Origin of the sequence: Muricoccus vinaceus, from assembly GCF_042433125.1 — a bacterium.
GTDB classification, from domain to species: Bacteria; Pseudomonadota; Alphaproteobacteria; order Acetobacterales; family Acetobacteraceae; genus Roseomonas; species Roseomonas vinacea.
Genome location: NZ_JBHLVZ010000005.1, coordinates 109,070 through 219,353, shown reverse-complemented (window position 1 = coordinate 219,353; position 110,284 = coordinate 109,070). Strand labels below are relative to the sequence as shown.

The 110,284-nt window shown below is 73.4% G+C and carries 105 protein-coding genes and 1 riboswitch (1 of these 106 only partly in view); of the genes, 41 read left to right on the top strand and 64 right to left on the bottom strand.

Going from position 1 to position 110,284, the window contains the following annotated elements; genetic code table 11:
* The 3 genes in view from ACFFIC_RS07550 to ACFFIC_RS07540 are tightly spaced (at most 38 nt apart) and all read right to left on the bottom strand, a layout consistent with a single transcriptional unit that may run on beyond the window.
* Positions 1-370, bottom strand: the start of a protein-coding gene (locus ACFFIC_RS07550) for a TRAP transporter large permease (RefSeq protein ID WP_377049558.1). The gene continues 1,043 nt to the left of window position 1, outside the view; the window shows 370 of its 1,413 coding nt (coding positions 1-370); the start codon lies at positions 368-370; its stop codon lies beyond the left edge, outside the window.
* Between the two features lie 31 nt (positions 371-401).
* Positions 402-950: a TRAP transporter small permease subunit gene (locus tag ACFFIC_RS07545; RefSeq protein WP_377049557.1), complete on the bottom strand. Its 549-nt coding sequence runs from the start codon at positions 948-950 to the stop codon at positions 402-404.
* A 38-nt stretch (positions 951-988) separates the two neighbouring features.
* On the bottom strand, positions 989-2,113 hold the full coding sequence (locus tag ACFFIC_RS07540; RefSeq protein ID WP_377049556.1) for a TRAP transporter substrate-binding protein: 1,125 nt from the start codon (positions 2,111-2,113) through the stop codon (positions 989-991).
* A 265-nt stretch (positions 2,114-2,378) separates the two neighbouring features.
* On the opposite strand from ACFFIC_RS07540, the gene ACFFIC_RS07535 reads away from it, so the two are divergent.
* Positions 2,379-2,630 (top strand): hypothetical protein, encoded by a 252-nt coding sequence (locus tag ACFFIC_RS07535; protein WP_377049555.1) that lies wholly within the window; start codon positions 2,379-2,381, stop codon positions 2,628-2,630.
* A gap of 16 nt (positions 2,631-2,646) precedes the next feature.
* Here ACFFIC_RS07535 and ACFFIC_RS07530 read toward each other — a convergent pair whose 3' ends face one another.
* Genes ACFFIC_RS07530 through ACFFIC_RS07480 form a run of 11 tightly spaced genes read right to left on the bottom strand, consistent with a single transcriptional unit; the run spans position 2,647 to position 16,041 of the window.
* Positions 2,647-4,659, bottom strand: a complete 2,013-nt coding sequence (locus ACFFIC_RS07530; protein ID WP_377049554.1) for a response regulator — start codon at positions 4,657-4,659, stop codon at positions 2,647-2,649.
* Positions 4,656-6,395, bottom strand: coding sequence for an ATP-binding protein (locus tag ACFFIC_RS07525; RefSeq protein ID WP_377049553.1), 1,740 nt, complete (start codon positions 6,393-6,395; stop codon positions 4,656-4,658). Before ACFFIC_RS07525 ends, ACFFIC_RS07530 begins: the two co-directional genes overlap by 4 nt.
* Positions 6,392-7,504 carry a chemotaxis-specific protein-glutamate methyltransferase CheB gene (gene cheB, locus ACFFIC_RS07520; RefSeq protein WP_377049552.1) on the bottom strand — a complete coding sequence of 371 codons (1,113 nt, stop codon included), beginning with the start codon at positions 7,502-7,504 and terminating at the stop codon, positions 6,392-6,394. The genes ACFFIC_RS07525 and cheB overlap by 4 nt, the downstream gene beginning before the upstream one ends.
* Before the next feature lie 10 nt (positions 7,505-7,514).
* Positions 7,515-9,836, bottom strand: a complete 2,322-nt coding sequence (locus tag ACFFIC_RS07515; protein WP_377049551.1) for an ATP-binding response regulator — start codon at positions 9,834-9,836, stop codon at positions 7,515-7,517.
* Positions 9,837-9,859: 23 nt separating this feature from the next.
* Entirely contained in the window at positions 9,860-11,530 is a 1,671-nt protein-coding gene (locus ACFFIC_RS07510) for a methyl-accepting chemotaxis protein (protein ID WP_377049550.1), read from the bottom strand.
* A 6-nt stretch (positions 11,531-11,536) separates the two neighbouring features.
* Positions 11,537-12,121: a chemotaxis protein CheW gene (locus tag ACFFIC_RS07505; protein ID WP_377049549.1), complete on the bottom strand. Its 585-nt coding sequence runs from the start codon at positions 12,119-12,121 to the stop codon at positions 11,537-11,539.
* A complete protein-coding gene (locus ACFFIC_RS07500) occupies positions 12,121-13,560 on the bottom strand; it encodes a CheR family methyltransferase (RefSeq protein WP_377049548.1) in 1,440 nt (479 codons plus the stop codon). Before ACFFIC_RS07500 ends, ACFFIC_RS07505 begins: the two co-directional genes overlap by 1 nt.
* A 10-nt stretch (positions 13,561-13,570) precedes the next feature.
* A complete protein-coding gene (locus ACFFIC_RS07495) occupies positions 13,571-14,074 on the bottom strand; it encodes a chemotaxis protein CheW (RefSeq protein WP_377049547.1) in 504 nt (167 codons plus the stop codon).
* A 16-nt stretch (positions 14,075-14,090) separates the two neighbouring features.
* On the bottom strand, positions 14,091-14,852 hold the full coding sequence (locus ACFFIC_RS07490; protein WP_377049546.1) for a hypothetical protein: 762 nt from the start codon (positions 14,850-14,852) through the stop codon (positions 14,091-14,093).
* A gap of 56 nt (positions 14,853-14,908) precedes the next feature.
* Positions 14,909-15,286, bottom strand: a complete 378-nt coding sequence (locus ACFFIC_RS07485; RefSeq protein ID WP_377049545.1) for a hypothetical protein — start codon at positions 15,284-15,286, stop codon at positions 14,909-14,911.
* Between the two features lie 56 nt (positions 15,287-15,342).
* On the bottom strand, positions 15,343-16,041 hold the full coding sequence (locus tag ACFFIC_RS07480) for a Fe2+-dependent dioxygenase (RefSeq protein WP_377049544.1): 699 nt from the start codon (positions 16,039-16,041) through the stop codon (positions 15,343-15,345).
* 26 nt (positions 16,042-16,067) lie between these two features.
* Here ACFFIC_RS07480 and ACFFIC_RS07475 point away from each other — a divergent pair, with 26 nt between their 5' ends.
* The 3 genes from ACFFIC_RS07475 (at position 16,068) to ACFFIC_RS07465 (ending at position 20,087) form a co-directional block, all read left to right on the top strand.
* Positions 16,068-17,357 carry a hypothetical protein gene (locus ACFFIC_RS07475; RefSeq protein ID WP_377049543.1) on the top strand — a complete coding sequence of 430 codons (1,290 nt, stop codon included), beginning with the start codon at positions 16,068-16,070 and terminating at the stop codon, positions 17,355-17,357.
* On the top strand, positions 17,354-18,724 hold the full coding sequence (locus tag ACFFIC_RS07470; RefSeq protein ID WP_377049542.1) for a cytochrome c peroxidase: 1,371 nt from the start codon (positions 17,354-17,356) through the stop codon (positions 18,722-18,724). Before ACFFIC_RS07475 ends, ACFFIC_RS07470 begins: the two co-directional genes overlap by 4 nt.
* A gap of 79 nt (positions 18,725-18,803) precedes the next feature.
* Complete coding sequence (locus ACFFIC_RS07465) at positions 18,804-20,087, top strand: ArgE/DapE family deacylase (protein WP_377049541.1); 1,284 nt, start codon at positions 18,804-18,806, stop codon at positions 20,085-20,087.
* A 46-nt stretch (positions 20,088-20,133) separates the two neighbouring features.
* Here ACFFIC_RS07465 and ACFFIC_RS07460 read toward each other — a convergent pair whose 3' ends face one another.
* From ACFFIC_RS07460 to ACFFIC_RS07440, 5 genes are all read right to left on the bottom strand, one after another.
* Positions 20,134-20,832 (bottom strand): PEP-CTERM sorting domain-containing protein, encoded by a 699-nt coding sequence (locus ACFFIC_RS07460; protein WP_377049540.1) that lies wholly within the window; start codon positions 20,830-20,832, stop codon positions 20,134-20,136.
* A 277-nt stretch (positions 20,833-21,109) separates the two neighbouring features.
* Complete coding sequence (locus ACFFIC_RS07455; protein WP_377049539.1) at positions 21,110-23,194, bottom strand: hypothetical protein; 2,085 nt, start codon at positions 23,192-23,194, stop codon at positions 21,110-21,112.
* Complete coding sequence (locus ACFFIC_RS07450) at positions 23,194-25,896, bottom strand: DUF4159 domain-containing protein (RefSeq protein WP_377049538.1); 2,703 nt, start codon at positions 25,894-25,896, stop codon at positions 23,194-23,196. The genes ACFFIC_RS07455 and ACFFIC_RS07450 overlap by 1 nt, the downstream gene beginning before the upstream one ends.
* Position 25,897: 1 nt before the next feature.
* Positions 25,898-26,770, bottom strand: coding sequence for a DUF58 domain-containing protein (locus tag ACFFIC_RS07445; RefSeq protein ID WP_377049537.1), 873 nt, complete (start codon positions 26,768-26,770; stop codon positions 25,898-25,900).
* Complete coding sequence (locus tag ACFFIC_RS07440; protein WP_377049536.1) at positions 26,763-27,779, bottom strand: AAA family ATPase; 1,017 nt, start codon at positions 27,777-27,779, stop codon at positions 26,763-26,765. The genes ACFFIC_RS07445 and ACFFIC_RS07440 overlap by 8 nt, the downstream gene beginning before the upstream one ends.
* A 195-nt stretch (positions 27,780-27,974) precedes the next feature.
* On the opposite strand from ACFFIC_RS07440, the gene ACFFIC_RS07435 reads away from it, so the two are divergent.
* On the top strand, positions 27,975-28,580 hold the full coding sequence (locus tag ACFFIC_RS07435; protein ID WP_377049535.1) for a DUF1285 domain-containing protein: 606 nt from the start codon (positions 27,975-27,977) through the stop codon (positions 28,578-28,580).
* The gene (locus ACFFIC_RS07430) at positions 28,577-29,206 is read left to right on the top strand and encodes a CoA pyrophosphatase (RefSeq protein WP_377049534.1); all 630 of its coding nucleotides are present in this window, start codon (positions 28,577-28,579) and stop codon (positions 29,204-29,206) included. Before ACFFIC_RS07435 ends, ACFFIC_RS07430 begins: the two co-directional genes overlap by 4 nt.
* Positions 29,207-29,313: 107 nt before the next feature.
* Here the strand turns inward: ACFFIC_RS07430 and ACFFIC_RS07425 are convergent, their stop codons facing one another.
* The 7 genes from ACFFIC_RS07425 to ACFFIC_RS07395 form a co-directional block, all read right to left on the bottom strand.
* Positions 29,314-32,055 (bottom strand): VCBS domain-containing protein, encoded by a 2,742-nt coding sequence (locus tag ACFFIC_RS07425; RefSeq protein WP_377049533.1) that lies wholly within the window; start codon positions 32,053-32,055, stop codon positions 29,314-29,316.
* Between the two features lie 132 nt (positions 32,056-32,187).
* The gene (locus ACFFIC_RS07420) at positions 32,188-34,176 is read right to left on the bottom strand and encodes a sensor histidine kinase (RefSeq protein ID WP_377049532.1); all 1,989 of its coding nucleotides are present in this window, start codon (positions 34,174-34,176) and stop codon (positions 32,188-32,190) included.
* A 162-nt stretch (positions 34,177-34,338) separates the two neighbouring features.
* Entirely contained in the window at positions 34,339-35,733 is a 1,395-nt protein-coding gene (locus tag ACFFIC_RS07415; protein WP_377049531.1) for an extracellular catalytic domain type 1 short-chain-length polyhydroxyalkanoate depolymerase, read from the bottom strand.
* Positions 35,734-35,859: 126 nt separating this feature from the next.
* A complete protein-coding gene (trhA, locus tag ACFFIC_RS07410) occupies positions 35,860-36,513 on the bottom strand; it encodes a PAQR family membrane homeostasis protein TrhA (protein WP_377049530.1) in 654 nt (217 codons plus the stop codon).
* Positions 36,514-36,586: 73 nt separating this feature from the next.
* Positions 36,587-36,769, bottom strand: a complete 183-nt coding sequence (locus ACFFIC_RS07405; RefSeq protein ID WP_377049529.1) for a hypothetical protein — start codon at positions 36,767-36,769, stop codon at positions 36,587-36,589.
* Between the two features lie 129 nt (positions 36,770-36,898).
* On the bottom strand, positions 36,899-37,132 hold the full coding sequence (locus ACFFIC_RS07400; protein ID WP_377049528.1) for a hypothetical protein: 234 nt from the start codon (positions 37,130-37,132) through the stop codon (positions 36,899-36,901).
* Positions 37,133-37,406: 274 nt separating this feature from the next.
* Positions 37,407-37,613, bottom strand: a complete 207-nt coding sequence (locus ACFFIC_RS07395; RefSeq protein WP_377049527.1) for a cold-shock protein — start codon at positions 37,611-37,613, stop codon at positions 37,407-37,409.
* A gap of 272 nt (positions 37,614-37,885) precedes the next feature.
* Here ACFFIC_RS07395 and ACFFIC_RS07390 point away from each other — a divergent pair, with 272 nt between their 5' ends.
* The 3 genes from ACFFIC_RS07390 (at position 37,886) to ACFFIC_RS07380 (ending at position 40,964) form a co-directional block, all read left to right on the top strand.
* Entirely contained in the window at positions 37,886-38,668 is a 783-nt protein-coding gene (locus ACFFIC_RS07390; protein WP_377049526.1) for a DUF3750 domain-containing protein, read from the top strand.
* A 188-nt stretch (positions 38,669-38,856) separates the two neighbouring features.
* Positions 38,857-39,678 carry a TetR/AcrR family transcriptional regulator gene (locus ACFFIC_RS07385; protein ID WP_377049525.1) on the top strand — a complete coding sequence of 274 codons (822 nt, stop codon included), beginning with the start codon at positions 38,857-38,859 and terminating at the stop codon, positions 39,676-39,678.
* Between the two features lie 155 nt (positions 39,679-39,833).
* A complete protein-coding gene (locus tag ACFFIC_RS07380; RefSeq protein ID WP_377049524.1) occupies positions 39,834-40,964 on the top strand; it encodes an MBL fold metallo-hydrolase in 1,131 nt (376 codons plus the stop codon).
* Here ACFFIC_RS07380 and ACFFIC_RS07375 read toward each other — a convergent pair.
* Together ACFFIC_RS07375 and ACFFIC_RS07370 are read right to left on the bottom strand one after the other, a co-directional pair.
* The gene (locus ACFFIC_RS07375; RefSeq protein ID WP_377049523.1) at positions 40,961-41,713 is read right to left on the bottom strand and encodes a molybdate ABC transporter substrate-binding protein; all 753 of its coding nucleotides are present in this window, start codon (positions 41,711-41,713) and stop codon (positions 40,961-40,963) included. The genes ACFFIC_RS07380 and ACFFIC_RS07375 overlap by 4 nt on opposite strands.
* 43 nt (positions 41,714-41,756) lie before the next feature.
* Positions 41,757-42,734, bottom strand: coding sequence for a Bug family tripartite tricarboxylate transporter substrate binding protein (locus ACFFIC_RS07370; RefSeq protein WP_377049522.1), 978 nt, complete (start codon positions 42,732-42,734; stop codon positions 41,757-41,759).
* Positions 42,735-42,857: 123 nt separating this feature from the next.
* Here ACFFIC_RS07370 and ACFFIC_RS07365 point away from each other — a divergent pair, with 123 nt between their 5' ends.
* The gene (locus ACFFIC_RS07365; protein ID WP_377049521.1) at positions 42,858-43,850 is read left to right on the top strand and encodes a substrate-binding domain-containing protein; all 993 of its coding nucleotides are present in this window, start codon (positions 42,858-42,860) and stop codon (positions 43,848-43,850) included.
* 134 nt (positions 43,851-43,984) lie between these two features.
* On the top strand, positions 43,985-44,794 hold the full coding sequence (locus ACFFIC_RS07360; protein ID WP_377049520.1) for an alpha/beta fold hydrolase: 810 nt from the start codon (positions 43,985-43,987) through the stop codon (positions 44,792-44,794).
* 3 nt (positions 44,795-44,797) lie between these two features.
* On the opposite strand, the gene ACFFIC_RS07355 is transcribed toward ACFFIC_RS07360, so the two are convergent.
* On the bottom strand, positions 44,798-45,490 hold the full coding sequence (locus tag ACFFIC_RS07355) for a Crp/Fnr family transcriptional regulator (protein WP_377049519.1): 693 nt from the start codon (positions 45,488-45,490) through the stop codon (positions 44,798-44,800).
* Between the two features lie 202 nt (positions 45,491-45,692).
* Between ACFFIC_RS07355 and ACFFIC_RS07350 the strand changes: the two genes are divergently transcribed.
* Positions 45,693-46,724 (top strand): 2-hydroxyacid dehydrogenase, encoded by a 1,032-nt coding sequence (locus ACFFIC_RS07350; RefSeq protein ID WP_377049518.1) that lies wholly within the window; start codon positions 45,693-45,695, stop codon positions 46,722-46,724.
* Positions 46,725-46,733: 9 nt separating this feature from the next.
* On the opposite strand, the gene ACFFIC_RS07345 is transcribed toward ACFFIC_RS07350, so the two are convergent.
* The 3 genes from ACFFIC_RS07345 to ACFFIC_RS07335 form a co-directional block, all read right to left on the bottom strand.
* Positions 46,734-47,507 carry a Crp/Fnr family transcriptional regulator gene (locus tag ACFFIC_RS07345; RefSeq protein ID WP_377049517.1) on the bottom strand — a complete coding sequence of 258 codons (774 nt, stop codon included), beginning with the start codon at positions 47,505-47,507 and terminating at the stop codon, positions 46,734-46,736.
* A gap of 115 nt (positions 47,508-47,622) precedes the next feature.
* Positions 47,623-48,189, bottom strand: coding sequence for a hypothetical protein (locus tag ACFFIC_RS07340; protein WP_377049516.1), 567 nt, complete (start codon positions 48,187-48,189; stop codon positions 47,623-47,625).
* A gap of 593 nt (positions 48,190-48,782) precedes the next feature.
* Complete coding sequence (locus ACFFIC_RS07335; RefSeq protein ID WP_377049515.1) at positions 48,783-49,256, bottom strand: response regulator; 474 nt, start codon at positions 49,254-49,256, stop codon at positions 48,783-48,785.
* Between the two features lie 160 nt (positions 49,257-49,416).
* Between ACFFIC_RS07335 and ACFFIC_RS07330 the strand changes: the two genes are divergently transcribed.
* Positions 49,417-50,169 (top strand): Crp/Fnr family transcriptional regulator, encoded by a 753-nt coding sequence (locus ACFFIC_RS07330; RefSeq protein WP_377049514.1) that lies wholly within the window; start codon positions 49,417-49,419, stop codon positions 50,167-50,169.
* A 117-nt stretch (positions 50,170-50,286) separates the two neighbouring features.
* On the top strand, positions 50,287-52,215 hold the full coding sequence (locus tag ACFFIC_RS07325) for a sensor histidine kinase (RefSeq protein ID WP_377049513.1): 1,929 nt from the start codon (positions 50,287-50,289) through the stop codon (positions 52,213-52,215).
* Between the two features lie 30 nt (positions 52,216-52,245).
* On the opposite strand, the gene ACFFIC_RS07320 is transcribed toward ACFFIC_RS07325, so the two are convergent.
* Genes ACFFIC_RS07320 through ACFFIC_RS07310 form a run of 3 tightly spaced genes read right to left on the bottom strand, consistent with a single transcriptional unit; the run spans position 52,246 to position 55,679 of the window.
* Entirely contained in the window at positions 52,246-52,626 is a 381-nt protein-coding gene (locus tag ACFFIC_RS07320) for a response regulator (RefSeq protein ID WP_377049512.1), read from the bottom strand.
* The gene (locus ACFFIC_RS07315; protein ID WP_377049511.1) at positions 52,623-55,022 is read right to left on the bottom strand and encodes a PAS domain-containing protein; all 2,400 of its coding nucleotides are present in this window, start codon (positions 55,020-55,022) and stop codon (positions 52,623-52,625) included. The genes ACFFIC_RS07320 and ACFFIC_RS07315 overlap by 4 nt, the downstream gene beginning before the upstream one ends.
* 57 nt (positions 55,023-55,079) lie before the next feature.
* Complete coding sequence (locus tag ACFFIC_RS07310) at positions 55,080-55,679, bottom strand: chemotaxis protein CheB (protein WP_377049510.1); 600 nt, start codon at positions 55,677-55,679, stop codon at positions 55,080-55,082.
* Between the two features lie 190 nt (positions 55,680-55,869).
* On the opposite strand from ACFFIC_RS07310, the gene ACFFIC_RS07305 reads away from it, so the two are divergent.
* Positions 55,870-57,129, top strand: coding sequence for a family 1 glycosylhydrolase (locus ACFFIC_RS07305; RefSeq protein WP_377049509.1), 1,260 nt, complete (start codon positions 55,870-55,872; stop codon positions 57,127-57,129).
* Positions 57,126-58,049 (top strand): Gfo/Idh/MocA family protein, encoded by a 924-nt coding sequence (locus ACFFIC_RS07300; protein ID WP_377049508.1) that lies wholly within the window; start codon positions 57,126-57,128, stop codon positions 58,047-58,049. The genes ACFFIC_RS07305 and ACFFIC_RS07300 overlap by 4 nt, the downstream gene beginning before the upstream one ends.
* Here the strand turns inward: ACFFIC_RS07300 and ACFFIC_RS07295 are convergent.
* The 5 genes from ACFFIC_RS07295 to ACFFIC_RS07275 form a co-directional block, all read right to left on the bottom strand.
* On the bottom strand, positions 58,046-58,738 hold the full coding sequence (locus ACFFIC_RS07295; RefSeq protein ID WP_377049507.1) for a DUF2161 domain-containing phosphodiesterase: 693 nt from the start codon (positions 58,736-58,738) through the stop codon (positions 58,046-58,048). The genes ACFFIC_RS07300 and ACFFIC_RS07295 overlap by 4 nt on opposite strands.
* Before the next feature lie 12 nt (positions 58,739-58,750).
* Entirely contained in the window at positions 58,751-59,071 is a 321-nt protein-coding gene (locus ACFFIC_RS07290) for an HU family DNA-binding protein (protein WP_377049506.1), read from the bottom strand.
* 217 nt (positions 59,072-59,288) lie between these two features.
* Positions 59,289-60,218 (bottom strand): bifunctional riboflavin kinase/FAD synthetase, encoded by a 930-nt coding sequence (locus tag ACFFIC_RS07285; protein WP_377049505.1) that lies wholly within the window; start codon positions 60,216-60,218, stop codon positions 59,289-59,291.
* A gap of 11 nt (positions 60,219-60,229) precedes the next feature.
* Complete coding sequence (locus tag ACFFIC_RS07280; RefSeq protein WP_377049504.1) at positions 60,230-60,814, bottom strand: LOG family protein; 585 nt, start codon at positions 60,812-60,814, stop codon at positions 60,230-60,232.
* Between the two features lie 69 nt (positions 60,815-60,883).
* Complete coding sequence (locus tag ACFFIC_RS07275) at positions 60,884-61,318, bottom strand: MaoC family dehydratase (RefSeq protein WP_377049503.1); 435 nt, start codon at positions 61,316-61,318, stop codon at positions 60,884-60,886.
* An 88-nt stretch (positions 61,319-61,406) separates the two neighbouring features.
* Between ACFFIC_RS07275 and ACFFIC_RS07270 the strand changes: the two genes are divergently transcribed.
* Positions 61,407-62,549 (top strand): M20 family metallopeptidase, encoded by a 1,143-nt coding sequence (locus ACFFIC_RS07270; protein WP_377049502.1) that lies wholly within the window; start codon positions 61,407-61,409, stop codon positions 62,547-62,549.
* 13 nt (positions 62,550-62,562) lie between these two features.
* On the opposite strand, the gene ACFFIC_RS07265 is transcribed toward ACFFIC_RS07270, so the two are convergent.
* From ACFFIC_RS07265 to ACFFIC_RS07245, 5 genes are all read right to left on the bottom strand, one after another.
* Positions 62,563-63,459, bottom strand: a complete 897-nt coding sequence (locus ACFFIC_RS07265; RefSeq protein WP_377049501.1) for an NmrA family NAD(P)-binding protein — start codon at positions 63,457-63,459, stop codon at positions 62,563-62,565.
* Positions 63,456-63,893, bottom strand: a complete 438-nt coding sequence (locus ACFFIC_RS07260) for a pyridoxamine 5'-phosphate oxidase family protein (RefSeq protein ID WP_377049500.1) — start codon at positions 63,891-63,893, stop codon at positions 63,456-63,458. Before ACFFIC_RS07260 ends, ACFFIC_RS07265 begins: the two co-directional genes overlap by 4 nt.
* Before the next feature lie 92 nt (positions 63,894-63,985).
* The gene (locus ACFFIC_RS07255; protein ID WP_377049499.1) at positions 63,986-65,968 is read right to left on the bottom strand and encodes a TonB-dependent receptor plug domain-containing protein; all 1,983 of its coding nucleotides are present in this window, start codon (positions 65,966-65,968) and stop codon (positions 63,986-63,988) included.
* A gap of 157 nt (positions 65,969-66,125) precedes the next feature.
* Positions 66,126-66,349: riboswitch (cobalamin riboswitch) on the bottom strand.
* A 61-nt stretch (positions 66,350-66,410) separates the two neighbouring features.
* A complete protein-coding gene (locus ACFFIC_RS07250; RefSeq protein ID WP_377049498.1) occupies positions 66,411-67,052 on the bottom strand; it encodes an exopolysaccharide biosynthesis protein in 642 nt (213 codons plus the stop codon).
* 134 nt (positions 67,053-67,186) lie between these two features.
* Positions 67,187-68,176, bottom strand: a complete 990-nt coding sequence (locus ACFFIC_RS07245) for a Bug family tripartite tricarboxylate transporter substrate binding protein (RefSeq protein WP_377049497.1) — start codon at positions 68,174-68,176, stop codon at positions 67,187-67,189.
* Between the two features lie 107 nt (positions 68,177-68,283).
* On the opposite strand from ACFFIC_RS07245, the gene ACFFIC_RS07240 reads away from it, so the two are divergent.
* Positions 68,284-68,898 (top strand): DUF1194 domain-containing protein, encoded by a 615-nt coding sequence (locus tag ACFFIC_RS07240; RefSeq protein WP_377049496.1) that lies wholly within the window; start codon positions 68,284-68,286, stop codon positions 68,896-68,898.
* A gap of 7 nt (positions 68,899-68,905) precedes the next feature.
* On the top strand, positions 68,906-70,099 hold the full coding sequence (locus tag ACFFIC_RS07235; protein WP_377049495.1) for a 2-aminoethylphosphonate--pyruvate transaminase: 1,194 nt from the start codon (positions 68,906-68,908) through the stop codon (positions 70,097-70,099).
* Between the two features lie 46 nt (positions 70,100-70,145).
* Here ACFFIC_RS07235 and ACFFIC_RS07230 read toward each other — a convergent pair whose 3' ends face one another.
* Positions 70,146-70,820, bottom strand: coding sequence for an OmpW/AlkL family protein (locus ACFFIC_RS07230; RefSeq protein ID WP_377049494.1), 675 nt, complete (start codon positions 70,818-70,820; stop codon positions 70,146-70,148).
* Positions 70,821-70,922: 102 nt separating this feature from the next.
* Positions 70,923-71,930: a Bug family tripartite tricarboxylate transporter substrate binding protein gene (locus ACFFIC_RS07225; protein ID WP_377049493.1), complete on the bottom strand. Its 1,008-nt coding sequence runs from the start codon at positions 71,928-71,930 to the stop codon at positions 70,923-70,925.
* A 123-nt stretch (positions 71,931-72,053) separates the two neighbouring features.
* On the opposite strand from ACFFIC_RS07225, the gene ACFFIC_RS07220 reads away from it, so the two are divergent.
* From ACFFIC_RS07220 to ACFFIC_RS07205, 4 genes are all read left to right on the top strand, one after another.
* Positions 72,054-73,724, top strand: a complete 1,671-nt coding sequence (locus tag ACFFIC_RS07220; RefSeq protein ID WP_377049492.1) for a formate--tetrahydrofolate ligase — start codon at positions 72,054-72,056, stop codon at positions 73,722-73,724.
* Between the two features lie 159 nt (positions 73,725-73,883).
* Positions 73,884-74,819, top strand: a complete 936-nt coding sequence (locus ACFFIC_RS07215) for a transglutaminase family protein (protein WP_377049491.1) — start codon at positions 73,884-73,886, stop codon at positions 74,817-74,819.
* Between the two features lie 65 nt (positions 74,820-74,884).
* On the top strand, positions 74,885-75,736 hold the full coding sequence (locus tag ACFFIC_RS07210; protein WP_377049490.1) for a transglutaminase domain-containing protein: 852 nt from the start codon (positions 74,885-74,887) through the stop codon (positions 75,734-75,736).
* Positions 75,733-76,482, top strand: coding sequence for an N-formylglutamate amidohydrolase (locus ACFFIC_RS07205; protein WP_377049489.1), 750 nt, complete (start codon positions 75,733-75,735; stop codon positions 76,480-76,482). Before ACFFIC_RS07210 ends, ACFFIC_RS07205 begins: the two co-directional genes overlap by 4 nt.
* On the opposite strand, the gene ACFFIC_RS07200 is transcribed toward ACFFIC_RS07205, so the two are convergent.
* On the bottom strand, positions 76,479-77,198 hold the full coding sequence (locus ACFFIC_RS07200; protein ID WP_377049488.1) for a PIG-L deacetylase family protein: 720 nt from the start codon (positions 77,196-77,198) through the stop codon (positions 76,479-76,481). The genes ACFFIC_RS07205 and ACFFIC_RS07200 overlap by 4 nt on opposite strands.
* 190 nt (positions 77,199-77,388) lie before the next feature.
* Between ACFFIC_RS07200 and andAc the strand changes: the two genes are divergently transcribed.
* From andAc to andAb, 3 genes are read left to right on the top strand one after another with little or no spacing between them, the layout of a single operon-like run.
* Positions 77,389-78,663 (top strand): anthranilate 1,2-dioxygenase large subunit AndAc, encoded by a 1,275-nt coding sequence (andAc, locus tag ACFFIC_RS07195; protein WP_377049487.1) that lies wholly within the window; start codon positions 77,389-77,391, stop codon positions 78,661-78,663.
* Positions 78,660-79,142, top strand: coding sequence for an anthranilate 1,2-dioxygenase small subunit AndAd (gene andAd / locus ACFFIC_RS07190; RefSeq protein ID WP_377049486.1), 483 nt, complete (start codon positions 78,660-78,662; stop codon positions 79,140-79,142). The genes andAc and andAd overlap by 4 nt, the downstream gene beginning before the upstream one ends.
* A gap of 13 nt (positions 79,143-79,155) precedes the next feature.
* On the top strand, positions 79,156-79,464 hold the full coding sequence (gene andAb / locus ACFFIC_RS07185) for an anthranilate 1,2-dioxygenase ferredoxin subunit AndAb (protein WP_377049485.1): 309 nt from the start codon (positions 79,156-79,158) through the stop codon (positions 79,462-79,464).
* Positions 79,465-79,467: 3 nt separating this feature from the next.
* Here andAb and ACFFIC_RS07180 read toward each other — a convergent pair whose 3' ends face one another.
* Positions 79,468-80,136, bottom strand: coding sequence for a FadR/GntR family transcriptional regulator (locus ACFFIC_RS07180; RefSeq protein ID WP_377049484.1), 669 nt, complete (start codon positions 80,134-80,136; stop codon positions 79,468-79,470).
* Between the two features lie 91 nt (positions 80,137-80,227).
* Here ACFFIC_RS07180 and ACFFIC_RS07175 point away from each other — a divergent pair, with 91 nt between their 5' ends.
* The 8 genes from ACFFIC_RS07175 to ACFFIC_RS07140 all read left to right on the top strand — a co-directional run bounded on the left by ACFFIC_RS07175 (position 80,228) and on the right by ACFFIC_RS07140 (position 88,820).
* Positions 80,228-81,142, top strand: a complete 915-nt coding sequence (locus tag ACFFIC_RS07175; protein ID WP_377049483.1) for a fumarylacetoacetate hydrolase family protein — start codon at positions 80,228-80,230, stop codon at positions 81,140-81,142.
* 89 nt (positions 81,143-81,231) lie between these two features.
* A complete protein-coding gene (locus ACFFIC_RS07170; protein ID WP_377049661.1) occupies positions 81,232-82,212 on the top strand; it encodes a Bug family tripartite tricarboxylate transporter substrate binding protein in 981 nt (326 codons plus the stop codon).
* Positions 82,213-82,234: 22 nt separating this feature from the next.
* The gene (locus tag ACFFIC_RS07165; RefSeq protein ID WP_377049482.1) at positions 82,235-83,209 is read left to right on the top strand and encodes a tripartite tricarboxylate transporter substrate binding protein; all 975 of its coding nucleotides are present in this window, start codon (positions 82,235-82,237) and stop codon (positions 83,207-83,209) included.
* Positions 83,210-83,686 carry a (2Fe-2S)-binding protein gene (locus tag ACFFIC_RS07160; protein WP_377049481.1) on the top strand — a complete coding sequence of 159 codons (477 nt, stop codon included), beginning with the start codon at positions 83,210-83,212 and terminating at the stop codon, positions 83,684-83,686. It begins immediately after the preceding gene.
* On the top strand, positions 83,683-85,839 hold the full coding sequence (locus tag ACFFIC_RS07155) for a molybdopterin cofactor-binding domain-containing protein (RefSeq protein ID WP_377049480.1): 2,157 nt from the start codon (positions 83,683-83,685) through the stop codon (positions 85,837-85,839). The genes ACFFIC_RS07160 and ACFFIC_RS07155 overlap by 4 nt, the downstream gene beginning before the upstream one ends.
* A 5-nt stretch (positions 85,840-85,844) precedes the next feature.
* Positions 85,845-86,837: a substrate-binding domain-containing protein gene (locus tag ACFFIC_RS07150; RefSeq protein WP_377049479.1), complete on the top strand. Its 993-nt coding sequence runs from the start codon at positions 85,845-85,847 to the stop codon at positions 86,835-86,837.
* A gap of 64 nt (positions 86,838-86,901) precedes the next feature.
* Positions 86,902-87,873: a Bug family tripartite tricarboxylate transporter substrate binding protein gene (locus tag ACFFIC_RS07145; RefSeq protein WP_377049478.1), complete on the top strand. Its 972-nt coding sequence runs from the start codon at positions 86,902-86,904 to the stop codon at positions 87,871-87,873.
* Between the two features lie 20 nt (positions 87,874-87,893).
* Positions 87,894-88,820, top strand: coding sequence for an alpha/beta hydrolase (locus ACFFIC_RS07140; protein ID WP_377049477.1), 927 nt, complete (start codon positions 87,894-87,896; stop codon positions 88,818-88,820).
* Here the strand turns inward: ACFFIC_RS07140 and ftsH are convergent.
* The 11 genes from ftsH to ACFFIC_RS07085 form a co-directional block, all read right to left on the bottom strand.
* Positions 88,817-90,799: an ATP-dependent zinc metalloprotease FtsH gene (gene ftsH, locus ACFFIC_RS07135; RefSeq protein WP_377049476.1), complete on the bottom strand. Its 1,983-nt coding sequence runs from the start codon at positions 90,797-90,799 to the stop codon at positions 88,817-88,819. The two genes, ACFFIC_RS07140 and ftsH, sit on opposite strands and share 4 nt — an antisense overlap.
* 111 nt (positions 90,800-90,910) lie before the next feature.
* A complete protein-coding gene (gene hpxZ / locus ACFFIC_RS07130) occupies positions 90,911-91,309 on the bottom strand; it encodes an oxalurate catabolism protein HpxZ (protein WP_377049475.1) in 399 nt (132 codons plus the stop codon).
* On the bottom strand, positions 91,306-92,466 hold the full coding sequence (locus ACFFIC_RS07125; protein WP_377049474.1) for an amidase: 1,161 nt from the start codon (positions 92,464-92,466) through the stop codon (positions 91,306-91,308). The genes hpxZ and ACFFIC_RS07125 overlap by 4 nt, the downstream gene beginning before the upstream one ends.
* Before the next feature lie 91 nt (positions 92,467-92,557).
* Positions 92,558-92,788 (bottom strand): YgaP family membrane protein, encoded by a 231-nt coding sequence (locus tag ACFFIC_RS07120; protein ID WP_377049473.1) that lies wholly within the window; start codon positions 92,786-92,788, stop codon positions 92,558-92,560.
* 62 nt (positions 92,789-92,850) lie between these two features.
* Entirely contained in the window at positions 92,851-93,285 is a 435-nt protein-coding gene (locus ACFFIC_RS07115) for a thioredoxin domain-containing protein (RefSeq protein ID WP_377049472.1), read from the bottom strand.
* 21 nt (positions 93,286-93,306) lie between these two features.
* Positions 93,307-94,734, bottom strand: coding sequence for a phospholipase D family protein (locus tag ACFFIC_RS07110; RefSeq protein ID WP_377049471.1), 1,428 nt, complete (start codon positions 94,732-94,734; stop codon positions 93,307-93,309).
* Between the two features lie 16 nt (positions 94,735-94,750).
* Complete coding sequence (locus tag ACFFIC_RS07105; protein WP_377049470.1) at positions 94,751-95,647, bottom strand: endonuclease/exonuclease/phosphatase family protein; 897 nt, start codon at positions 95,645-95,647, stop codon at positions 94,751-94,753.
* 235 nt (positions 95,648-95,882) lie between these two features.
* Positions 95,883-96,551, bottom strand: coding sequence for an SDR family NAD(P)-dependent oxidoreductase (locus ACFFIC_RS07100; protein WP_377049469.1), 669 nt, complete (start codon positions 96,549-96,551; stop codon positions 95,883-95,885).
* Positions 96,552-96,649: 98 nt separating this feature from the next.
* Positions 96,650-97,855 (bottom strand): FAD-dependent oxidoreductase, encoded by a 1,206-nt coding sequence (locus tag ACFFIC_RS07095; RefSeq protein ID WP_377049468.1) that lies wholly within the window; start codon positions 97,853-97,855, stop codon positions 96,650-96,652.
* Positions 97,855-98,904, bottom strand: a complete 1,050-nt coding sequence (locus ACFFIC_RS07090; protein WP_377049467.1) for a ring-opening amidohydrolase — start codon at positions 98,902-98,904, stop codon at positions 97,855-97,857. Before ACFFIC_RS07090 ends, ACFFIC_RS07095 begins: the two co-directional genes overlap by 1 nt.
* 70 nt (positions 98,905-98,974) lie before the next feature.
* Positions 98,975-100,360 carry an amidase gene (locus tag ACFFIC_RS07085; RefSeq protein WP_377049466.1) on the bottom strand — a complete coding sequence of 462 codons (1,386 nt, stop codon included), beginning with the start codon at positions 100,358-100,360 and terminating at the stop codon, positions 98,975-98,977.
* Between the two features lie 130 nt (positions 100,361-100,490).
* Here ACFFIC_RS07085 and ACFFIC_RS07080 point away from each other — a divergent pair, with 130 nt between their 5' ends.
* The 3 genes from ACFFIC_RS07080 to ACFFIC_RS07070 all read left to right on the top strand — a co-directional run bounded on the left by ACFFIC_RS07080 (position 100,491) and on the right by ACFFIC_RS07070 (position 102,772).
* Positions 100,491-101,513 carry an ABC transporter substrate-binding protein gene (locus ACFFIC_RS07080; RefSeq protein WP_377049465.1) on the top strand — a complete coding sequence of 341 codons (1,023 nt, stop codon included), beginning with the start codon at positions 100,491-100,493 and terminating at the stop codon, positions 101,511-101,513.
* Between the two features lie 176 nt (positions 101,514-101,689).
* The gene (locus ACFFIC_RS07075; RefSeq protein WP_377049464.1) at positions 101,690-102,481 is read left to right on the top strand and encodes a DUF1194 domain-containing protein; all 792 of its coding nucleotides are present in this window, start codon (positions 101,690-101,692) and stop codon (positions 102,479-102,481) included.
* Between the two features lie 39 nt (positions 102,482-102,520).
* The gene (locus ACFFIC_RS07070; protein WP_377049463.1) at positions 102,521-102,772 is read left to right on the top strand and encodes a hypothetical protein; all 252 of its coding nucleotides are present in this window, start codon (positions 102,521-102,523) and stop codon (positions 102,770-102,772) included.
* A gap of 14 nt (positions 102,773-102,786) precedes the next feature.
* Here the strand turns inward: ACFFIC_RS07070 and ACFFIC_RS07065 are convergent, their stop codons facing one another.
* From ACFFIC_RS07065 to ygfZ, 3 genes are all read right to left on the bottom strand, one after another.
* Positions 102,787-103,761, bottom strand: a complete 975-nt coding sequence (locus ACFFIC_RS07065) for a Bug family tripartite tricarboxylate transporter substrate binding protein (protein WP_377049462.1) — start codon at positions 103,759-103,761, stop codon at positions 102,787-102,789.
* Between the two features lie 32 nt (positions 103,762-103,793).
* Positions 103,794-104,768 (bottom strand): 2-hydroxyacid dehydrogenase, encoded by a 975-nt coding sequence (locus tag ACFFIC_RS07060; protein ID WP_377049461.1) that lies wholly within the window; start codon positions 104,766-104,768, stop codon positions 103,794-103,796.
* Positions 104,769-104,866: 98 nt separating this feature from the next.
* Entirely contained in the window at positions 104,867-105,685 is an 819-nt protein-coding gene (gene ygfZ, locus ACFFIC_RS07055) for a CAF17-like 4Fe-4S cluster assembly/insertion protein YgfZ (RefSeq protein WP_377049460.1), read from the bottom strand.
* A gap of 91 nt (positions 105,686-105,776) precedes the next feature.
* On the opposite strand from ygfZ, the gene ACFFIC_RS07050 reads away from it, so the two are divergent.
* The 4 genes from ACFFIC_RS07050 to ACFFIC_RS07035 all read left to right on the top strand — a co-directional run bounded on the left by ACFFIC_RS07050 (position 105,777) and on the right by ACFFIC_RS07035 (position 109,047).
* Positions 105,777-106,115: a hypothetical protein gene (locus ACFFIC_RS07050; RefSeq protein ID WP_377049459.1), complete on the top strand. Its 339-nt coding sequence runs from the start codon at positions 105,777-105,779 to the stop codon at positions 106,113-106,115.
* A 66-nt stretch (positions 106,116-106,181) separates the two neighbouring features.
* Complete coding sequence (locus tag ACFFIC_RS07045; RefSeq protein WP_377049458.1) at positions 106,182-107,102, top strand: glycosyltransferase family 9 protein; 921 nt, start codon at positions 106,182-106,184, stop codon at positions 107,100-107,102.
* On the top strand, positions 107,099-107,923 hold the full coding sequence (locus ACFFIC_RS07040) for a glycosyltransferase family 2 protein (RefSeq protein ID WP_377049457.1): 825 nt from the start codon (positions 107,099-107,101) through the stop codon (positions 107,921-107,923). Before ACFFIC_RS07045 ends, ACFFIC_RS07040 begins: the two co-directional genes overlap by 4 nt.
* The gene (locus ACFFIC_RS07035) at positions 107,920-109,047 is read left to right on the top strand and encodes a glycosyltransferase family 4 protein (RefSeq protein WP_377049456.1); all 1,128 of its coding nucleotides are present in this window, start codon (positions 107,920-107,922) and stop codon (positions 109,045-109,047) included. Before ACFFIC_RS07040 ends, ACFFIC_RS07035 begins: the two co-directional genes overlap by 4 nt.
* On the opposite strand, the gene ACFFIC_RS07030 is transcribed toward ACFFIC_RS07035, so the two are convergent.
* On the bottom strand, positions 109,010-110,251 hold the full coding sequence (locus tag ACFFIC_RS07030) for an O-antigen ligase family protein (protein ID WP_377049455.1): 1,242 nt from the start codon (positions 110,249-110,251) through the stop codon (positions 109,010-109,012). The two genes, ACFFIC_RS07035 and ACFFIC_RS07030, sit on opposite strands and share 38 nt — an antisense overlap.
* Positions 110,252-110,284 lie beyond the last annotated feature (33 nt).

Sequence of the window (110,284 nt, the reverse complement as noted above, 5' to 3'; positions counted from 1 at the left end):
AGGCCGCGACCGTGCCGGTGATGGCGCCCAGCACGGCGCCCACGAGGATCACCGCGTAGGCCAGCCCGCCCGGGATCTTGCCGAAGAGCTGCCCCGTGCCTTCCAGCAGGTCCTCGGCCAGCCCGCAGCGCTCCAGGATGGCGCCCATGAGGGTGAAGAAGGGGATGGAGAGCAGCAGGTCGTTGGACAGCGTGCCGAAGACGCGCAGCGGCAGGTTGCCCAGATAGGCGGTGGTGAAGAAGCCGAGCTCGATGGAGATGAAGCCGAAGAACAGCCCCACCGCGGCCAGGGAGAAGGCCACGGGGAAGCCGATGAGAAGGAACACCACCAGGCCGCCGAACATCAGCGGCGGCATATAGTCCGCGTTCATGGGTAGGATCGTCCGGTCAGGGTCTGGTGGGTCACTGGAGCGGCCGCTCGTAATCGACCACGGCCTCGCTGGCGGGCTTGAGGCCACGCAGCAGCGCGATGCGCTTGATCAGCTCCGACAGGCCCTGGAGGGCGATCAGCGCGAAGCCCAGCGGCAGGATCAGCTTCACCGGCCAGCGGATCAGGCCGCCCGCGTTCTGGCTGCCTTCCCCCCGCTGCCAGCTGTCCAGGAAGAACGGCCAGGTCATCCAAGCCAGCAGGACCATGGCGGGCATGAGGAAGACGATGATGCCCAGGATGTCCACCCAGAGGCGGGCGCGCTGGCCGAGGTTGCCGTAGACGATGTCCACCCGGACGTGCTCGTTGCGGAACAGGGTGTAGGAAGCCCCCAGCATCACCATGCCGGCGAAGAGGTACCACTGCACCTCCAGCCAGGCATTGGATGAGTAGGAGATGCCGTAGCGCACCGTGGCGTTGCCGGCGCTGATCGCGCAGGCCAGCAACGTCATCCAGTCCGCCGCGCGGCCGAACATCGCGTTCACGCTGTCCACGACCCGGCTGAAGGCGAGCAGGGGCTTCATCGTCACTCGTATCCCTCGGATTGTCCGGCCGCCCGGCCTCAGCGGCGGGGCTGGCCCACCGCCGGAGCCTGCTGCTCCTGCGCCTGCATCAGGTAGACGAAGCTGTCATAGGAGTTCTCGGCCACGCGGAACCACTGGAGCTGGGTGTCGCGGAACGCCTTGAAGTGGTCGTACACCTTCTTGAAGCGCGGATTGGTGGCCGCGGTCTCGTCGTAAAGCTCGAAGGTCGCGCGGTAGCAGGCCTGCATCACCTCGCGCGGGAAGGCGCGGAGCTGGGTGCCGTTGGCGAGCAGGCGGCGCAGCGCGGGCGGGTTCTGGGCGTCGTACTTGGCGATCGTCTCGATCGTGGCGTCGCGGCAGGCGCTGTTCAGCGCATCCTTGTAGAGGGCGGGAAGCTCGTCGTACTTGGCCTTGTTGATGTGGAGCGACAGGTTCAGCCCGCCTTCCCACCAGCCCGGGTAATAGTAGTAGGGCGCGACGCGGTTGAAGCCGAGCTTCTCGTCGTCATAGGGCCCGATCCACTCGGCGGCGTCGATCGTTCCGCGCTCGAGCGAGGCGTAGATGTCGCCGCCCGCGATCTGCTGCGGCACCGAGCCGAGCTTCTGGATGACGTTGCCGGCGAAGCCGCCGATGCGGAACTTCAGCCCCTTCAGGTCATCGACGGTGCGGATTTCCTTGCGGAACCAGCCGCCCATCTGCGCGCCGGTGTTGCCGGCCTGCAGGGAGACGATGTTGTAGCCCTCGAAGAACTCGCGCATCACCTCGTGCCCGCCGCCGGCGTTCAGCCAGGCGTTGAGCTGGCGGAAGTTCATGCCGAAGGGCACGGTGCCATCAAAAGCGAAGGTCGGGTCCTTGCCGACGAAGTAATAGGATGCGGTGTGGGCGCACTCGATGGTGCCCTGCTGCACGGCGTCCACCGTGCCGAAGGCGGGAACGATCTCGCCCGCGGCGAAGGCGCGGATCTGGAACTTGCCGTCGGTCAGCGCGGCGACGCGCTTGGCCACGTGCTCACCGGCGCCATAGATCGTATCCAGGCTCTTCGGGAACGAAGATGCCATGCGCCACCGGAGTTCGGGGGCGGTCTGGGCGATGGCGGGGGCCGCGAGCGTGGTGGCCGCGGCGGCGGCCAGGGGCGCCCCCGCGACGAAACGGCGTCGGTTCATCGGATTATTCGTCTCCCTCTGGGCCCGTCGCGTGCGGGCGTTCCCATCGCCCCTTAAACGTCCCCAGGGCCGCTGCCTAGCGGCGATGCGGCGTTGGGATATTGCAACGGATCAATGTGGCTTCGTCTTTCGCACCCGGCTCATGCGGCGATGATCATTATTTGTGCATCGGAATGATGTTCACCTTTTCTTTACGCCACGCCGGGAAAGCTGTGCGGGCCGGAAGACCCGGCACCCCGCCCGGCCCAGGAAAAGGCTCCCGCCCATGCCAGCACACAACCCCGCCCCGGCGTCCCGCCAGCCCGCCTCGCTGCCGCCCATCCAGTCGGCGGCGTTGATGCAGGGCCCGTCCGGGGTCTCCCTGCACCTGCTGGGCGACGGCGGCGCGATCACCCAGGTTCCGCTCACCCTTGCCGCCCTGCGGGAGATCGCGGCCCTGGCCGGCGCGGCGCTGCCGCGGGGCGATGCCCAGGCGCAGCAGTGGCCCGGCGGCGGCCAGGACGCCTTTCCGGGCTGAAGGCCGGGCGCCGCGCTCAGCCCAGAAGCGCCGCCACCTTCTCCGCCAGCTCGGACTGGCGGTAGGGCTTGTGGAGCACGGGGATGTCGGAGGCCAAGGTCGCCAGTTCCGCGTAGCCGGTGACCAGCAGGATCGGCAGCCCCGGCCGGATCGCCCGCGCGCGGGCCGACAGCTCGGCGCCGTTCATCCGCGGCATGGCGAAATCGGCCACCATCAGCCGCAGGCCGGGATCGGTTTCCAGCAGCCGCAGCGCCGTGGCGCCATCGGCCGCCTCCACCGTCTCGTGGCCAAGATCGGCCAGGAAGCCGGCCGTGACCTCGCGCACGGTGCTGTCGTCGTCCACCACCAGGATCCGCGCGGGGATGCGGGCGCGGGCGGTGTCGCCCTCCTCGGGAGACTCGTGTTCCGGCTCGGCCTCGCCCGCCGGAAGGTAAAGGCTGATCCGCGTGCCCTCGCCGGGCGCGCTGTCGATGGTCAGCCCACCGCCGGACTGGCGCACCAGCCCGTAAACCATGGGCAGGCCCAGGCCCGTGCCCTTGCCGACCTCCTTGGTGGTGAAGAAGGGCTCGAGCACGCGGGCCAGAACCTCGGGGGCCATGCCGCTGCCGGTGTCTTCCACCGCGATCCGCACGTAGTCGCCGGCGGCCAGATCGGGGATTTCATCCGCGCGCACCGCGGCGTTCGCGGTGGACAGGGTGATGGTTCCTCCGGCGGACATGGCATCGCGCGCGTTGATGCAGAGGTTGATCAGCGCCAGCTCCAGCTGGTCGGGATCCACGCGGGCCGTGCCGGGATCGGCCGCCAGCGCCCGCCGCAGCTCCAGCGTGCCGCCCGCCGGAGCGCCCAGCGTGCGGGCCAGCAGGTCCCCCATCCCGAGGATCAGCCGGTTCACCGACACGGTCCGCGGCGCCAGATCGTTCTGGCGGGAAAAGGAAAGCAGGCGCCGCGTGAGGGCGGAGCCGCGCTCGGCCGCCATGGTGGCGTTGCGCATCAGCCGGAGCAGGCCGGGCTCGTCCCCCACCCGCTTTCCCGCCAGTTGCAGGCTGCCGAGGATGGCGGTCAGCAGGTTGTTGAAGTCATGGGCCACGCCGCCCGCCATGGTGCCCAGCGCCTGCATCTTGTCGGCCTGGCGCAGCCTGGCCTCCATGCGGTGAGCTTCCGTCACGTCGCGCTCGACCGTGACCAGAAGGCCGCCTCCCAGCGACGCGCGGGTGACCTGGAGCCAGCGCGGGGCACCGCCCGGCCCCGCGGGGGACTGGGTCAGCCCGGATTGCGCACCCCCGGCCAGGACGGCGCGCTCGGCCTCGGCGAGCCGCTCGGCCTCGGCCGGCGACAGGAACTCCTCCTCGCGCCGGTCGAGGCAGGCCGCGACCGTGGCGCCGAGGGCCGCGGCCTTGGCGGCGTTCAGGCGAAGGAAGCGTCCCTGGCCATCCTTGAAGGAAAGCTGCTCGGGCAGGTTCTCCAGCAGGCCGCGCATCAGGGCGCGCTCGGTCTCCAGGGCGCGGCGCAGGTCGTAGCGGTCGCGGGCGGAGCCGACCATGGCCAGCAGCGCGGCCGGTTCCCAGGGCTTGGCGGAATAGCCGGCGATCCGGCCCCGGTTCAGCGCCCCCACCACGGCGTCCAGCTCGGCATAGCCGGTCAGCAGCAGGGCCTCGGCGTCCGAATGGGCGCGGGCGCGTTCCAGGAAGACGTCGCCGGTCAGGCCGGGCATGCGCTGGTCGGACAGGATGACGGCCGGGCGCAGGCCCTCCGCCAGCCGTTGCAGCGCGTCCTCGGGGCGCGTGGTGGCGACGACCTCGAACTGCTCCTCCAGGAGGTCCGTCAGCGCGGTCAGGATCTCGGCCTCGTCGTCCACCACCAGCACCGTGGGGCGGACGCGGCGGTCCGGGCGGCCCGCCGAGCCGTCGGCAACCTCGCCCACAACATGGCCCGGGGCACCGTCCGGTCCGCGCACCAGGTCCTCGCCGCCGCGCGGCTCGTTGGTGCTGCCCTCATGACCCGCGCGGTCGCTCGCCACTCCGTCGTTCAAGGGGCGCGCTCCAGCGGCACGCGGATGGTGAAGCGGGCCCCGCCGCCGCCGCCGGCCCAGCAGGCGCCGTCCGCGGCGATGCTGCCGCCATGGGCCTGCACCACGGCATAGGCGATGGAAAGGCCCAGCCCGGTGCCGGAGCCGACGGGCTTGGTGGTGAAGAAGGGCTCGAAGATCCGGGCGCGGATGGCCTCGGGCACGCCCGGGCCGGTGTCGCTGACCTCGATCACATAGTCCTCGCCATCCTGCCGGGTGGCGACGCGGATGCGCCCTACCCCCTCAATCGCGTCGGCCGCGTTGCCCACCACGTTCATCACCACCTGGTTCAGCAGCGCGGGGGAGCAGCGCAGGATGCGCGGCGCGGCCAGGTCGCGCTCCACCACGATGCGGTCGGACAGCTTATGGGTCAGCAGCACCAGAACGGTGCCGATCGCCTCCGGCACGTCCACCTCCTGCGCACCGGCTTCCTCGAGGCGGGAGAACTTGCGGAGGTTCTGCACGAGATCCTGGATGCGGCGCAGCCCCATGGCCATCGAGTCGGCGCGCGCCGTGGCCTTTTCCAGGGCGCGTGCCGACTCGGCGTCGCCGGTGACGCGCGGCGCCACCTGGGCCAGCAGGCGCGACACCGTGCCCTGGTGGGCCAGGATAAAGGCCAGCGGGTTGTTGATCTCGTGCGCGATGCCCGCCACCAGCTCTCCCAGCGATGCCATCTTGGCAGCCTGCACCAGCTTGCCCTGGGTGTCGCGGAGCGCGTGGTTGGTCGATTCCAGCTCGGCGTTGGCGCGGGCGAGGGCGCCCGAGAGGGCGGCGCGGGCCTCGGCCGAGGCGGCCTCGGCGCGGGCGCGCTCCACCTCGCGCAGGCGCTGGCGCATGGCGTCCTCGATGCGCCGGTTCTCCTCGCGCAGCAGCTTGCGGCGCACCAGGGCGCGCACCCGCAGGCGGATGGCCTCGGCCCCTGCCTCGGCGGGCAGCACGTCGTCGGCCCCCGCCTCGAAGGCCGCGACGGGCGCGGCGCGGGCGCCGTCCAGCGCCACGATGCGAAACCCCGCGCCTTCCTGGCGCAGCGCATCCAGCCGGCGCAGCAGGTCGAGCGCTTCCGGCCCCTTGCCCGCCAGGTTCACCAGCACGCCGTCCCAAGGGTCGCCCGCGCGGGCGGCGGCGGCGTCCGCTTCCCCGCTGCCCACGGTTTCCACGCTGTCGCCATCGGCGGCCAGCAGCCCGGCGAGCCAGAGCCGGTGGGTCTGGCCGTCATCGACCAGCAGCAGGCGCGCGCGGCGGAACCCCGCGCCGGGGGAATCGGCCCCACCCTCGCCCTCGCCGGCGCCGCGGCGCAGGAGGGCGCGCAGGCGGAGCAGGATCAGCTCCCGCCCGGCGGATTTCGGGGCATAGGCATCCGCGCCGCTTTCCAGCCCCTGGCGCTCCAGGTCGCCGCCGTGGGCGCCGCCCTCCGCGTCGGTGAGCATCAGCACGGGCAGGGCGCGGGCGCGGACGTTGAGGCGTATGCGGCGCACCAGCTCGTCCCCGTTGATGCCGGGCAGGTGGTAGTCGGCGATCACCAGGGCGGGCAGGGGGCCGTTCAGGGCCTCCAGCGCCCCTTCGGCGGTGCCGGCGCGGGTGACGGCGAATCCCTCCCCTTCCAGCATCCGGCGGAGCTGGAGGGCCTGGGTCTCGGAATCCTCGACGAGCAGGATGCGCGGGGCCTCGCCCGCGTCCTGCCAAGCCGTCCCGGCGCTCACCGTCCGTCCGTTGCTCCCACTGCTCCCCCGGCCACCCTGAGGAGGCGTGGGCCGATGCGGTCAAGCGGCAGCGCGGCCGAAACCCCGCCTAGACGCGCCGCCGCCGCGGGCATGCCATACACCACCGCCGTCGTCTCGTCCTCGGCCAGGGTGGTTCCGCCGCCGCGATGGATGGCGAGCAGCCCGCGCGCCCCGTCCTCGCCCATGCCCGTGAGGAGGACCCCCATGGCCCGGGCCCCGAGCACCTGGGCCATGCTGCCGAACAGCACGTCGGCCGCGGGCCGCTGGCCGCCGGCCGGCGGGTCGGCGCTCACCCGCATCAGCCCGCCGGTGGTCAGCGACAGGTGGCGGTCCCCCGGGGCGACATGGACATGGCCGGGCCGCGGGCGCTCGCCGTCGGCGGCGATGGCCACACGGGGCGCGACCAGGCCATCGAGCCAGGCGGCGAAGCCCTCCATGAAGGGCGCTCCCATGTGCTGCACCAGCAGCACCGGGACGGGAAAGTCGGCGGGCAGGGCGCCGAGCACGCGGGCGAGGGCCGGCGGGCCGCCGGTGGAGGCGGCGATCCCGACCATGAGCGGGCGGAGGGGCGGGGTGCCGCCGGCCGCGCGGCGCGCGGGCGGGGCGGCGATGCCCGCGCGCTGCCGGATCACCGGCACCTGGCTCATGATGAAAAGCTGGGTGCAGATGGCCTCCGCCGCGGCCTCCCATCCTTCGCGGCCAGGGCCGAGGGGCTTCTCCACCACGGTCAGCGCCCCGGCGCGCAGCGCGTTCATGGAGATGTGGAGGCCGCGTTCCTCCACCGCATCGGCGATCACCACGATGGGGGTGGGGCGCTCGGCCATGATGCGGCGCGTCGCCTCCAGCCCGTCCAGCCCGGGCAGGCGGATGTCCATGGAGATCACATCGGGCCTCACCCGCCCCAGCTCCGCCAGCCCCTCCTCCGCCGAGGCGACGGCGGCGGCCAGCTCCAGCCTGGGATCGCGCGAAACGATGTGGGAGAGCAGCCGGCGCACCACCGTGCTGTCCTCGACGATCATCACGCGCACGGGTCCGGTGGTGGTGGTGCCAGTCAGGGCAGGGGCCTCGGCCGCCGGGTGGGGGCGCATCGGTTCGGCATCAGATCAGCTGGGCGATGGCGGCCAGCAGGGCCTGCTGGTCGAAGCCCTGCTTGGTCAGGTAGGCGTTGGCGCCCAGCTCCATGCCGCGCTGCACGTCTCCGGGGCTGTCGCGCGACGTCATGAGGATCACCGGCAATCCCGAGAGGGCCGCGTCCGCCCTGATCGCCTCCAGCAGGCCAAACCCATCCATGACCGGCATTTCCACATCCGCGAGGACCAGGTCAACCGCCGCGCCGGGACCGCGCAGGGAGTTGAGCGCGTCCGCCCCGTCCACGGCCAGCTGCACGCGGTAGCCGCCGGCCTCCAGGATGCTGCGCTCCAGCGTGCGGGTGGTGATGCTGTCGTCCACCACCAGCACGGTGCTGCGCGAGGCGGCCGGCGCCGGAAGCGGGGCCGGGCGGCCGGCGGCGGCGGCCCGCAGCCCGCGGTCCAGCAACCCGTCCGGCCGCAGCACCAGCGCCACCGCGTCGCCCTCCAGCAGGGCGGCTCCGGAGATGAGCGCGGTGTCCAGGCCGGGCGCGTCCACCTCCGTCACCACCAGGCTGCGGGCGTCCAGCAGGGCGGACACGGTGAGGACCAGGCGGCTGGCGCCGCGCGCGACCAGCACGGCGGGCACCGGACCAGGGCCGGCGCCTGCGCTGAGACCAGGAACGTGCCCCGCGCCCGGCGGGTCCTCCGGCCGGCCGAGCAGGGTGGCGAGGGGAAGCACGGGCACCAGGGCTTCGCCGCCCGCGAGCGGCAGGCGCGCGGCCGGGCGCCCCCCGGCGGTCGCCATCGCCCCGGCATCCAGGCGGAGCAGGGGGCCGACGGTGACGAGGGCCGTGCTGCCCGGCAGCGCCAGCACCTGGCCGCCCGCCTCCACCAGCAGCAAGGGGCGGCGGCCGGTGGAGGGGGGAAGTGCGATCACCACCTCGGCGCCTGGCCCCGTGGCGCGGGGGCGCAGCGCCGCGGCGCCGTGCAGGGCCATGGCCGCTTCCGCCACCACGGAAAGCCCCATGCCGCGGCCGGAAAGCTCGTCAACGGCGGGCGCGGTGGAGAAGCCCGGCTCGAACACCAGGGCCAGGAGCGCCTCGGCGGAAGGCGGCGCGGCGCCGGGGGCGCGGGCGGGCAGCAGGTTCCGGCGGATCGCCGTCGCCTCGATGGCCGCGAGGTCCGGGCCGGGGCCGTTGTCCCAGACGGTGACGGTCAGCCCCCCTTCGGCCGCGGCGACGCGGAGGCCGATCTCGGTCCGGGCGACGCCATGCGGGGTTTCGCGCGGGGCGCCGTGGCCGATCGCGTTGCGCAGAAGGTGGAGCACCGGGTCCTTCAGGGCCTGCAGCACGCGGCGCTCGGCCTGGGTTTCCAGCCCCTCGGTGCGGACCGTGATCTCCCGCCCGGCCTCGCGCGCCATCTCGCGCGCGGCGGCGGCGAGCGGGCCAAGCACGCCGGCGGCGGGCACGAGGGCGATGGCCTCCACCTCGTCGCCCAGGGCGGTGGCGGCGCGGGCAATGGCGTCGCCGTCGTTCCGCGCCGCGCGGGAAAGGCCGGCGGCGCGGCGGGCGGCCTCGCCCAGCGCCGCCTCGAAGCCGCGCAGGCGCGGGGCCAGGGCGGAACCGGCGGCGGAATCCGCGGCGGCGGGAAGGGCGGCGCGCAGCCCGTCCCAGCTGCGGCGAAGCGCGCGCAGCTCGGCCTCAAGGGCGCGGAGCGCGGCGGTGGTGTCCTGGCGGCCCAGCAAGGCCCTCAGCCGGGCGGTGGCGGCGGAAAGGCGCTCGACGCGGGCGCCTTCCACGCGGAGGTGGCTTTCGGGCGGGAGCGCCTCGGCGGCCAGTGGGGTAGCCGGTGGGGTAGCCGGTGGGGTGGCCGGTGGGGTGGCCGGAGGAGCGGCCTCGGGCGGGAGGGACGGCGGCGGTGCCGTGCCGGGCGGAGGCGCGGAGGGGCTGGCCACCGGCGCGCCGTCCAGCGCGGCCAGCACCGCCTCCAGCGGCGGCAGGGGCGCGCCCGCCTCCATGGCGGCCGCCTGGGCCTCGATGGCGTCCAGGCCGCGGTGCAGCAGGGCCACGAAGGGAGCGGGCAGGCGGGCATCGGCCCCGCCCGCGTCTTCTCCGGCCTGGGCCAGCAGGGTTTCCAGCCGGTGGGCCACGGCCTCCAGCCCCGCGAGGTCCACGGCGCGGGCGGCGCCCTTGAGGGAATGGGCGCGGCGGAAGACGTCGCGGAGGGTGGCGGGGCCGAGCGTCGCGCTCCCCTCCGCGTCCTCGGCCGCGAGGGCGGCGCGGATGGCGGCGAGGTGCTCGCGGTGCTCGGCGGCGAAGGCCGCCAGCAGCTCCGCCCTGAAATCGGACATGCCCGGGGCGCCTCGGTGCGGCCCTAGATCCGGTAGCGGTCGGCGAGCTGGACCAGGCCCCGGCTGAGCCCCGCCATGTCCGCGGCCGCCTGGTCCAGCTGGCGCGTGCCGACGGCGGTCTGCTCGCTGGCCTGGCGGATGTTGGTCAGCGCGCCCATCACCTGCTCGATGCCGAGCTGCTGCTGGTTGGTGCTGGCGACGATCTGCTGGAAGGTCTGCACCGCCTCCTGAACGCTGGCGGTGATCTCGCGGATGGTGTCCTGGCTGCTGGCCGTGCGCTCGCGCCCGGTGGCGGCGCGCTTCACCGCCTCCTCCGTCAGCATCACGGAGGCGTTGATGCCGCGCTGGATGTCGCCGAGATTGGCGCGCACCTGCGCCGTCGCCTCCTTGGCCTGGTCGGCCAGCGACTTCAGCTCGGCGGCGACCACCGAGAAGGAGCGGCCGGCCTCCCCGGCGGCGGCGGCCTCGATCGCCGCGTTCAGCGCCAGCAGGTGGCTGCGCTCGGAGATGTCGTTCACCGTGGCGGTGATCTCGCCGATGGCCTGGGTCTTCTCGCTCAGCGCCACGATGTTGCCGGCCACGCGCTCGGCCTGCTCGCGGATCTTGTCCATGGCGGCCACCGTCTCGGCGGCGGCGCGCAGGCCCTCGTCGCTGGAGCGGACGGTGGCCTGGGCGGCGGCGATCACCTCCTGCGCGCGCTGGCCGATGCGGGCGCCGGAATGGGTGATCTCGTCCACCGTGGCGGCGGTTTCCTGCACGGCGGCGAGCTGCTCCTCCACGCTCGCGGCCTGCTGCTGGGTGCTGGCGCGGATCTCGGCCGTCGCGGCATCCAGCTGGTGCGTCGCGTCGCGGCTCTGCCGCGCAAGGTCGCGCAGGCCTTCCACCATCCGGTTCAGCGTGGTGCCGAGGCGGCCGAACTCGTCCTGCCCTTCCCGCGCGGGGGCGCCCGCCAGCTCGCCCCGGCCGATGCGCTGGACGAACTCCATCATGTCCTCCAGCGGGCGGGCGATGGCGCGGCGCACCAGCGCGGAGACGAGGATGGCCACGAGCACGGCCGCCCCCATGCCCATCAGGATCAGCGTGCGCGCCTTCTCGGCGATGCTGTCCACCCGCGCCTGCCCGACGGCGGAAAGGTGCTCCATCGCGGTCTCGACGCGCGCCACCACATCGTCCAGGTCCAGCGCGGCGGCGGCGACCCCGGGCTCGGCCTCCATGACGGCGGGCAGGTCGTCGGCCTGCACCGAACGCAGCTTGGCGTCCACGCGCTCGCGGTAGCGGGCGAGGGAACCGCTGGCCTCGTTCAGGCCCGCCACCACCTGCCGCCACCCCGCCTGCCGGTCCGGGGCGACGGCCTGGGCGGCAAAGCCCTGGGCCGCGGCCAGGGCGGCGTTCAGGCGGGTGGCCATGCCGGCGGAGGAGCGCTGCCATTCGGGGATGGGCACGGGGCCGTTGTTCGGGCCGGGCGCCGCGTGCCGCCCGAGAAAGGAGATCATGATGCGCGCGCGCGTGTCGCGCATGTCGGTCTGGGCGTCGCGGATGCGGGCCACCTGCCGCGTGACGGAGACATCGCGGCTGGAGACGCTCTGGCTGGCGTTGCGCACCGTCTCGAACTGGTCGAGCGACCAGAGCCCGAGGGCGATGGTCAGCAGCGTCAGCGTCACGAAACCCAGCAGGGCGCGGTTGGTGATGGACACGCGGGTTCAGGCTCCGGCTGGGGATGCGGCATGGGACCGCAGGAGTTCATCGAGGTCGAGCACCGCCAGGATCGGGGCACCGGCTTCCGCGGCCGGCATGGTGGCGCGAAAGGCGACGGCACCCCCGGGGGGCGCATCCTGGGGCAAGGGAAGGGGCGAGACGGCGGAAAGCGCGCGATCGACGCGAAGGGCCAGCCGCCGCGCGCCGGGGCGGGGGCGCAGCAGCACGTCGTGGCCGCCCTGCCGTGCCCCCTCCCACCCGGGCGGGAGGCCGAGCAGCGGCGCCAGGTCCAGCAGGGCGTGCAGCCGCCCGGCGCGGGCGCGCAGGCCCAGAACCTCGGGCGGGCTTCCGGGCAAAGCGCAGGGCGGCTCGGCCGGCAGCACCTCCGCCACGCGGTCCAGCGGCAGGCCATAAAGCTCGGCGCCGAGCGCCACCAGCAGAACCGGCGGCAGGACCGGGGGCGCCGCGCCGGCCGCGGAATGGCCGCCGCGCCGTGCGAGGAGGCGGGTGCGCTCCTCCATCAGGCGCGCGGTGCGGGCGGGGTCGAGCTGCCCGAGAAGGCCGGGGTCGGGAAGGAACCGCAAGGCCATCAGCCCGGGTCCTCGGCCAGGTGGCGCCGGGTGAGGGCGAGCAGGGTTTCCGCCGTCATCCCGTCCCCTTCCTCCAGCGGCGTTTCCCCGGACAGGGCGCCGGCAAGCCGGCCGGCATTGGCGATGCTGCGCCGGGCCGCCCCCGCCGCCCCGCGGTCAAGCAGCAGCAGGCCGAGATGGTAGTGCGCCGCGACGAAGGCGCTGTCGAGATAGAGCGCCCGGCGCAGCGCGGCCTCGGCGGCCGCAGGGTCGCCCAGGGCGCGGGCGACCAGCCCGTCCAGGTGGTGCAGGGCGGCGGTGGTGGGATGCTCGCGCAGCGCCTCGCGCAGGGTCGCGCGGGCGGATTCCAGCGCGCCCGAATCCGCCTCGGCCCGCGCGCGGTCCAGGGCCGCGGCGGCGGGCCGCTTCGCCAAGGCCGTGACGCCGGCGGATGGGCCGGGCAAGGCTGCCGGCGGAGGCGCCACGAGCGGAGGCGGACCCGGCGCCCAGGTACGTGCCGGCGCGGGCCGGGGCGTGGGCCAGGACGCGGGCCGGGGCACGGGCATCGCCGCGGCGGGCGTCGGCAAAGGCGGCGCCTGCGGCCGGGCGCCCGGCGGCGTTGCCGCGAGGGGGCGCCAGGCAATGGTGCCGGGCAGGGACACCGGGCGGAGAAAGCCGCTGAAGGCGGGGTCGGGCTCCGAATGGCCCAGCAGCATCCAGCCCTGCTGCGCCAGCCGCCCGCCGAGCGCGCGCACGATGGCGGAAACCTGCGCGCGGGCCAGGTAGATCAGGACGTTGCGGCACAGGATAAGGTCGAATCCGGCCATGCCCGCCGGCAGGCTGTTGGTCAGCAGGTCCAGCAGGTTGCCCCGCTCGAAGCGGGCGGTGGTTCGGTGTTCCGGGCGGAGCTGCCACGAGCGGCCGCCCTCGGCCGGCAGGAAGTCGCGGTCGCGGTCGGCGGCGGTCATGCCGCGCAGCGCCCAGGGGCTGAAGCAGGCGGCGCGGGCGGTGGCCAGGGCCCTCTCGTTGATGTCGGTGCCGAGGATGCTGATGCGCCAGTTGCGGTGCGCCTCGCCCAGCAGGCGGCGGAGCAGGATCGCGACCGAATAGGCCTCCGCCCCCGAGGAGCAGCCGGCGGACCAGATCCGCAGCCGGCGCTCCGCCGCGCGGTGTGCGATCAGCGCGGGCAGGATGGTGTCGCGCAGGGCATCGAACTGGGCGGCGTCACGGAAGAAGAAGGTTTCCCCGATCGTCACCTCGGCCTCGAGCGCGTTCCATTCGGCCTCGTCCCGCTCCAGCAGCGAAAGATAGTTGGCGGCGTCGCCCGCGCCGCTGGCCAGGATGCGGCGGCGCAGGCGCTCCCACAGGGCGGCGTCCTTTTCCTCGTAATAGGCGTGGCCGGTGCGGGCGATGACCAGCCGCTTCAGCGCGGGAAAGGCCGCATCCGCGGGGCCTCTCATGCGGCGGGGCTCATGGGGCGGGCGTGGCGGCCCAGCGGGCGGTCCGCAGCCTCGCCTGCCGGGCCAGGTCGTCCAGCGTCGCGGCTTCCTCGGCGAGAAGAAGGCGGGTGGGGTCCAGCAGGTGGACGGCGTCATCACCCACCTCAAGCACGCCGGTGTTGAGGCCGTTGAGCGAGCGGCCGGGCTCCACCGGGCGGATCGGCTGGCCCGGCGGCAGCACATCCGCCGCGCGGTCCACCAGCAGGGCGCGGTTGCCGTGAAGCAGGACAAGGTGGCGGTAGGGGTGCGGCTCGCCCGGCGGCAGACCCAGCAGGCGGGCCAGGTCCACCACCGGCACGGCCGTGCCGCCAAGGTTCAGGAAGCCCGCGAGCGGCGCCGGCAGGCCGGGCGGGGCATCGAGGTGCGGCAGGGGCAGGAGGGCGCGAACGGCCGCCTGCGGCAGGGCGCAGGCCACCCCGCCCACGGCGATGACCACGAGCGGGCCGGAGGAAAGCTCGTCCCCCGTGGCGGGCAAGCCGGCGTCCGCGCTCTCAGCGGCGGCCGCGGCCACGGCCATAGCTGCGGGGGGTGGCCTGCTGCGCGGCCTCGGGGAGGGGCTCGGCGCCCGCCGGGCGGCCGGCATCGAAGCCGAGGAAGCCGATCTCGGGCCGGGGCGATCCGCCGTCCCCGGCGAAGAGCCGCGCCCGCAGGGCGACGGGGGCGGCGGCGCCGGCCCCGCGGCGCGGCGGCTCGCTGAGCGGGCCGGAGGGGCGGGCGGGCGCGTCCTCCCCGGTCTCCGGCACCGCGGCGCTGGAGAGGGGCGCCTCGCGCCCGGCGCGGCCACGGCGCGTGGCGGCGGGCGGCGGCGCGGGCTCGGTGGGCGCGAAGGTCGGGCCGCTGCCGGCGCTGCCGCGGGCGGACAGCAGATAAAAGACGATCTCGTTCCGCCCCTGGTCCACGGCGGCGTCCACCGGGGTGAGGCCGAGCTGGTTGCGGCTGTTCAGGTCCGCGCCGCGCGCCATGGCCTCGCGAGCGGCGGGGAGGTCGCCGCGGGTGATGGCATCGAACAGCGCGGCGTTGGGCGAAAGGCTGGCGCTGGGCGTTTCGGCGGGGATGGGCTCGGGCGCGCGCCGCCCGGCCAGGCCCGGAAGGGCGGGCGGCGGCGGGCGGACGGCGGGCGCGCCCGCGGGGGCCGGCGCGCTGCGCCCGATCCCCTGCGCCAGGGCCGGGCCCGCGAGGGTGGCCAGCACCGGCCCGGCCAGGAGCATGGCCAGGAGGGGAGCCGGAAGGGAGGAGGATGAGGGGCGGCGCATGGCCCCTTGCCTATAGCGGCAGAGAGCGGCCGCGGCCACTCCCGCCGCCCCCCGGGTCAGGCACAGCCCTGGCCGCGATAGGTGAAGGAAGCCACCCGGCCTTCGTGCAGGGCGAAGGTCACGTCGCACTGCACGGGGACATAGGTGTTGCCCAGGGAAGCGAAGCCGCCGCCGTAGAAGCCGCGGCCATAGGGCCCGTAGAAGGGGCCGCCCGCGAAGCCGCCGGGCAGGGCCACGGTGCGCTGCTCCTCATAGGCCACGAACTTCTGCCCGCCCGTCTCGTAGCTGCGCGTGGGCACGCCGAGCGCCTGCACCAGCTCCAGCTCCGAGCGGCCGACATAGCTGGACAGGCGATCGCTGAGGCTGGGCCCCGTGGCGCAGCCGGCGAGGCCGAGGAGCGAAAGGGCGAGGGCGGGGAGGAGGGCGCGGCGCATGCCCGAAATCTGGTGCGCCGGCCCGGTCGGCGTAAGGCCCTGGCCCCCGCGAATGTTCATGGTTCGGCCCAGCGGCGCAGCAGCGCGGCGCGCGACTTGGCCAGCAGGTCGAAGGCGCGCGACTTGCCCTCGCGGGCGAAAAGGTCGCGCCGGGCGGTGTCCAGGTCGAACAGGATTTCCCGCGCCGCGGGGTCGCGCACCAGGCTCTGCGCCCAGGTGGCGGCCACCAGGCGCTCGCCGGAGGTGACGGGGGCGACGCGGTGCAGGGTGCCGGCGGGGTAGGCCACCGCCTCCCCCGCCGCGAGCCGCACCGCCATCTCCCCCGCCGTGGTCTCGATCACCAGCTCGCCGCCCTCGTAGCCGTCGGGGTCGGACAGGAACAGGGTGACGGCGATGTCGGCCCGCAGCGGCGCCTCGCCGCGCGGGTCCGAGGGGGCGCCGCCGCCCATCACGGCGTCGTCCACATGGGTGCCGTAGGTGCGGCCCGGCGTGGTGCGGGACAGCAGCGGGGCGCGCAGGCGGCGGGGCAGCACGGCGGCCCGGAACACCTCGTTCGCCTCCAGCGCCGCCAGGGCGATGTCCCCGGCCTCCCGCGCGAAGGGGTCGAGCGGGTCGGCCTGCTCGTTGTTCTTCACGGTGCGCGCGTGCCAGCCGGCCGTCGCGGCACCGTCGCCGAACGCGGAGCGGCTCAGCAGGGCGCGCAGCTTGCCGAGGCTGTCCGGGGACAGCACATTGGGAATGCAGACGATCATCATTCGCAGCCTGCCAGGAGGATTTGTTCATGGGGAGTGGCCCAGTGCGGTCTGGTGCCGTGCGTTTCGGCCCGTTGCGGCTCTGGGTCGGCGTGGGGGCCTTCGCCCTGGCGGGTGCTCCGGTGCCCCCGGTCCTGGCCCAGCCGGCCGGCGGGGCCGCCCCCGTGGCGCAGGAGGGGCAGGCCGCCCCGGCCATCGCGCCGGAGGCCATCCCCGACTCCGAGCCGCCGGCGGATGTGCCGGTGATGTTCCAGGGGCAGGCGCCCGAGGCGCCGGCCGCCGCCCCCGCTGCCCCGCCGGCGCCGCAGCCTGCGCCCGTCGCAGCAGCGCCCGAGATCCCGCCCGAAATCCCATCCAGCGCGGTGCCCGCGCCGCAGCCGCCGCCGGGCGACCTGCCCGTGGTGTTCCCCGGTGCCGCGCCGGGTGCCCCTGCCGCTGCCCCGGCACCCGCCCCGGCCCCTGTCCCGCCGGTGGTGGTCGCACCGGCGGCGCCCGCCGCCGTCGCGCCCGCCACGCCCCCGGCACCAGCCAGCGCCGTGCCCGTGGCACCGGCCATTCCCGCGCCGGCAGCCGCTCCCGCCACGCCGCCCGCCCATGCCCACGGCACCCCCGCGGCTTCCGAGGGCGGTGAGGGAGGCGAAGGCGGCGAGGGCGGGATCACCTTCGGCGCCACGCCCGATGTCGCCTATGCCGGGCGGCTGATGCTCGTGCGCGGGCACCTGGCCGTGGGGATGGAACTGGCCCGCGCCGGTGCCTGGGATGACGCGGTGTTCCACTTCCTCCACCCGCGCGAGGAGATCTACGACGACCTCCGCCCCGACCTGCTGCGCCGGCGGGCGCCGGGCTTCGCGGCGGCGCTGGAAACCCTGTCCAACCGCGCGAGGGCCAAGCGGGGCGGCGCGGGCATGGAGGCGGCCTATCGCGACGCCATCGCCCGGGTGGACCGGGCCTGGGTCGCCGGCCTGCCCGCCCGCGTGCGGAACGCGCCCGGCTTCGTGGCCGAGGTGGCCGCCCGCACCATGCGCTCCGCCGCCGCCGAGTACGAGGCGGCGATCGAGGACGGGCGACTGGCCAATGTGGTGGAATACCAGGACGGACGCGGCTTCCTGCTGGAAGCGGAGGCGCTGCTGAACCGCAACGCCGCCGCGCTCCGCGCCGGCCCCCAGGGCGCGCGCGACTGGGCGGAGCTGCAATCGGCCCTGGCCGACCTGCGCCCGGTATGGCCCACGGCGCGGCCCCCCGCGGCCCCGGTGATGGGCGTGACGGAGCTGATCGCCGCCGTGGGCCGCTTCGAGCACGCGGCCCTGCGCTGGCGGTGAGGACGCGCCTTCTCGACGGGCTGCTGGCGGGGGCGCTCGCGCTGCTCTCGGCCGCGAGCCTCCTCGCGCTGGCCCCGCCCGCCGGTTCGGCCGATGCGGGTTCGGCGGCGGAGGTCGCGGCCCTGCGCGCGGCCTATCGCCGCCCGGCCGAGATGCCGCCACCCCCGTCCGACAACCCCACCACGGCGGCGCGCGCGCAGCTCGGCCGGCGGCTGTTCTTCGACCCGTCGCTCTCCTCCACCGGCACCATGTCCTGCTCGAGCTGCCACCAGCCGGCGCATGGGTTCAGCGACGGCCTGCCGCTGGCACGCGGCGCCGGAGGCAAGGCGCTGGCGCGGCGCTCGCCCACCATCTGGAACCTGGCCTGGGCGCCCTTCCTGTTCTGGGACGGGCGGGCGGAGGGGCTGGAGGCGCAGGCCGCCGCCCCCATCGAGGCGCATGAGGAGATGGGCCAGCCGCTGGGCACGCTGGTGGAGCGCATGGCCGGCGACCCCGGCTGGCGCTCGGCCTTCGCCGCCGCCTTCCCCGGCGCGTCCCCGGCCGTGAGCAAGGACAACCTGGTGCGCGCGCTCGCCGCCTGGGAGCGCACGCTGGTTTCCCCCCGCACCCGCTTCGACGCCTGGGTGGACGGCGACAACGCCGCGCTGAGCCCGGCGGAGCGGCGCGGGCTGTCGCTGTTCCACGGCCCCGCCGGCTGCGCCAACTGCCACGAGGGCTGGGCCTTCACCGACCACGCCTTCTACGACATCGGCCTGCCGGACCGGCCGGGCGTCGCGCCGGATCTCGGGCGCGGGCCGGTGCTCGGGCTGGCCCGCGCCGACCGCGCCTTCAAGACGCCCACCCTGCGCGAGGCGATGCGGCGCGCGCCCTTCATGCACGACGGTTCCATCCCGACCATCGAGGCGGTGATCGAGCACTATGCCGCGGGGGTCGCCGACCGCCCGACCCTGCCGCCGGAACTGCCGCGGCGTCTTTCGCTGGACCCGGCGCAGCGGGCGGACCTGATCGCCTTCCTCAACACCCTGACCAGCGCGCCCGACGCCGCCCTGCCGGAAATGGCGACGCCGCCCGTCGCGCCCGCCCCGCCGCCGGGCCTCACCCCCGTGGCGCGGGCGCGGGTGTCGCAGAAGAACCGCCAGTTCGCCCCGCTGCGCGTGGCGCTGACGCCCGGCGGCACGCTGGAGATCGTGAACGACGACACCACCGCGCACAACATCCGCATCGATTCCCCCGAGCTTCAGCGCAACAGCGGCATCCAGGACCCCGGGCAGACCGTGACCTGGCGCATTCCAACCGCCGGGCGATACGTCGCCTTCTGCGGCATCCACCCGCGCATGCGCCTGGAGGTGACGGTGGCGGCGCCCTAGCCCCGGTCCGGGGGCTGGCGCGCGTGCGCCAGGGGGCGAAAGATGCGCGCTTCGTTTCCAGCGCAAAGGACGCACCGACTTGCCAGACCCCATGATGCTCGATCGCCTGCGCGCCGCGGTGGACCGGAACTTCGAGGCACAAACAGGGTTCCTCGCCGACCTCGTGCGCTTCCCGAGCCTGCGCGGACGGGAGGCGCCGCTGCAGGACTGGATCGCGCGCGGCATGGCGGCGCGCGGATATCAGGTGGACCGCTTCACCCTGGCCGACGTGCCGCTCGAGGCGCACGAGAAGGCGGCGCCCATGGTCGGCACCGATCCCGCCGGCTCCGTGCAGGTGGTGGCCACGAAGCGGGCGCGGAACGCGGGCGGGCGCAGCCTGATCCTGCAAGGGCATATCGACGTGGTGCCGGAAGGCCCGGCGGAGATGTGGACGCATCCGCCCTATGCCGGGGTGGTGCGCGACGGCTGGCTCTACGGCCGCGGCGCGAACGACATGAAGGCGGGCGTGTCCGCCATGATCTTCGCCATGGACGCGCTGCGCGAGGCCGGGCTGGCCCCCGCGGGCGACGTGCACCTGCAGACGGTGACGGAGGAGGAAAGCACCGGCAACGGCGCGCTGGCCACCCTGCTGCGCGGCTACCGCGCCGATGCCTGCCTGATCCCGGAGCCGACGGCCGGCACCATCACGCGCGCGCACACGGGCACGCTGTGGTTCCGCCTGCGCGTGCGCGGCGTGCCCGTGCACGTCGCGGTCGCCGATGCCGGCACCAATGCGATCCTCTCGGCCATGCACCTGATCCGTGCGCTGCAGGACCACACGGCGGCGTTGAACGAGCGGGCGAAGGAGGACCCTTCCTTCGGCGCCGTGCGCAACCCCATCAAGTTCAACCCGGGCGTGATCCGTGGCGGTGACTGGGCCTCTTCCACGCCCGCCTGGTGCGAGGTGGATTGCCGCATCGGGCTCACCCCCTCGATGGAGGTGGCGGAGGTGATGGCAGGGGTGGAACGCTGCGTGTCCGATGCGCGGGCGGGCGATGCCTTTCTGGCGAACAACCCGCCGGAGGTGACGTGGCACGGCTTCCAGGCGGACGGCTTCGTGCAGGAGCCCGGCAGCGAGGCGGAGCGCGTGCTGGCCGCGGCGCACGAGGCCAGCTTCGGCGCGCCGATGGAGGAGCGGCTCTCCACGGCGGTGAACGACACGCGTTATTACGGGCGCTACTACGCCATGCCCGCGCTCTGCTACGGGCCGGGCGGCGAGGGCAACCACGGCTTCGACGAGCGGACGGACCTCGCGCTGCTCCGGCGGACGACGCTGTCCATCGCCGCCTTCATCGCCGACTGGTGCGGGGTGGAGGAGGCCTGACGAAAACCGTTCCGCCGCGGCCGGGCCGCGGCGGAACGAGGCCGGTTCAGGCGGCCCGCGCGCCCCGCGCCTTGCGCCGGCGATGCGCCACCCCGAGGCCGAGGATGCCGCTCAGCATCAGCGTCATCGAAGCGGGCTCGGGCACGGCCACGAGCTGGATGGCGCCCGCCGCCACGGGCAGGTTCACGTCATAGGTGCTGGCGCCCGCTCCGCTCGGGATGAAGCCGCCATGCATGTCGAAGACGCGGAAGTCGAGCGGCAGCAGGTCCGCCCGCGTGAAGCCGGGCTCCGTCACGTTCTGGCTGAGGTCGAAGGTGGCGTTGTAGATCAGCGTCGTCGCCGCGGCGGTTACCCCGAGCAGCTCCGCCTTGGTGCCGGGCGCGTGCTGCGCGAGGGAAAGAATGACGGGGCCGATCTGGGCGATCGCCTCGGGCGTGGTCACCACGCCGTTGTTGTCGAGGTCCCCGTTGGGCGGAACCGGCGGCGGCGGCGCCGGGGTATCCAAGGGAACGCTGGGGGCGATGTCCTTGCCGTGGACGTGCAGCAGGTGGGGCTGGTTCGCCACAACGTTGTTCGCCACGAGGCTGAAGGACAGGATGTCGCCGTCGAGGCTGAAGCTGGCCGTGCCGGTGACACCGGAGTTGTTCGCGGGAGCGAGGACGGCCTCGTAGAGCACCGGGGCCGCCGAGGCGGCCGCCGGCACCAGGAAGCACGAGAGCGCAAGGGCCAGGGTTGGGGATCGCATGGTTCTCTCCAGCCGGGTGGCGGGAGCCACCGCGGGTGTTTCGTGTGACGGAACGCCGATAACCAAGCGCCTAACTCGGTTAATGCGGTGGGCGACCTTGCCGCACGATTTGGCGAGGCGGGGCGCGATGCATTGTTGCGTTACCGCAACGGTCGAGACGGGCAGCCGCCGGGGAATGCCGGGAAAAGCGGCTCGGCCCGATCATCGTTGCGGAAAACAACTCGAAAGCCGTGTCGGTTCAGTATCGCTCCGGAACCCGAACTTCACCGCTTCCCGCTCAGCGCCCCTCCCGGCGCCAGGCCATCACCGCCACGCCGAGCACCAGCAGCAGCGCCAGCCAGGGTGGCAGGAGCGGCAGCGCGGAGATGCCCGTCACGGTGTGATCCTCGCGGCGCACCAGCCCGATCCAGCCGGGACCGGCGGCGTCGCGGCCGGCGGAGGTGCGGCGGATGTCCGGCAGGCCGCTGCCGTCCCCGATCCAGCGGGCGGCACCGCCGGAGGACTGCACGGCGGGCTGCACCCGCGCGGGATCGGCGCGCAGGTCCGCGATTTCCGGCGGGTTCGCGGCCTCGGCGGCGGCGAAGGCGGTGCGGGTGCCATCGGTGGCGGCCCAGACGCCGGCGCGGTCAGCGGGCAACTCCACCATCGCGCGGCCGCCCTCGCGGCGCTCCGGCGCGTGGCGCGTCACGGTGCCGTCCGGCGCGGTGATCGTGATCCCCGGGGGCGGGGCATCGGCCAGGCTGCGGCGCGTGACGGTGAGCCGGCCCTGCGCGATGGAGGCGGTCAGGTCCTCCTCCTCCAGCTCGGGCTCGCGCATCAGCCAGTGGGCGATGCGGCGCAGCAGCTCCGCCTGGGGGCCCCCGCCGTCATGGCCGCGCGACCACAGCCAGATCTGGTCCGACAGCAGAAGGGCCACGCGGCCCTCGCCCACGCGGTCCAGCAGCAGCAGCGGGTTGCCGTCGGGGCCATTCATGATGCTGGCGCCACCGCGCGGCTCGGCGCGCAGCATGCGGTACCAGCGGCCCCAGCTGGCCGCAGCGGCGGCCGTGGCATTGGCGCCGGTCAGCCCCTCGGTCACGGGATGGCGCAGGCCGGTCTCGCTGACCTGTGCGCGGAAGGGAGCCTCCAGCAGCGCCTGGCCTCCGGGCAGGGGGCGGGCGGGCAGCACGGCGCCGAGCGGCGTGTTGGCCAGCGACCCCCCGCCGGTGAACTCCGGCCCCACCGACATCAGCAGCGCCCCGCCCTGGCGCACGTGCTCGGCGATGTTGCGCAGGTATTGCGGCGGCAGGATGCCGCGGTTGGAGAAGCGGTCGAAGACGATCAGGTCGAACTCGCGCAGCTTCTGCTGGAACAGCTCGCGCACGGGAAAGGCGATCAGCGCCAGCTCGTTCAGCGGCGTCAGGTCGTCCTTCTCCGGCGGGCGGAGAATGGTGAAATGAACGAGATCGACGTTGGGGTCGGCCTTCAGCAGGCGGCGCCAGGTGCGCTCGCCGGCATGGGGCTCCCCGCTCACGAGCAGCACGCGCAGCCGGTCGCGCACGCCGTTCACGGTGACGACCGCGGTGTTGTTGAGCGTGGAGACCTCGCCCGGCCGCTCCTCGGCCGTGATCTCGATCACGCTCGGGCCGCCGCGCTCGATGGGAACGGCGATGCGCTGCTCGCGGCCGGGCTGCACGCTTTCCGTGCGCGGCGCGCTGCCGTCGCGGCGGATGGTCAGGCGCAGGGGCGCGGCACCGCCGGAGGTGGCGCCCAGGTCCTCGACCACCAGCCGCAGCTCCACGCCGCGCCCGACGATGCCGAAGCCCGGGGCCTCGATGATGCGCAGCCGCCGGTCCACCTCGCCCGCGCGGCCGGGAAGCAGCACGTGAAGGGGCGCCTCGGCGCCGAGGTCGCGCGGCGCGTCGTGCACCTGGCCGTCGGTCAGGGCGATCACGCCCGCCAGCCGCGCGCGCGGGATGTCGGCGAGGCCCCGCTCGATGGCGGCGAACAGCCGCGTGCCCTGGCTGCCACCTTCCTCCGCCGTCACGGTGCGAAGCTCCAGGTCGGGCAGGCGGCCGGCGCGTGCCTCGATGGCGACCCGGGCGCTCGCGATCGCGGCCTGGCGCCCGGCGACGTCGGTGGAGGCGGAGTTGTCCACCGCCAGCAGCGCGATGTCGGGCCGCACCTCGCGCGTCTGCTGCACGAGGCGCGGGTTGGCGATGGCGCCGAGGATGAGCAGGAAGGCCAGCGCCCGCCACCAGGCGCCGCGCGCGCGGCGGACCAGCGCGGGCACCAGCGCCAGCACCGCCAGCACGGCCAGCGCCAGAAGCAGCCAGTGCGGCAGGATGGGCGCGAGGTCGATGGAGGAGAGGGAGCGGGTCATCAGTTGCCGAGCCGCTCCAGAATGGCCGGCACGTGCACCTGGTCGCCCTTGTAGTTGCCGGTCAGCGCGTAGATCACGAGGTTGACGCCGAAGCGGTAGGCCAGCGTCCGCTGCCGCGCGCCGCCGGGCATGACGGCATAGGGATTGTTGCCGCGCCCATCCACGGCCCAGGCCGCCGCCCAGTCGTGCCCGCCGATGATCACGGGGGACACGCTGTCATTCGCGCGGTCGGTGTCGCGCGCGATCCAGACGGGGCCGCCGGCATAGCGGCCGGGCAGGTCGGGCAGCAGGTAGAAGGCGCGTTTGAGGACGTGGTCCTCGGGCAGCTGCGCCAGCGGCGGCACCTGGAGGTTGCGGGTGAGGCGGCGCAGCGCGGCGTCGGCGCCCAGCGAGACGCCCTCGCCCGAGCCCTCGTTGCGCGTGTCGAAGACGATGATGCCGCCCTGGCGCATGAAGGCGTTCAGCGCGCCCACGGCCGCGGCGTCCGGCGCGGGGGCCTCGGGCAGCACCACCCAGTAGAGCAGGGGATAGAAGGACAGGTCGTCCCGGCCGGGACGGAGCGCCGCGGGTTCGGCGAGGCCGGCGGCGGTGCGGCGGTTCACGTAGTCGGACAGGCCGGTCAGGCCCTGGCGGGAGGTTTCGTCCGCCTGCGCGTCGCCGGTCACCACATAGGCCAGGCGGGTGGCCAGGGCGGCGGCGCCTTCGGCGGGAACGCCCTGTGCCATGGCCGTGCCCGGCAGCAGCAGCGCGAGCGCCACCGCCGCCGCGCGGGCGCGCAGGCCCAGGCCGCGGCTTTGCAGCGAGAGCAGCAGGTCCAGCGCCAGCAGCACCAGGGCCGCGGCCAGCAGCCAGGGGCCAAGGTCGCGTTCCGGCGGCACGCCGCCGATGCGGCCTTCCCGCGCGCCGGAAGGGGCCGGGGCCATGGCGGCGGGGGCGGGCAGATGGGCCGAAAGGTTCAGCGCGCGCCGCTCGCCGCCCTCGCCGGGCGTGCCGTACCAACCGGGCGGGTTGCGCGGGCCGGGGGTGGTTGCGTCGAGCTGGGCGGCGGCCAGCGGCCCGGCGGCGGGCGGCGGGGCGCCGAGGCGCCCGAAGCCGTCCAGCGTCTCGATCGGCGCGAGGGTGGCGGCGCTTTCCCCCCCGGCCACGCCGGAGGACAGCGCCACGATGCGGCGGAGCATGTCGATGTAGAGGCCCGAGAGCGGCAGGTCCGACCAGTCGGCATTGGCGGTGACGTGGAACAGCACGATCCGCCCCGCGCCGCGGTTCTCGAAGGTGACCAGGGGCGTGCCGTCCGACAGGCGGGCCCAGCTGCGCTCGGCCAGGCGGGGGATGGGCTCGGCCAGGACCTGGGTGGTGACGGTCACCTCGGGCGGCGGCGTCAGGCCGGCGAAGGGGCTGCCCTCCGGGAAGGCGGCCAGCGTCTGCGGGCGCTCCCAGGACAGGGCGCTGCCCAGCGCGCGCTCCCCGGCGCGCAGAGGCACGGGCAGCAAGGCGTCGCCCCGTTCCGCGAGGCGCGGCCCGGCGAAGCGGAGCAACAGGCCGCCGCCCTCCACGAAGCGGGTCACCGCCTCGACCTCCGGGCCGTCGGCCAGCGGGCGGTCGGCCAGCACCAGCACCGCGAGGCGGCGCGAGAGAAGCTGCTCCAGCGTGCCGCGGCGGATCTCTGCGGTGGGGGAAAGGGCGCGGTCCAGGTAGTACAGGGAGCCGGTGAGGGGGGTGTCCGCCGCCTCCTCCTGCGCCGCCAGCAGGCCGACGGGGCGGCGGCGGAAGCGCTCGTCGAGCAGAACGGTGCCGGCCGCGCCGGGGGCGGTGCCCTCGAGGGAAAGCTGGGTGACGCTGTTGCGGATCTCGATCGGCAGCTCCAGGGCCCCCTCCGCCTCCGTCGCCCCCGCGGCCAGGGGCAACACGGCGCGGCCGAGGGCGCGCCCATCGGGCGTCATCGCCAGCACCCCGGCCTCCCCGGCCTCTCCCCCCGGCGGGCGGCGGAGGCCGAGCACGAGGCGGTCGGCCTCGGCGCGCGGCGGCAGCAGGACGCGGGCGGCACCCGGCGCCCCGCGCGCCACCTGGAGCGGCCCGGCGGCGGCCAGCGCCGCCAGCAGCGCCGCGCCGTCGTCGGGGCCATGGGACAGGCCGTCCGTCACGTAAAGGCTCGCGAAGCCCTCCGTGCGCCAGGCGTTCAGGGCGCCCAGCGCGGCGGGCCGGTCCGGCGCCCAGGGCTGCGGGCGCAGGGCGGCGAGGCGCGCGCGCGCTTCCTCGGCGGGCATCCAGCCGGTGGGGCGGGGCGGCTCCCCTGTCGCGCTGGGAGCGGTGGCGAGAAGGGCGGCGCGGCGCCCGGCCCGGGCGGCGGTGTCCAGCGCGGCACCGGCCGCCGCCACGCGGTCCGGCCAGTCGGCGGCGGCGGCCCAGCCATTGTCGAGCACCACCAGCAGCGGGCCTTCCTCGGGATCGCCGGCCGCGGCGTTCCAGATGGGGCGCGCGAGGCCGAGGATGATCAGCGCCGCCGCCGCAAGCCGCAGCAGCAGCAGCCACCACGGCGTGCGGGACGGGGTTTCCTCCACCGCCGGGAGGTCGCGCAGGAAGCGCGCGGGCGGGAAGGACTGGCGGCGGGGCGTGGGCGGGGTGACGCGCAGCAGCCACCACAGGGCGGGCAGGGCGGCCAGCGCCAGCAGCAGCCAGGGAGCGGTGAAGGAAAGCGCGCCCACCTCAGCGCGCCCCCTGCGGGGCCAGGGCCTGCCAGAGCGCCATCAGCGCCGCCTCCGGCGGATGGTCGGTGCGGTGGAACAGGACGCGCAGGCCCAGCGAGGCCGCCAGTGCCGAGAGGCCCTCGCGGTGGGCCGCCATGCGCTCCTCGTAAAGGGCGCGGATCCCCTCCACGCGCGGCACCAGCGCGGGGTCGGTGCCGTCCAGCGGCTCGAAGCGGATGCGGCCGCCATAGGGCAGGGTTTCCTCTGCCGGGTCGCGCAGCGTCACGAGGGTGCCGCGCACCCCGGCGGCGGCCAGCGGCGCGAGGGTGGCGCGGAGGTCCGGCAAGGGGGCCAGGAAATCGCCGAACAGCACGGCGCGGGCATGGCGGGGCAGGCTTTCGTCGGCCGGCGGGCCGGACTGGCCACCGAGGCGCATGACCAGCGCGGGAAGCGCGCCCCGCCCGGACAGCCCGCGCCCGCCGCCCAGGAGGCGCACCCTTTCCCCACCCCGCAGCAGGAGGGAGGCGAGGGCGAGAAGGAGAAGGTCGGCGCGCGCCCCCTTGGTGGGCCGGGAGGCGGCGCCGGACCAGTCCATGCCGGGCGCGGAATCCCGCCACAGCGCCACGGTCTGGGCGGATTCCCATTCGGTTTCGCGAAGATAAAGGCGATCGGACTTGGCGCTCTGCCGCCAGTCGACGCGGGCGGCGTCGTCGCCGGGCAGATAGGGCCGGAACTGCCAGAAGGCGTCGCCCTGGCCGGAGCGGCGGCGGCCATGCACGCCCTGCATCACCGTGGCGGCCACCCGCTCGGCGGCCACCACCAGGGGCGGCAGGCGCGCGCCGGCGGACTCGGCCCGGAGGGCGAGCGCGGCCTCCGGCGCTCCCTTAGCCAAGATCGGCCTTCAGCGCGCCGATCACCTCGGAAAGCTGCACGCCGTCCGCCCGCGCCGCGAAGCCCAGCGCCATGCGGTGGCGCAGGATAGGCTCGGCCAGCGCCAGCACGTCCTCCACGCTGGGGGAAAGCCGCCCGTCCAGCACGGCGCGCGCCCTTGTCGCCAGCATCAGCGCCTGGGCGGCGCGGGGGCCGGGGCCCCAGGCGAGGTGCTGCTTCACGGCGGGCAGCGTCGCGGTGTCCGGCCGGGCGCCGCGCACCAGGCGGAGGATGGCATTGAGCACGGTCTCCCCCACCGGCAGGCGGCGGATCAGGGCCTGGGCGGCGATCAGTTCCTCGGCCCGCAGCGCTTCCTCCGGCCGGGCCTCGCGGGCGCCGGTGGTGGCCAGCAGCATGGCGCGCTCGGCGGCCTCGTCGGGGTAGCCGATCTCGATCTCCAGCAGGAAGCGGTCGAGCTGGGCCTCGGGCAGGGGATAGGTGCCCTCCTGCTCGATCGGGTTCTGGGTGGCCAGCACGTGGAAGGGGGCGGGAAGGTCCAGGATCTGGCCGCCCACCGCCACCTTCCGCTCCTGCATGGCCTGGAGAAGCGCGGACTGGGTGCGGGGCGAGGCCCGGTTGATCTCGTCCGCCATGAGAAGCTGGCAGAAGACGGGGCCGCGCAGGAAGCGGAAGGCGCGCCGGCCTCCCTCGGCCTCCTCCAGCACCTCCGAACCCAGGATGTCCGACGGCATGAGGTCCGGGGTGAACTGAACGCGGCGGGCATCGAGGCCCATCACGGTGCCCAGGGTTTCCACCAGCTTGGTCTTGCCCAGGCCGGGAACGCCCACCAGCAGCATGTGCCCGCCGGCCAGCAGGGTGACGAGCGCCTGCTCCACCACCTCCTCCTGCCCGAGGATCACCCGGCCGACGGCGGCCCGCACCCGGGTGAGCCGCGAGGAGAGCGCCTCGGCCTCTCCGAGCAGCTTCTCCGCATCAGCCGTCGCTTCCTTTGTGCCGGGCACTTCAACCACGGGTGGCCCCTTCTCATATTGCCCGAGGGTAACGCCCTCACCCCCGCCACTCCGGGATACATGGAGGCGTGCCGGGCGAATGGGGAGGGTAGGACCCTTCGATGGCGCGGAGGAAGTCACATGGCGCTGGGGATGCATGATGTTACAGGCGGCGGAAAACCCGCTGCGGCCGTCGCGGCGTCGGGTCTGGCACGCATGCCCCGAACGATCTGCGGCGACTTCCACATGCGGATCGCCCGGGACGGAAGCTGGCACTACCAGGGCAGCCCGATCGGGCGGCGCGAGCTGGTCTGCCTCTTCGCCTCGGTCCTGAAGCGGGACGAGGAAGGGGTCTACTGGCTGGAAACGCCGGTGGAGAAAGGCCGGGTCGAGGTGGAGGACGCGCCCTTCGTCGCGGTGGAGCTGAACTGGGGCCATTGCTGCAGCAACAACGATGGCGTCTGCGAGGGAGGCGGTGCCCCGGCGCGGCGCCGGGCCCGGCAATGCCTGACCTTCCGCACCAACCTCGACGAGATGGTGACGGCCGACGAGGCCCACCCGATCCGCGTGCAGATCGACCCGGTGACCCGCGAGCCCCGCCCCTATGTCACGGTGCGCCCGGGCCTGGAGGCCCGGATCAGCCGGCCGGTTTTCTATGAGCTGGTGGCGCTCGCCCAGACCGAGGTGATCGACGGGCGCGAGGTGACGGGCGTCTGGAGCGAGGGCGTGTTCTTTGTCATCGACGACAGCCCGCCCGAGGACGACATGCCGGACGGAGACCTGGACGATCCGCTCGCGGCCCTGGACGACGAGGTGGCGTGACGACGGCCCCGCCGGCGCTTCTTTCGCCGTCGTCGCTGTTCTCGCTCCCGCCGGCCGAAGTCGAGGCGCGCCTGGCCGATCCGGCCCGGCTCGCCCGGGGGCTGGGCGAGGCCGGGGACGACGCGCCGGAGGCGGCCATCCGCCGCTCCGCCGTGCTGGTGCCGGTCATCCTGCACCCCGAGCCGGCCGTGCTGCTGACCCTGCGTGCCGCCACCCTGTCGGCCCATGCCGGGCAGGTGGCCTTTCCGGGCGGGCGGATCGAGCCCGGTGAGACGCCCGAGGCCGCCGCCATCCGCGAGGCCGCCGAGGAGGTGGGGCTCGACCCGCGCCTGCCGCGCATCGCCGGGCGGCTTCCCGCCATGGTGACGGGCACGGGCTTCCACGTGATCCCGGTGGTGGCGCTGCTCGACCCGCCGGTGACCCTCACGCCCGAGCCGGCCGAGGTGGCGGAGGTGTTCGAGTACCCGGTGTCGCGGCTGATGGACCCGGCCTCGCCGGAGCGGCGCCACGGCGTGTTCGGCGGCCGCGCCCGCGAGTTCTGGGCCTGGCCGCACGAGACACAGGTGATCTGGGGCGCGACGGCGACGATGCTGCGGAGCCTGGCGCTGGCGCTGCGGGACAACTGATCGGTCCCCAGGGGATTTGGGCCGGGAAATCCGGGACCAGGGGATGCGGCCCGCGCGGCCGGCAGTTCCGCATCCCTGCGCCCTGTGCCGGCCGCAGGGTTCGGGCTTCAGGCGAAAGTCAGGCCGAAACCCGAGAAATGCATCGGCGCATTCGGCCCGCCGGTGGACTGGTAGGTGAACAGAAAGCCGGCATCCGCACCGGCCGCCATGTCGTCCGCCAGGGCGGCGGAGACGTCCAGGTCATAGGCCGCGCCCGTGTTCTTGGCCGAGGTGTTGATCGTCGTGACCAGGGACAGGGTCGCGGCATTGAAATCCGAAGTGCTGACCGAGCCGTTGCCGCGATAGGCGTAAACGGAGACGGTGCCCTTGAACACGCCCGCCAGCGGATAGCTGATCCCGGAACTGGCGCCTTCGTGGAAGGAGAAGCGCGCGGTGGTGAAGCTGCCGGCACCGAGATCGAACTCGACCGCCCCGCGCACCACCTCGCCGCTCCAGGGCCCGACCTCGACCGTGCCGTTGGACGTGTGGGCGTGGTTGCCATCGGCGATGCCCTGCGAACTCGTCGAAAGGACCCGGGCCGTGACCGGCTCGCTCGCGCCGTTGACGGTGACGCTGATGGTCTTGCTGGCCGAGCCGTCGAGGGAGGTGACGGTCAGGGTTTCGGCCACGCTCTGCCCGGCCTTGAGGGCCTGCGTGGCGGCGCGGGCGTTGTCCAGGGCGTAGGTCCAGGCGCCGGTGGTGCTGTTGAAGGCGAAGGTGCCGTGGGTGCCGGCGAGCGCGGCGGCGGCCGGGGCCTGGAAGGCGGACTGCCCGGCATCGGCGTCAAACACCACGAGGGTGCCGGACGCGGTGCTGGCGGGCGCGTCCTCGGTCACGCTCGCGGCCGCGGTGCCGGCGATGGTGGCCGCGTCGTTCCGGCCCTCGATCGTGACCGACAGCACCTGGGTGGTGCCGTCGGTGGAGCGGACCGTCATGCTGTCGGCCAGGCTCTGGCCCGCGCGCAGGGACTGCACCTCCGCCGTCGGGGCGACCAGGTAGGTCCAGTTGCCCGTGGCCGGCGCGAAGGTGAAGCTGCCGTAGCGCCCGGCGACGACGGGGGTGGCCGTGGGCAGGAAGCCGGCCTCGCCGCCATCCGCGTCGGACACGGTGAGGGTGGCGCCCACCGCGGCGGCGGCGTCCTCGTTCGTGGTCACCGACCGGGTGCCGCCGAAGGTCGCGGCGTCGTTCGCGCCGGTGACGCCCACCGACACGACCTTCTCGGTGAGATCGACGGAGCGGATGCTCAGGCTGTCGGTGGCGACCTGCCCGCCGCGCAGCGCCTGGGTGGCGGCGCGCGCGTTGTCGAGGGTGTAGGTCCAGGCACCGGTCGCGGCGTCGAAGGTGAAGTCGCCGTAAGCGCCGGCCAGCGTGGCCGCGGCCCGGAACCCGGCCTCCCCCGTGTCCACGTCCGACACGCTCAGAACGCCCGATGCGGCCCGCACCGTCCCCTCCTCGGTCACGGCACCGGCCCCGGTGCCGCCGAAGAGCGCGGCATCGTTGACGCCGACCACACGGAGGGTGACGCGCGCATCGCCCGTGTCGTTGTCGGCGTCGGTCACGCGGTAGGTGAAGAACAGGTCGCGCACCTCGCCGCCCCGCAGCGACTGCAGGCCGGAATCGGCGGTGAAGGAGAAGGCGCCGTTGCGCGCGGCGGGAACGAGGCTGCCCGCGAGCGGGCCGGACAGGACGGCGACCGAGCGCACGAGGTCCGGCACGCCGTCGTTGCCCAGCACGTTGCCGGACAGCGTGCCGTCCTCGAGCACGCTGAACAGGTCGTCGCGCGCGGAAACGGCGTCGTCGGCGAGGGAAGCGGCGGCGCCGTCCACGGTCAGGGCGGCGTTCTCGAAGGAGGACGAGATCATCCCCATGCTTGACCAGGCGTAGAAGCTGCCATTCGCGGCATAGGGCCCGGCGAGGAAGGCACGGTAGCGGCCGAGGTCGCTCTGCACGGCCATGTCGAACCAGTCGGCCGCGGTGAACTCCAGCTTGAGGGTGTCGTTGCCGGCCCCGCCTTCCATGCGCTCGGTCGCGCCCACGTTCTCGGCGCGGCGGTGGACCACGGTGTCGTCCCCGGCGCCCGCGTAAACCTGGTCGCTGCCCGCGCCGGAGTCGATCCAGTCGTTGCCCTCGTCGCCCAGGATGGTGTCGTTGCCGGCGCCGGTCACGGCCCGGTCATTGCCGACGCCCGCCTGCACATAGTCGTTGCCGTCCCCGGCCTCGACGTCGTCGTCGCCGGCATCGGCCAGGATGTTGTCGTCGCCCGCGCCGGTGGCGACGCGGTCGTTGCCGGCGCCCGCCTGGACATAGTCGTTGCCGGTGCCGGCCTCGATCAGGTCGCTGCCGTCCCCGGCGAGGACGCGGTCGTCGCCCGCGCCGCCACGGATCGTGTCGTTGCCGCCGCCGCCGTTGAGGAGGTCGTTGCCCTCGCCACCGTCGAGGCTGTCGTTGCCGTCCTCGCCCGCCAGCTCGTCGTCACCCGCGCCGCCCGTCAGGATGTCGAGCCCGGCGCCTCCCCAGAGCTGGTCCCTGCCATCGCCACCATCCAGCACGTCATCGCCGACGCCGCCCCGCAGGGTGTCGTTGCCGGTGCCGCCGGTCAGGAGGTCCGCACCGATGTCGCCCCAGAGCTGGTCGTTGCCGTCGCCGCCGAAGAGCGTGTCGTTGCCGCTGTCGCCCAGGATGTAGTCGTCCCCCCCTTGCCCATCGAGGGTGCCGGAAACGCCGGCACCGAACCGGGCGCGGGCACGCAGGTCGTCAGCGCGCGCGGTTCCCTGGATGCTCGGCGGCAGCTTGGGGAGAATCGGGGACATGAACCGTTCCGTTTTGGTGACGCGTTCGGAACGAGCAGATATCGTAATGATTTGTCAACGAAACAAAAATAAGACGATGCCAGATCGATAGACCGTTCCTGATCAGGAGGCCGTGCGCCTGGCGCCGCGCTTTCAGCCCCCTTCCGCCCGGACGTTGCTTTTGTCCGTGGTCCTGCTCAACGGCAGCTCTATCTCGCAGATCAGTCCCGTGCCCTCCCAGTGCAGCGTCACGGTTCCGCCGAGCTGGTGCCTCACGGTTCCTTCCAGAACGCGGGATCCGAAGCCGCGGCGGACCGGCGGGCCCGGCAGCGCCGGGCCCCCGGCCTCGGTCCATCGGAGGTGGAGGGTGTCGCGCGGGTCGTCGCCGAGGCGCCATGCGACCCGGACCTCGCCGCCGCAGGTGGAAAGCGCGCCGTGCTTGGTGGCGTTGGTGGCCAGCTCGTGCACGGCCATGGCGAAGGGCTGTGCCGCACCCGGGGGCAGGGTCACGCGGGGCCCCTCCAGCCGGGCGCGGTGCTTCTCGCCCCCGAGGAAGGGCGCCAGCCCCCCTTCCAGCAGGGCGTGCAGGTCGGCGCCGGACCAGCTTTCGTCGGCCAGCAGGGTCTGGGCACGGGCGATCGCGGCGACGCGGCCCTCCACCTCCGCCCGGAAGCTCTCCAGGTCGCTCGCCTGCGTCAGCCGCAGCGTCGCCTGCACCACGGCCAGGGCGTTCTTGGCGCGATGGTCCACCTCCCGCATCAGCAGCGCGCGGCGCTCCTCGGCGGCGCGCCGGTCGGTGATGTCCTGCGCGACGCCCGCCACCCGCGTCGGCAGGCCGCTCGTGCCGTCCCGCTCCACCACGGCGCCGAAGGAGGAGATCCAGGCCCATTGCCCGTCCGACCGCCGGACGCGGAACTCCGCCTCGAAGCGCGGGGTCGCGTCCTGGACCACGCCCCAGAAGCGGGACTCCACGGCCGCGCGCTCCTCCGGGTGGATGGCGTCGAGCCAGCGGGACAGGGGGAAGTCCTGGCCGGGCACGTGGGGAAGCGCGGCCTGCAGCGGCCCCGCGCGCGAGCCGGTGCCGCGGCGCAGGTCGAACTCCCAGGTGCTGAGGCGCGCGCCCTCCACCGCCAGGCGCAGCCGCGCCTCGCTGGCGCGCAGCGCCGCCTCGGCGGCCTTGCGGGCGGTGATGTCGAAATGGGCGCCATAGGTCACGTCCCGCCCGCCCAGGCGCACCCCCTGCACGCGCACGAGCACGTCGCGGATCGTGCCGTCCGCCGTGCGGTGCCGTGCCTCGAACTCCTGCACGCCCGGGCGGATGGCGCCGGCGCGGCCGCGGGCGCGGATCGCGTCCGCTTCGCCCAGCACGTCGAGGTCGGCGATGTTCATGCCAAGGAAGGCTTCGCGCGGGTGGCCGTAGGCGGCGCAGGCGAAGGCGTTGACGTCCAGCACCGCGTGGGTCACGGGGTCGATGATGATCACCGAGAAGGGCGCGGCCTCGAACAGCACCCGATGGCGTTCCTCGCTCTCGCGCAGCGCGGCCTCCACCCGCAGGCGGCCCGCAGTCTCCCAGCTCCGCTCCGCGGCGTGCCGGACCAGGGCGACCTCGGCCGGTGACCAGGGACGGGGCGGGGCGGACTGGACGCAGAGCACGCCCTTGAGGGCGCCCGCCTCGAGGAGGGGGGCCACAACCGACGCCCAGGCGCCAGGCATGGCCCCGCCAGTCCCGGCGTCATCCCCGCCGGCGACCAGCATCCGGCCGGCCCGCAGCCGGGCGGCGTGCTCCTGGCTGAAGGCTTCCCGGAACTGCGCCTCTCCCCCCGGGCCGGCGGCATGGCCGCTGGTCCAGTTCCAGGCCATCCGCAGCGTTCCGGCACCGTCGTCGAGCTCCCAGTAACCGGCCCGCGCCGCCCCGAGGCGGGAGCCCAGCAGTTCCGCCGCGCAGGCCATGGCCGCCAGCGGGTCGGACTGGCCGCGCAGGCCTTCCTCCAGTGCCAAGCGGAAGCCCTCGTCCCGGGACGGCGGCGCTTCCCCATCGCCGGAGCCGGCACCGGCTCCGTCCCCGGCCCCGTTGCTGGCGTCCAGCGCGGCCAGCGCCGCCCGGATGAGTTCGGCCGCATCGCGGTAGCGGCCCCCCCGCATCCGCGCTCCGATCAGATCTTGCAACTCCGGTGGCAGAGTCGGGCGTTCGGGATGCATCAGGGTAGTAAGCGGCCCCAGCCCCTCGCTCCTGTCAATCGGCCAGTGGCGCGGCGTTTTAACGCCACCGCGCCGGGACAGCGCCGCGCCGGGCGCGGCAGGCCCTCACTCCCGCCCGGTGCCCATCAGCCCGGCCGCGCGCAGGGCCCGGACAATGATGTCACCGGGGCCGCCCGGGGGAGGGGCCTTGGCGCCGCCCTGCGCGGCTTCACCGGCCGCGCCGGCGAAGGGGTTCTGGAAGGAGGCGCCGAAGGGGTTGGAGGTGCCGCCGGGGAACGTCCCGGGGAAGCCACCGGGAAAGCCGGGAAAGGCACCGGAGGAGGCGTCCGCGGGCGCGGGCTCGCGGGTCACCGGGCCCTGGGTCGCGGACCCGGCGGCGGGGCGGCGGGCCAGGATGACCTCGGGCGCGGCGGGCTGCGCGGGGCCGGGCGCGGCCGGCCGCGCGGATTCCGGCGTGGGAACCGGCCCGGCATCGCCCCGGGCCGCGCGCGGGGCCGGCGCGCCCTCGGCCGCGCCGGCCGTGTCGATGCCCCAGAAGCCGAGGATCTGATGGGTGGATGAGACGCCGACATCCAGCATGTAGGCGCCCGCCGCGCCGGCCAGCCCTTCGCCTTGCCCGGGGCGGAGGGGAACGCCGTGGGCCATGCCGGCGATGGAATGGCTTTCCACGCGCGCCACGCCGTCCGCGCCGCGCCAGGTCAGGTGGGTGTGGCCGGGGCCACCGGGCTCGCGCACGGGCTTGGCGCCGTCCAGGCCATGCAGGTTCAGCCACTGCTTCACGCTTTCCCCGGCGTTGTCCGACCCCACGGTGGTGTCGGCCTCGCCGTGCCAAACGGAAACGCGGGGCCAGGGGCCACGATGGGGGGAAGCGGCGCGCACGGCCTGGCCGCGCGTGGCGGCGGGAAGGGCGGCGATGCGCGACATGGCGCCCAGCGCCTCCATCACGCTGCCGGCGGCGCCAAAGGGAAGGCCGGCGATGATGGCGCCGCCGGCGAAGGTTTCGGGATAGGTGGCCAGCATCACCGCCGTCATCGCGCCGCCGGCCGAAAGCCCAGTGACGAAGACGCGGGCGGGGTCGATGGCGTGGGTTTCCAGCATCTGCGCGATCATCTGGCGGATCGACAGGGCTTCCCCGGCGCCGCGGGCGGTGTCGCCCGGCTCGAACCAGTTGAAGCAGAGGGAGGAGTTGTTGGCGCGCTGCTGCTCGGGCAGGAGCACGGCGAAGCCCAGGCGGTCGGCCATGGCGGACCAGCCGCAGCCCTGGTCATAGGCGGCCGCGTTCTGGGTGCAGCCGTGCAGCGCCACCACCAGCGGCGCCCCGCGCGGCAGGTCGGCCGGCACATGGGCGAACATCCGCAGCGCGCCGGGGTTCGAGCCGAAGCCTGTGATCTCCGACAGGGCATTCCCGCCGCCGGCCCCGGTGGCCGTCTGCGACGCGGCGTCCCGCCGCCGCCGCTGCAGGCGAACCAGCGCGCTGAGGTCGAGCTTGGGATTGCGCATGAAACTTCCTTTTGCCGCTGGAGACGCCCGACGGGCGGTCCTGCTCCACCGCATGTCGATGTTGCGGTGCAGCATTACAACGGCGCGGCCGGGGAATGGTTGGCCCTCCACCCACCGGAGATGCCGTCAGCCGGCGGCGTGATCCGTGGCGAGGCCCAGCACGAGGGCGAAGTGGCAGCCCGCCGCAACCAGCACCAGGGCATGCCAGACCGCCGTGCTGTAGGGCAGGCGATCCGCCAGATGGAACAGCACGCCGACGGTGTAGAGAAGGCCGCCGGCCGCCAGGAAGCCGAACTGCCAGGGAGTCAGGGCTTGCGCCAGCGGCACCAGCGCGACCACGCCGACCCAGCCCAGCAACAGGTAGGCGGCCACCGAGGCGCGCTCGAACCGGCCAGGGGCGAACAGCTTCACCGCGGCGCCGCCAAGGGCGCCGGTCCAGACCACGGCCAGCAGGGCGGCGGCGAGGGGGCCGCCGATCGCGAGAAGGGAGACGGGCGTGTAGGTGCCGGCGATCATCAGGAAGATGGCGGCATGGTCCGCCCGGCGCAGGAAAGCCCGCCCGCGCCCGGCGGGGGCGAGATTGTAGGCGGCGGAGCAGGTGAAGGTGGCCACGAGGCCGGTGGCGTAGAGGGCGAGCGCGAGGGAGAGGCGAGGGCCGGCGGATGGGGGTGTGCGCCAGGCCAGCAGGACGCAGCCTAGAAGAACCGAGACAAGGCCGGCCGCGTGGACCACGGCATCGGCCGCTCTCTCACGCCCAGCCTGGGGGGGCGGGTGGGACATGGCCCATTGTGGCGCCCGCGCCGGCACCCTCCAAGCCCGGCGGCGTGCCGTGGCGCGCGCCGGGCACGGGGGATCAGCGGCGGGACTTGCCGCGCTCGATCTCGCGCTCGATCGCACCGCGCTCGGAGGAGCCGAGCTTGCGCGCGATCTCGCGCACGATGGCGACGGAAACGCGGTGGCGCTTCGCGAGATAGGCGATGGTCTCCTCCAGGCCGTCGGCGCTCGCCGGGCTGGAAGTGGTCTTGCTCTGGGACACGCGGGTTCCCCGTGGTGTTGCGTTGGTGACATGGGCACGCACCCCTGGCCGGATGCCATGAACATCCGGGCGGGGCGGTTCGACCGGCCCAGGAGCGGGGCCGGGATCGGCCCGGAGGGGCCGGGGCGTTCAGCCGACGACCGGCCAGCCCTTGCCGAGGGTCGACACGGCGCCGCGGCGGAGCTGGCTCTCGCGCACGACGCGCTCATGGCCGTCGCGCTCGCTGCGGACCCGGTACTCGCGGTCGGAGGCGTCGTTCGGCAGCAGGCGGACGATGGTGTAGTGGCCAATCATGCCGGGCGGGGTGAGGACCCCGGCGACCAGTTCGACGTTCTGGCCGATTTCAAAGCTGTGGCGTTGCATGATGGTTCCTCGGCTGGGGCACCGCCTGGCACGATCCAGGCAATGCCGTTTCGGGCGGCGGCGGTTCGGTCAGGGGCGGCACGGCGGCATTGTTCCGCCAGCGGATGGCCGGTCGCTCGGGACAGCGAACGGGCCGGTGCCATGCGTGACGGAAATGTAAGCTGCGGTGCCATCCTGGCGCGCCGGCCTGACGGCACTGTGATCCCGCCGCTCGCTGCTGCCTTCCCGGTGAAGGGCCGGCCAGGCGCCCTTGCGGGCAGCTTGGCCGTGCGGGTCAGGCCGCCTTCAGGTTGCCGGCCGAAACCTTGCCCTGCTGGCCGCTCTGCGGCTCGTACTCGATCCTGTCGCCCTCGCGGGGCTCCTGCATCCCGGCGCGCTGCACGTCGGAGATGTGGAGAAAGACGTCCTTGGACCCGTCCTCAGGCTGGATGAAGCCGAAGCCCTTGGTGGCGTTGAACCATTTGACGGTGCCGATGGGCATGGGAGCTGTCCGTTCACGAATAAGGACCACCCTGCGGTGCCGCGGGGCGGATCAAGCTGCGGAGGATGACGGACAGCGGGCTCTGCGCTCCGTGAGGAGCTGAGAATGGCAGGCCGGACCAGACGAGTTTGATATGATTTAGATGGGGACGGAGGTCGTCCACTTCAACCGCTGGGGCAGGCGCGCGTCGCTCCCACCCTTCTCCCGGGCATTGCCGGCCCGCGCGAGGCGCGGTTGCCGCGCGCGGGGGGCGTCCAGATATGACGGGCGACATGACCTTTCTCAAAGCCGCCCTGCTTCTCTTTGTTCTGTTCTTCCTGCTGCCGCTCGGCGTCTCGGCCGCCGTTTATGCCGCCCGGGGGGCGGGCACGGACTGGTGGGGGGCCGACCGTTCGAGCGCGGGCCTCCTGCCTCCCGCTGCCGCATCGGGCGCGGTGGTGCGGGTCTTCGCCGCGCCGACGGTGCGCTGGCGCGGCATCTTCGCGGTGCATTGCTGGATCGTCTTCAAGCCCGAGGGCGCGCCCGCCTACACGCGCTACGACTACACGGCCTGGGGCGAGCCGATCCGCATGAACGGCTTCGCGCCCGACGGCCGCTGGTTCGGCCAGGTGCCCGAAGTGGTCTTCGCCGCAGACGGCGAGGCGGCGGCGGCGCTGATCCCGCCGATGCGGGCGGCCATCGCCGGCTATGCCTGGCGCAACCTCGGGGATTACCGGGCCTGGCCGGGCCCGAATTCCAACACCTTCGTGGCCGCCGTGATGGATGCGGTGCCGGGCATTTCCCTCACCCTGCCGCCCACCGCGATCGGCAAGGATTATCCCTATGACGGCCGCTGGCTCCGGCCCACCGCGTCCGGCACGGGCCTGCGGCTGACGCTGGGCGGCTTCGCCGGGATCACCCTGGGATGGGTGGAAGGGCTGGAGGTGAACATCCTGGGCGCGGTTGCCGGGATCGACCTGCGCCGGCCCGCGATCAAGCTGCCGGGGCTCGGGCGCATCGGCATGCGCGGCCCGGACGGGACAGGGCTGCCTCCCACCGTCGCGGCGGCGCGGTAGGGTCCTCCGGCGGGCGCCCCGGCGCGGCTGTTGCGCCACGCGTTCCCCGCCGTGACGGACGGCGCGGGAATGTCATTCAACTGCCGCCGCGGCTGTGTTATTCCGCGGTCATGTTCCGGTATCGACTCGAATTTGCCGCGCCTGCCGCCCGTGCCAGGCGCGCCACCCGCGCGGGCGTGGCCTGACGCATGTCCGACACGACCGAGGATGGGCCGCGCCGCGCCGCGGGCGCGCCGCCGGGCCGGCGGCCCAACGGCCTCGCGCGGGAGCGCGCCATTGTCACCGCCGCCACCGACCTTTTCGCCGAGATCGGGCTCGACGCCACGACGCGCGACCTGGCGGCGCGGCTCGGCATCACCCAGCCGCTGCTGTACCGCTACTTCGACAGCAAGGAGGCCCTGGTGGAGCGCGTGCTGGCCGAAGCGCTCTCGGGCGACTGGAAGCCGGGCTGGGACAGGGCACTTGGCGAGCGCGCGGTGCCGCTGCGCGAGCGGCTGATCGCCTTCTACGCCGACTACCTGGACGAGGTGCTGACCTACCGCCGGGTCCGGCTGGCATTGTTCTCGGGCCTCAAGGGTCTGGGGGAGGGCCTGTTCCAGGACCTGCGCGCCCGCATCCTCGATCGCGTGCTGAGGGAAAGCCGGTGCGCCTTCTCGCTGCCGGAAGCGGCCGGCGCGCGGGACGCGGAGCTGGTCCGGGCCCTGCACGACTCGATCTTCTGCCTGGCGCTGCGGCGGCATGTGCACGGCTGGTCGCCCGCCTGGGGCATGCGGGAGATGGTGGCCCAGCGCGTCGATACCTTTCTCGAGGGTGCCGCGGTGGGCATGGCCCGGCCGGTCTGCGGGGAAGCCCCGGACACGGAACTGGCCGGCCCGCCGCTTTCCACGGGCGGGCTGCTCTGGGCGGCCGCGCCGGACCGGGACCGGGACCGGGCCCCGCGCGGCGCCGCCACCCGCGCCGCGATGGTATGGGAGAAAAATGAGGCGACACCGCAACGGGCCCACGACTAACCTGCCCCGTCCGCCGGAGAGCGGGCGGGAGGATGCGGGATGCGCCGTTGCTGGCCCGTCGGGGGATGCGGACGGGCGGCATGCGGCGCCCTGGCTTCCGTCCGGCTGATCCAGCCCGCCGGCCCGGACGGCAGCCAAGCGAGGAAACCACGACCATGATCGCACGACGCCAGGCCGGGCTCGGCCTCGGTGCCGCGGCCCTGCTGGCTGGCGGGGCGCGGGCCCAGGCACCGGCCACGCCGACCGCGCCGGCCACGCCCGCCAATCCCGGCTTCCACCGCTTCCGCGTGGGCGGCTTCACGGCCACCACCCTGTTCGACGGCACCGGCCGCATCCCGCTGGAAGGCCTGGTGGTGAACGCGCCGCTGGAGGCCGTGCAGGGCGTGCTGGCGGAAAGCTTCCTGCCGCGCGACCACTACGTCACGCCCTATACCATGACGGTGGTGCAGACCGGGCGGCAGACCATCCTGTTCGACGCGGGAACGGGCGGGCAGCTTGCGCCCTCCGCCGGCGCCGCGGCGGCGAACATGCGGGCGGCCGGGCTCGATCCCGCGGCCATCGACCTCGTGGTGCTCACCCACTGCCACGGCGACCACATCACCGGCCTGACCACCGCCGAGGGCCGCGCGGTGTTCGAGAAGGCGGAGGTGGTGATCCCCGATGCCGAGTGGCGCTACTGGGGGGAGGCCGCGAACGAAGCCTCCGCGCCGGCACGGCAGAAGCCGAACTTCGCCAACCTCGCCAGGCGGCTCGCGCCCTATGCCGGGCGCGTCCGGCGCGTGACGGATGGGCAGGAGGCGGTGCCGGGCATCCGCGCGCTGGCGACCCCCGGGCATTCGCCGGGGCATACATCCTGGCTGGTCGCGGACGGGGACGCGCAGTTGCTGGTGCTGGGCGACGTGACGCACCGGCCGGAGCTGTTCGCCCGCCCCCCGGCTTCCACGCCATGTACGACTTCGACCCCGTGGCGGCGGAGGCGACGCGCCGCCGGGTGCTGGACCGCTGCGCCGCCGACCGCGTGCGCGTCACCGGCTACCACTTCCCCTTCCCCGCGAACGGCTTCATCGCGCGCGACGGCGAGGGGTTCCGCTACACGCCCGCGGACTGGACGGCATGAGCGGGCCGCTCAGGCCAGGGTGGCGCCTGCGCCGTGGCGGGGAAGGCGGCCAGCCCTGTCGCGGCGGCGAGCAGGGCGCGGCGCGAAACCGGGGGCATGGCGTTTCCTTGTTCTTGCTTGGCGGGAAGCCAAGCCCGTCCATGCCCGCAAGTCGAAGCACGGCCCTTAGCCGGCGGGGCGGAACCCGATGCGCCCGAAGGCGGCCTTGCCCGCCTCGGAGGTGAGGCGGCGCAGCAGGGCGCGGCCGTCTTCGCCGTCCTGCAGCAGGGCGGCCTGGTAGAGGGTCCAGAGCTGGAGGGAATCGGGCAGCAGGCCCACGAGCCGCACGCCTGGCCGGTCGGTGATCTCGGTGGCCTGGCTGACCGCGAGCGGAACCTCGCCGCGGCCCGCCATGGCGACGCCCTCCACGCCGAAGGGCACCAGGCGCAGGCGCGGCCGCATGGCCTCCGCGATGCCCAGGCGGTCCAGCACCGCCATGAAGTGGCGCCCGGCGGTGGCGCCGCGCGCGGGGTCGGCCACGGCGACGGCCTCGGCCGCCAGGAGGGCGGCGCGCAGGGCATCGGGGGTGGAGATGTCGGGCGCGGGGTGGCCGGCGGGGGCGGCGAGGCCGACGCCGGTGCGGCCCACCGCCGCGATGTTGCCGGGCGGGATCGGGTTCCTGCGGGCGATGGCGGCGATCGCCTCGGCGGAAAGCAGCACCAGGACGGGCCGTTCCCCGGCCAGCACGCGGTCGCGCAGCGCACCGACGGTGTCGAAGGCGGCCTCGGGCACCGGCTGGCCGGCCGCGCGCAGGGCCTGCTGCAATTCCTCCACCGCGTGCTTGGTGGCGCCGGCCGCGAGGATCGCCGGGGCGGGCGCCTGGGCCAGCAGGGGTGCGGGGGCGATCAGCGCGGCCAGCAACGGCCGTCGTGTGGGCATGGGGCCGGTTCCTTTCCTGTGGCTCCGGGCGAGTGGCCCGTCCTCAATCGGCCTTGATGCCGGCCCGGGCGATCAGCACCCGGAAACGCTCCATCTCGGAGGCGATGAGCTGGGCGAATGCCTGCGGGGAACGGGCCGCGGGATCGGCGCCCTCGAAGGCCAGGCGCTCGCGCATCTCGGGGCCGGAGACCACGGCGTTGATGCGGGCGTTCATGGCCTCGACCAGCGCGGGCGGGGTGCCGGCGGGGGCGACCAGGCCGTGCCACTGCACCAGATCGAAGCCCGGCAGCGCCTCCTGCCCCACCGGCACCAGGCCGGGAAGGGAAGGGGACGGGCCGGCGGCGCTGATGGCCATGGCCAGGAGCTGGCTGTCGCGCACGGCGGGCATCACCACGGGGGCGCCGGCGAAGGTGGCCTTCAGGCGGCCCGCGAGCAGGTCCGCGAGCATCGGGCCGTTGCCGCGATAGGGCACGTGCACCAGCTCGATCCCCGCGGCATCCGCGAAGGCGGCCATGGTGATGTGCGAGGCGGCGCCGTTGCCCGCGCTGCCATACTCGATCCTGCCGGGATTGGCGCGGGCGAAGGCGATGAACTCCGCCGCCGAGCGCACGGGCAGGGAGGGATGCACGGTGAGGACGCTGGGCAGGGTGGCGACCAGGGCAACCGGCGCGAAGTCCCGCACGGGGTCATAGGTGATCTGGGGGTAGAGCCAGGGGTTCACCGCCAGCGTGCCGATATGGCCCCAGAGCAGGGTATGGCCGTCCTTCGCCGCGCGGGCCACGGCGGTCGCGCCCACCACGCCCCCCGCCCCGCCGCGGTTCTCGATCACCACGGGCGTGCCGCCGAGCGCGACCTGCAGCCGCTGCGCGAGCGGGCGGGCCAGCAGGTCGTTGGAGCCGCCGGGCGGAAAGGGCACGACGATGGTGATGGGGCGCTGCGGCCAGGCGGCCTCCTGGGCCCGCGGGATGGAGGGGGCGGCCAGCACGGCGAGCGGAGCGGCGGCCAGGTGGCGGCGCAGCATGGCGTTGGGTTCCGTCCCGGTTGATCCGCGCAGTCTGCGGCCCGCCGCAACGCCGGGGCAAGGCAGGGTGCCGCGCTGCTTCGGGCCGGGCCATGATGGGCCGGACCGGACAACGGAGCCGCCATGCGCCCGACCACCCTGACGCTCGCCTGCGCCCCCTATGACCGCGTGCGCCCCCTGTTCGATGGCCGGGTGCGGGTGGAGGGGGTGGAGATCGTGCCGGTGCCCATCCCCTCCGAGCAGAGCTTCCCGCGGGCGGTGCAGCGGGCGGAGTTCGACGTGAGCGAGCTGTCGCTGAGCAGCCACCTCGTCCAGCTCTCGCGCGGCGAGGCGGAATACGTGGCGCTGCCGGTCTTCGTGTCCCGCGCCTTCCGCCACGGCGCGATCTACCTACGGCGCGATGCCGGGATCGCCGGGCCGAGGGACCTCGAGGGACGGTGCGTCGGCATCCCCGAATACCAGATGACGCTTGGGCTCTGGGTGCGCGGCATCCTGGCCGACGAGCACGGGGTTCAGGTGAACGCCATTCGCCACCGCACCGCCGGCACCAACGCGGCGGGGCGGCGGGAGCGGCTGCCGCTGGAGCTTCCGGCCGGCATGGACGTGGCCCCGCTGCCCGAGGGCGACACGCTGAACGCCGCCCTGTTGCGCGGCGAGCTGGACGCGGTGTTCTCCCCCACGCCGCCCGACGCCTTCGCGGCGGGCGACCCGCGCGTGATCAGGATGTTCCCGGACGTGAAGGCGGCGGAGATCGCCTATCACCGCCGCACGGGCTTCCACCCGATCATGCATGTGGTGGGCATCCGCGCCGCGGTGCTGGCGCGCGACCCGGGCCTGGCGCGGCGGCTTTACGACGGCTTCGCGGAAGCCAAGCGGGTGGCGGCGGCGGAGCTGGAGGCGCGGCTGCGCGGGTCCACCCTGCCGATGATGCTGCCCTGGATCGTCCAGGCCTGGGAGGAGACGCGGGCCGTGCTGGGGCCGGATCCCTGGACCTATGGCGTGTCCGCCAACCGGGCGGAGCTGGAGGCGATCTGCCGCTGGTCGGAGGCGCAGCACCTGTCCCGCCGCAGGCTGGCGGTGGCAGAGCTGTTCGCGCCCGGGCTGATGGAGAGCTGAGGGCGCGCGGCCGGGGGTGGCCGCCCGGGCCGCGGAATGGCCCAATGGCCGGGGCGCCGGGAAGCCGGGCTGCGCGGCCGGGCGTTCCGTCGCCGCGCCGGGCAGGCCCGGACGACGCTTCGGGGAGACGCGGCATGGTCGATGGAACGCAGCGGGTGAGGGTGAACGGGCTCGACTTCTCCTGCCGCCTGGACGGGCCGGAGGGGGCGCCCTGGCTGGTGTTCAGCAACTCGCTGCTCACGGACATGCGGCTCTGGGATCCGCAGGTGGACGCCTTCGCCGCAGGCCACCGCATCCTGCGCTACGACAAGCGCGGGCATGGCGGAACGGAGGTGCCGGATGCGCCGGCCAGCATCCGGCAGCTTGCCGACGACGCCGCTGCGCTGATGGCGCATTTCGGCGTCGAGCGCGCGACCTTCGTGGGCGATTCCATCGGCGCGGCAACGGCGATGCTGCTGGCCGCGCGGGCGGAGCCGCGGGTGGCGGCGGTGGTGCCCGTGGACGGGCAGCCCGCCTCGCCGCCCAACGGCGCGCAGATGTGGCAGGAGCGGATCGACCTCGCCGCGCGCGAGGGCATGTCGGCCTTCGCCGAGGTCACGCTTCGCCGCTGGTTCGCGCCGGAATCCTTCGTGCAGGGCAACCCTGCCATCGGGCGCGTGCGCGCCATGATCGAGGCAACGCCTGAAGCGGGCTTCGTGGCCTGCGCGCGCGCCCTGCAATCCTACGACATCCGCGAGGACCTGCCGGGCATCGCCGTGCCGGTCCTGATGGTCGCGGGGGCGGCGGACGGCGCGATACCCGGGATCATGCGCGGGCTGACAGGGGTGATCCCGGGGTCGCGCTTCGTGGAGCTTCCCGGCGCCGGGCACCTGCCGGGGATCGAGGCGCCCGGGCCCTTCAACGCGGTGCTCGGCAGCTTCCTGGAGGAGCGGGCAGCGGTCTGACGCTCAGGCGGCCTCGGCCCGTTCCTCCAGCGCGTGGCGGTTGCGGATGGTGACCTGCCGGCCGGAGGGGAGGTCGATCAGCCCCTCCTGCTTCAGCTTGGTCATCTGGCGGCTGACCGTCTCGATGGTCAGGCCCAGCACGTCGGCGATCTCGGCGCGGGTGAGGGGCAGGTCGAAGCTGGTGCCGCCGGCCGCGCAGCGCTGGCCGAGATGCCCGGCCATGTCCAGCAGAAAGGTCGCGACCTTCTCCCCGGCGGTCTTGCGGCCGAGCAGCAGCATGCGGGCGCGCGCCTCGTCCAGCGCGGCCAGGGTGCGGCGCAGCAGCAGGCGCTCCAGGCGCGCGTGGTTCTCCAGCGCCGTCTCGAAGGGCTTGCGGGGAAACACGCAGAGATCGACCGCGGTGAGGGCGGTGACGCTCTGCTCCGCTTCCTCGGCGAAGGGGCGGCCGACGAAGTCGGAGGGGTAGAGAAGGCCCACGATCTGCTCCCGCCCGTCCGAGGTGGCGGCGCTGACCTTGAGGACGCCGGACAGCAGGTTGGCGCAGACAACCGCCTCCTCCCCGGCCCAGAGCAGGGTTTCACCCTTCTGCAGGTGCCGGGCGCGACCCAGGCGGTTCAGGGTTTCCAGTTCGGCGTCGGACAGGCTGCCGCAGATGGAACGGTCCCGGACCACGCATTCGGAGCAGATTTGGGTCATGACGCCGTGCCCCCACTTTCCAAACGGAAAAGTGAGTATAGCCCCCCGCCCGCCGGTTTGGGACCTTTTTTCCGGCGGGACACGGCGCCGGTGGAACAAGCGCCGATCCGCGTCCGGCTGCCTTGATCCAGATCATGCGGCAAGCCGAGGCATCACCCATCGCGGCTTGCGCCCGGTCCTTCCGTGGTCAGGATGCGCGCGAATGGCGGGGGGCACCCCCGCGGCGGAGGGGTTTCGCATGAAGGTCGCCGTGTTCAGCGCCAGGCGCTACGACCGGGTCATGCTGGCCGAGGCGAATGCCGCCCATGGCCACGGCCTGACCTTCCAGGAGGCAAGGCTGGAGGCGGGGACGCTGGCGCTGGCGGCGGGCTACCCGGCGGTCTGCGTCTTCGTGAACGATGACGTGAGCGCGTCGGTCATCGCGGCCCTGGCGGCCGGCGGGACGCGGCTGGTCGCCACCCGCTCCACCGGCTTCAACCATATCGACCTGGAGGCGGCGGCGCGGCACGGCATCCGCGTGGTGCGGGTGACGGATTACTCGCCCCATTCGGTGGCGGAGTTCACGGTCGGGCTGATCCTGGCGCTGAACCGGCACCTGCACCGCGCCTATGAGCGGACCCGGAGCGGGAACTTCGAGCTGGACGGGCTGATGGGCTTCGACCTGCACGGGCGGACGGTGGGGGTGATCGGCACCGGGAAGATCGGGCGCGCCTTCGGGCGGATCATGGCCGGCTTCGGCTGCCGGGTGATCGGGCACGACATCCACCCGCACGGGGATTTCGAGGCCGCCGGCGGGACCTACCTCCCGCTGCACCAGGTGATGGAGGCGGCGGAGGTGCTGTCGCTGCACTGCCCGCTGACGCCGCAGACGCGGCACGTGGTGAACGCCGAAAGCCTGTCGCGCGTCCGGCCCGGGCTGCTGCTGGTGAACACCAGCCGCGGTGGGCTCGTGGACACGCAGGCGGTGATCGATGCGCTGAAGGACGGGCGGCTGGGCGGGCTGGCCATCGATGTCTACGAGCAGGAGGCGGACCTGTTCTTCCGCGACCTGTCCTCCGACATCATCACGGACGACCTGATCCAGCGGCTGGTTTCGTTCCCCAACGTGCTGCTGACCGGCCACCAGGCCTTCTTCACGCGGGAGGCGATCGGGACGATCTGCGCGACGACGCTGGCCAGTGTCACCGCCTTCGAGCGGGGCGAGCCGCTGGAGAACGAGGTGCGGGCGGGCTGAACCGCGGGCCTAGTGCTCCTCGCCCGGTTCCGCGGCCCCTGCCCCGGGCAGGCTGCGCATGTGCAGATAGGCGGGATCGAACATCGCCAGGTCTCGCAGCCTGTCCCAGTCGAGAATCGCGACGTCCGGCCGCTGCCAGGAGATCAGCTCGTCCCGCCGGAGGTCCTGCAGCACGCGGTTCACGTGGACATTGGACAGCCCCAGCGCGTCCGCGATGTCGTTCTGCGTGACCGGCAGCCGGAAGGTGCGGTTCTCCGCCAGGCCCACCGCGTCGAAGCGGAGCAGCATCTCGCAGATGAGATGGGCGATGCGCTCATGCGCGGTGCGCCGGCCCAGGCCCACCATCCAGGCGCGGAAGATCGCCGCGTCGATCAGGGTTTCGCGCCAGAAGGCATGGATCAGCCGGGGATGCTGGGAGGTGATGCGGTGAACATGCTCGTGCTGGATGAAGCCGGCGACGGTTGGCATCATGGCGCCGACCGAGTGATCCATGACCTGAAGGTGAAGGCTCTGCAGGTCCGGGATGTCGCCGGGCGGGTGGAAGGCGGCGATCTGGCGGCGGCCGTCGGCCAGCAGCAGGTAGCGGCAGGCGAAGCCGCTGAGCAGCACGCAGCAGTGCTGCGGCCGGTCGCCGCCGCGCACAAGGTCCTGCCCGTCCGCGAAGTCGCGGACAAGCATGGGCAGGCTTATCAGCGCCTCGCGCTCAGCTTCGTCCAGAATGGTCGCGCTTGCCAAGCGGCGGACCAGGAGCTGGCGTTCGGGCGTGCGGTCAAGGCGCGTCAAGCAGGGTAGTTCCATCTCGATGGGCGAAAGGCAGGCCTTCCCACCGACAGCGCCAGTTCTCACGAAGCTAGACGCGAAGGTGTCCTCCGACACTATCTTAGGTTAATCGCCCGGGTCAGGGACCGGGGGGTCTGGGCCGGGCTGGGCCAGCGCCCGCCATTAGGTCCGCGAGGCGCTTCGCCCCCGCGGCCTGCTCGTCGGCCGACATCCGCAGGAGCCGCGCGGCCTGGAACTCCGCCAGGTCGTGCGCGAGCTGCTCCAGCCAGCGCGTTTCCTGCGCCATGCGCCCGAGCACGCGCGTCGCGGCCGCGGCGAGCGCCGCGTCGTCGCCCGCCCGTGCCGGGCCATCCTCGGCCGGCGGGGGCAGGGCGCGGCCGATCCAGGAGGCGCCGCCCCGTGCGCCCCGCCGCAGGCCGGAAAGGATGTATTCGACGCGGTGCAAGGCTTCCTCCGCTTCCTCCTGGATCAGCCTGAAGGCATCCGCCAGGGAATCCGCCTGCGCGCGGCGCGCCCAGGCACCGGCGGACCCGGCCAGATCGATGCCGCACGCATGGGCCGTGCGCAAACCCTTGAGAAAGGCGCCGCGCGCATCGCCTTCCGAATACCCGTCCTCGCCGCCCGGCAGGGCGGAGGGCAGGCCGGGCGACGCCAGGGCGGCGCCGTGCGGGACCGGCGCGATCATGCCGGTCCCCCGGCGCGGGAAGCCGCCGGCGAGCAGGGAGCGTGCGGGGGAGGGGGAACCTGGCGCATGGCACAACTCCTTTCCCATGGATGGCCAACCGACCGGACGGGAATGATTCGCCAGCGCTGCGGTTCAGCCCTTAACGTTTGATAGAGGAGGCGAAATTTCGGTGTTCCGGCCTTTCCCCGCGCGCGAGGGCGCGTGCCGGCATGCGGCCGCGGGGGGCCGGCGCGCCGGGAGCGCCGGCCGCTCGGGGGAGTCGCCTTTGCCGCCGCGATGGGCTATAAGCACGGCAGGCCGTCGCGCGCTCCTCCAAGCGCCGGCGGCCTAGGGCCGGCTTGAGGCACCCGCCTGCCTCGCCGGCCCGCCTTTTACGCCAGCCATGTGGCGCCCCTGCGACGAACCGGGTGCCACGCCGCCCGGTCGCTGCGCCGGAAGGCATGGCACGCCCAGCCTCATCGGCCCGCCGGCCTGCACCGACAGCGACAGAATGAGCTTGAGCTGCAGGATTCGCCGGTTCAGGTCGTCCGGCCAGGGACCTGTCTTCATCACCGCAGAAAAGCAAGCAGCCCGCTGCCCTGCCCTAACATGCGCTAGAAAGCGGGCCCGTTCGGGAAGGCTTCGCCGGGCAGACCGCGGGACGGCGGATGGGCCGGGCCTGCGCGGCGGGACAGGCCGCACACGGCGCGCGCCAGTCCGCCGGCATCGAAGGGCTTCTCCCAGTAGGGCACGTCGCGGAAGCGCGGCGGGATGAATTCGCGCTCGTAGCCGGTGGCGAACACGAAGGGCACGTCGCGGGCGCGCAGCGCGTCGCCGATGGGAAAGGCCGGGTCGCCATCCAGGTTCACGTCCAGCACCGCGAAGTCGATCGTGCCGGGGGCGGAAAGGGCCGCCATGGCCGCGCCGAGCCGGGCGATGGGGCCGATCACCTCCGCGCCCTGCTGGCGGAGTGCCTGGGCCAGGTCGTCGGCAATGAAGAATTCGTCCTCCACCACCAGCACCCTCTGCCCCTCCAGGGACTGGGCCCCGGAAAGCTGGTTTTCCGGCCGCGCAACGGTTATTCTCATCTGGCTTGGCTTCCCATGACGGCGCGTTCTGGAAATTGGCGTCCTCGCCTGTCCGTTGCTCGCGCCGAACGCACTTGCCCGCGAACTACATAGGTTAATCCGGGCGAAGATTGATCGTCCTAAGGCTGCCCTTGGCTTGAAAGGCCTGGCCGGAGTGTTGATGGACCCCCTGACTTCGAATCCGATCATCCTCAAGCTGGAACAGTTCGCCCGCTTCTCGGCCGAGGACAAGCAGGTCCTGAACCTCGCCGCGGCGGAGGGGGTCCGCCAGATCGGGCCGCGCGGCGACATCATGCGCGAGGGCGACCGGCCGCAGACGCTGAACCTCATCCTTTCCGGCTGGGCCTGCCGCTACAAGCACCTGGAGGACGGGCGCCGGCAGATCATCTCCTTCTGCCTGCCGGGCGACGTCTGCGACAGCCACCTGTTCCTTGTCCGGCAGATGGACCATTCCGTCGGCTCCCTCACGCCCGTGACCTTTGCCCAGATCCCCCGGCGGCGGATCGAGGAGATCGCGGCGAAGTACCCACGGATCATCCAGGCCCTGTGGTGGGACTCCCTCGTCAACGCCGCCATTCAGCGCGAATGGATCGTGAGCCTGGGCCAGCGCGACGCGATGGAGCGCATGGCGCACCTGCTGTGCGAGATCTTCATACGCCTGCGCGCCGTGGGGCTGACCGACGGCCATGCCTGCGACCTTCCGCTCACCCAGGCGGGGCTGGCGGACGCGATGGGACTCTCGGTCGTGCACGTCAACCGCACGCTGCAGGAGCTGCGTTCCACGAAGCTGATCGCGCTGAAAGGCAGAACGCTGACGATCCCCGACCTTCGCGCGTTGCAGGACGCGGCGCAGTTCAATCCCAACTACCTTCACCTCGATGGTGATGGACGGCATCTCGATGCGAATGAATAGGTCCCGAAGCCGCGCGCGGCTTCCGCCCGCGAGGCGAACCGCAGTTGGTGGCCCCTCCGCCACGGCCATCCTTCGCCCTCGGGCCGGGGCCGGAACCCACGCCCGCATGGGACAGCCATGAACGAGTTCACGGCCTCGCCGGGATGGCCGCCCGGCGGCGGGATCACGGCTGCCCTGGCGCGCGCCACGGACTGGTCGAGCACCCCGCTGGGCGATGAGTCCGGCTGGCCGCCGGGCTTCCGGACGGCGGTGGAACTCTGCCTCGCCTCCGCCTTCCCCTGCTTCGTTTCCTGGGGGGAAGGGCTGGTCCAGATCTACAACGACGCCGCCATCCCCCTGGTGGGCGAGCGCCACCCCGAGGCCTTCGCGCGACCGCTGAGCGAGTTCTGGCCCTATGCCTGGGAGGTGATCCGGCCGCTGGTGGCCGAGGTGACGGAGCGCGGGGAAACCGTCTCGCGCGAGGATTTCGCGGTGCGGTCCACCGGAGGCGACCAGAAGGACGAGCGCTACACCTTCTCCTGCAGCCCGCTGCGCGACGCGACGGGCAAGGTGGCGGGCCTCTTCTCGACCGTGATCCAGACCACCCGCCGCGTGCGCGCCGAGGGCAACCTGCGGGACAACGAGGCGCGCGGCGCCTTTCTTCTGGCCCTGGCCGACCGCCTGCGTCCGCTGGGCGATCCGGAGGCGATCATGGAGGCGGGCTCGGAGATGGTCCGGGGCCATCTCGGCCTGGCCTCGGCCAGCGTCGGTGCCCCGGGGGCGGCGGATGGGGACGGCACGACGGCCGCGCGCCCTGGCCCTGGCGCCGCCTCCGCGCCGCCGCCGGCCGGGGGGCGGGATGTTTTCGTCGAGGGCGCGCCGGGCGGCCCGCCCGCCCGCGCCGCCATTCCCCTGCACAAGGCAGGGCGGCTGGCGGCCTGGTTCCACGCGGTGGACACCGGCCCGCGCGCCTGGCGGCCGGCCGAGCGCGTGCTGCTGCGCGACGCGGCGGAGCGCATCTGGGAGGCCGCCGAGCACGCGCGCGCCGAGGCCATGGCGCGCGAAGGTCAGCGCCGGCTGCGCTCCCTGGTGGAGGGCATCCCGCAGCTGGTCTGGCGGGCATCGGAGGGCGGGGAATGGACCTGGTCCAGCCCGCAATGGCGCGCCTACACCGGCCTGCCCGAGGCGGAGGCGCTGGGCCATGGCTGGCTGGCGGCCCTGCACCCCGAGGACCGGGAAGCGGCGATGGCGGCCTGGCGCCAGTCGGAAACCTCCGAGGGTTTCGAGGCGGAGTTCCGCATCCTGCGCCGCGGCGACATGTGCTATCGCTGGTTCCAGACGCGCGCGACCCCGGTGCGCGACGAGAACGGAACAGTGGTGGAATGGCTGGGCACCTCCACCGACGTGGACGAGCTGCGCCGCATGGGCCAGCACCAGCGCCTGCTGCTGGGCGAGCTGCAGCACCGCGTGCGCAACACGCTCAGCGTGATCCGCTCCATCATCCGCCGCACGGTGCAGGCGAGCGGGAACCTGGACGACCTGGCCATGCACCTGGATGGGCGGATCGACGCCTTCTCGCGCGTGCAGGCCGCCGTCACCCGCAACCCCGAGCGGGGGATCGACCTGGCCCAGCTGGTGGCGGACGAGCTGCTTGCCTTTTCCGCCCGTGAGGGAAGGCAGGTGCGGATCGAGGGGCCGGCCGTGACGCTGCGCCCCAAGGCGGCCGAGACCATGGCGCTGGCGATCCACGAACTGGCCACCAACGCCATCAAGTTCGGCGCGCTGTCCGCGCCCCAGGGGCGGGTGGACGTGGACTGGGAGGCGAGGCTCGCGGGGGAGACGCCGCGGCTCATCTTCTGCTGGCGGGAAAGTGGCCTGGGGGCGGTCGGCCTGCCGGAGCACCACGGCTTCGGCACCGAGATGTTCGAGCGCACCCTGCCCTACGAGCTGAACGCCGAGGTCCGGCACGACTTCGTGCAGGACGGCCTGCGCTGCACGATCTCCCTGCCCCTGTCCGACCGCCTGGTAAAGGAGGAAACCCTGGCCGCCCTGGGCCTGGCCGGGTGAGGGCACGCGCCCGGCCATGGCCGGGCGCGCTCAGGCGAACTTCACGGCGTTCAGCGCCTCCAGGAGAGCGGGGATGCCGACCGGCTTCTCCAGGTGCGGCGCCCCGCTGAAGCGGGAGTCGATGGTCCAGGGGTCGTAGCCCGTGATGAACACGAAGGGCACCCCGGAGGCGCGGAGGCTCTCGGCCACGGCATAGACCTCCTCGCCATCCAGGTTCACGTCCAGCAGGGCCAGGTCCACCTGCTCCGTCTTCAGGATGTCCAGGGCGGCGCGGACCCGCGGAACCGGGCCCAACACCCGCCCGCCCAGGCGCTCGATCATCCGCCGCATCTCGTCCGCGATGAGGTACTGATCCTCGACGACCAGCACGGACCGCCCGGCCAGGATCCTCGATGGCTCGCCCAGCATCATGGGCTGTTGTTCTCCCCAGCGTTTCCGGGCGCGCTTCCGGGCGCGCTTTCGGCGGCCTTGTCGTGCCCGTTGCCGGATCGGGCGGGCGCGCCGTCCAGCGCGATCACGCGCGGGCCGAGCGGCAGTTCCATTGTGCAGCGCACCCCGCCCGGCTCAAAGTCGAGCGAGGTCGCGGCGCCGAGGTCGTAGGGCAGGCCGCGCTCGATCAGGGCGCGGCCGAAACCGGTGCGGACGGGCATGCCGGCCTGGATCCGGACGCCGTGCTCGCGCCATTCCAGGGCCAGCCGCCCGCCCCCGCTGGTGTTCACGATGCGCCACCGCACCACCAGCCGCCCCCCGGGAAGGGACAGCGCGCCGTGCTTGAGCGCGTTGGTGGTCAGTTCGTGCACGCCGAGGGCGAAGACCTCCGCCGCGCGGTCCTTCAGCAGGATGGGCGGGCCGCTGATGTCGAGCTGGCGGCCGTCCGGCCCGAGGCTCGCCGCCAGCTCGTCGCGCACCAGGGCCTCCAGCGCCACGCCTTCGGTGCCGCGGTTGGCCAGCACGCTCTGGGTGCGGCCGAGGGCGTCGATGCGGCCCGAGAAGCGGGTGGCGAACTCCTGCAGGCTTTCCGCGCCCGCCAGCGAACGGGAGGTGATGGAGCGAACGACGCCGAGGATATTCTTCACCCGGTGCTGCAGCTCCGCCAGCAGCAGGAACTGCTTCGCCTCGCCGCGGCGGCGCTCGTCCACGTCCTGCATGACGCCGAGCATCACGCCGCCCGTCCGCGTGCCGCTGAGATGCACCCAGACCTCGCCCGCCGGGGCCAGGATGCGGACCTCGATGTCGAGCGGCGCGCCGACGCCGCCCGTGGCATCGTCGAGCGCCCCGGACAGGCGGGCGCGGTCATCCCGGTGGGTGGTGGCCAGCAGGGCCGCAAGGCTGGGCGGGGGCAGGAAGGTGAAGGCGGTCTCGAAGCCATCCGAATGGGTGAAGCGGCCGCTTGCCACATCCAGCTCCCAGATCACGATGCGGGCGGCCGCCGTGGCCAGGCGCGCGCGGCCCTCCGCCGTCCGGCGCGCGGCCTGGGCCGCCGTGGTGGCGGTGATGTCGAGAAAGGTCAGCACCGTCCCCAGGACGAGGTTGTCCACGCTGCGGTAGGGAAGCACGCGCACCAGGAAGCGGCCGCCCTCCGGCAGCCCGATCTCCCGTTCGGTGGTGGAAAGCGTGCGGAGCACCCGCCGCACGTCCTCCTCCAGCTCCGGATAGGGCATGCGGGAGGCGATGTGGGTGATCGGCCGCCCCAGGTCGCCCTCGATCAGGTGGAACGCCTCGGACACGCTGGGGGTGAAGTTCCTCACCCGGAGGTCGTTGTCGAGGAAGATCGTCGCGATCGGGGTGGATTCGAGCAGGTTCTTGAGGTCGCTGTTGGCGTGGGCCAGCTCGCCGTTGACGGTCTGCAACTTCTCGTTGGCGGATTGCAGCTCCTCGTTGGTGCTTTCCAGTTCCTCGATGGTGGCGCGCAGGCGGTCGCGGGTGACGGCGAGCTCGCTTTCCAGCCGGTGGACCAGCTCGTCGCGCAGCACCGCCGGATCGAGCGCGGGCTCTTCCGGGGGAAAGGCCGCGTCGCTGCGCTGGTCGTGGAACAGGACCACGAAGCTGGCGGGCTCCTCCGCCGATTCGCCCAGCGGCTCCACCGTGAGGCCCACCCGTCGTGCGTCCTCGTCCGGGCCGAGGCGCACGGGGGCCACGCGGGCCGGCCTGCGCTCGGCCGCCGCGCGGTGGAGCGCGGCGCGCAGGTCCAGCCGGAGGTCGCGGTGCACGAGGTTCAGGAGGTTGAGGCTGGCCGTGCCGGCGGAGGGATCGAGATAGGGGCCGGTGCGGCCGGAGAAGTTCAGGACCAGGTATTCGTCGTCCACGACGACATAGGCGGGCGCGTGGCGCTCCACCACCCGCTCGACCTGCCGGGCGATGCCCAGGCCGCCGGCATTGCGGAGTGTCGCCAGGATGATGCCGACCGCGGATTCGCCCTGCTGCTCCGCCAGGGAAACCGGGAAGGTGTCCACCGTGCCGCGGCGGCCGGGGGCCTCCTCCGGCGGCGAGAGCCGCAGCCGGCCACCCTCCAGCGTCGCCATCACGCCAACCGGCGCCACGGGAAGCTGGTCGGGCTCCAGGCGGTCGCCGTCGCGCGGGATCCGGGCCGGAGGGCCGCCGGCTCCGTCCAGCATCTTGAGCAAGGCGGACAGGTCGAGCGCCTCCGCCGGCTCCGAGAGGATGACGAAGGCCGCGCCGGTGCCGGGCGGGATCAGCGAGAAGAAGCGCAGAACGGAGTGCAGGGCGGGCGCGGGCACCCCGAGGCCCACCACCGCCACCGGCCTCGCCGCCCCCTCGTCCTCGCCGCCGAGTTCCCCGCGCGCCAAGCCGCCAACCTCCCGCCCCCAGCCGGGAATACAGTCGTCAAAACCCGGACGCACGCCCTAAATGTCGTTCGTGCCGGCGTGGGCCAGGCGGAGCCCCTGGGTCACAGCCCGGCGCAGGGTGGCCGCGTACCGGGCGTGTTCGGCGGCGCGCGCCCCGTGGAGCCCGGCCACGGCCTTGCGTCCGGCCTCCCGTGCGTCCCGGACCATGCGGCCGATCAGTCCGGTGCGCTCCACCATCATCCGCATGGCCATGCGGAGCGCCTCCTCGATCCCGTCCTCCGGAGCCGGCCCCAGGGCCTCCGAGGTGAAGGCGTCGCCAGCCCGGCGGCGGTAGCGGAGCGGCCCGGCCTCCGTCACCTCGGGGAGCGTGCCATGGCATTGCGGGCAGGTGAGGGCCACGGGCTCCGCGAGCGGCCGTGGGCCGAGGCGCCATCCGGCGGCGATCTCCACCTCCGCCGCCCGCAGGGCGGCGAGGGGCATGTCGCCGGTCTCGGCATCCAGCGGGTGCTGCACCACGGCCAGCCCGCCGGCCGCCTTGATCGCGTGCAGCCCGGCGGCGCCGTCGTTCAGCAGGCCCGTGAGCACCACGCCGATCACGCGCGGCCCGAAGGCCGGGGCGGCCGAGCGGAACAGCGGGTCGATGGCCGACCGCGCCATGTTTTCCCGCCGGCCGGTTCAAAAAATCGCCACGATGTCGCGCCGTGCCATCCGGTTCATGCCGCGATTGCCCTGTGGAAAGGGAAACATGCGGGCACCGCCGCGGTCGCGCGCCCCCCCGCGCGGGGTCCCGGCGAGCGCGCGGCAACCCCGGGCCATCCCCCGGCGCTGGACCTTGCGAGGAGACCCGATGCTCAACACCTTCCAAGACGCGCCCGCCGGCGCCGCCGCGCCCCAGTTCATGTTCGCCACAGGCATCGAGAACAGCAACCCGCGGGTGGACGGACGGCGGGTGGACCAGCTGGAGGCCAGCGGCCATCTCCGCCGCTGGGCGGAGGACTTCGCCCTGGTGCGGGAGGTCGGCTGCAACACGCTGCGCTACGGCCCGCCGCTGCACACCACCTGGCTGGGCAACGGGCGCTACGACTGGAGCTTCGCCGACGAGACCTTCTCGGCTCTGCGGCGCCAGGGCACCTATCCCATCGCCGATCTCTGCCATTTCGGCGTGCCCGACTGGATCGGGGACTTCCAGAACCCGGACTTCCCCTGGCTGTTCGAGGACTACGCCGAGGCCTTCGCCCGGCGCTTCCCCTGGGTTCAGCTCTATACCCCCGTGAACGAGATGTATGTCTGCGCCCTGTTCTCCGCCCGCTATGGCTGGTGGAACGAGCAGATGCGCAGCGAGCGCGGCTTCGTCACCGCCATGAAGCACCTGGTGGAGGCCAACCGCCGCGCCATGCGCGCCATCCTGCGGGTGCGGCCGGACGCGGTGTTCATCCAGAGCGAGTCCGCCGAGCAGTACCATGCGGCCTCACCCACGGCCTGGCCGGAGGCGCGGCGGCGCAACGCGGAGCGCTTCCTGTCGCTCGACCTGAATTACGGGCATCCCGTGGACGCGCCGATGTACGAGTACCTGCTGGACAACGGCATGACCCGCGCGGAATACGCGACCTTCCAGAGCACAGACCTGAAGCGGCACTGCGTGCTGGGCACGGACTACTACGTGACGAACGAGCACCTGGTGCTGGACGATTGCAGCACGCGCGCCTCGGGCGACGTGTACGGCTACGCCACCATCATCCAGCAGTACTACACGCGCTACCACCTGCCGCTGATGCACACGGAAACCAACCTGGCCGACAACGGGCACGGCAGCGCGACGGACTGGCTGTGGAAGCAGTGGGCCAACCTGCTGCTGCTGTGGGAGACGCCGGTGCCCGTGCTGGGCTTCACCTGGTTCTCGCTGACCGATCAGGTGGACTGGGACACGGCGCTGCGCGAGAACAACGGGCATGTGAACGCGGTGGGCCTCTACGACCTCGACCGCCGGCCCCGCCAGGTCGGGCGTGCCTATCGCCGCCTGATCCAGCAGTGGCGGGAGGTGCTGCCGGCGCGCAGCCTCTGCCTGCAACTGCCGCTGGCTCCCATGACGCAGGAGTTCCCGACGTGAAGCTTGGCCTGGTGGGATGCGGGGCGATCGCGCGGGCGCAGCACGTGCCGGCCCTGCTGGGAGGGCACAGCTTCGACCTCGTCGCGATGGCGGACCCGCGCGCCACCATCCCGGGCTTCTCCGGGCACCACTACGCCGACCACCGCGCGCTGCTGGAGGCGGAGCCCGAGGTCGCCGCCATCTCCGTCGCTTCCCCCACGGGCACGCATTTCCCGGTGGCGCGGGACGCGCTGCTGGCGGGACGGCACGTGCTGCTGGAGAAGCCGCCCGCGACCACCCTGGCCGAGCTGGAGGAGCTGCGCGGCATCGCCGCCGCGCGCGGGCTGGTGCTCGTCACCTCCTTCCACGCGCAGCACAACGCGGCGGTGGAGCGGGCGCGGGAGATCATGGCCGGGCACCCGCCGCCGGAGCACGTCGCCATCGAGTGGCGGGAGGATTTCGAGCGCTGGCATGGCGGCCAGACCTGGCCCTGGCAGCCCGGCGGCTTCGGCGTCTTCGACCCCGGCATCAACGCGCTGTCGATCCTGTGCCATCTCATGCCCGAGGCGGCGTTCCGGGTGGAGGAGGCACGGTTCCGCGTGCCGCCAGGCGCCGTGACGCCCGCCATGGTGGACATGCGGCTGGGATGGGAAGGCGGCGCGGGCCAGGTCGCTTTCGAGTGGCGCAAGGGCGGGCAGGATGTGTGGGACATCACGCTCCGGGGCGCCTTCGGGGAGTTGCTGGTGCGCGGCGTGCGCACGCTGCTGCTGGACGGCGCCGTGATCCTGCCGGAAGGCCCGAACAAGGAATATGCGGGGGTCTACCGCGCCTTCCGCGCGGCCATCGAGGCCGGGCGATCCGACGTGAGCCTGCGCGAGATGCGGATCGTGGAGGACGCGATGGCCGTTGCCGTGGTGCAGCCGGGCGAGGTGACCTTCTAGGTCTCCAGCGCCAGCAGCGCGGCCATGCCCGAGGGCGTGAGGCGGTACACGCCGCGCTCCACGCGCTCGAACCAGCCATACACGTTGCGCAGCAGGATCCGCCCGGCCTCCGGCGCCTGTGCCGCCATGTCGCGCGGGCGGGCCGGTCCGTCGCGGAGCGCGCGGGCGCAGTCGAGGGCCTGCTGGCGATAGGCGGTCATGATGGGAGTGCGGGTGGCGCCACCCTTGTTCGGGTCGCCGCGGCGCCGCTTGTGCTCGCGCAGGAGAAGGGCACGGCGGCGGGGATTGGCGCGCGGGCGGTAGGGGGAGGGCTCGGCCAGCACCTCGACGCCCCGGCCGGGATCGACGCCCAGCAGGCCGAAGCCGAGCAGGCGGCAGAGCTTGCGCACCCGCCCATCCTGGTCGCGCCCGCGGCGGGAGGCGCGGACGGCGAGCCAGACCTCGTCGGCCGCCGCCAGCCGGTCCACGCCCTGGAGGAGAAGTTCGAGCGTGAAGCTCATCTTCATCTCGGTCACCACCAGGAAGGGTGGCTCGCCCGCGCGAACCGCGACGATGTCGCAGCCACAGACTTCGCCCTTGGCCTCGTAGCCGAGGGATTCGAGGTGGGCCTTCACCTCGTCGTAGAGCGTGGTCTCGTGCGCCGCCCGGGGTGGCGCGGGCGGCGCGGCGCGGCGACGGCGGCGGGCCATTCAGGCCGGCGGTCAGGCCGCCTTGGACTTGGCCGCCTTGCGCTTGTTCTTCTTGGCGCCCGCGAAGGCGGCGACCTTGAGGGAGGGGCTGGCCTTGAAGCGCACGGTGGCGCCGGCCTTCACCGCGACCTTCTCGCCCGTGCGGGGGTTCAGCGCGGTGCGCTTGGGGGTTTCCCGCACCGTGAAGGACCCGAAGTCGGGGAGGGAGAAGCGGCCGGTCTCGATGATCTCGGCCTTGATGGCCGCGATGATGTCCGCTGCCAGGCGGCCCGCGGCCGCACCGGTCATGTCGGAGGCATTCTGGATGACGTCGGTGAGGAACTTCTTCGACACGGTAAGGCGATCCTTGTGTTGGGCCGATGGTCGGGCCGGGCGGCGCGGCCGCGTCGGCGGAGCCGGAACGAAGCACTGAAAACCACGCGCCTGCCGGCACGTGCTGCTCTTAGGAGGGTCGCGCCCCGTTTGTGAAGGCGCCTCCACGTGCATCGTGCCGCAGGACGGCACCGGGCGGACGGATATTACACGCCGAGCGCGCCGGAGCGGGCGGAGATCAGGCGCCCAGCACGGCCCGGGCCTGGACGGCATCCGCCGCGATCGCGGCCTTCAGGGCATCCAGCCCGTCGAAGGTGGCGTCCTGGCGCAGGAAGCGGTGCAGGCGGATGCCGACCTCCTGGCCGTAGAGGTCGCCGGACCAGTCGAATAAATGCGTTTCCAGCCGGGTCTGCGGGTCGCCGCCCAACGTGGGCCGGCGGCCGACATTGGCGACGCCGGGCACCACGCTTCCGTCCGCCAGGCTGGCGAACACGGCATAAACGCCTCGCGCGGGCTCCAGGTGGCGGCCGAGCCAGATATTGGCGGTGGGCCAGCCCAGCTCCCGCCCCAGGCGGTCGCCGTGAAAGACCTCGCCACGCACCTCCCAGTCGCGGCCCAGCAGGGCGGCGGCGCGCTCGGGGTAGCCGTCCTGCAGGGCGCGGCGGATGCGGGTGCTGCTGATCGGGCCTGCGGAGTCGGAAAGATGCGGCACGATGGTCACGCCGATGCCGCGCGCCTCCGCCCAGCGGGCGAGAAAGGCGGCGTCCCCGCCGCGGCGGTGGCCGAAGGCGAAGTCGGCGCCGCAGGCCAGGTGACGGGCGCCCAGCGCGCCGTGCAGCACCACGTCGCAGAAGGCCTCCGCCTCCATGGCGGCCAGGGCGGCGTCGAAGGGCACGGCATGGACATGCGCGCAGCCCGCATCGGCCAGGGCGCGGGCCTTGGCGGGCAGCAGGGTCAGGCGGAAGGGAGGGTCCTCGGGGCGGAAGTGCTCCCGTGGGTGCGGCTCGAAGGTCAGGGCGGCGAGCGGCAGGTCGGGCCGGGCCGCATGGGCCGCGGCCAGCACGGCGCGGTGGCCCGCATGCACTCCGTCGAGGTTGCCGAGCGCGACCGTGCCGCCCCGCGCCGCCTCCGGCAGGGCGTGCCAGCCGGTCCAGACATGACAACCCATGGCAGGCCGGTTCAGGCCTGGGCCACGCGCTCGATCCAGCGCGTCACCTCCGGCGGGCGGAAGGCGGCGAGCTGGTCCAGGGCCTGATCCGCATCGCCGGCGGTCAGGGCCAGGGCGCGGTGCTCGTGCTTCACGAAGCCTTCCTCGGCCATGGAGTCCAGCATGGCGTTCAGCCGGCTCCAGTAGCCCTTCACGTCCAGGAAGACGGTGCCCTTGCGGTGCAGGCCGAGCTGGGACCAGGTGAGGACCTCGAAGGCCTCCTCCAGCGTGCCGAAGCCGCCGGGCAGCACCACGAAGCCGTCGGACAGCGCGGCCATCATGGCCTTGCGCTCGTGCATGGAGGAAACGACGTGCAGGCGCGTGACGGAGCCGTGGCCGAGTTCCCTTTGCATCAGGTGCTCGGGGATCACCCCGTCCACCTCCGCGCCGCCCTCCAGCGCGGCATCGGCCACCACGCCCATCAGGCCCACCTTGCCGCCGCCATAGACCAGGCCGAGGCCGCGGGCGGCGATGGCGTGGCCCAGGGCACGGGCGGCCTCGGCATGGGCGGGGTCGGCGCCGGAATTCGCGCCGCAGAAGACGCAAACCTTTTTCATTTCATGATCCATGCCCTGCAATGTGGCACCGCACCACGCCGCTATCCAGCCGAGGGCGGCTCACTTCTGCTATGTGGAGGGGCCGGGCAGGGGCTCGGGGATCATCACGACGGCCTCGCCCTCCAGCACCAGAACCCCGGCGGCGGTGCAGTGGGTGCGAAGGGTGGCGCGGCGCCGCTCCGGGTCCAGCCCGGTCACCTCCGCGGTGGCGGCGACGGTCTGGCCGATGCGGACGGGCGCGCGGAAGCGCAGGGTCTGCGAGACATAGACGGCGCCGGGGCCGGGAAGGCGGGTGCCCAGCAGGCCGGAGATCAGGGAGGCCGTGAGCATCCCGTGCGCCACGCGCCCCCCGAAGAAGGAGGCCGCGCCGGCTTCCTCGTCGAGGTGCACCGGGTTGCTGTCCCCCGAGACGGCCGAGAAGAGGAGGATGTCCGCCTCCGTGATGGTCTTGGCGAAACGGGCGGACTGGCCCAGCCGGAGTTCCTCGAATCGAATGCCCTGCATCTGGTTTCCCCTGTGCCGGGGGAGCATGGACAAGTCCGGACCCGGGCGCGAGAACCCCCCTCCGCGTGAACGGAAGGACGAGGCGACCATGGCGGCAACCCGGATCGGCACCAGCGAGGCCCTGCTGGAGGAACTGCGCGGCTGGGTGCTGCACGAGACCCCCACCACCGACGCGGCCGCGGTGAACGGGCTGATGGACCGGGCGGAGGCGGCGCTGCGCGAGGCGGGCGCGGAGGTGACGCGCATCCCCGGGCGGGACGGCTATGGCGACAACCTGATCGTCCGCACGCCGCCCTCGCCATCCACCGGGAACCGCAAGCCGGTGCTGATCGCGGGCCACCTGGACACCGTGTGGGACAACGGGACGCTCGCCTCCTCGATGCCCTGGAAGGTGGAGGGGGAGAAGGCCTTCGGGCCGGGCATCTACGACATGAAGGCGGGCTCCTTCCTGGCCTTCCACGCCATGCGCGAGATCCTGCGGCAGAAGGTGCGGACCAACAGCCCGATCACGCTTCTCCTCACCCCGGACGAGGAGGTGGGGAGCCCCACCTCCCGCGCGCTCATCGAGCAGGAGGCGCGGGGCGCCAGCGCCGTGCTGATCCCCGAGCCCGCGGGCAACCCGGGCGGCGCCTGCGTCACCGCGCGCAAGGGCGTCGGGCGCTTCGTGGTGAAGATCCAAGGCGTGTCCTCCCATGCCGGGGGCAACTGGTCGGAAGGGCGGAGCGCCGTGGTGGCGCTGGCCGGGCTGATCCAGACCGTGCACGGCATGGTGGACTTGGCGGGGGGCACCACCACCAACGTGGCGCCGGTCTGGGGCGGCACGCGGCCCAACGTGGTCCCGCCCGAGGCCGGCTGCGAGATCGACCTGCGGGTGGCGAACCCCGAGGACGGGGCGCGGATGGAGCGGGAGATCCTGGCGCTGGCGGGCAGCGAGGACGGGATCACCATCACCGTGGAAGGGGGCATGAACCGCCCCTCCTTCGCGGAGAACCCGGACATCCTGAACCTTTACGAGCGCGCCCGCGCCCTGGCCCGGGAGGCGGGCTACGAGCTGCCCAAGCAGCACCGCGGCGGCGGCTCGGACGGGAACTTCACCGCGGCGCTCGGCATCCCCACGCTGGACGGGCTGGGCTGCACGGGGGCCGGGGCCCACGCGCCGAACGAGCACATCCTGTGGCGCGACCTGGCGCCGCGCGGGCAGGTGATCGTGGGGCTGCTGGAGACGCTGTGAGGGCGCCCGCCCGTCAGCGCGCGGCGAGGACCTGCCGCAGGCCGGTCCAGCGCAGGCCGGGGTAGCGGTTGTTGTCGAGCGGATGGAGCTTGGCCCGGCCGTCGAACATGTTCTCCATGTACTGCATGCCCTGCCAGGCCGGGTAGACTTCCCCCTTCTGCGGGTGCAGCCGGCGGGCCAGGGCGGTCAGCGCGCGCAGGAACCCCAGCCCGCCCGCGCGCAGGGTGCGGAAGCGCGTGCCCGTGACCTGCCCGGCGATCGCCGCCAGGTCGCGGGCACTGGCCTGGTCGCCGGCGATGCGGAGAAAGCGCGGCGTCGTCCGGTCCAGCGCGGCGGCGGCGGTGAAGGCCGCCACGTCGTCGCGGGTGGTGAAATCCATGGGCTGGTCCGCGCTGCCCCAGTAGAGCACGCGCTTCAGCCCGAACAGGATGATCGGCGCCTGGTCCGTCAGCATGTCGGCGAAGGCGCCGTTGAGGATGGAGGTGGCGGCGATCGGCGCGCGGTCCAGGCGCGCGTGGAAGTCGCGGCGCAGGTCCAGGTTGCGGTTGGCGCCGGGCGGCAGCTTGGTGAAGTCCAGCGCGAAGTCGGATGGAATGAAGCGCGGCACGCGCGCCCGCACCGCGGCCTCCAGCAGGGCGGACTGGTTCTCCACGATCGCCTCGTGCAGGCCGCTGAGGGCGGACACGACGCAGGCCGTGCCGGCGCAGGCCTCGGCCATGGCGGCGGGATCGGCGTAGTCGGCCTCCGCCACCTCCGCGCCCAGGCCGCGCAGCCATTGCAGCTTCTCCACGGGCGTGCCGCGGCGCACCAGGGCGCGAACCGGGGCGCCCTGGCGGAGGATGGCCTTCGCGATCCGCGCGCCGAGGTCCCCGGTGCCGCCGGCCAGCAGGATGAGGGGGGCCGTGCTCATCCCAGCGGCACCTCGCCCTCGTCCTCGCCGGCCCAGTAGTGGATGCGGCCGGCATGGACCTTGATGAGGATGAGGCCGGGGGTGTCGATGCCCTGCTCGAACCAGCGCTCGAGGTCCGGCACCCAGTGCTCGCGGAAGGCGGCCTTGTCCCGGATCAGCTCGGCCTGGCCCTCCACCGCGATGAAGATGGGAGGCTTGCCCAGCAAGCCTTTGCTGCCGACGAAGGAGAGGCCGACCTTGGGGTCGCGCCGGATGTCCTCCACCGTGTGGGAGGCCTCCCAGGTGAAGAAGTGGGAATCGCCCTTGTAGGCGACGTCGCCGTTGTTGCTCATCGGGCGCGCGGCGATGTCGCCGCTCGCCGCGCGGGTGGAGAGCATGGCGAAGTCGATGTCGGCCATCCGCTCCGACAGGTCGACAAGGGTCATCTGGCTCATCGGTTCTCTCCTCGTTTCCCGGCATCAACGCCGCGGCGCCGAGGTCGCTGCCCGCCGGGCGCCATTCGCGCCCGGCGGAACCTGCGATCGGCTCAGAACCGGAAGCGCGTGCCCGCCAGCACGGTGCGGCCCGCCACCGCGAAGCCGTTGGCGGGCTCGAAGCGGCTGTTGGCGAGGTTGCGGCCCTCCAGGAACAGGGCGGCCGGCTCGGTCGCCTGCCAGGTGGCGGTCAGGTTGAACAGGGTGCCGGCCTTGTTGTCCTGGGCCAGGGTGTTGGCGGTGCCGTCGTCCCGGTAGGAGGCGAAGGCGCCCTCGCGCGAGCGGCCGTAGAGGATGACCTCGGGCGCGACGGTGACGGTTTCGCCCAGGCGGAGGGTGGCGTTGAGGGCGAGCTGCTGCTCGGGGCGGCGGGCGAGGCGCTCGCCGCTGCGGGCGTCGCGCGCGTCCGTCACGGTGTAGGCGGCGCTGGCCGTCAGCCAGCGCGTGGGGCGCAGCGTTGCCGTGAACTCCCCGCCCTTGATCCGCGCGCGGTCGATGTTCTCCAGCGAGGTGAAGGCGGCGTCGAAGTTGATGAGGTCGCGGATGCGGTTCTGGAAGTAGGTGGCGCCGAGCGTCACGAGGTCGCGCTGGCCGGCGAGGGGGATGTCGAACTCCACCCCGGCCTCCCAGCCCTCGGAGGTTTCGGGGCGCAGGTCCGGGTTGCCCTGGAAGAAGCCGGTGATCACGCCATAGCGCTGGTAAAGGGAGGGCGCCTTGAAGGCGGTGCCATAGGCGGTGCGGATGCGGGCCGAGATCTCCGGCAGGGCCAGCACGGCGCCGAGGCGGTAGGTGGCGTGGCTGCCGTAGTCCTCGGCGTCGTCATTGCGGATGCCGGCGGTCAGGTCCAGGCGGCGCAGGAGGCGCACCTGATAGCCCGCGTGGATTGCGGTGCTGCTGGCCGAGGCGTTGGTGGTGGTGCGGAAGAAGGAGCTGCCGGAGGCCTGGCGGACCTCCTCGCGCTCATGCGTCAGGCCGAAGGCGAGCTGGCTCTGGTCGAAGGGGCCGGCGTCGGGCAGGCGGAGCTGGTTGCCCCAGTCATAGACCGTGCGCTCCCCGCGGTAGAGGTCGTCGGTGGTGGAGGAGGAGAGGCTGTCGGGCAGGTTGGTGTAGCGGCGGCGGTCCTGGCTGCGTGCGATGCGGAAGCCGGTGGTCCAGGCCTCGATGGGGCGGGCCTCGGCGCGGAGCTGGCCGGTGAAGCGGCGGTCGTTGAAGGAATAGTTGGGGTCGTCGTCCGGGACGTTGTCCAGGCCGCCGTGGTTGTCGCGCCAGTTGGCCAGGCCCTCCACGCGCAGGCGGGCATCGGGCGTCCAGCCGAGCCGGGCGGTGCCGGTCAGGCCCCGGAAGCCGTCGCGCTCCCCGGTGTTGGTGGCGAAGCGGGGGGCGGTGGCGTCGGTGCCGCGGGTGGAGAGGCTGCGCAGCGAGAGCAGGTAGTCGAACTGGCCGGCCGTGCCGGTGATGCCCGCGCCGGTGCGGAGGGTGCGGTTGCTGCCGCCTGCGAGTTCGCCGAAGACCTCGGCGGGGCGGCCGGGGGTGGCGCGGCGGGTGACGATGTTCACCACGCCCCCGATGGCGCCCGAGCCGTAGAGGGAGGAGGCGGGGCCGCGCAGGACCTCGATCCGCTCCACCTCCAGCCCCAGCAGGTCGTTGCCGAAGTTGAAGGCGCCGTTGGGCTCGGAGGCATCGTTCACGGGCACGCCGTCCAGCAGCACGAGGGCGTGGCGGGAGGCGGTGCCGCGGATAAAGGCGGAGGCGGGCTGGCCTATGCCGCCGGACTGGATCAGGGCGAGGCCGGGGACGGTGACCAGGGCCTCGGCGAGGGTCTGGTAGCCGCGCTCCTCGATGGTCTGGCGGTCGATCACGGTGACGCTGCCCGGCACGCGCTCGGCGGGGGTGGGGATGCGCGTGGCGGTGACCACGGTTTCCGCCACCGCCGCGCTGGGCTGGTTCAGGGGCGGGGTGGGCTGTGCCAGGGCCGCGGGCGCGGCGAGGCCCACCAGGGAGAGGCTGGTGAAGGAAAGCAGCAGGATACGTCGCATCGGGGTTCCCCAGGCGAGCGAAACACGGTCTGCCGCGCGGCCCCGGGGACGATGTCCCGAAGAGGCCACGCGACGGTGGACGCGGTTCCCGCATGCGGAAGGGGCGGTGGGCCCCCCGTATGGTCCGTTGCGCCGGTGCACCTCGCCCGGCACGCGCGAGACAGCTCTGCGCCGGCCGGTCTCCTGACTCGCGGCCTCCCTTGCGGGACCGGCCCCCGCCTTCTCGCGCCCCGAGGGGCACAATGGCGAATGGGGGGCCGGAATGGGCCGCCTACAGTTGCGAGGGCAGTTGCGGATCAGTGCCCGCGGCCTTGCCGGCCTGGGGCACGTCGCGCATTCCCGTTTCAGCCCTTTCGGGCCACCGGCGCATGCGCGGGCTTCTAGCGCGGCCGGGGTTGGAAGGCGATGGGGGTGTGGCCCCGAAGCGCGGGTGGTGTGTTCCTCAGAGCACGAGGCCGAGCGCCTTGATGCCCACCCAGGCCAGCACCCCCAGCACCCCCGTGGCGAAGGCGCAGCCCAGCACGGTGAGGGCGACGCCCCAGCCTATGGTGCGGCTGTCGTGCTCCACCAGGCCGAGGGCCATGACGATGTTGCCGAAGGCGGGCGGGCCGTTGGTGCCCGGACCCGGCAGGATGAGCATGATCGCGACATAGACGGTCAGCCAGCCGAAGAGCTTGTCCCCGAAGGGGCTGGCGAAGGGGCCGGGGCGGGGGCGGACATATTGCTCGATCCGCCACAGCCACTTGGAGGAGGCACCGGCCAGGCGCAGCAGGTCGGTGCGCTTGATGGACTGGCGCGCCATGAAGGCGGGCAGCTTCGGCACGCGGCGGCCCAGGCCCATCTGCGCGCCCAGCAGCAGCAGTGGCGTGCCGAAGACGGTGGCCATGCCGGGCAGCAGGGAGGGCAGCAGCAGGAGGAGGATGAGCAGGCCGAAGGCGCGGTCGCCGAAGGCCTCGGACATCTCGCCGAGCGATATGCGCTCCCCGGGGAAGGTGGCGGCGACCTCGGTCACGATGCGCGAGATGGGCGCGCCCTCGGTGGAGGCTTCCGCTCCGGTCAGGGGCGCGATCGAAGGGCCGTCCATGTTGAGCGCAGTGCTCCCTGGTGTTGCGCCGCGGGCGCGTTCCGCGTCCTTCGCTGCGCGACGGCTCACGATCCGGTGTGGCGGCCTATCTGGTGCGCCGGGGAGGCCGGCCCAAGGGGAGGGAAGGCATTGCCTTATTCCGGCTGGAACCCCGCGAGGCGCAGAAGCGCGGCGTTGCGGGAGACGTCGTCGCGGATGAAGGCCTCCAGCGCGGGTTGGGTTTCCTCCACCGGCTCGAAGCCCAGGGCGGCCAGGCGCTGCACGGTGGCGGGCTCGCGCATGCCGCCCGCCACGGCCTCGTGCAGGCGGGCGACGATGGCAGGGGGCAGGGCGCGGGGGCGCCAGACCCCGTACCAGGAGTAGAACTCGAAGCCGGGCAGGCCGGCCTGGGCAAGGGTGGGCAGGTCCGGGGCGAGATCCGTGCGCGCGGGGGTGGCGATGCCGAGGCTGCGGAGCTGGCCGCCGCGCACCATGGGCAGGATGGCCAGCGCCGCGTCGAACATGAGCTGGGCGTTGCCCGCGGCCACGTCCGACAGGGCCGGGGCGGTGCCGCGGTAGCCGACGATCTCGATGTTGCTGCCGGTGACGCGGTTGAACTCGATGGCGCTGAGATGGCCGGCGGCGCCGAGGGAGGACATGGCGAAGCTCCATCTGGAGGGCTCGCGCCTCGCGGCCTCCACCACCTCGGCGATCGTGCGCTGGGGCCGGGCGGGGTCCATCACCAGCACCAGGGGGCCGCGGGCGCTGCGGGCGATGGGGACGAAATCGGCCACGGGGTCGTAAGGGGCGGCCTTCATCACCTGGCGCGCCATGGGGTGCACGCTGGCCGAGCCGAGAATGGTGTGGCCGTCCGCCGGCGCCTGCAGCACGGCCTGGCTGCCGATCGAGCCGTTGCCGCCCGCGCGGTTCTCCACCACCACGGGAACGCCCAGGCGCTCGCCGATCTTCTGCGCGGCGAGCCGGGCCATGGCGTCGGTGGCGGCGCCGGGGGTGTAGGGCACCACCATGCGGATGGGGCGGCCGGGCCAGGGGGCCTGCGCGCCGGCCTGGCCGGACTGGGCCCGCACCGCGGGGGCGGCCAGCAGGGCGGGGGCCGCCGCGAGGACCAGGCGCCGGGTTGTCATGCCACGCCTCGTGCCGGCCCTGCGCCGGGTGGGCGATCCTGCCCCGGCCTCACGGGGCTTGCCACCCCGCCCTTTCGCCCGGTGGCCGCCCGCCCCAAGTGCCGGGCATGCGGGACGTGGACATCGCGCTGTGCCTGGCGGTGGATGCCTCCTCCTCCGTGGACCATGACGAGTTCGGGCTGATGATGGGCGGGCTGGCCGCCGCCTTCCGGGACCCGGAGGTGGCCGCGGCCGCCGCGGGCGGGCCGCGCGGGGCGGCGGCTGTTTCCGTGCTGCTGTGGTCCGTCACGCAGGAGGTGGCGGTGCCCTGGATGCTGGTGGACGGTGCCGGTGGCGCCGCCGCCCTGGCCGATGCGCTGGATGCCACGCCCCGGCTGGTGCCGCCCGGCGCGACGGCGCTGGGGGAGGCGATGCGGGCTGCGCTCGGCCTGCTGGCCGCCTTTCCCGGGCAGGCGGCGCGCCCGGTGGTCGATGTGTCCGGGGATGGGGCGGGGAATGCGGGGATGCCGCCCGCGCCGGTGCGGGACGCCGCGGTCTCGGCCGGGGTGGTGGTGAACGGGCTGGCCGTGGTGAACGAGGAACCGGACCTTCCCGCCTACTACGCGGCGCAGGTGATCGGCGGGCCCGGCGCCTTCGTGATGGAATGCCGGGATTACGCCGATTTCGCCGAGGCGATCCGGCGCAAGCTGCTGCGGGAGTTGCGCGGGGCGCTCACCGCCTGAGAATTGCGTGCGGCGGGGCCGGGGCGGGTTGTCCGGCCATGGCGCGCGGGTGCAGCTTGGCCGGGCCCATTCGCCCAAGGTCGCCTCCATGATTTTCCTCACGCCCGGCCCCGTCCAGACCCGCCCCGAGACGCGCGCGGCCATGGCGATCGACATCGCGCCCTGGGACCGCGACTTCGGGCCGGAATACGCGGCCATCCGCGAGCGCGTGCGCGACATCGCCGGCGGGGTGGAGGGGGTTCACGCGACCCTGCCCCTGCAGGGTGCCGGGCACTTCCTGGTGGAGGCCGCGATCCGCACCTTCGTGCCGCCGGGCGGTCGCATCCTGGTGCCCAGCAACGGCACCTATGCCGACCGCATGATGCGCCTGGCGCGCGAGGCCGGGCGGGAGCCGGTGGCGCTGCCGGTGCCCGACACGCGCGGCGTGCGGGCGGAGGAGGTGGCGGCGGCGCTGGAGGCGGATCCCGGCATCTCGCATGTGTGCATGGTGTATTCCGAGACGGGCAGCGGCATCGTCAACGACCCGGCGGCGGTGGGGGCGGCGGTGCGCGCGGCGGGGCGGCGGCTGATCCTCGATGCCGTGTCGGCCTTCGGCGCGCTGCCCTTCGACCTCAAGGCGCAGCCGGAATGCGACGCGGTGCTGTTCACCTCCAACAAGTGCCTGGAGGGCATGCCGGGGATCGGGTTCGCGGTGTGCCCGATGGACCGCGCGCGCGGGCAGGCCGGGCAGGCGGGGTCCTGGTGCTTCGACCTCGGCGACGTGCTCAAGCACGCCGAGCGCCAGGGCTGGGGCTCCTTCCGCTTCACGCCGCCGGTGCAGGCGCTGCACGCCTTCGCGGTGGCGCTGGACCTTTACGCGGCGGAGGGCGGGCAGGCGGCGCGGCTGGCGCGCTATGCCGAGAACATGCGGGTGCTTCGCGCGGGGGCGGAGGCGCTGGGGCTGGTGCCCTATCTCGATGCCGAACACCAGGGGCCGATCATCCTGACGCTGCACCAGCCGGAAACGCCGGGCTTCACGCTGCAGGGCTTCGTGGAGGCGCTGAAGCGGCGCGGCGTGCTGATCAGCAACTTCTTCACGACCCAGTCGCCCACCATCCGCATCGGCTGCATCGGGGCGGTGACGCCCGACGACATGCAGGTGGCGCTGCGCGCGATGGGCGAGGCGCTGGAGGAGCTGGGCGCGGCGCGAAAGGCCGCCTGAATCCGGCCGCGCCGGAGGGATCCTGCTCCCCCCGGCGCGGGACGGTTCAGAAGCGGTAGCGGACGCTGGCGCCGACGATCCAGGGGTCGATGTTGGCGTGGCCGGTGATGGCGCCGCCGTTCACGCTGACATCCGGGCGCAGCCAGAGCTTCTTGGCGTCGAGGTTCACCAGCCAGCGCGGCGCCAGTTCCACGTCCACGCCGAAGTTCACGCCGTAGCCGAAGGCGTTGTCGATCGCGACCTTGTTCACCGGCGCCGAGCGCGAGCCGCCTTCGCCATAGAAGATGGTGTAGTTCAGGCCCGCGCCGACATAGGGGCTGATGCGTGCGGCCGGGAAGGGGTGGAACTGCAGGTTCAGCGTGGGCGGCAGGGCCCAGACGCGGCCGAGGTCCACGTCGCCGATGGCGCTGTTGCGCACGTGCACGTCGTGGCGCGTGGTGGCGGCGATGAGGTTCAGCGAGACCTGCGGCGCGAGGAAGTAGGTGAGGTCGAGCTGGCCGGTCGCGGTGTCGCTCGCCTCGGGGCGGCCGCCGATGGCGCTGACGCGCCCGCCGCCCTCGGGCAGCACGCCGATCAGGCCTGCGCCGAGCACGATGTCGCCGGCCTGCTTGCCGCGCACGGGCTGGCCGCCGAAGTCCTGGGCCATCGCGGGTGCCGAGAAGGGCGCCAGCGCGGTGCAGGCCAGGAGGGCCGCGGCCAGCGCACCGGTACGAATCAGCATTGGGGTCCTCGCTATCCATGGGCGGCAGGTTGCCGCCGCAGGACGCGGGCTACGCCCGGCGCGATCGTTGCGCTTTGATTTGCATCAATGATTGTTCATGGATCAGCCGGCGGTGATGTTCGCGCGGCGCACGACCTCGCGCCAGCGGTCGATCTCGGCCTGCTGGAAGCGGCTGTAGTCCTCGGGCGTGGTGGGCACGACGTCGAATCCGATCTGTTCCAGCCGCGGGCGTGTTTCCGGGTGCAGCAGCGCGTCGCGCAGCGCGCCGGCCAGGCGGTTCCGCAGCGGGACCGGGATGCCCGCCGGGGCCATGAAGGCCTGCCAGGAGGTGACCACGAAATCCTCCAGCCCGGCTTCCCGCGAGGTCGGCACGCCCGGCAGCACGGGGTGCGGGCGCTCGCTGGTGACCATGAGGGCACGGAGCCGCCCGCCGGCGATGTGGCCGGCCACCGTGCCGAGGTTCTGGAAGGACAGGTCGACGTTGCCCGCGATCAGGTCGGTGGCCGCCGCGGCGCCGCCGGTATAGGGCACGTGGGTGATCTCCGTGCCGGTGCGGAGCTTGAAGAGTTCCGTCGTCATCTGGTCCGAGGAGCCGACGCCGGAGGTGGAGTAGGAGGCACGGCCCCCGCGCTCGCGCAGCCACGCAGTGAGCGCCGCCATGTCGCGCGCGGGGTGCTTGTCGTTGACCACCAGCACGTTCGGCGTGGTGGCGGCCAGCACGAGGGGCGCGAAGTCGCGCACGGGATCGTAGCCGAGGTTGGGGCGCAGCGCGGCGTTGATGGCCCAGACGCCGATGGAGCCGATCATCAGCGTGTGCCCGTCCGGCTGCGCCCGCATCACCACGCGCGCGCAGACCTCTCCGTTGGCGCCGGGGCGGTTCTCCACCACCACGGGCTGCCCGATGCTCTGCGCCATGCGGTTGGCGGCGGCGCGGGCCACGATGTCCGAGGGGCCGCCGGCCACGAAGGGCACGAGGACGGAGATGGGGCGGCTGGGCCAGGCATCCGGCGCCTGCGCCATGGCGGCCGACATTGGGGCGGCGGGCGCCAGGAGCAGGGCGGGGGCGGCCAGCAGGGCGCGCCGGCCGGGCGCGGGGACGCGGTGGGTCATGGATTCCTCCCGGTTCTTGTTCCGGGAGCATGGCATTCGCCGGAGGCTCCGGCCAAGCGCGGCCTTCTTGCCGCCGGCCGGGCCCTGCCTTAACCCCGGGGGCAAGGGCTGGCAGGGGACGTGATGTTGACGGATCTGGAGATCGCGCGGGCGGCCACGCTGCGCCCCATTGCCGAGATCGCGGCGCGGGCGGGCATCCCGGCGGAGGCGCTGGAGCCCTATGGGCGCTTCAAGGCCAAGCTGGGCACCGATTTCGTGCGCGCCCAGGAGGGCCGGCCCGAGGGGGCGCTGGTGCTGGTGACGGGCATCAACCCCACCGCCGCCGGGGAGGGCAAGACCACCACCACCATCGGCCTGGGCGACGCGCTGAACGCGCTGGGCACGCGCGCGATGATCGCGCTGCGCGAGCCGAGCCTCGGGCCTTGCTTCGGGGTGAAGGGGGGCGCCACGGGCGGCGGGCGGGCGCAGGTGGGCCCGATGGAGGAGATCAACCTCCACTTCACCGGCGACTTCCACGCGATCACGGCGGCCAACAACCTGCTTTCGGCCATGATCGACAACCACATCCACTGGGGCAACGCGCTGGACCTGGACGCGCGGCGCATCGCCTGGAAGCGCGCGATCGACATGAACGACCGCGCGCTGCGGCTCGCGGCCGTGGGGCTGGGCGGGGTCGGCAACGGCTTCCCGCGGGAGGACGGGTTCGACATCACCGTCGCCTCCGAGGTGATGGCGATCTTCTGCCTGTCCCGTGACCTCGACGACCTGCGCGCGCGGCTCGGGCGGATCATCATCGGGCAGACCAGGGACGGCCGGGCGGTGACCGCGCACGAGCTGAAGGCCGACGGCGCCATGGCGGCGCTGCTGCGCGACGCGCTGATGCCCAACCTCGTGCAGACGCTGGAGGGGAGCCCGGCGCTGGTGCATGGCGGGCCCTTCGCCAACATCGCGCATGGCTGCAACAGCGTGATCGCGACGCGGCTGGCGCTGCGCATGGCCGACGTGGTGGTGACGGAGGCGGGGTTCGGCGCGGATCTCGGCGCCGAGAAGTTCCTGGACATCAAGTGCCGCATGGCCGGGCTGGCGCCTTCCGCCTGCGTGGTGGTGGCAACCGTGCGCGCGCTGAAGATGCATGGCGGCGTGGCCAAGGCGGCGCTCGGCACGGAGGACGTGGCGGCGGTGCGGCGGGGCGTGTCCAACCTCGAGCGCCACGTGGAGAACATGGGCAAGTTCGGCCTGCCCGTGGTGGTGGCGCTGAACCGCTTCACCTCCGACACGGATGCCGAGATCGCGGCGGTGCAGGAGGCCATGGCGGCGTTGGGCACGCGGGCGATCCTTTGCACCCACTGGTCGGACGGCGCGGCGGGGGCGGCGGAGCTGGCGCGGGCGGTGCAGGGGCTGGTCGCGGGCGGGACGGCGCGGTTCAGGCCGCTCTACCCCGATGAGATGCCGCTGGCGGAGAAGATCGGGACGGTGGCGCGGGAGATCTACGGCGCCTCGGCCGTGGCCCTGCCGCCGGCTCTGGCCACCCGCCTCAGGCGCTTCGAGGAGGCGGGCTTCGGCCGCGCGCCGGTCTGCATCGCCAAGACGCAGTACTCCTTTTCCGCCAACCCCGCGCTGCTGGGTGCGCCCAGCGGGCATGTGCTGCCCGTCCGGGAGGTGCGGCTCTCGGCGGGTGCGGGGTTCGTGGTCGCGGTGTGCGGGGACGTGATGACCATGCCGGGCCTGCCGCGCCATCCGGCGGCGGAGACGATCGGGCTGGATGCCGAGGGGCGGATCGACGGGCTTTTCTGAGCGGCCTCCGAAACCCGGGGCGGGCCAGGGCGTTACCTCCCCCAACACGCGGAGAACGGGCCGGAGGCGGCGGGGAAAGGCACCCTCGCAGCCGCCGGCCCGTTCTTTGCTCTGTCCCTGGCACGGCGATCGCATGCCGGGGCCGTCCAGGTTGCACCAATGCCGATCCTCACCGTCCGACACGTCACGACCTACCGCTACCGTCAGCCGGTTTCCTTCGGGGAGCACCGGATGATGCTGCGGCCGCGCGACGGGCACGACCAGCGACTGATCGAGGCACGGATCGACATATCGCCGGAGCCTTCCTCCTTCTGGTGGCTGCACGACGTGTTCGGCAACAGCGTGGGCGTGGCGCGTTTCGCGACGCGGGGACGGGAGCTGCGCTTCGAGAGCACGATGCGGCTGGACCACAGCCCCGTGGAGGCGCTGGACTTCCGGCTGGAGGACCATGCCCGCAGCCTGCCCTTCTCCTATTCGGTGGAGGAGATGCCGGACCTCGCGCGCTCCATGGAGCGGCACCAGCCCGATCCGGACCGGGTGGTGGACCGCTGGGCGCACGGCTTCATGCGCCCGGACGGGCCGACGGGCACGCTGGACCTGCTTGTGGCGATGACGCGGGCGGTGAAGCGGGACTTCACCTACATCCCGCGCGCCGTGCGCGGCATCCAGGAACCCTGGCGCACGCTGGAGATGGGCAGCGGCACCTGCCGGGACTTCGCCCTTCTGATGCTGGAAGGCGTGCGGTCGCTCGGCCTCGCGGCGCGATTCGTGTCGGGATACCTTTATTCGCCGGGCATGCAGGGCGAGCGCGAGGGCAGCCATGTGGGCGGCGGCTCCACCCATGCCTGGGTGCGCGTCTACCTGCCCGGCGCGGGCTGGGTGGAATTCGACCCCACCAACGGCATCGTGGGCAACCGCGACCTGATCCGCGTGGCCGTGGCGCGCGACCCGGCCCAGGCCGTGCCGCTGCACGGGCGCTGGAAGGGTTTTCCCGACGACGCGCTGGGCATGGAGGTTTCGGTGCGGGTGACCGAGGAGGGCGACCCGCCGGCACCTGAACTCCGGGCCCGCGTTCCGGCGCTTCCCGGCGCATGAGCCTGCCGCTTTCCATTCCCGGGGGCCTTGCCCCATCTTCCCCGCGAGCACCGGAGACCTCCGCCTTGAAGATCCATGCCGGCTACGACATCACCTATGAATGCCCGCAACCGACGCCGATGCTGCTGGAGCTCAGCGTCCATCCCTCGCGCATGGGCGACGTGGTGGGGCCGCACCTGATCACCTTCGACCCGCCGATCGGGGCGACGGAGTACCGAGACGGCTTCGGCAACATCTGCCACCGCATCGTCGCCCCCGCGGGGCGGCTGACCATCTCCACGCGCTTCGACGTGCTGGACACGGGCGCGCCGGACGTGGTGGTGCCGGAGGCGCGGCAGATCCCGGTGGACCAGCTTCCGGACGACACGCTCGTGTTCCTTCTCGCCAGCCGCTACTGCGAGACGGACCGGCTGTCGGACCTCGCCTGGTCGTTGTTCGGCGGCGTGGAGCCGGGCTGGGCGCGGGTGCAGGCCATCTGCGACTACGCGCATGAGCGCATCACCTTCGGCTACGAGCACGCGGACGTGTTCCGCACGGCGTTTTCCGGCAACACCGACCGCGTGGGCGTGTGCCGGGACTACGCGCACCTGGCGGTGACGCTGTGCCGCTGCATGAACATTCCGGCGCGCTACTGCACGGGCTATCTGGGCGACATCGGCGTGCCGCCGGTGGATGCGGCGATGGATTTCTCCGCCTGGTTCGAGGCCTATCTCGGCGGCCACTGGTACACCTTCGACGCGAGGCACAACACGCCGCGCATCGGGCGCATCCTGATGGCGCGCGGACGGGACGCGACGGACGTGGCCATCACCACCACCTTCGGGCCCTGCACGCTGGCGGGGTTCAACGTGGTGACGGACGAGGTGAGGCCGGGCCAGGCAAGGATGGGCGAGGCGAAGGCGGGCACCGCGCCGTGACGGAGGCCGCGCCGGTCACGGTGCACAACGCGCAGGGTGCCTCCCCCTTCGTGTTGCTCTGCGAGCATGCGTCGAACCACATCCCCGCCCGCTTCGCCGATCTCGGCCTGCCGGCGGCGGAGCTGGGGCGGCACATCGCCTGGGACATCGGGGCGGCGGCGCTGGCGCGGCGGCTCTCGGCGCTGCTGGACGCGCCGCTGCTGCTTTCGGGCGTCTCGCGGCTGGTGATCGACCTGAACCGGCCGCCGGGGGCGCCCACCAGCATTCCCGAGCGGAGCGAGGACACGCCGATCCCCGGCAATCTCGCCCTGGATGCGGCGGAGCGGGCGGCGCGCGAGGCGACCTGGTTCCATCCGTTCCACGACGCGGTCACGGCGTTGCTGGACGGGCGGGCGGCGGCGGGACAGCCCGCCATCGTGGTGGGGGTGCACAGCTTCACGCCGCGCTTCCAGGGGGTGGAGCGGCCCTGGCACGCGGGGGTGCTCTTCGCGGAGGCGGAGGCGTTCGGGCGCGCCCTGGCGGCTTCCATCGCGGCCGGCACGGCGCTGGTGGTGGGGGAGAACGAGCCCTATCGCATCGAGCCCGGGGTGCACGACCACACCGTGCCGGTGCACGGCGACCGGCGCGGCATCGACGCCGTGCTGATCGAGGTGCGGCAGGATCTCCTGGGCGAGGAGGCGGGCATCGAGGAGTGGGCGCTGCGGCTGGCCTCCGCGCTCGGGCAGGCCGCGGGGCGGCGGACCTAGTCGGGCGGGCGGAGCAGGTTCTCGAAGGGCTGGAAGGCCGCCTCCAGCCGCGCCGCGGCGAAGCGGGGGCCGGGATCGTCCGCCACCAGGCCGCCCAGTTGGGACGCGTGGGCGGCGACCGCGTGCCGCTTGGCCTGCAGTTGCGCCGAGATGTCGAGGCGCCAGCCCGGAGCGGCCTCCGGCGGGCTGGGGCCGCCATGGGCGAGGTGGCCGACCCCGCTGCGCCGCGCGACCTCGGCCGCGATGCGGTGGGCGGCGCGGGCGGCGTTTCCCTCGGGCCAGGGGGCGACGAGCAGGCCGCAATCCCGTGCCCACATGACCAGCGAGACCGCGCGGATGACGGCCTCGAAGACCGGGCCCTCCGCGGGGGTTTCGCCGTCGAACAGGCCGGCCATGAGCAGGCGTTCGGGGCGGAGGCCGAGGCGGCGGACGGCCTCGCGCGTTTCGCGCTCCCGCTCCGCCGCGATGCGCCCGGGCGGCCATTCGCGGGAAGCGGGGTGGGAGGCGCTGCCGTCATGCAGCACCATCACGAATGGCTGGCGCCCGCGCCCGCAGGATCGGGCGATCAGGCCGCCGCAATCCAGGCTTTCGTCACCGGGCTGGAGCGCGAGGACGAGCAGGTTCTCCTCCCCCGTGATGGTGGCGAGGTCCGCGATCGGGCGATGCTGGCCGGAGGCGCGCGGATCGGAAGCGCGCGGGTCGGGGGCTGTCGGCATCGGGGCCCGCTTCACTGGGTTGGAGGACGATCTAAGGGCAGGCGGGGCGGGGCTTGAAGGGGGAGGCGGGCGGAAAGGGTGGTCAGGGGCTTCTGGGGGCGGAATAATGACATCCGCGCGTCCCCGACGCGTGCTTCCGCCTGAGCGGCCGCCCCGGACCCCCGGGGGCGGCGACCTGAGGACCGATCCGATGGACCAGCACTCCCCCACCGGCCCCGTGCCCGAGCCGCTCGCGGTGTTCCCGCGGGCCGACGGGTCCCGCGTGCCCTACAAGGTGTTCAGCGACGCCGAGATCTACACGCTGGAGCAGGAGCGCATCTATCGCGGTCCGACCTGGAACTTCCTGGGGCTGGAGGCGGAGATCCCGAAGCCCGGCGACTACAAGAGCACCTTTATCGGCGACACGCCCGTGGTGATGACGCGCGCGGAGGACGGGACGCTGGCCGCCTGGGTGAACCGCTGCGCGCATCGCGGCGCCGTGGTGTGCCGGCTGCCGCGGGGGAACGCGCTGTCGCATTCCTGCGTGTACCACCAGTGGAGCTTCGGCACGAAGGGCAACCTGCAGGGCGTGCCCTTCCGGCGCGGCCAGAAGGACGCGACGGGGATGCCCAAGGACTTCGACCCGAAGCAGCACAACCTGCGCCAGCTGCGCGTGGAGAGCTACCGGGGGCTGGTGTTTGCCACCTTCAGCGACACGGTGGAGGCGCTGGAGGACTACATCGGCCCGCAGATGCGCCCCTATGTGGACCGCGTGTTCCACAAGCCCGTGACCTATCTCGGCTGCACGCGGCAGTATTCGGACAGCAACTGGAAGCTCTACATCGAGAACGTGAAGGACCCCTATCACGCCAGCCTGCTGCACCTGTTCCACACCACCTTCAACATCTTCCGCGTGGGCATGCGGGCGCGCTGCCTGCCGGACTCGAAGGGCGGCATGCACAGCGTGATCTTCGTGATGAAGAACGAGGAGGAGAACGCCGCCGACTACAAGAGCCAGGGCATCCGTTCGTATGACGAGGGGTTCCGGCTGGAGGACGACTCCATCCTCGCGCTGGAGAAGGAATACGAGGAGGTCGCCACCAACCAGATCCAGCCGATCTTCCCGCAGCTCGTGATCCAGCAGATCCACAACACCCTGGTGTGCCGCCAGCTCCTGCCCAAGGGGCCGGACCATTTCGAGCTGGTGTTCCACTTCTTCGGCTACGAGGACGACACGCCGGAGATGCGGAAGCTGCGGATCAAGCAGGCGAACCTGGTGGGGCCGGCCGGCTTCATCTCCATGGAGGACACGGAGGCGACGGAGCTGGTGCAGCGCGGCACGCACCGCGACAGCGACAAGGCCTCGGTGATCGAGATGTCGCGCGACGCGCCGGAGCGGCAGGACACGCTGATCTCCGAGCAGCTGATCCGGCACTTCTGGATGGGATACCGCAAGATGATGGGCTTCGGGGTGGCTGCGGAATGAGCGTTGCTGAGGACCTGATGATCCGGCTGGAGCTGATGGCGCTCCAGGACCGCTACGTGGCGGCGATCGACAACGACCGGATCGAGGAATGGCCGGGCTTCTTCGTGGAGGACTGCCTTTACGAGATCGTCTCGCGCGAGAACGAGGAGGCGGGGCTGCCCGCGCCGGTGATCCATTGCGACAGTGCGCGCATGCTGCGCGACCGCGTGCTGGCGCTGCGCCACGCCAACATCTACGAAAAGCCGGCCTACCGGCACATGGTGTCGGGCATGGAGTGGCGGCAGGAGGCGGATGGCAGCTACTCCGGTTCCAGCAGCTACGTTGTGGTGAACACCTCGGTCGAGGGGGAATCCAGCATCTACCAGGCCGGGCGCTACCTCGACCAGGTCGTGCGGACCGAAGGGGGGCTGCGCTTCCGGCAGAAGCGCTGCATCTACGACACCCTGCGCGTGCAGACCCTGCTCGCCTTCCCGATCTGAGAAAGGACGCCCGATGAGCGAGTGGCGGGACGCGGCCGATGCGGCTGTCGTGGTGGAGGACGAGGTGCTGGGCTGCGTGGTGGACGGGCTGCCCGTCGCGCTGTTCCGGGTGGAGGGGGAGGTCTTCGCCCTGCACGACCTCTGCTCCCACGGGCATGCGCGGCTGTCGGAGGGCTTCGTGGAGGATGGCTGCGTGGAGTGCCCGCTGCACCAGGGGCTGGTGGATATCCGCACGGGTGCGGCGCGCACCGCGCCGATCAGCGAGCCCGTGCGCAGCATCCCCGCGCGCGAGGTGGGCGGGCGGATCGAGGTGCGGATCTAGCGGCTAGTCGCCGAACATGTAGTCCTGCACGAAGAGGATGTGCTCGCGCATCACGCGCCGGGCTTCCGCGCGGTCGCGCTGGCGCACGGCCTCCACCATGGCATGGTGCTGGGATTGCAGCGTGGCGCGGTGCGCGGCGGTGTTGCCGCGCGCCTTCAGGCGCCCCCAGTCCGTGCGCTCCCGCACGCGGGCGAGGGAGCGGGACATGGCGATGACGGCGCCGTTGTGGGTGCCTCTCGCGAAGGCGTCGTGCAGGGCGGCGTCCCAGTGCTCGAAGGCCGCGAGGTCGGCGGCCCCGTCGGTGCCGCGCAGGCATTCGTCCATGCGGGCGATGTCGGCCTGGCTGGCGCGGGCGACGGCGAGCGAGATCATCTCCGGCTCCAGGATCAGGCGGCATTCCACCACGTCCGAGGGGCTGAGGCTTTCCTCCGCCGCGGGTGGCGCGGGGGGCGCGCGGAAGGTGCCGCGCCCGACGTGCCGGAGGATGAGCCCCTGCTGCTCCAGCGCGTCCAGGGCGCGGCGGACGGTGTTGCGGGCGACGCCGTAGGTGGTGCCGAGGTCGCGCTCGGTGGGCAGGCGCTCTCCCTCGCGCCAGCGGTCGGCGCGGAGGTCGCGCGTGAGGCTGTCCAGCAGCGCGGCCGCGCCCGGGCGGTCCTTGGTGGGTTCCGGCATGGCCTCGAATGTCTTGACTGGATCAACCAATGAGAGGACCATACTGGCGAATTGGTTCACTGAAAAGCAAAATTGGTATAGGAAGCGGCGCATGAAGCTTGCGATGGTGAAGACAGGGGCCTCCGCCCGGCTGGTGCGCGTGGATGCCGACGGGCGCCGCTTCTGGCCGCTGGAGACGCTGGCGCCGGAGATGCCGCACGACATGGCCGGGCTGATCGCGGCGCTGTCCAGCGGGGCCGCGCTGCCGGAGCCGGAGGGCGAGGGGGAGGTGCTGGACGAGGCCATGCTGCTGGCGCCGCTTCCCGTGCCGCCGCGCAACATCTTCTGCGTGGGCAAGAACTACCACGCCCATGCGCGGGAATTCGCCGGCAGCGGCTATGATTCCTCCTCCACGAGCGCGGCGGACGCGATCCCCAAGGCGCCCATCATTTTCACCAAGCCCTTCACCTCCGTTTCCGGCCCCTGGGACGACATCCCGCTGGTGCCCGGGCTGGACGCGGAGGTCGATTACGAGGCGGAGCTTGCCGTGGTGATCGGGCGGGGCGGACGCTGCATCACCAAGGCGGACGCGATGAAGCACGTGTTCGGCTACACCGTGGTGAACGACGTGACGGCCCGTGACCTGCAGGGCAAGCACAAGCAGTGGCTGCTGGGAAAGGGCATCGACGGCTTCTGCCCGATGGGCCCCTGGATCGTGACGACCGACGAGCTGGACGCACAGGCCATGCGCGTGACCTGCACGGTGAACGGCGAGAAGCGGCAGGACGCGGTGACGTCCGACCTGATCTTCGACATCCCGACGCTGATCGAGACGATCTCGCTCAGCACGGCGCTGCTGCCGGGCGACGTGATCGCGACGGGCACGCCCGAAGGGGTGGGCATCGGCTTCAAGCCGCCGCGTTTCCTGCGCGACGGGGACGTGGTGGAGTGCGCGATCGAGGGTATCGGGCGCATCCGCAACACCCTGCGGCGCGTGGATGCGGCGGCGCTGCGCGGCGCGGCCTGAGCGAGCGGGGCGTCCGGCCGGCGCAAGACCGGCGGGCCCCATGCGTGGTCCGGGAATGACGGGTGGCGCGGATCGCCCGCGGGAGGAAGATGGTGTTGCATCGTCGTGAGGTGATGGCCGCGCTTGGCGCACTGGCGCCGCTGCCGGTGATGGCGCAGGGGGCGGCCTGGCCGACGCGCCCCATCCAGATGGTCGTTGCCTTTCCTCCGGGCGGGCAGGCCGACGTGACCGCGCGCCCGACGGCCGCCGCGCTGGAGCGGGTGTTGGGGCAGGCGGTGCCGGTGGTGAACCGCGCGGGTGCCGGCGGCATCGTCGGCAGCGCGAGCGTGGCGCGCGCGGCGCCGGACGGATACACGGCGCTGCTCGCGCTTTCCTCGCTGGCCATGCTGCCGGAAAGCGAGCGCATCCAGGGGCGCACGCCCGCCTATACCGTGGAGCAATTCGCGCCGATCGCGCGCATCACGGCCGATCCGACCGTGATGCTGGTGCCGGCGAGCTCCCCCTGGCGGTCCGTGCAGGATTTCGTGGCGGACGCGAAGAAGCGCCCGGGCGCGATCACCTTCGGATCGGCGGGGAACTACTCCACACTGCACGTCGCCATGGCCATGCTGACGGGGGCCGCGGACATCGACCTGCTGCACGTGCCGTTCCAGGGCGGCGGGCCGGCGCTCACGGCGCTGCTGTCGGGCACGCTGGATTCGCTGGCTTCGGGGCCGGGGCCGGCGCTGTCGCACGTCAAGGAAGGGCGGCTGCGTGCGCTGGCGAGTTGGGGGCGCGAGCGCATCCCCGGCTTCGAGGACGTGCCGACCTTTATCGAGCTCGGCTACTCCGACGTGGAGTTCTACATCTGGACGGGCCTGTTCCTGCCGCTCGCGACGCCGGCGCCGGTCCAGGCGCGCATGCGGGACGCGCTGCGCCAGGTCTGCGAGAAGGACGAGGGGCTGAAGCGGGCGCTGGACGCTGCCGGAAGCCCGATCGCCTATCAGGAGGGCGAGACGTTCGAGCGCTTCTTCCGCGAGGACAGCGCGAGGCTGGTGCGCGCGGTGCAGCGGATCGGCAAGGTCGATTGAGGCGTCGGGAAGGAAGCGGACCATGAAGACGGGCGTGACGCGGCGCGGGCTGGGGATGCTGGCGGCGGGAGGGCTGGCGGCGCCGGCCCTTGCCCAGGAGGCGTCCTGGCCGAGCCGGGCGGTGCGGATCATCGTGCCCTTCGGCGCCGGGGGCTCGGCCGATATCGCCGCGCGCAACGTGGCGGAGGCGCTGTCGCAGTCGCTCGGCCAGCCCTTCGTGGTGGAGAACCGGCCAGGGGCGGGAGCCGTGATCGGGACGGATGTCGTCGCGAAGGCGGCGCCCGATGGCTACACGATCCTGATGATGTCCAACACGCACACCGCCAACGAGACGCTGATCCGCAACCGGCCCTATGTGCTGATGCGCGACCTTGCCGCGGTGGCGGCGGTGAACGTGGCGCACCACGTGCTGGCGGTGCATCCCTCGCTGGGCGTGAGCAGCGTGGCGGAGCTGGTGGCCAAGGCGAAGGCGGCGCCGGGGACGATCGACTATGCCTCCTCCGGCCCGGGCACGCCCTATCACATCGCGGGGGAGGTGTTCCGGGCGATGACGGGGATCGAGATTCAGCACATTCCCTTCCGCTCCTCGGGCGAGGCGCGGACGGCGGTGATCTCCGGGACGGTGCCGATGATGTTCGACGCCATTCCGACGATGGAGCCGCATCTCCAGGGCGGGCGGGCCAAGGGGCTGGCGACCACGGGGCCGCAGCGCGATCCGCTGCTGCCGGCCATGCCGACGGTGGCCGAGGCCGTGCCGGGCTACGAGGCCTCGATCTGGCTGGGGCTGATGGCGCCGGTGGCGATGCCGAAGCCGATCGTGGAGAAGCTGAACGGCGCGGTGAATGCCTGGCTCGCGCGGCCGCAGACGCGGGACGCCATGGCCAAGCAGGGCGCGCAGCCCATGCCCATGTCGGTCGCGGAATTCGATGCCTTCCTGCGCAAGGATGTCGAGACGCAGCGCCAGTACGTCACCATGGCGAAGATCGAGGTGAACTAGGTGCCGCTCGCCTTCACCCTGAACGGGGCGCCCGTGCTGGTGGAGGCGCCGGATGGGATGATGCTGCTGCACGCGCTGCGCGGGCCGCTGGGCCTGAGCGGGCCGCGCTTCGGCTGCGGGGCGGAGGCATGCGGCTGCTGCTACGTCACCATCGACGGCGAGCCGCGGCCTTCCTGCGCGCTGCCCGCCGAGGCGGTGGCCGGGCGCAGGGTGGGCACCGTGGAGGGGCTGGGCACGCCGGAGGCGCCGCATCCGTTGCAGGTGGCCTTCCTGGAGGAACAGGCGGGGCAGTGCGGCTACTGCCTCTCGGGCATCCTCGTGAGCGCGGCGGCGCTGCTGGCGCGCGACCCGGACCCGGACGAGACGGTGGTGCGCGCGGCGCTGGAGCCGCATCTGTGCCGCTGCGGGGCGCATAACCGCATGATCCGCGCTGTGCTGCGCGCGGCGCGCGGGATGCGCGGGGCGGGAGCGGCGTGAACCTCGCTTTCGGCTTCCCGATGGGCCAGGGGGGCAATGAGGGCGGCAACGCACCGGCGCTGCCGGGTAGCCTGCGCGCGGAGCCACGGCTTTCGCGCTGGTTGCGCTTCTCGGCGGATGGGTTCGTCACGATCACGCCGGGCAAGGTGGAGATCGGCCAGGGGATCCTGACGGCGCTGGCGCAGATCGCGGCGGACGAGCTTGGGGTGGCGCCGGAGCGGGTGCGCGTGGCCGCCGCTTCCACGCCCGGAAGCCCCAACGAGGGCGTGACGTCCGGCAGCCTGTCCATCCAGGAAAGCGGCCTGGCGATCCGCCATGCCTGCGCCGAGGCGCGGGCGCTTCATCTTGGCATCGCGGCGCAGCGCGCGGGCATCCTCGCGGAGACGATCCGCGTGGAGGACGGCGCCTTCATCGGCCCGGACGGGGGGGCGCTGGGCGCCTATTGGAGCCAGGCCGAGGCGGTGCTGCTGGAGGTGGAGGCGCGCGGCGACGTTTCGCCGAGGCCTGCTGGGGAGCGGCGCGTCGCCGGGCGCCCGGTGCGCCGGCTGGACCTGCCGGACAAGCTGTTCGGCGCGCCGCGCTTCATCCATGACCTGCGCCTGCCGGGCATGCTGCACGCCCGCATGGTGCGCCCGCCCGCGCGCGCCGCGAGGCTGCTGGAACTGCGCGACGGCCGCTTGCCCGGCGATGCCGCCGTGCTGCGGGAGGGAAGCGTGCTGGCCGTGGTCGCCCCGGAGGAATGGGCGGCGGAGCTGGGCGCGGCGCGGGTCGCCGCACGGGCGCGCTGGGAGGTTCGCGAATCCCTGCCGGACGAGAACGACCTCGCGGCCTGGATCGAGGCCGCGCCGGCCCAGCGCACCGAGGTCGCCCGGCGCGACGGTCCCGCCCCCGAGGCCGCGCATGCGCTCACGCGGCGCTTCGCGCGGTCCTTCCTCGCCCACGGCTCCATCGGCCCCTCCTGCGCGGTGGCGCGGTGGGAGGGCGATGCGGTGGAGGTCTGGACGCACAGCCAGGGTATCTACAACCTGCGGGCCGATCTCGTGACGGCGCTCGGGCTGGAGGCGTCGCGGATCACGGTGCGCCACGTGGAGGGCGCGGGATGCTACGGGCACAACGGCGCCGACGACGTGGCGCTGGACGCTGCGCTGGTGGCGCGCGCGCATCCCGGCCGTGCCGTGCGCGTGCTCTGGAGCCGGGCGGAGGAACTGGCGTGGTCGCCGCACTCGCCCGCGGGCATCGCCGATGTCGAGGCGGCGGTGGATGCGGAAGGAATGCTCTGCCGCTGGCGGACGGTGCTGCGCGGCAACGGGCATTCGTCGCGCCCCGGGCGGGCGAAGGACCCGACGCTGCTTTCGGCGGGCTACCTCGATCCGCCCTTTCCGCTGCCGGTGGCGATCGACGCGCCGATGGCGGGCGGGGGCGGCGGGCAGCGCAACGCGGTGCCGGGATACAGCGTGCCGTCGCTGGATGTTTCCATGCACCGGCTGCTGGAGATGCCGATCCGGTCCTCCGCGCTGCGCGGGCTTGGCGCGCTGCTGAATGTCTGGGCCACGGAAGCGGTGATGGACGAGCTGGCGGAGCGGAGCGGACAGGATGCAGTCGCCTTTCGCCTGCGCCACCTGAAGGAGGATCCCCGTGGCGCCGCCGTTCTGCGGGAGGTCGCCGCGATGTGCGGCTGGCCGCGCGCGGCGGGCGGGGAAGGGGTTGGCACCGGCATCGCGGTGGCGCGCTACAAGGGCACGGGCGGCTGGTGCGCGGTTGCGGCCGAGGTGGAGGCGGCGGAGGTGGTGCGCTGCCGGCGCCTCTGGATCGCGGCGGACCTGGGTGAACTCATCAACCCCGATGGCGCGGCCAACCAGATCGAGGGCGGCGCGCTGCAGGCCGTTTCCATCGCGCTGAAGGAAGCGGTGCGGTTCGACCGGCTGAACGTCACCACGGATTCCTGGGACGCCTATCCCGTGCTGCGCTTCTCGGAGGTGCCGGCGGTGGAACTGCGCTTCATCGGCCCGCCGGATGCGCCGCCGCTGGGCGCGGGGGAGCCCTCGCTGGGGCCGACGGTGGCGGCCATCGCGGGTGCGATCCACGCCGCGCTCGGCATCCGCCCGCGCGCCATGCCCTTCACGCCCGACAACCTCGCCGCCGCCATGGAATGACCGACTTGCCCGAGACGCTCCGCCTTTCCCTCGCCTGCCACAGCTCCGACCGCACGCGCCCCATCATCGACGGGCGGGTGGAGGTGCCGGGCGTCACGCTGACGGTGCTGCCAGGGGAGCCCGAGGACATCTTCCGCCGCGCGCTGCGCGACCGCGCCTTCGACGTGACGGAACTTTCCATGGGAAGCCACATCGTCACCACGGCGCGGGGGGATGCGCCCTATATCGGCATTCCCGTGTTTCCGTCGCGCTCCTTCCGGCACGCGGCCATTTACGTGCGGACGGATCGGGGCATCCGCACGGCGGCGGACCTTGCGGGCAAGCGGATCGGGCTGCCGGAATACCAGCAGACGGCGGCGCTCTGGGTGCGCGGGACGTTGCGCGAGTACTACGGCGTGGACACGCGCGGCATCGCCTGGCGCACCGGCGGGCTGGAGGAGAAGGGGGGCAGCGAGCGCGTGGCGCTGAAGCTGCCGCCGGAGTTGGACGTGCGGCCCATCGGCGCGGACGAAACGCTCAACGGGCTGCTGGCTTCGGGAGAGATCGACGCGATCGTCGGGCCGCGCCCGCCTTCCTGCTTCGTTCAGCGCTCGGCGCCGGTGGACCGGCTTTACCCGGATTACCGCACGGAGGAGGAGGCCTATTTCCGGGCGACGGGCTTCTTCCCGATCATGCATTGCGTGGCGCTGAGGAAGGAGCTTGCCGCAGCCCATCCCTGGCTGCCGCTGGAGCTGTTCCGCGCCTTCGCGCGGGCGCGCGCCATGGCGGTGGCGGATCTGTCGCTCGTGAACGTGCTGCGGGCGTCGCTGCCCTGGATCGCGGCGGAGGCGGAGGCGCAGACGCGGATCATGGGCGGCGATCCCTGGCCCTACGGCTTCCGGCGCAACCGGGACGAGGTGGCGGCGATGATCCGCTTCGCGGTCGCGGACGGCCTCGCCGCGCGCGAGATCGCGCCGGAGGACCTGTTCCATGCCAGCGTGCTGGATGCCGTGCCGTGACATGCGCGGCCAATGAACCCGCGACAGACGGGATGGGTGGGAGTGAGCGAGGATGCGTGAAGGAATGGGGCGCCGCGGCATCGCCGCGCTGGCCGCGGCCGGACTGATCGCGCCGCGCGCGGCGGGCGCGCAATCGGCGGAGTACCCGACACGACCCGTGCGCATCGTGCTGCCGGTGGCGCCCGGCGGCTCGACCGACACGATCGGGCGCGTGCTGGCCGACGAGATGGTGAAGAAGAACCGCGGCAGCTTTTTCGTGGAGAACCGGCCGGGCGCGGGCGGCAACCTGGCCTACCAACTCGTGGCGCAGGCGCCTGCCGACGGGCAGACGCTTCTGGTGGCCGTGGATTCCCTGACGGTGAACCCCAGCCTGTTCCGCGACGCCGGCTATGATCCGGTGAGCGCCTTCGCGCCGGTGGCCCTGATGGCGCGCATTCCGCACGTGCTGGTGACCCACCGCAACGGGCCGGCCAGGACATTCGCGGCGTTTATGGAGATCGCGAAGCGCGAGCCCAACCGGCTTCAGGTGGCGATCTCGGGCTTCGGCAGCGGCGGGCATCTCTCGGGCGCGGTGATCCAGCACGAGACGGGGGCGCGCTGGTCCGTGATCCCGTATCGCGGCGGGTCGACGCCGATGAACGACCTGATGGCGGGCAACGTGGACGCGGCCTTCGTCACGCTGGGCGCGGTGATCGGGCTGATCCGCGGCGGGCAGGTGGTGCCGCTGGCCATCACCACGCCCGCGCGCTTCCCGCTGCTGCCCGAGGTGCCCACGGTCGCCGAGGTGTCGATCCCCGGCTACGACGTGCCGAACTGGTACGGGCTGCTGGCGCCCGCGGGCACGCCCGCGCCGGTGGTGGCGAAGCTGAACGAATGGGCCAATGCCGCACTCGCCGAGCCGCATGTGCGGCAGACGCTGCTGGAAAACGGCTTCGAGATCGTCGGCGGCCCGCCGGAGCGGCTGGGCACGCTGGTGCGCGACAGCGTACCGCGCTGGCGCAACCTGATCCGCGACGCCGGCCTCCGCGCCGAGTGAGCAATAAAGGGAGAACGGGCTTGGACACGAACATGGGCGGCGCGATCGAGGCCGAGCAGCGAATTGAGGCCGAGCAGCACTGGGCGATGAAGGGCGAGGTGCGGCTGGCGGTGTACCGCAAGCGGCTGGCGGGGGCGGGGGAGCAGCCGATCCTGTTCCTGGTGCACGGCTCTTCCTTCGGCGGGCAGGGGGGCTTCGACCTCGATGTGCCGGGCAAGCCCGGCTATTCCTTCATGGAGGAGTTCGCGCGCCGCGGCTTCGATGTGTGGAGCATGGATTTCGAGGGCTACGGGCGGTCCTCGCGTACGCAGTCCAACTCCAACCTTTCCATGGCGGCGGAGGACCTGCGCGCCGCGTCGGACGTGGTGTTCGAGCGCACGGGCAAGCGCTCCGCCATGTTCTACGGCTCGTCCTCCGGGGCGCTGCGGGCGGCGCTGTTCGGAGAGGCGCATCCGGATCGGGTGGAGCGCGTGATCCTGGATGCCTTCGTCTATACCGGGGAAGGCGCGCCGACGCTGATCAAGCGGCGGGAGCGGCTGGAGGAATGGCGGTCCTCGCATATCCGCAGGGTGGACCGGGCCTTCTTCCACTCCATCTTCAACCGCGACCTTCCCGGCACCTCCGAGGAAGGAATCGCCGACGCCCTGGCCGACTACGAGCTGGCGCTGGGCGACACCATGCCCACCGGCACCTATCTCGACATGTGCGCCAACCTGCCCGTGGTCACGCCGGAGAAGCTCACCTGCCCCGTGATGATCGTGCGCGGCGAGCATGACGGCATCGCCACCGAGCAGGACCTGCTGGACTACTTCGCGAAGCTCGGCACCAACGACCGGCGCTTCGTGGTGATCCCGGGCATGGCGCATGTCTCCTACCTGTCGAAGAACCGGGCGATCTTCTTTCAGGCCATGGAGGAGTTCCTGCGGCCGCCCGCGCGGGCGCTCTAGGCCACCGCCGCCAGCGCCCCCGGGGCCGCGGCGTCCACCGTGCGCCGCGCTTCCTCGCCGGTCAGCGTCTCCTCCTCCAGCAGGCGGGCGGCGAGGGCGTGCAGGGCGTCGATCTCCGCCTCCAGGACGCAGCGCGCGGCTTGCAGCGCCTGGGCGATCTCCGCCTGCACCAGGCGGTCGAGGCGCTCCAGCGTGGCGGGGGCGGCGGGGGCGCCGCGGCCGTCGCCCAGCATGTCCACGCAGCCGAGCTCGGCGTTCATGCCGTAGCGGCCCAGCATCTCGCGGGCGATGCGCGTCGCGTGGGCGATGTCGCCGGATGCACCGCCGGTGACCTCGTCGTGGTCGAGGATGATCTCCTCCGCCGCGCGGCCGCCCATGGTGACGGCGAGGCGCCCTTGCAGCAGGCCACGGCTCCAGAGGTGGCGGTCGCGGTCGGGGGTCTGCACGACGGCGCCGAGCGAGCGGCCGCGGGGCACCACGGTGACGCGGCGCACGGGGTCGGCGCCGGGGGTGCGCATGGCGACGATGGCGTGGCCGGCCTCGTGATAGGCGACCACGCGGCGCTCGAACCCGGACATGGCGCCGGCCGGGCGCTTCTCGCCCAGGAGGATGCGGTCCATGGAGGCGCGCAGGTCCTCCATCTCCACCGCGCCCTTGCTGGCGCGGGAGGCGGAGATGGCGGCCTCGTTCAAAAGGTTCGCGAGGTCCGCGCCCGAGAAGCCCGGGGTCATGCTGGCGACCTCGGGCAGGCTGACGTCGCCGGCCAGGCGCACGCGGCGCGCATGGACCCCGAGGATCGCCTCGCGCCCCTTCACGTCCGGGCCGGGGACGAAGATGCGGCGGTCGATCCGCCCGGGGCGGGTGAGGGCGGCGTCGAGCACGTCCGCGCGGTTGGTGGCCGCGATCAGCACGATGGTGGAGGAGCGGTCGAAGCCGTCCAGCTCCGTCAGAAGCTGGTTGATGGTCTGGTCGTGCTCCTGCGAGCCGCCGTCGCGCGCGGTGCCCGAGCGGGCGCGGCCGACCACGTCGATCTCGTCGATGAAGACGATGGAGACGGGGTGCTTGCGGGCGCGGGCGAAAAGGTCGCGCACGCGGCGGGCGCCGATGCCGACATACATTTCCACGAATTCGGAGCCGGAGGCGCTGAAGAAGGGCACGCCGGCCTCGCCTGCCACCGCGCGGGCCAGCAGGGTCTTGCCGTTGCCGGGATCGCCCTCCAGCAGCACGCCCTTGGGCACGCGGGCGCCGAGGGTGGCGAAGCGTGCGGGGTCGCGCAGGAACTCGACCACTTCCAGCAGGGAGTCCTTGGCGGCCTCCTGCCCGGCGACGTCGGCGAAGGTGACGGACTGGGAGCCATCGGTGCCGGTTTCGCGCCGCGAGCCCTTGCGGAACAGCACGGGGCGCTGCGCCCGCCCACGGGTGCGGCGGCGCTCGAGCCAGTAAAGCAGGGTGATCACGCCGATCACGGCCGCCAGCAGCAGGGTGAATTTGCCCACCATCCAGGCGGCATCGGCCCAGGTGCCGTCCTCCACGAGGAAGTCGATCCCGAGCTCACGCGCGCGGCGGGAGAAGGCCTGGGTGTCCTCGGTGGTGGCGGGCAGGAAGAAGCTGGCCCCGCCGCCGGCGGCTGCCGTCAGGTAGATGCGGTTGCCGTCCCAGGTGTCGCGATAGGCGGATTCGGCACGGCCATCGGCCAGCATCCGCTCCGCCTCCCCCTGGGTCACCGCCCGCGCGCTCCAGCGGCCGAAGAAGCCGGGCCAGGGGTGACGGCGGACCCTCGTTTCGGCGGGGCCGGATGCGGAGGTGGCCGCCGGAACCGCGGCCTGGGCCAGCGCCGATGCCTGGGCCGGGGCGGTCAGCCCGCGCAGGGCCGCGTCCACCGCGCTTCGCTGCGCGGGGGTCAGTGGCTCGCCACCCGCGGCCTGCGGCGGGGCGGCGACTGCGAGAAGGAGCAGGAAAAAGCCGAGGAACAGGCGCATGCCGGGATCCGCGCAGGGGTTGGTGTGTCCAGCATGCGGAGCGGAGACGGAACAGTCACCACAATAATGTTACTTGACGGAAGAAATTTATCTCCTGCTGTCCCCACGCCCTCAATAGGCGGCCTCGGCCTCCGTAACCGACACATGGGCGGACACCACCTTCCAGCCCAGTTCCGGGAAGCGGACCCAGGTCTGGCTCTGCCGCCCCGGCATGTCCCGGCCGCGCATGTCGAACTCCAGGTTCACCGTGGCCAGGTCGCGCCCGATGGTGGTGATCACCAGGCGGCGCCGGGCGGTCTTGATGCCGGGGCCGGGCGGGCGGCGCACGCGGTGGGCGTGGATCTCGTCAAAGCCGTAGCCGTTCTCGTGGATGGCGTAGCGGATGGTGTGCGGCGTGTTCCAGAAGGTGGCGTCCAGCACGGCCACGTCCTTCTCCACCAGCGCGCGCTCGTAGCGCTCGAACAGGGCGCGCACCTCCTCGACCACCTCGGGAATGTTCACGTCCATCATGCCTGCTCCAACGCGAGTGCCGTGCGGACCAGCAGCGCATCCGCGCCTCGGGCCGCGACAAGGGAAAGCCCGACCGGGCGACCGTCCACCAGGGCGCCGGGGATGCTGAGCTGGGGGTGGCCTGCCAGGCCGCCCAGGGCGCAGAGGCACAGGATCTGGTCGCGGAGCGGGTTCAGCGCGGGCAGCGGCAGGCCTGTGGCCGGGGCGGGAAACGGGGTGGTGGGCAGGGCCAGCACCGTGCCGGGCGGCAGCAGGTGGCGCAGCCGTCCGCGCGCCTCCTGCCGCACCAGGGCGGCCCAGCCGCGCTCGGCCTCGGGCGTCGCCGCGCCCATCACCAGGGCGCGGGCGACGGAGAAGGCGAAGCGGGGATTGTCGCGCTCCACCCAGGTCCGGAAGGTGTCCCAGGCCTCCACGGGCTGGAGCGTTCGCTGGGCGCGGCCCCAGGCGGCGAGGCCCGGCGGCGCGAGGATGTCCTCCCGCGTTCCCGGCACCAGGTGGCGCAGCCGGTTCAGCAGGGGCGCCAGGGCCGCGGCCGTCTCGGGCCCGGCGAAGCCGAAGGCATCGGTGGCGATCACCAGGCCGGTGGGGAGGGTGTCGGGGATCTCCTCCTCCAGCAGCACGGCGGATACGCGGGCGAAGGTGCGGGCGTCCCGGGCGAACCAGCCGGTGGTGTCCGAGCTGGGCGCCTGCGGCATCATGCCGTCCAGCCGCAGCCGGCCATGGGTGGGGCGGATGCCGTAGAGGCCGCAGAAGCTGGCGGGTACCCGGACGGAGCCGCCGGTGTCGGTGCCCAGCGCGGTGTCGCAGAGCCCCTGCGCCACGGCGCTGGCCGAGCCCGAGGAGGAGCCGCCGGGCACGTGGCCGGGCGCCGCGGGGTTGGGCGGCGTGCCGTCGAAGGCGTTCTCGCCGAGGATGCCGAGCGACACCTCGTCGGTGACGGTCTTGCCGACCAGCGCGGCGCCGGCGTCCAGCAGCGCCTGCACGGCCCAGGCGTTGCGGGCGGGCAGCGGGTTCTGGCGGGCCCAGTCGGGGTTGCCGCCGCCGGTCGGGTGGCCGGCGACGTCGAACAGGTCCTTGGCGGCGAAGGTGAGGCCGTCGAGCGGGCCGCCCGCGCGCCCCTCGATGCGCAGGGCCGGGCCTTGGACAAAGGGGGACATGGACACTCCTGCTGGGCGGCGCGCGGAGTATGGCGCGGCGCCGCCCGCAGGTCACCGCGCCGCCCGGGAGGGGCGCGGCGGGCTTATCGCGTCAGGCCCGGCGGGGGCAGGTGTTCACGCCGAGCAGCGAATAGGCCGGGCAGTTTCCCACAATCCCCGTGGCCAGCGGCACGAGCCCGAGCAGGCCCCACCATCCCAGCACGCCCGCGGCACCCAGGGAGAGCAGCACGATCCCGGCCACCACGCGCAGGGTCCGGTCGATGTTGCCGACATTGGTCGATGGCATGATGTCCTCCTCCTCGGCCGGGCTGGCCTGCGGCAAGAGGTTATTCTGCGGGAAAAGGTCGGGGCCTTGATCCCGATCAAGGCCGCGCCGCGATCCGCTCAGGCCACCTGACGCGCCCAGGCGACGATGTGCTGCGCCGGCATGGCGCCGCTCTGGCGGCTGCGCTCCCGGCCGCCGCTGAACAGGGCCAGGGTGGGGATGCTGGCGATGCGCAGTTCCTGCGCGAGCGCGGGCGCTTCCTCGGTGGACACCTTCACCAGCCGCATGGCCGGCTCCAGCGTGGCGGCCGCCGCCTCGAAGGCCGGGGCCATGGCGCGGCAGGGCCCGCACCATGAGGCCCAGAAGTCCACCAGGAGCGGGATGCCGCTGTTCGCGGCGTGGTGGCGGAAGCGCGCCTCGGAGAGCGCCAGCGGCTTCGCCTCGAACAAGGGCTGCTTGCAGGCGCCGCAGCGGGGCTTGTCGCCCAGGCGCGCCGAGGGCACGCGGTTGATGCCGTCGCAGTGCGGGCAGACGATCTGGGTTGTCTCGTTCACCGGCGCCTCCCTGGGCGACAACTAGAGCTGCGACTCGATGGGCAGGCGCCGCGTCACCCAGGCCAGCACCCTCCGGCCGAGCGAGGCGTCGGGCTCGCCGCGGCGTTCCACCAGCTCCCCGCCGACCTCGGCGGTCCAGGCCAGGTGCCCCGGTGCCGCCCGCCGCACGCGCCAGCTTCGCGCGGGATCCACCAGCCGGGCGTGCTCCTCGACCAGTTGGCGCGCGACGGCCACGTCATCCACGAAGACACCCATCTCGGTGTTCAGCATGGCCGAGCGGGGATCGAGATTGAAGGAGCCGACAAAGCTCCGGGCACGGTCGATCACCATGGCCTTGGTGTGCAGGCTGGCCCCGCGGGAGCCGAAGACGGTGGCGCCCTCGTCGCCCGAGGGCTTCAGCTCGTGCAGCCCGACGCCCGCTTCCAGCAGCCGCTCCCGGTAGCGGGCGTAGCCGCCATGCACGGCCACCACGTCGGTCGCGGCCAGCGAGTTCGTCACCACCGAGACGCGCAGGCCGCGGCGGGCCATGGCCTCCAGCAGCGCCGTGGCGGTCTCGCCCGGCACGAAATAGGGAGAGATCAGCAGCGCTTCGCGCTCGGCACCGCGGAGGGCGCCCAGGATGGCCTCGGCCAGGCCTTCGGAGGGAAGGGCATCGCCGCTCGCCTTGTCCGGCGGATCGGCCTGGATGCGCAGCGCCGTGGGCGCCACGGGCGTGACGCCGGAGGGATCCTGCGCGCGCACCCGCGCCACGCCGGGATCGTCGCTCAGCCCCGCGAAGAAGGGCGCGGCCTCCGGCGCCGCGCAGGCCGCGTCGAAGCGGCGGGCGAGGGCGCGCAGGCCGCCGCGCCGGCGGTGGGCGGAAGGCACCACGGCCGAGACGGGCTGGGCCAGGCGGTGGTGCCAGTAGCGGTCGAACACGGCCTGGGCCTGCCGCGCGGCGGGGCCGGCGACGGCGAGGTCCATGTCGCGGAAGTTGAAGGCGTCGGAGGCGTCGAAGTACTCGTCGCCGATGTTGCGGCCGCCGCAGATGGCGAGGTTGCCGTCCGCCAACCAGGCCTTGTTGTGCATGCGCCGGTTCAGGTGGCGGCCGCCGAACAGCAGCTCCAGCACCAGGCCGAGCCGGCCGAAGCGGCGCCAGTGCGTCGGGTTGAACAGCCGCACCTCGATGGCCGGATGGGCGTCCAGCGCGGCCAGCATGCGCTCGCCGCCGATCGCGTACATGTCGTCCAGCAGCAGGCGCACGCGCACGCCGCGGTCGGCCGCGCGCAGCACCTCCCGCGCCAGCACCTTGCCGGTCAGGTCGTTGCGCCAGGCATAGTATTGCAGGTCGAGGCTCCGGACGGCGTCGCGCGCGGCCTGGGCGCGCGCGGCGAAGGCCACGAGGCCGCTGCGGATGACCGAGACGCCGCTCCGCAGGTCCGTCCGTTCCTGTGGGGCCTCCGTGAGCATGGCCGTCCGCGCTCCCTCAGGCCGCCTCGGCCGAGGGATCGGCCGCGGGGCGGTGCCCGTGCGGCATCGTTCCATGAACCGCGGGCGCGTGCATCACCGAAAGGTCGAGCCGGGCCTTCAGGGGCAGGTGGTCCGAGGCGAGGCGGGCGAGCGGCGTCTCGTGCGCGCCGGCCCCGCGGATCAGGCCGAAGGGGCGCCCGAAGATGCGGTCCAGCGGCAGCAGGGGCATGCGGCTGGGAAAGGTGGCCGTGCCCGCATGCGCCGCGCCGAAGCTGGGCTCCAGCGCCTTGAGCGAGGAGCGCCGCCCCGGGCGCCACTCGTTCAGGTCGCCCAGCATCACCGTCGGCAGGCCCTCGGTCTCCGCCAGCAGGGCGAGGATCGCCGCCACCTGCTGGGAGCGGTGCCGGCGCAGCAGGCCGAAATGCGCGGCCACCACGCGGAGCGGGCCGGCGGGAAGGTGGAGGTCGACCACGATGGCCCCGCGCGGCTCGCCGCCCGGAAGGGCGAGGCGCCGCAGGCCGGTGACCCTGCCCACGCGCAGCAGCAGCGCGTTGCCGTGCCAGCCCTGGCCGTCCGGCGTGGTGGAGATCGGCACCAGGCGCAAACCGGTGCGGCGCTCCACCGCCTCCATGTCCAGCAGGCCGGTGCGGCGGCCGAAGCGGCGGTCCACCTCCTGCAGGGCGAGGATGTCGGCGTCCAGCTCGGCGATCACCTCGGCCACGCGGGCGGGGTCGAAGCGCTTGTCGGTGCCGACGCACTTGTGGACGTTGTAGGAGGCGACCCGCAGCGCCGAGGCGGGGATCGGGCCGTGGTCGTGGACGGGGCCCCCGAGGCTGCGGCGGAGGCGGGCCAGGGCGCGGGGGATGGCGGCGGGACGGTTCAGCCAGAGCGGGGCGGGTTCTGAAATTCGCATCGTCCTTGTGTCGATCGGCCGGTCGCCGCCTCCTGGTGGGTTGCCGAGATGGGCCTTGGGGCGTCGGACGCCAACCCGGCCCGCGCCCCCGTCCCGGCCGCGTGCCATTCCAAGCCGCTCCGGCCCGTCATGGGAAGGGCCGGGCCGCCGGCGTGGTTGGCCGGTGCGCGGGCGTTCCGTTCGCGGCGCCGCGCGCCGGCCACCGGCGATGGCGTGCCCGGAGGGCGGGCGGGCGTCAGAAGGGGATCCGCTCGCCCCTGTGGTCGAAAAGCAGGCCGGTCTGGGCGGGGGTCAGCGCATCGATCACGGCCAGCAGCCGCCCGGCGGCCTGCTCGGGCGACTGCACCTCCAGCCCCGCCTTGGCGAAGGGACCGGACAGGCCGGTGTGGACCGTGCCCGGGTGCAGGGCCACGCAGATGGCCTCCCGGCGCGTGCGGGCCAGCTCGATGGCGGCGGTGCGCACCATCTGGTTCAGCGCCGCCTTGGCCGCGCGGTAGCTGTACCAGCCGCCCAGGTGGTTGTCCGCGATGCTGCCGACGCGGGCGGACAGCGTGGCGAAGACCGCCCGTCCGTCCCGCGCCAGCAGGGGCAGGAAGTGCTTCATCAGCAGCGCCGGGCCGGCGGCGTTGACGGCGAAGCTGTGGGCCATGTGCGCGGGGTCGAGCTGGCGGAGGCTCTTCTCGGGTTGGAAGCGGCCGTCGTGCAGGAAGCCGGTGGCGTCGATCACCAGGCGGAGCCCGGGGCCGGCGGCGGCGGCGCAGGCGGCGATGCTGTTCTCGTCCAGCAGGTCGATCCCGGGCGAGGTGCCGCGGCCGAAGCGCATCACGGGGGTGCCGCCAGCTTCCAGGGCATCGGCCAGGGCGCGGCCGATGCCGCCCGTGGCGCCGATGACGGCGGCGGTCAAAGGCGCGGTGCCCGCGGGGAAGGGCGGCCGGGCGAGGCGGGGCGGGGCTTGGTCATGGGCGAAACATTGCCCCGTTCCGCGGCCCGGCAAGCGCCGGGTCAGGCGGCCTCGGTGCGGGCGGGCAGGCCCAGCTCCTCCGGGCCGGGCACCTCCGTGTAGAGGCGGCGGAGTTCCCCGAGGAAGGGCTCGCGGCCCTTCCTGCGGGTGCCCTCCACGGGATCGGCGCCGAGGATGGTGTCGCTCGCCGCGCGGGAGATGCGGCGGGCGAAGTCCACGCGCGGGTCGCGCCAGGAGGCAACCGTCGCGGCCACGGCGGCGGCGTCTTCGCCGGTGCGCAGGAGGGAGGCCGCGATCGTGCCGTCCTCGATCGCCTGGGTCGCGCCCTGGCCGAGGGTGGGAACCATGGCCTGGGCGGCGTCGCCCAGGAACAGGGCGCGGCCGCCCGCGGCGTGGCGCAGCATCGGGGCCTCCTGCGTGCGGGCCCAGTGGATGCCCGGGATGTCCGCCGCGATCCGGTCCAGCATCCAGGCGACGGCGGGGCAGGGGGGCGCGCCCCGGGGCGTGAAGAGGGCGCGCTGGAAGGCGGCGGTGCGGGCCTCGGGGGGGATCGGAACCTCCCCGCCCAGCTGAAAGGTGCCGGCGATGTAGACGGCGTTTCCCGGCACGCGGAAGGCCAGCAGGCGGTTGCTGCCCTGGAACCACTGGCCGTAGTCGTCGAAGGGGCAGTTCGTCGCCTCGCTCACCAGCAGGCGCCAGATGCAGAGGCCGAGATGCTCCGGCACGGGCTCGCCGTCCGTGAGCGCGCGGAGGCGGCTGTAGCGGCCATCCGCGCCCACCAGCAGGTCGAAGCCGCCGTGGCGGAGCAGTGTGCCGTCCGGGGTGCGGAAGACGGGCACGAGGCGGCCGGCGGCATCCTCCTCCAGCGCCTCCATCGCGTGGCCCTGGCGGGTGAGGTGGGACACGGGCGCGCGGAGGGCCCGGTAGAGTTCCGACCAGCGGATGCGAAGGCCCGGTTCCTCCGCCACCTCCATGAGGTCCAGGTCCAGCAGCGGGGTGCCGTCCGTCAGGTCTGCCCGCCAGCGGTGCCAGGGCAGGGAGACCGCCCGCACGGCGCCGTGGCGGGCGGGGGCGTGCAGGCGGAGCGCCTTCAGCGCGTTGGGGCCGAGGTTCAGGCCCGTGCCGGCCTCCGCGTGGTCGCCCGCCGCGGCGCGCTCGAAGACGGTGACCTCCTGGCCGGAGGCGCCGAGCAGCCCTTCGGCGAGCAGGGAGCCGGCGACGCCGCTGCCGATGATACCGATGCGCATCACGCGTCCTCCCCGGAACTGGCCGCGATCACGGCGACGATCCCGCCGCCGGGTGGCCCCTGGTGGGCGGCGCCGCCCGAAACGAAGACGCGGCCGTCGCCCGCCACCGCCGCGACCACCGCCCCCAGCGCCGCGCGCAGGTGGCGCTGGGCGTCGAGGTCGGTGTCGCCGATCATGGTGTGGCGCTGGCCGCGAACGAGCCGCGTGCGGTCGGGCTCGCCCTTGGCCAGGACGGCGCGGATGCGCGGGCGCTGGCCGGGCGGCACGTCGGGGTCGGCCTCCAGCCCGGCGGCGCGGAAGGCCGACTGGACGGCCGCGAGGTCGAGCGCGTCCGCCATGGGGCGCACGGCGATGGAGAGGCCGGGCGCCCAGCCGGGGGCGTGGCCGAGCACCACCACTTCGTCCCGCAGCACCTCCACCCCCGCGGAGGCGCTCACGCGGGACGAGAAGAGGTCGAGGTCTTCGAGAAGGGCGTCGCCGCGCGCGGAGGCGGCGGAAACGTCGCCGAGCGCGAGCGCCGCGCCCATGGCGCCCGCCGCGACAGAGCGGAGCAGCAGGCCAGGGCCGCCTGCGGGGGATTTCACCTGCGCCAGCGCCACACGGGCCGGGTTTTCGATGCCGGCATCGGCCATGGCGGCGCGGGTGGCGGCGGCGACGCGGGCGATCTGGGCGTCGTTGCCGACGTCGCCGGGCGCCGCGGGCGGGGCGAAGGCGGTGCCGATCGCCAGCCCTTCGGCGCCATCGCCCGGCTCGGCCGCGAAGATCATGTAGTGGGGGGACAGAACGCCCTCCGTTCCGCCCGAGAGCACGCAGGGGATGCGGGCGGCCAGGGTGCCCGGCGCTTCCCCGGTGGCGGCGGAGAGGAGGTGCAGGAGGGATTGCGTGAAGAAGCCGCGGGTGAAGTCGTTCAGCCCGCCATTGCCCTCGGTCTTGCCGATCACGGCCCTGACGGAGCCGGGGGCGAGAGCGCCGGATTCCAGCAGTCCGGCCAGTGCCGAGACGTCGCCGGGATGGGCCATGGGAAGGCGGTGGATGGTCAGGCGCGGCAAGGACGCGTGGCTCCTGCGGGACGGGCGGGCGAGGACAACGGCAAAGGCAGGCGCAAGGAGCGGGCCAGGCTCATGGGAGCTCCGGCCAGCGCTGGGCCCATGGATGTGCCGCCTCGTATTCCCGGGCGACCGCGAGGAGGGTGCCCTCCGCGCCGGGGGCGCCGACGAGCTGGAAACCGGCGGGCATCCCCGCCACGGGGTCGCAGGGCAGGGCGATGCCGGGCAGCGCGCCGAGATTGGCGAAGTTGGTGAACACCGCGTGGCCGCGGGGTCCGGCGGGCTGGCCGCCGATCTCCGGAGGGTGGGATTCGGTGGCGGGCCAGGGTAGCGCGGCGGCGGAAGGGGTGAGGATGGCGTCGCAGTCCGTCGACAGGAAGCGCGCCATGGACAGGCGGAAGGCGGCCATGCCGTCCAGCGCGGCGAAGAGGGCCGCCGCCGGCATGGACCGCCCGGCCCCGGCCATGGCGCGGAGGGCGGGGGAGGCGGGTGACGGATTCCCGGGCAGGCTGCCCAGCAACCAGGCCAGCCCCGCCGAGGCGATGGCGGGGAAGAGGGGGAGGATGGCCTCGGGGTCGAAGGGCGGCGGGCCTTCCTCCACCCGGTGGCCCAGGGCGGCCAGGCGCCCGGCCGCGGCGGCCACGGCGGCGGCGATGCCGGGATCGACCGGAGAGGCGCCGAAGCGCGGGACGTAGCGGATGCGAAGGCGCGGTGCGGGGAAGGAGGGGCCTCGCGCCGCCGGGCCGCCCATGGCCTCCAGCAGCAGGGCGGCGTCGCCCACCGTGCGGGCGATCGGGCCGATCACCTCCAGGTCCAGCAGGATGGCGGGCAGGCCGTCGGCGCGCGGCGCGCGGCCTGGCGTGGGCTTGAGGCCGACGAGGCCGGTGTGGGAGGCGGGGCGGCGGATGGAGCCGCCCCCATCGGTGCCGACCGCCAGCGGGCCCAGGCCGGCGGCCACCGCTGCCACCGCTCCGCCGCTGGAGCCGCCGGGGGTGAGGCGGGTGTTCCAGGGGTTGCGGGTGGGGCCGAACAGGGTGTTGTCCGTGTATCCCTCCAGCGTGAATTCGGGGACGTTGGTCTTGCCCAGGATCACGGCGCCCGCCGCCCGCAGCCGGGCCACCGGAAGCTCGTCCCGCGCGGGGATGGTGCCGGGCCAGGCGGGGCTGCCCCAGCGGCAGGGCAGGCCGGCGACGGGGATGTTGTCCTTCACGGTCAGCGGCACGCCGTCCAGCGGGCCCAGCGGGCGGTCCGCGCGCCAGCGGGCCTCGCTGCGCGCGGCGGCGGCAAGGGCGCCTTCACCGTCGAGCGCGATCACGGCGTTCAGTTGCGGGTTCAGCCGCGCGATGCGGCCGAGCACCGCGCGGGCCGCCTCCAGGGGGGAGAGGGCGCCGCTGCGGTAGTGCTGGGCGAGGGCTTCGGCGGAGAGGGTGGTGGGGTCGATGGGGGCGGGCTCCCGCAATGGGCGAAAGGGTGTCGGCGGGGCTTATGCAAGCATCGGGCTGACCCGCGCCGGGCCACTCGCGGCATCCTTTTTGCCTTGGTCCAGGCCATGCGGGCTGGCCCGAGCCGCCCGGTGGGGATGAACCGCGATGAACCTGCACCTGTCCCGTCGCCGCCTGATGGCCGGGAGCGCGGCGCTGGCCGTACCGCACGTCGCCCGCGCGCAGGCGGGCGCGAAGCTGCGCTTCGCGCTGGACTGGGCCAAGCAGGGGCCCAACGCCTATGTCACCATGGGCCACGAGAAGGGCTTCTTCCGGGACGCCGGCATCGACGCCACGGTGGACCGCGGCTTCGGTTCCGGCCGGGTGCCCACGGATATCGCGGCCGGTGCCTATGACATGGGCCAGGCGGACATCAACCCGGTGATCAAGTTCATGGCGGAGAACCCGGGCGCGGGGCTCGTCATCACCGGTGTCTGGGGCGACCGCTCGCTGCTTTGCGCCGTGACGCGGGCGGAGGGGCCGGTGCGGGCGCCCAAGGACCTGGAGGGCAGGACCCTGGCCGCGCCGGAGTCGGACGCGGGCCGCCAGTTGTTCCCGGCCTTCGCGAAGGCGGCGGGGGTGGACGCGGCCAGGGTGAACTGGCTGACGGTGAGCCCGGAGCTGCGCGAGCCCATGCTGGTGCAGCGGCGCGCGGACGGGGTGACGGGGGCGATCACGAGCGTCGGCATGTCGCTGAAGGCGCTGGGCATGGATTTCCCGCAGCAGCGCGTGATGTATTACCGCGACCACGGGCTGGATCTGCTGGGCACCTGCTACGTCACCACGCGCGCCTTCGCCGAGCGCAACCCGGAGGTGGTGCGCAACGCCCAGCGCGCCCTGTTCCGGTCGCTGGTTCACGCGAACAGGAACCGCGCCGAGAGCATCGCCATGCTCAAAAAGGCGGAGCCCCTGACGGATGTGGCGATCGAGACGGAGCGCCAGGCGATCAGCATGGAGCAGCAGGTCATCTCCGATCATGTGAAGGCCCATGGCCTGTCCAACCCCGACCGCGCGCGGTTCCAGAGGGCGATCGAGGCGGTGGAGACGGCCTATGGCATGGCCCCGAAGCTGAAGGTGGCCGACATCTACACGGACAGCTTCCTGCCACCGGTCGAGGAGCGGCGCCTCTGACATGCGGGGCCGGGGGCCGGCCCGGCCTGGGGTCACGGAGGCGTAATCGGCCTCACGAAGGCAGTAGCGCGCGAAACCGCCAGGGCTTATGCTGCATTGCACAATAAGCCGGTGCCCGGAGCCTTCCGGGGCCAGGCAGGGAAGCCAGACATGGCCCATCCAGAAGGACGGGACCGATGCAGCGTCGTTATCTTCTGCGCCTTTCCGGCGCCGGGGTGCTGGCCGCCCCCGCCATCCTCCGCGGGGCCCGAGCCGCGGTGCCAGCAAGGGCCCAGCCACCCGGGGACGGCCCGCAGGCCGTGGACGTGGAGTTGATCCTGGCCGTGGACGTGAGCCGCTCCATCGACGCCGACGAGCACGAGGCGCAGATGCGCGGCTATGCCAGCGCCTTCCGCGACCCGGAGGTGATCCGCTCCATTTCGGGGGGTGGGATCGGGGCCATCGCCTGCACGCTGTTCACCTGGTCGGACGCGGATTCGCAGGACAGCCTGGTTCCCTGGACCCGCATCGCGGACGAGGCCTCGGCGCACCGGTTCGCGCAGGCGCTGGATGCGGCGCCGCGCCGCACGGGCAGCTACACCTCCATCTCCGGCGCCATGGAGCACGCGACGCGCCTTTACGCGGAGGGCCTGTTCGAGGGCACGCGCAAGGTGCTCGATATTTCCGGCGACGGCATGAACAACTCGGGCCGGCGGCTGGAGCCGGTGCGGGCGCGGATGATCGAGGACGGGATCATCATGAACGGGCTCGCGGTGCTCGACCGCGCGCCGCCGCCTGGCAGCGCCTCGGCGCTGGAGGACTACTACCGGGACGAGGTGATCGGCGGTCCCGGCGCCTTCCTGGTTGTCGCGGAAGGGTTCGAGTCCTTCGGGCGCGCGGTGCGGCGCAAGATCGCGCGCGAGATCGCGGGCATCGGTGGCGCCACCCGCTTCGCCGGCCTGCCGCGCGTGGACCGCGTCGCGGCATGATGGCCGCGGCGTCTCAATGAAGAAGAGAAAGCAACGCACATGCCTCGCCTGACCATTGTCTCCACCAGGGACTACCGGCAGCACGTCCTGGAGATCGAGGAGCGGGGCAACGGCTCCTGCTCGGTCGTGGTGCATCCGCCCGCGCGCCTCGGGAGGCCGCGGCAGGTGGAGCCGGCGAACGATGGCGCGCTGCTGATCGACCTGGTGAACCAGGCCAGGGCGGAGATCGACGAGGTGATGGGCCCCAAGCCGCCGCCGCGCCGTCCGATGATGCGCCGCCGCTTCGCCTGAGGCCCTCGCGCCCCTTACTCGGGCGCGATGCGGCCCTGCTGCACCACCTGCTTCCAGCGGGCGATCTCGCCCTTCTGGAAGGCCGCGAACCCGGTGGGTGTGCTGGCCACCACGTCGAAGCCGAGATCGACCAGTCGCTTCGAGGTCTCGGGGTGGCGCAGCGCCGCGGCGCAGGCGGCGTGAACCTGCTCCGCCAGCGGCGCGGGCATGCCGGCCGGGCCGCCCAGCGCCTGCCAGGAATAGACCACGAAGTCGGACAGGCCGCTTTCGGCCGCGGTGGGCGTTTCCGGCAGCACCGGGCTTCGTGCATCGCCGGTGAGGAAGATCGCCCTGACGCGGCCATCGCGGATGTGCGGCGCGATGGAGCCGAGGTTCTGGAAGGAGAACTGCACGTTCCCCGCGATCAGGTCGGTCGTGGCCGGGCCGCCGCCGGAATAGGGAACGTGGGAGGCCTCCGCGCCCGTGCGCTGCTTGAACATCTCCGCGGTCAGGTGGTCGGATGAGCCCACGCCGGAGCTGGAATAGGCGGCGGCCCCGTTCTGCGACTTCACCCAGGCCACGAAGCCCGGCAGGTCGGTGGCCGGGACCTTCTGCGGGTTCACCACCAGCACGTTGGGCGTGCGCACCGTCTGCATCAGGCCCGTGAAGTCGCGCGCGGGATCGTAGCTGAGGTTGGGGCGCAGCGCCGCGTTGATGGCCCAGGTGCTGATGGGCGCATGCATCAGCATCGTGCCGTCGGGCGTGCCGCGGATCACCACGCGCGCGCCGATCTCCCCGGTGGCGCCCGGGCGGTTCTCCACAACCACGCCCTTGCCGCTGCCGGCCTGGAGCTGCTGCGCCAGGGCACGGGCGACGATGTCGGACGAGCTGCCGGGGGTGAAGGGCACGATGATGGTGACCGGCTTCGACGGCCAGCCCTCCTGCGCGCGCAGGAGGACCGGTGCGGCGAGGCCGCCGGCCGCGAGGCCGAGCAGGTGGCGACGGTTCATGGGTTTCTTGTTCTCCCTTGGACGCTTCCGGTTCACACGGGGTCGAGCGGGGCCTTGCCGGCCAGCACGGCGGCCACGTTGTCCAGCGCCCTGAAGCCCATGGCGTCCCGCGTTTCCACCGTCGCGCTGGCGACGTGGGGGGTGAGGAAGACGTTGGGCAGCTCGGCGAAGCGGAGGTCGAAGTCGGGCTCGCGCCGGAACACGTCGAGCCCGGCGGCGAAGAGGTGGCCGGACTTGAGCGCGTCGATCAGCGCGTCCTCGTCCACCAGCGCGCCGCGGGCGGTGTTCACGAAAACGGCGCCGCGCGGCAACAGGGCGAAGTTCCCGGCCGTCATCAGCGTGCCGGCCTCGCCGCCCGGCAGGTGCAGCGAGAGGATGTCGCAGCGCGGCAGCATGGCGGCGAGATCGGGCACGTATTCGGCGCCCATCTCCTGCTCGGCCGGCAGGCGGCGGCGGTTGTTGTAGAGGATCTTCATGCCGAAGCCCTGGGCGCGCCGGGCCATGGCCTGGCCGATCCGCCCCATGCCGACGATGCCCAGCGTCTTGCCGCTGGCCTGCAGGCCCAGGAAGTCCGGCATGCCGAAGCCCTGGCGCCAGCCCTTGCGCATGGTCGCCTCGTACTCGTGCCCGCGCCGGCAGGCGTTGAGCAGCAGCATGAAGGCGAGGTCGGCCGTGCAGTCGGTCAGCACGTCCGGCGTGTTGGTGACGATCACGCCCGCGGCCTTCACGGCGGCGGAATCCATGTGGTCGTGGCCGACGCTGGTGTTGGCGACGATGCGCAGGCTGGGCGGCAGGTGGGCGGCGTGTTCGGCGGTCAGCCGCACCTTGCCGCCCGAGACCAGCGCGGCCAGCCCCTTCTCGGCGACGATGGCCAGCGCTTCCCCGGCGTCCATGTCGTGGTCGGCGACAATGGCGCCGAAGTCGCGCCGGGCGCGTTCCGCCACCGCCTCCGGCACGCGGCGCGCCACCAGAACCCCGCCCGTCGCCGCCGTGTTGTCCTGGACCATCGTTTCTCGCTTCCTGCGTGCGGCGGGCGATCGCGCCGGCCTCGTGGGGCGATCCTGCCCGCGCGGCGGCGGCTTGTCAGGCCCGGGAGGCGTGATGCTCAGGCGGCGGGGGCGGGCAGGCGCATCCATTCGGGCAGGCGCGGGCGCAGCACCGCCCCGCCGCAGGAGAGGGAGGGGGCGCGGGCGGCCTCCAGGCGCAGCAGGGCCAGGCCGAGCCCGTCGCGGCCCGAGCGCATCTCGCCCACCGTGGCGCCATCGAGCGTAACCGGCGTGTCGCGCGGGGGCAGGGGGCCTTCCACCGCCACGGGCACCAGCCGGCGCTTGAGCAGGCCGCGGTAGCGGGTGCGGGCCGTCAGCTCCTGGCCCATGTAGCAGCCCTTCTCCCAGGCGATGCCGCCCAGCTCGTCGAAGCCGGCCTCCAGCAGCACGGTCTTGTCGCGGTCGAGGTCCAGCACGCCCCCGGGCAGGCCGAGGTCCAGGCGGTGGCGGTCGTATTCCGCGGGGTCGCCGCTCAGCGCCGTGCCGTAGAGGCGCCATCCCGCGGCGGGCAGGCGGGGGTCGCGGCGCGCGACGGAGGACATCGGCGGCTCCTCGCCCCAGACGGCGCCCACGGCGATTTCCGCGGAGCGATCCGCGATCGTCACCTTGGAGCGCAGCCGGAAGCGGGACAGCGTGGTCACGACCAGGGCCGCGTCCGCGCGGGGGCAGTCCAGCAGGATGGCGTCGGGGCCCAGGGCCTCGGCCTCGAAGAGCAGGAAGTCGGTGATCCACTTGCCCTGGGGCGAGAGCAGCGCGGCCCAGCGCATGCCGGTGCCGAGGGCCGAGACGTCGTTGGAGACGAGGCCCTGGAGAAAGGTGGCGCGGTCGGGACCGGCGACCTCCACGAGGCCGCGGTCGGGAAGGGGGGCGCTGGGCATGGGGGGCAGATCGGGCGCCGCCGGGCCCGGCGCAAGCACCGGAGGGGGGTGCCGCGTTGTCGCCGGGCACATCATCACGGAATCCTGCCCCATGCTCTTCGTTTCGTCCGGCCTCGGCCTGCTGGTGATCTCGATGCTGCTGGTCAGCGCGGTGGCCACCGGCGCGCTGGCGCAGACCGGCTTCACCATGGCCGGCCGCCCCGACCTGGCCTTTCTCGCGGCCAGCCTCGGGCTGCTCGCCGCGGCGGGGGTGAACTGGGTGGTGGGGCGGCGCCTCAACCGGCAGCCGGGACGGGAGATGATCGACGCGCGGACCGGGGAGCGGGTTCTGTTGCGCCGGCGGCACGCGCTGTTCTGGATCCCGATGGAGTACTGGTCCATCCCCGTGGCGCTGGCCGCCCTCGTCCCGCTCCTCGCGCTGCGGGGCTGAGGCGGCGGCCCCAACGCGACGCCCCCTCGCCCATCCCGGGGCGGGACGTGCTAGACCGTGCCGCCCATGCGGATCCTTTTTGTCACCTCCACCCGGATCGGCGACGCCGTGCTCTCCACCGGCCTGCTCGACCACCTGCTGCGAACCCATCCGGGGGCGCGGATCACGGTTGCCTGCGGCCCGGCGGCGGAGGGGGTCTTCGCGCGCATGCCCGGGCGGGAGCGCACCATCGTGGTCGCCAAGCGGCCCTTCTCCATGCACTGGCCCGTGTTGTGGGCGCAGGTGGCGGGAACGGTGTGGGACCTGGTGGTGGACCTGCGCGGCTCGGCACTGGGGTGGCTGGTGCCGGCGCGGCGGCGCGTGGTGATGCGCGGCGGGCGCCGGCCGGGGCACCGCCTGGGGCATATCGCGGCCGTGCTGCGCCTGGACCCGCCGCCGCATCCCGTGGCCTGGTTCGCGCCGGAGGACAGCCGCCGCGCCGCCGCCCTGCTGGGGGATGACCGGCCGGTGCTGGCGCTGGGGCCGACCGCGAACTGGGACGGCAAGGTCTGGCCGGCCGGACGCTTCGTGGACCTCGCCCGGGCCCTGCTCGGTCCCGGCGGCGCGCTGGAGGGCGCGCGCCCGGTGCTGCTGGGTGGGCCGGGAGAGGTGGAGCGGGCCATGGCGGCCCCGGTGGTGGCGGCGCTGCCGGACGCGCTGGACCTCGTCGGGCGGCTTTCCCTGCCGGAGGCGGCGGCGCTGCTGGCGCGGGGGCGGCTTTTCGTGGGCAATGATTCCGGGCTGATGCACCTCTCCGCCGCGGCGGGGGCGCCCACGCTGGGGCTGTTCGGGCCCACGCCGGCCGGGGAATACGGGCCGGTCGGGCGTGCCGCGCGGGCGGTGGTCTCGTCCGACGGGACCATGGCGGGGCTTGCGGTGGAGCGCGCGCTGGGTGCGGCGCAGGACCTGCTGGCCGCGGCCCCTCTTCCCGCGCCGCTGCACGCATGAGCGGCGCCGCGCCGCAGGCGGCGAACCGCATCTCCGCCCTGGTGGTGGCGCATAACGAGGCGGAGCGCTTGCCCGAATGCCTGGCAGCCCTGGGGCCGGCGGACGAGATCGTGGTGGTGCTGGACCGCAGCACGGATGGAAGCCTGGCCATCGCCCGGGCGCGCGCGAACCGGGTGATCGAGGGCGACTGGCCGCTGGAGGGCGACCGGCGCAACGCCGGGATCGCCGCCTGCACCGGCGAGTGGGTCCTGGAGGTGGATGCCGACGAGCGGGTGCCGCCCGCGCTCTGGGCGGAGATCCGGCGGGTTTGCGCGTCCTCGGCCCACGCGTTCCACCGCGTGCGGATCGACAACCACGTGGGCGGGCGGCTGATCCGCGGCGGCTGGGCGGGCAGCTTCGGCACCACCTCCAAGCCCATCCTGTTCCGGCGCGGCGCCAAGCGCTGGCGGGCGCAGCGGGTGCATCCGGGCCTGGACTGGACGGGAACGGAGGGCGAGAAGATCACCGCCCACGGCATCCACCACGCGCTGGACCGCGACATCTCCGACATGCTCCGGCGGCTGGACCGCTATTCCAGCGCAAAGGCGGCGGACCTGCTGGATTCGGGCAAGATCGGCTCGCTGCCCGACAACCTCCGCCGCTTCGTCAGCCGCTTCTTCAAGTCGCTGGTCTCGCGCGGGGGCTGGCGGGAGGGGGGCTGGGGGGTGCTGCTGGCCTTCTGCACGGGGCTGTTCCCGCTGTTGTCCCATCTGAAGGCCCGGCTTGAGCCGGAGAGGCACGGCGGGCGGCCGCGGGGCGGCGACCGGCAGGCCGGGCCTTGATCCTTCTTCTCACCCAGAACTTCCCGCCCGACCCGGGCGGCATCCAGGCCCTGATGGGCGACCTCGCGCGCGCGCTGGCCGCGAGCGGGCGCGAGGTGCTGGTGCTGGCCGACCATATCCGGGGGAAGGCATTGGCCGAGCCGGATTGGGGGGCGGGGATCGTGCTGCGGCGCTTCGGCGGGCCGCGCCCTTTGCGGCGGTGGCGCAAGGGCCTGGCCGCACGGCACGCGCTGGCCCGGCAGCCGGTTCGCGCCGTGATCGCCGATAGCTGGAAGAGCCTGGAGGCGCTGCCCCGCCCCGCCGTGCCCACGCTGGTTCTGGCCTATGGCTCGGAGTTCCCGCCTGAGGCTTCTCCGCGCAAGCGGCGGCGGATCGAGGCATCGCTGGCCAGGGCGAGCGCGATCGCGCCCATTTCGGCGTTCACGGAGGGGCTGATGCGGCCCTTCCTGGGGGCGGGTGCCCCCCGCCCCGTGGTGGTCCATCTGCCCATCCCGCCACAACCCGGGCCCACGGCGGATAAGCTGGCCTGGGTGAGGACGCTTCGCGGGGAGGGGCCGCTGCTGCTGACCATGGCGCGGCTGGAGCCGCGGAAGGGGATCGACCAGGTGATCCGCGCCTTGCCGGAGCTGGCGGCGCGGCATCCGGGCCTGCGCTACGCCATCGCCAGCGACGGGGAGGACCGCGTCCGCCTGGCCGGGCTGGCGCGCGAGCTGGGGGTGGAGGAGCGGGTTCGCTTCCTGGGATTCGTGGATGCGGGGGCCAAGGCGGCGCTCTACGCGGGGGCCGATGTGTTCGCCATGCCGACGCGGCGGGTCGGTGCCTCGGTGGAGGGCTTCGGCCTGGTTTACCTGGAGGCGGCCTGGTACGGCGTGCCCTCCGTTGCCGGCCGGGACGGCGGCGCGGCCGAGGCGGTGGCGGATGGCGAGACCGGGATCGTCTGCGAGGGGGACGACCCGGCGGCGGTGGCGGCGGCGCTGGGGCGGCTGCTCGGGGACGAGGCGCTGCGCCGCCGCATGGGCATGGCGGCGGCACGGCGGGTGAGGGACGATTTCAACTGGGGCTCGGTTCTGCCGCGCTACCTGGCCCTTATCGGGGACGGGCCGGCAGCCGGTTCATCGCGCTGAACACGGCGATCACAACCAGCAGCAGGCCGATCCACCACTCCTGCCAGACGCCGTAGCTCAGCATTCCCACGGTTGCGGCCGATGCCAGCACGCCGGTGCCGGCGGGCCCGCTGGCGGCGGCGGCCCAGGACAGGCCCAGCATCAGCAGCGCCACCAGGACGGCGCCCACCCCGCCCAGTTCCAGCCAGACCTGGATCATGGCGTTGTGGGTGTGCAGCGGCAGGCGCTGCGCCTCTGGCCGGGCGAACCAGGCGCGCGAGGCGGGGGAGGTGAGGCCGAAGCGGGTGAGGGTTGCGGCATCGAAGACGTCGCGCCCGCCGGGCACGCTGCGGCTGGCTTCGCCGCCCCAGCCCACCACCGGGTGCTCGGCGATCCGCCCGAGGGCGAAGTCCCAGATCAGGATGCGATGGGCGGCGGAGGGTGGGATGGTTTCCAGGGACGGCAGGCGGGGCAGGACCGCGCCGAAGACGAGCGGCGCCGCGACGAAGCCCGCCGCCAGCGCCGCCCCGATGCCGCGCGCGAGCCAGGGGCCGAGCATCCGCGCCGCCAGAAGCGCCAGCAGGCCGAGGACGGCGGCGATCTTGGCGGAGGTGGCGGGCAGCAGGAGCAGGGTGATCATGCCGCCCGCCACCAGCGCGGCGCGGGCCTGCCACGGCACCTGCCGCAGCGTGGCGGCGAGGGGCAGCAGGACGGCGATGAGCGAGCCGGCCGGCTTGAGCCCGAAGAAGAGGGTGGCCGGCGCTTCCCGCAGGCCGCGGACGGCGGCGCGGAGCGCGTTGCCGGTGACCTGATCGAGGAAGGCGAGCAGGATCCCGAGGGCCAGGCCCCAGAACAGCAGGCGCAGCATGCGCTCGATCCGCGCCGGGGGCTCTTCGGCCAGCGCGCGGGCGGTGGCCGAGCCCAGGAGGACGAAGCCGGCCGCGCTCAGCGCGGTGGTGGCGGCCCGGCCGGGTTCCTCGGCCCAGGCGGCGGTGAGCAGGCACCAGGCGAGGGGCAGCAGCGCCAGGAGGGTGGTGCGGCTTTCATGCCGGACAAGCGGCCAGGGAAGGCGGCCAAAGGCCTGCCGGTGGGCGAGGATGGCCGCGATGAAGGCGATCGTGCCTGCCAGGGCGATGCCACGGTACTGGCCGACGGCGATCGCGGGCATGACCAGCAGGAGGATACCCATGGGCCGGCTCGCGCCGCCCGGGCCGCGGGCTGTCAAGATGAGGGATTTCCTGCGGGGTGGGCGGGCGCA

Coding starts and splice junctions, on each gene's coding strand:
- ACFFIC_RS07545 (WP_377049557.1), bottom strand. CDS start 950: ATGAAGCCCCTGCTCGCCTTCAGCCGGGTCGTGGACAGCGTGAACGCG.
- ACFFIC_RS07540 (WP_377049556.1), bottom strand. CDS start 2,113: ATGAACCGACGCCGTTTCGTCGCGGGGGCGCCCCTGGCCGCCGCCGCG.
- ACFFIC_RS07535 (WP_377049555.1), top strand. CDS start 2,379: ATGCCAGCACACAACCCCGCCCCGGCGTCCCGCCAGCCCGCCTCGCTG.
- cheB (WP_377049552.1), bottom strand. CDS start 7,504: ATGCGCCCCCACCCGGCGGCCGAGGCCCCTGCCCTGACTGGCACCACC.
- ACFFIC_RS07515 (WP_377049551.1), bottom strand. CDS start 9,836: ATGTCCGATTTCAGGGCGGAGCTGCTGGCGGCCTTCGCCGCCGAGCAC.
- ACFFIC_RS07505 (WP_377049549.1), bottom strand. CDS start 12,121: ATGGCCTTGCGGTTCCTTCCCGACCCCGGCCTTCTCGGGCAGCTCGAC.
- ACFFIC_RS07500 (WP_377049548.1), bottom strand. CDS start 13,560: ATGAGAGGCCCCGCGGATGCGGCCTTTCCCGCGCTGAAGCGGCTGGTC.
- ACFFIC_RS07490 (WP_377049546.1), bottom strand. CDS start 14,852: ATGCGCCGCCCCTCATCCTCCTCCCTTCCGGCTCCCCTCCTGGCCATG.
- ACFFIC_RS07485 (WP_377049545.1), bottom strand. CDS start 15,286: ATGCGCCGCGCCCTCCTCCCCGCCCTCGCCCTTTCGCTCCTCGGCCTC.
- ACFFIC_RS07480 (WP_377049544.1), bottom strand. CDS start 16,041: ATGATGATCGTCTGCATTCCCAATGTGCTGTCCCCGGACAGCCTCGGC.
- ACFFIC_RS07475 (WP_377049543.1), top strand. CDS start 16,068: ATGGGGAGTGGCCCAGTGCGGTCTGGTGCCGTGCGTTTCGGCCCGTTG.
- ACFFIC_RS07460 (WP_377049540.1), bottom strand. CDS start 20,832: ATGCGATCCCCAACCCTGGCCCTTGCGCTCTCGTGCTTCCTGGTGCCG.
- ACFFIC_RS07455 (WP_377049539.1), bottom strand. CDS start 23,194: ATGACCCGCTCCCTCTCCTCCATCGACCTCGCGCCCATCCTGCCGCAC.
- ACFFIC_RS07435 (WP_377049535.1), top strand. CDS start 27,975: ATGCCCCGAACGATCTGCGGCGACTTCCACATGCGGATCGCCCGGGAC.
- ACFFIC_RS07425 (WP_377049533.1), bottom strand. CDS start 32,055: ATGTCCCCGATTCTCCCCAAGCTGCCGCCGAGCATCCAGGGAACCGCG.
- ACFFIC_RS07420 (WP_377049532.1), bottom strand. CDS start 34,176: ATGCGGGGGGGCCGCTACCGCGATGCGGCCGAACTCATCCGGGCGGCG.
- ACFFIC_RS07415 (WP_377049531.1), bottom strand. CDS start 35,733: ATGCGCAATCCCAAGCTCGACCTCAGCGCGCTGGTTCGCCTGCAGCGG.
- trhA (WP_377049530.1), bottom strand. CDS start 36,513: ATGTCCCACCCGCCCCCCCAGGCTGGGCGTGAGAGAGCGGCCGATGCC.
- ACFFIC_RS07400 (WP_377049528.1), bottom strand. CDS start 37,132: ATGCAACGCCACAGCTTTGAAATCGGCCAGAACGTCGAACTGGTCGCC.
- ACFFIC_RS07395 (WP_377049527.1), bottom strand. CDS start 37,613: ATGCCCATCGGCACCGTCAAATGGTTCAACGCCACCAAGGGCTTCGGC.
- ACFFIC_RS07390 (WP_377049526.1), top strand. CDS start 37,886: ATGACCTTTCTCAAAGCCGCCCTGCTTCTCTTTGTTCTGTTCTTCCTG.
- ACFFIC_RS07385 (WP_377049525.1), top strand. CDS start 38,857: ATGTCCGACACGACCGAGGATGGGCCGCGCCGCGCCGCGGGCGCGCCG.
- ACFFIC_RS07380 (WP_377049524.1), top strand. CDS start 39,834: ATGATCGCACGACGCCAGGCCGGGCTCGGCCTCGGTGCCGCGGCCCTG.
- ACFFIC_RS07375 (WP_377049523.1), bottom strand. CDS start 41,713: ATGCCCACACGACGGCCGTTGCTGGCCGCGCTGATCGCCCCCGCACCC.
- ACFFIC_RS07370 (WP_377049522.1), bottom strand. CDS start 42,734: ATGCTGCGCCGCCACCTGGCCGCCGCTCCGCTCGCCGTGCTGGCCGCC.
- ACFFIC_RS07365 (WP_377049521.1), top strand. CDS start 42,858: ATGCGCCCGACCACCCTGACGCTCGCCTGCGCCCCCTATGACCGCGTG.
- ACFFIC_RS07360 (WP_377049520.1), top strand. CDS start 43,985: ATGGTCGATGGAACGCAGCGGGTGAGGGTGAACGGGCTCGACTTCTCC.
- ACFFIC_RS07355 (WP_377049519.1), bottom strand. CDS start 45,490: ATGACCCAAATCTGCTCCGAATGCGTGGTCCGGGACCGTTCCATCTGC.
- ACFFIC_RS07350 (WP_377049518.1), top strand. CDS start 45,693: ATGGCGGGGGGCACCCCCGCGGCGGAGGGGTTTCGCATGAAGGTCGCC.
- ACFFIC_RS07340 (WP_377049516.1), bottom strand. CDS start 48,189: ATGATCGCGCCGGTCCCGCACGGCGCCGCCCTGGCGTCGCCCGGCCTG.
- ACFFIC_RS07335 (WP_377049515.1), bottom strand. CDS start 49,256: ATGAGAATAACCGTTGCGCGGCCGGAAAACCAGCTTTCCGGGGCCCAG.
- ACFFIC_RS07330 (WP_377049514.1), top strand. CDS start 49,417: ATGGACCCCCTGACTTCGAATCCGATCATCCTCAAGCTGGAACAGTTC.
- ACFFIC_RS07325 (WP_377049513.1), top strand. CDS start 50,287: ATGAACGAGTTCACGGCCTCGCCGGGATGGCCGCCCGGCGGCGGGATC.
- ACFFIC_RS07320 (WP_377049512.1), bottom strand. CDS start 52,626: ATGATGCTGGGCGAGCCATCGAGGATCCTGGCCGGGCGGTCCGTGCTG.
- ACFFIC_RS07310 (WP_377049510.1), bottom strand. CDS start 55,679: ATGGCGCGGTCGGCCATCGACCCGCTGTTCCGCTCGGCCGCCCCGGCC.
- ACFFIC_RS07305 (WP_377049509.1), top strand. CDS start 55,870: ATGCTCAACACCTTCCAAGACGCGCCCGCCGGCGCCGCCGCGCCCCAG.
- ACFFIC_RS07295 (WP_377049507.1), bottom strand. CDS start 58,738: ATGGCCCGCCGCCGTCGCCGCGCCGCGCCGCCCGCGCCACCCCGGGCG.
- ACFFIC_RS07285 (WP_377049505.1), bottom strand. CDS start 60,218: ATGGGTTGTCATGTCTGGACCGGCTGGCACGCCCTGCCGGAGGCGGCG.
- ACFFIC_RS07280 (WP_377049504.1), bottom strand. CDS start 60,814: ATGAAAAAGGTTTGCGTCTTCTGCGGCGCGAATTCCGGCGCCGACCCC.
- ACFFIC_RS07275 (WP_377049503.1), bottom strand. CDS start 61,318: ATGCAGGGCATTCGATTCGAGGAACTCCGGCTGGGCCAGTCCGCCCGT.
- ACFFIC_RS07270 (WP_377049502.1), top strand. CDS start 61,407: ATGGCGGCAACCCGGATCGGCACCAGCGAGGCCCTGCTGGAGGAACTG.
- ACFFIC_RS07265 (WP_377049501.1), bottom strand. CDS start 63,459: ATGAGCACGGCCCCCCTCATCCTGCTGGCCGGCGGCACCGGGGACCTC.
- ACFFIC_RS07260 (WP_377049500.1), bottom strand. CDS start 63,893: ATGAGCCAGATGACCCTTGTCGACCTGTCGGAGCGGATGGCCGACATC.
- ACFFIC_RS07255 (WP_377049499.1), bottom strand. CDS start 65,968: ATGCGACGTATCCTGCTGCTTTCCTTCACCAGCCTCTCCCTGGTGGGC.
- ACFFIC_RS07250 (WP_377049498.1), bottom strand. CDS start 67,052: ATGGACGGCCCTTCGATCGCGCCCCTGACCGGAGCGGAAGCCTCCACC.
- ACFFIC_RS07245 (WP_377049497.1), bottom strand. CDS start 68,176: ATGACAACCCGGCGCCTGGTCCTCGCGGCGGCCCCCGCCCTGCTGGCC.
- ACFFIC_RS07240 (WP_377049496.1), top strand. CDS start 68,284: ATGCGGGACGTGGACATCGCGCTGTGCCTGGCGGTGGATGCCTCCTCC.
- ACFFIC_RS07230 (WP_377049494.1), bottom strand. CDS start 70,820: ATGCTGATTCGTACCGGTGCGCTGGCCGCGGCCCTCCTGGCCTGCACC.
- ACFFIC_RS07225 (WP_377049493.1), bottom strand. CDS start 71,930: ATGACCCACCGCGTCCCCGCGCCCGGCCGGCGCGCCCTGCTGGCCGCC.
- ACFFIC_RS07220 (WP_377049492.1), top strand. CDS start 72,054: ATGTTGACGGATCTGGAGATCGCGCGGGCGGCCACGCTGCGCCCCATT.
- ACFFIC_RS07215 (WP_377049491.1), top strand. CDS start 73,884: ATGCCGATCCTCACCGTCCGACACGTCACGACCTACCGCTACCGTCAG.
- ACFFIC_RS07200 (WP_377049488.1), bottom strand. CDS start 77,198: ATGCCGACAGCCCCCGACCCGCGCGCTTCCGATCCGCGCGCCTCCGGC.
- andAc (WP_377049487.1), top strand. CDS start 77,389: ATGGACCAGCACTCCCCCACCGGCCCCGTGCCCGAGCCGCTCGCGGTG.
- andAd (WP_377049486.1), top strand. CDS start 78,660: ATGAGCGTTGCTGAGGACCTGATGATCCGGCTGGAGCTGATGGCGCTC.
- andAb (WP_377049485.1), top strand. CDS start 79,156: ATGAGCGAGTGGCGGGACGCGGCCGATGCGGCTGTCGTGGTGGAGGAC.
- ACFFIC_RS07180 (WP_377049484.1), bottom strand. CDS start 80,136: ATGCCGGAACCCACCAAGGACCGCCCGGGCGCGGCCGCGCTGCTGGAC.
- ACFFIC_RS07175 (WP_377049483.1), top strand. CDS start 80,228: ATGAAGCTTGCGATGGTGAAGACAGGGGCCTCCGCCCGGCTGGTGCGC.
- ACFFIC_RS07170 (WP_377049661.1), top strand. CDS start 81,232: ATGGTGTTGCATCGTCGTGAGGTGATGGCCGCGCTTGGCGCACTGGCG.
- ACFFIC_RS07165 (WP_377049482.1), top strand. CDS start 82,235: ATGAAGACGGGCGTGACGCGGCGCGGGCTGGGGATGCTGGCGGCGGGA.
- ACFFIC_RS07145 (WP_377049478.1), top strand. CDS start 86,902: ATGGGGCGCCGCGGCATCGCCGCGCTGGCCGCGGCCGGACTGATCGCG.
- ftsH (WP_377049476.1), bottom strand. CDS start 90,799: ATGCGCCTGTTCCTCGGCTTTTTCCTGCTCCTTCTCGCAGTCGCCGCC.
- hpxZ (WP_377049475.1), bottom strand. CDS start 91,309: ATGATGGACGTGAACATTCCCGAGGTGGTCGAGGAGGTGCGCGCCCTG.
- ACFFIC_RS07125 (WP_377049474.1), bottom strand. CDS start 92,466: ATGTCCCCCTTTGTCCAAGGCCCGGCCCTGCGCATCGAGGGGCGCGCG.
- ACFFIC_RS07110 (WP_377049471.1), bottom strand. CDS start 94,734: ATGCTCACGGAGGCCCCACAGGAACGGACGGACCTGCGGAGCGGCGTC.
- ACFFIC_RS07105 (WP_377049470.1), bottom strand. CDS start 95,647: ATGCGAATTTCAGAACCCGCCCCGCTCTGGCTGAACCGTCCCGCCGCC.
- ACFFIC_RS07095 (WP_377049468.1), bottom strand. CDS start 97,855: ATGCGCATCGGTATCATCGGCAGCGGCGTCGCCGGCTCCCTGCTCGCC.
- ACFFIC_RS07080 (WP_377049465.1), top strand. CDS start 100,491: ATGAACCTGCACCTGTCCCGTCGCCGCCTGATGGCCGGGAGCGCGGCG.
- ACFFIC_RS07075 (WP_377049464.1), top strand. CDS start 101,690: ATGCAGCGTCGTTATCTTCTGCGCCTTTCCGGCGCCGGGGTGCTGGCC.
- ACFFIC_RS07070 (WP_377049463.1), top strand. CDS start 102,521: ATGCCTCGCCTGACCATTGTCTCCACCAGGGACTACCGGCAGCACGTC.
- ACFFIC_RS07065 (WP_377049462.1), bottom strand. CDS start 103,761: ATGAACCGTCGCCACCTGCTCGGCCTCGCGGCCGGCGGCCTCGCCGCA.
- ACFFIC_RS07060 (WP_377049461.1), bottom strand. CDS start 104,768: ATGGTCCAGGACAACACGGCGGCGACGGGCGGGGTTCTGGTGGCGCGC.
- ygfZ (WP_377049460.1), bottom strand. CDS start 105,685: ATGCCCAGCGCCCCCCTTCCCGACCGCGGCCTCGTGGAGGTCGCCGGT.
- ACFFIC_RS07050 (WP_377049459.1), top strand. CDS start 105,777: ATGCTCTTCGTTTCGTCCGGCCTCGGCCTGCTGGTGATCTCGATGCTG.
- ACFFIC_RS07045 (WP_377049458.1), top strand. CDS start 106,182: ATGCGGATCCTTTTTGTCACCTCCACCCGGATCGGCGACGCCGTGCTC.
- ACFFIC_RS07040 (WP_377049457.1), top strand. CDS start 107,099: ATGAGCGGCGCCGCGCCGCAGGCGGCGAACCGCATCTCCGCCCTGGTG.